This is a genomic window from Chelativorans intermedius (genome assembly GCF_025398255.1).
GTDB classification, from domain to species: domain Bacteria; phylum Pseudomonadota; class Alphaproteobacteria; order Rhizobiales; family Rhizobiaceae; genus Chelativorans; species Chelativorans intermedius.
Genome location: NZ_JAODNW010000021.1, coordinates 1 through 111488, shown reverse-complemented (window position 1 = coordinate 111488; position 111488 = coordinate 1). Strand labels below are relative to the sequence as shown.

Genomic DNA, 111488 nt, shown 5'->3' with positions numbered 1-111488 from the left:
TGGGAGGCGCGCGCCGCGGCGTTCAGCGCCAGGGTGCACGAGCTGACGAGCTTCCTCGTCGACGTGATGGGCATGGAGAGGGTGAGCGCTGCCCACGTGGGCAGCGTGACCTATCACGATTCCTGCTCCGGCCTGCGCGAGCTCGGCATCGCCGCGCAGCCGCGCCGCCTGCTCTCCTCGGTCGAGGGGCTGGAGCTCAGGGAGATGAAGGATGCCGATGTGTGCTGCGGCTTCGGCGGCACCTTCTGCGTGAAATATTCCGACATCTCCAACAAGATCGTGGAGGAAAAGGCCGCCAACATCGCCGCCAGCGGCGCCGAGACGCTGCTTGCCGGCGATCTGGGCTGCCTGATGAACATGGCCGGCAAGCTGCAGCGCCAGGGCAATGCGGTCAGGGTGCGCCACGTGGCGGAGGTGCTGGCCGGCATGGACGATGGCCCGGCCATCGGCGAGGGAGGGCGCTGATGCAGATCACTTCGCCGGCCTTCAAGGAGAACGCGCGCGGCGCGCTCGCCAATCCCGACCTGCAGAAGGCGCTGGGCCATGTGCGCCTGGGTTTCATCGACAAGCGGCAGAAGGCGGTGGACGCCCTGCCGGAGTTCGACGCCCTGCGCGATTCGGCCCGCGCCATCAAGGATCACGCGCTGGCCCATCTCGACCTTTATCTGGAAGCCTATGAGGAGAAGGTGAAGGCCGCGGGCGGGTACGTGCACTGGGCGCCGACGGCGGCCGATGCGCGCGCCGTCATCCTGGAGATATGCCGCGCCGCTGGCGCGCGCACGGTGACCAAGGGCAAGTCCATGATCACCGAGGAGATCGGCCTCAACGCCTTTCTGGAAAAGGAGGGCATCCGCCCCGTCGAGACCGATCTCGGCGAATATATCATCCAGCTTCGCGGCGAGCATCCCAGCCACATCATCGCCCCGGCGGTGCATCTGACCCGGGACCAGGTGGAAGCCGATTTCCGCCGCGCTCACGACCACCTGCCGGTGGCCCGCGATCTCTCGGAGCCTGAGTCGCTGCTGGCCGAGGCGCGGCGGGTGCTGCGCTCCCAGTATTTTGCCGCCGATGTGGGGATCACCGGCGCCAACTTCCTGGTGGCCGAGACGGGAAGCTCCGTCATCGTCACCAATGAGGGCAACGGCGACCTCACGCAGATCCTGCCGCGGGTGCATGTGGTGGTCGCCTCGATCGAGAAGATCGTGCCCACCATGGAGGACATGAGCCAGATCCTGCGGGTGCTCGCCCGCTCCGCAACCGGCCAGGACATGAGCGTCTACACCACCGTGTCCACGGGGCCGCGCCGCGAGGGCGACCCCGACGGCCCGGAGGAATATCACGTCGTCCTGCTCGACAACGGCCGTTCCGCCATGCTCGGCACCGAGTTTCAGGACATGCTCAGGTGCATCCGCTGCGGAGCGTGCATGAACCATTGCCCGGTCTATCACGCCGTGGGCGGCCACGCCTATGGCTGGGTCTATCCCGGTCCCATGGGGGCCGTTCTCACGCCCTCGCTCATCGGTGTGGACAAGGCTGGTCACCTGCCCAATGCCTCCACCTTCTGCGGGCGCTGCGAGGCCGTCTGCCCCATGCACATCCCGCTGCCCAGAATGATGCGCCACTGGCGCGAGCGGGAGTTCTCGCGCGGTCTGAACCCCGCCGCCCAGCGTTACGGACTGAGGGCGTGGGCCTTCTTCGCCCGCCGCCCGCGGCTTTACCGTCTGGCCGTATCGCTGGCGATTCCGGTGCTGTCGCGGCTGGGCCGGCGGCGCGGACGTTTTCGTCGCCTGCCGCTTGCCGGCGGCTGGACGCGGCACCGCGACCTGCCGGCCCCCGAAAGCCGCACCTTTCTGCAGCAATGGCGCGACCGGGATGCCGCGAGGCAGGAGGCACGTCCATGAACGCGCGCGATGCGATCTTGAACAGGATCCGCACCTCCCTCGGCGCCGCACCCGGCGATGCGGAGCGCCGCAGCCAGGTCGAGCGGCGCCTTGCCGAGGCGCCCGTCGGCGTGGTGCCGGCGCGCGGCCAGCGCCCGCAGAAGGCGAAGGTGGCGCTGTTCTGCGAGATGGCGGAAAAGGTTTCGGCCACCGTCAAGCGGGTGAAGAAGGCCGACGATGTGCCGCGCGCGGTCTCTGCCTATCTGCGCGCCAGGAACCTGCCGGCGGCGGTGCGCATGGGCGCGGATGAGCGCCTGAAGGCCATGCCATGGGCGGCTGTGCGCGCCCTCGAGGTGCGGCATGGCCCGGCCGATCCCGAGGATGCGGTTGGCGTGAGCCACGCCCTGGCCGGCATTGCGGAGACGGGCACCGTGGCGCTGTATTCCGGCGCCGACAACCCGACCACTGTCAATTTCCTGCCCGAGCATCATATCGTTGTCGTCAATGCGAGCGACATTGCCGGCGATCTGGAGACGGTGCTCTCCAGACTGCGGCAGGCATTCGGCAAGGGAAAGATGCCGCGCACGCTGAATCTGATCACCGGCCCGTCGCGTTCCGCCGACATTCAGCAGACATTGCTGCTCGGCGCGCACGGGCCGCGGGCGCTGCATCTGATCGTGGTCGATGGCGCATGAGGGCATCCATTTCGAGCAGGCGGCCGCGCCCGAAGGCATGCGCCTCTATGCGGTGGGAGACGTTCACGGCTGCCACGAACTGATGTCGCGGATGCATCGGCGCATCATGGCTGAGATCATGCATGATCGGCCGGCCGACTGGCGCATCATCTATCTGGGCGACTATGTCGACCAAGGTCCTGCCACGCGCCAGGTGCTGGATTTCCTGTGCCATGCGGCGCGAAGCGAGCCGCGCATTCTCGCGCTCGCCGGCAACCACGACATCGGCCTTCTGGATTTTCTGGCTGCTCCCGCCGCAGACGGGCTGTTCGCCAACAATGGCGGGGCTGCCACGGCGCGTTCCTATGGCGTCGATCTGCAGTTTTCCCACGACGACGCCCTCGTCCGCGGCCACGCCGCCCTGCAGGCAGCCATCCCCGACGCGCATCTCGCCTTTCTGCGCGGATTGAAGCTGTCGGTCTCCTTCGGCGATTTCTTCTTCTGCCACGCCGGCATCCGCCCCGGCGTGCCGCTCGATGCGCAGACGCCGGAGGATCTGGTGTGGATACGCGAAACCTTCCACCGTCACGAAGGGCTTCACCCGAAGGTGATCGTGCACGGCCACACTCCGGTGCCCGCGCCGGAGATTCGGCCCAATCGCGTCAACCTGGACACCGGCGCTTTCTACAGCGGACGGCTGAGCGCCCTCATGGTCGAAGGGCAGCGCAAGCGCCTGCTTCAGGAGTCTGGATAAGGGCCTACCGCGCGAAGCTGGTGATGCCGTAGCCGTCGTGCGCCTGATCGCCGCTGGAGGCGGTGGCGGCATAGATCCCCGCGCCGCTCGCCGCCACGGCGGTAAGCATCATCAAGGACAGCACGGCGACGCGTATCGGGCTCATGTCGTTTCCCCCATTCCGCAAACAAGCATAGAATGGCAATGGTTATCATTCGGTTCTCCGGGGCGGCCCGGAGCGGCCGCTCAATGCTGCACCGCACGCAAAAAGGCAAGAGGCAGTCCGTGACAATCCACGCCTTTGCCGGTGCGCTGTCGGGAGGGAAAAGACAGATGCCGCTTCAAAATCGTGTCGATCCCTTCGGTGACATCCACGCGGTTGCCGCGCGCGGCCTCTTTACCGGCAATCGCGGCATCCTCCATGATCCCCGCACCCGCACGCTGCGCACCCGCCGGTGGACCACCAGGGCATGGATCGTGTGCGCACTCGCCCTCGACGGCCGCCGCCGCGACGTGATGGGCCGCAACGGCCGCAATGGCGGCGCCGGCTGGACCGAGCTCTTCTTTCTCGACGAGGTGACGGCGCTGGCCGCCGGCCATCGCCCCTGCTTCTTTTGCCGGCGCGAAAGGGCACTCCATTTTGCCCGCTGCTTTGCGGCGGGAGCTGGCGACCGGGCGCGGGCCGGCGAGATCGACGCGCGGCTTCACGGCGAACGCCGCGCCTGCGGCGGCCCGGTTCTGCCGGTGGAGGTTGTACAGCTTCCCACCCTGCCGGATGGCACAATGCTCGAATCGGCCGGTCGGGCCTATGCGCTTTATCGCGGGCATCTTCTGCCGTGGGATTTTGGCGGCTACGGCCCGCCGCACGGGGCCGACGGGCTGCCCGGTCCCTTGGCCTTGCTCACCCCGCCCTCCACGGTCGCCGCCCTGCGCACCGGCTATCGTCCCGTCTGGCACCCCACGGCGCGGGCTTGACCGCAACCTTCGGCCGGCGCATCAAGCGCCCATGCGAGCGAACTACCGGATGCAACGGCTCTATGTGCCCGACGATCTGGGCGGCGGCGCGCAGGTGGAAACCGCGCGCGAACAGGCGCATTATCTGGCCCATGTCCTGCGGATGCGCGAGGGCGATGGGCTGCTGGTCTTCAACGGGCGCGACGGCGAATGGCTGGCCGAGATCGCCGCTCTTTCAAAGAAGGCCGTACGCCTGACGGTGAGGGAGCAGACACGGGCCCAGACGCCGGCCGGCGACCTGCTCTACTGTTTTGCGCCGCTCAAGCAGGGCCGTCTCGACTATCTGGTGCAGAAGGCGGTGGAAATGGGGGTCGGGCATCTGCAGCCGGTCCTCACCCAGCACACGCAGGTGCCCAGGCTCGGCCTGCCGCGCCTTCAAGCAAATGTGATCGAGGCGGCAGAGCAGTGCGGCGTGCTGTCGCTGCCCACCGTGCACACGCCTGTCAAGCTCGACCGGCTTCTGGCTGGCTGGGAGGCCGACAGGCGTCTCGTCTTCTGCGACGAGGATGCGCCCACCAACGACCCCCTGGCGGCGCTGGGCGGGCTGAAGGGCGCCAGGCTTGGCCTTCTGGTAGGGCCGGAAGGCGGGTTTTCGGAGGCGGAAAGGGAGATGCTGCGCGCGCTGCCCTTCGTGGTGCCCATACCCCTGGGGCCGCGCATCCTGCGCGCCGACACCGCCGCTGTCGCTGCCCTGGCGCTCATCCAGGCCGTGGCCGGCGACTGGCGGGAGGAGGCGCCGGCCTGAAGACGCCTTCAGAACTTTTCGCTTGATTGCCGCCTGCGACTTCGCCAATCAGGCGGTGCTTCTGAGACAGGCCCGGAGAGGACCATGGCGCGAGATACGACCGACAGCCGGCCGATTGAAGCCGTTGAGGAGCTGGTCGCCTATCTCGCTTCCGGCTGCAAGCCGAAGGACGCCTGGCGCATCGGCACCGAGCATGAGAAGTTTCCCTTCTATGTCGATGGAAACCTGCCCGTGCCCTATGAGGGGCCGCGCGGCATCCGCGTCCTGCTGGAAGGCATGCAGCGCCTGCTCGGCTGGGACGCCATCGAAGATGCCGGGCGCATCATCGGCCTTGTCGGGCCGACGGGGCAGGGCGCCATCTCGCTGGAGCCCGGCGGCCAGTTCGAGCTTTCGGGGGCGGCCCTCGAAACGCTGCATCAGACCTGCCGGGAGAGCAACGCGCATCTGGCGCAGCTTCGCGAGATCGCAGAGCCGCTGGGCATCCGCTTCCTCGGGCTGGGCGCCAGCCCCAAATGGCTGCTGTCGCAGACGCCGAAAATGCCCAAGTCGCGCTACGACATCATGACCGCCTACATGCCGAAGGTGGGCCGCCACGGGCTGGACATGATGTACCGCACCTGCACCATCCAGGTGAATCTCGACTTCTCGTCCGAGGCCGACATGCGCCGCAAGATGCAGGTGGCAACCCGGCTGCAGCCGCTGGCCACCGCGCTCTTTGCCAATTCGCCTTTCACCGACGGGGCGCCCAACGGCTTCCAGTCCTGGCGTGCCGAGATCTGGCGCGACACGGACAACCAGCGCGCCGGTCTTCTGCCCTTCGTCTTCCGGCCGGACTTCGGCTTTGCCGATTATGTGGAGTGGGCGCTCGACGTGCCGATGTATTTCGTCATCCGTGAAGGGCGCTACTACGACTGCACCCATGTCACCTTCCGCCAGTTCATGGGCGGGGCGCTGCGCGACACCGTGCCCGACGGCACGCCCACCATGGGCGACTGGGCCAACCACCTGTCCACCCTGTTCCCCGATGTGCGGCTGAAGCGCTTTCTGGAAATGCGCGGTGCCGACGGCGGTCCGTGGCGGCGCATCTGTGCGCTGCCCGCCTTCTGGGTCGGGCTGCTCTACGACGAGGCGGCGCTCGATGCGGCGGAGGAGCTGACCGGAGGGTGGAGCTTCGAGGAGGTCAACGCCCTGCGCGATGCGGTGCCCGCCGAGGGGCTGTCGGCGCGCTTCCGCAATCATGAGCTGCGCGAGACGGCGCGCGAGGTGCTGGCCATTTCCCGCGCGGGGCTGAAACGCCGCGCCAGGCTCAACCGCGAGGGTTTCGACGAGAGCGACTTTCTCGCCCCCCTGGAGGAGATCGTCGCCCGCGGCACGACCAGCGCCCAGGAGCTGTTGACCGCCTTTCGCACGCGCTGGGGCGGCTCGATCGAGCCGGTGTTCCTGGAACAGGCGTATTAAGCCGGGGGCGAATGCGCCACGGGGCCGGCGGCGGCGCCCCGCCCCCGCAGTCCCTCGCAATTCGCCTTTCGGGCCTTTCCCCTTCATTGACTTTCCCGACCCCACTTCTTATAAGCGCCGCACGTTCGGGCCAGCCGCCCGGCGCGTGGTTTCATGCGTCCCGGCGGTTCGCAAACGCTCCTGTTCCTTGAGACAGAATGAAGAAGGGCCGCACGCCGCGGTATTAAATAAATGAAGCGCACCTATCAGCCCTCCAAGCTCGTCCGCAAGCGCCGGCACGGTTTCCGCGCGCGCATGGCCACCAAGGGCGGCCAGCGTGTTCTTGCTGCCCGCCGCAGCCGTGGCCGCAAGCGGCTTTCGGCCTAGGTGGCCGGCACGGGGCCTCGGCATTGGCAGGCCGGGCGCGGCAGAGATTGCCCGAGCGCCTCAGAAAGCGTGCCGAGTTCCTGGCGGTGCGCCGCGGCACGCGGCGGCGCGGGCCGTTCTTTCTGCTTGAGGTACTGGAGCGCGGCGACGCAAACCCGCCGCGCCTTGGCATCACGGTGACGAAGAAGGTCGGCAACGCCGTGGAGCGCAACCGTATCCGCCGCCGCCTGCGCGAGGCCGTTCGCGTTCACGCTGCCGGTGACATGGCGCCCGGCACGGACTATGTGATCGTGGGAAGGCGCGAGATACTGGACGCGCCCTTCTCGGCGCTGAAGGACGAGCTTTCCCGCCGCTTTCGCGGCAAGAAACCCGCACGCACGGGCTAGGGACACCCATGGACAACAACCGCAACCTCCTCATCACGATCGCGCTGTCGGTGATCATCCTGACCGTGTGGCAGATGCTCTATGTCAACCCGCGCATCGAGGCCGAGCGCGAGGCTGCCCGCATCGAAGCCGAGCAGGCGGCGCAGCCGGGCGTGGGTGCCGGCGGGCAGGCGGCAGACGTTCCCGCACCCGGCGCGACGGATGCGGGCGGGGCGGCTTCCGTTCCCGGCTCGACGGCGCAGGGGGCGGGCCCGGCCACGCTCGAGGCGGCACTGGCTGCCGGGCAGCGCGTGCGCATCGAGACGCCGCGTCTTTCCGGCTCCATCAATCTGCGTGGCGCACGCCTCGACGATCTGCTCCTCAAGGACTATCGCGTCACGGTGGAGGACGACTCGCCCAACATCAGGCTGCTCAATCCCTCCAGCCTCGCCGATGGCTACTATGTGGAGACCGGCTATGTGGGCGCGCCGGATCTCGGCAGCCTGCCGGGCCCCGACACGGTGTGGCAGGTGGCCGAGGGCGAGGTGCTGACCCCTCAGAGCCCCGTCACCCTCACCTACACCAACGAGAAGGGATTGACCTTCACGCGCATCGTGGAGGTGGACGAGAACTACATGTTCACCGTCTCCGACACGGTGCGCAATGCCAGCGGCGCGCCCGTAACGCTGCAAAGCTACGGCCGCACGACGCGCCTCGGCCGGCCGCAGACCTCCGGCATCTACATCCTGCATGAGGGTCTGATCGGCGTCACTGGCGAGGAAGGGCTGCAGGAGATCGACTATTCCGATGTCGAGGAGGCGCCGGTGCGTCCCGGCAGGTCCAGTGACGGCTGGCTGGGCATCACCGACAAGTACTGGGCGGTGACGATGGTGCCGCGCGCCGGCACCGATTTCCAGCCGCGCTATGCGCATTTCGCGGATGGCCGGCCGCGTTATCAGGCCGATTTCCTGTCCGATCCGCTGACCGTGGCCGACGGGGCGAGTGCCACGGTGGAGACGCTGGTCTTCGCCGGCGCCAAGGAGGTCAACGTCATCGATTCCTACGAGGTGGAGCGCGGCATCCGCCAGTTCGAGCTTCTCATCGACTGGGGCTGGTTCTACTTCATCACCAAGCCGATGTTCTATCTCATCGACTGGCTCTATCGTCTGCTCGGCAATTTCGGCCTGGCCATCCTGGCCACCACGGTGGTCGTCAAGCTGGTCTTCTTCCCGCTCGCCAACAAGTCCTACAAGTCGATGGCGAACATGAAGAAAGTGCAGCCTGCCATGCTGGAGATCCGCGAGAAATACGCGGATGACAAGATGAAGCAGCAGCAGGCGATGATGGAGCTGTACAAGAAGGAAAAGATCAATCCGCTGGCCGGCTGCTGGCCGATCCTCATCCAGATTCCGGTCTTCTTCGCGCTCTACAAGGTGCTCTACGTCACCATCGAGATGCGTCACGCTCCCTTCTTCGGCTGGATCCAGGATCTGTCGGCGCCGGATCCCACCTCGATTTTCAACCTGTTCGGCCTTCTGCCCTACGACGTGCCCTCCTTCCTGATGATCGGCGTGTGGCCCATCATCATGGGCATCACCATGTTCCTGCAGATGCGCATGAACCCGACGCCGCCGGACCCCACCCAGGCGATGATTTTCACCTGGATGCCGGTGGTCTTCACCTTCATGCTTGCTGCGTTCCCGGCGGGGCTCGTCATCTACTGGGCCTGGAACAACCTGCTGTCGATCATACAGCAGGCCGTCATCATGAAGCGCCAGGGCGCCAAGATCGAGCTTTGGGACAATCTGGTGGCCCTGTTCCGAAGAAGTAAGAACCCCAACCCGGCGGAGTAGCGGGAGGCGCGCCTCCCGCTCGTGCATCCTTGCCTGTCGCTTCGCCCGCGGCGACAATCGGCATGCCGCATCGCTCCATCAGGGAGGACCCGCCATGCACGGACCGAAGCCCGAGCTCAAGCATCCGATCAACCTGCATCCGCGCGTCGGCTTCCTCAAGCCGCTCGTCGACCGGCCGAACATCGAAATCGGCGAGTACACCTATTACGACGACCCCGAGGGCCCTGACCTCTTCGCCGAAAAATGCGTGCTGCATCACTATGAGTTCATCGGCGACAGGCTCGTCATCGGGCGCTTCTGCGCCATTGCCGAGGGCGCGCGCTTCATCATGAACGGCGCAAACCACGTCCTGTCGGGCTTTTCCACCTATCCCTTCAACATCTTCGGCCAGGGCTGGGAGAAGGGCTTCGACGAGGAGACCTGGCGGCGCGAGATGCGCGGCGACACCGTGATCGGCAACGATGTGTGGATCGGCTTCGACGCCGTCATCATGCCCGGCGTCACCATCGGCGATGGCGCCATCGTCGGCGGCCGCGCTGTCGTCACCCACGACGTGCCTGCCTACGCGGTGGTGGCGGGCAACCCGGCGCGGGTGGTGAAGAGGCGCTTCGACGATCTCACCATCCGCCGGTTGTTGAAGATCGCCTGGTGGAACTGGCCGGCCGACAAGATCACCCGCAATCTCGACGCCATTCGCGGCAACGATCTGGCCCTTCTGGAGAAGGCGGAATGACGCGCGTTGCCGTCGAACCCGTGGAGGGCGGGCTGTTTGTGAAGCCGTGGATCTTCATCCGCGGTGTGCCGGCGATGAAGTTCCTGCCGCCGGAAGGGCCGCCGGAGGTGGCCTTTGCCGGGCGCTCCAACGTGGGCAAGTCCTCGCTTCTCAACGCCTTGGTGGGCCGCCGCGGCCTTGCCCGCACCTCCAACACGCCGGGCCGCACGCAGGAGCTCAACTATTTCGTGCCGGACGGCTATGGCGGGGAGGGGGCTCGTCTGCCCCCCATGGCGCTGGTCGATATGCCGGGCTATGGCTTTGCCAAGGCGCCAAAGGCGCAGGTCGAGGCGTGGACCAGGCTGGTCTTCGACTATCTGCGCGGCCGCGTGACGCTGAAGCGTGTCTATCTCCTGATCGATTCCCGCCACGGCGTGAAGAAGATCGACGAGGAGGTGATGGACCTGCTCGACTCCGCCGCTGTCTCCTACCAGGTGGTGCTCACCAAGACCGACAAGATCAAGCCGCCCGCCGTTTCCCGGCTGGTGGAGGAAACCCGACGCGCCATCGCAAGACGCCCCGCCGCCTATCCCGAGGTCCTCGCCACCTCGGCGGAGAAGGGGATGGGCATCGACGATTTGCGCGTGGCTGTCGCCCGTGCCGTTCAGGATCGTTGAGGCGGCGTTGAGGCCATGGCGGCATCCTATGCCGCTTCTTTCGGCCGGAAGGTCAGCGCCACGCCGTTGATGCAATGGCGCTTGCCCGTGGGCGGCGGGCCGTCATCGAAGATGTGGCCGAGATGGCCGCCGCAGCGGGCGCAATGGCACTCCGTGCGCACCATGAAGAAGGAACGGTCCTCCTTGGTGCCGATGGCGCCGGGCAGCGATTCCCAGAAGCTCGGCCAGCCGGTTCCCGAATCGTATTTCGCTTCCGAGGAATAGAGGGGCAGGTCGCAGCCCGCACAATGGTAAAGCCCGGCGCGCTTTTCATTGTTGAGCGGGCTGGTGAAGGCTCTTTCGGTGGCCTCCTCGCGCAGCACGGCATATTGCATCGGCGTGAGGATCGCCCGCCACTCCTCCTCCGTCTTGGTGATCTCGAAGGTCTCGGCCATGGCGCCGGCGCCCGGTCTGCCGCGCAGGAGGAACGTGCCGCCGGCCAGCGCGGCAAGCGCGCCCACGCTGCCATAGAGGAAGTTGCGGCGTTTCATCGGTGTCATCTCCATTCTCGTCTGCAGGCAGGATAGGAACGTTCGCGCCTCACCTGCAAATCAATGGGCCGTGAGGGGCGTGGCGGCCGCGCGCATTGCGGCGTTTGCGCGCCGTCTCGAATGCGCTATGAGAGCGGCAAGCGATGGAGGACCAGCCACATGAGCGAGATTGCCGAGACCACCGCCGAGGCCCAGGCGCGCCTGCTTTCCGCGGCGCTGCCCTATATGCAGCGCTACGAGAACAAGACCGTGGTGGTGAAGTATGGCGGCCATGCCATGGGCGATGCCGCGCTCGGCCGCGCCTTTGCCCGCGATGTGGCGCTTCTCAAGCAGTCCGGCGTCAACCCCATCGTGGTGCATGGCGGCGGGCCGCAGATCGCGGCGATGCTCAAGAAGATGGGCATCGAATCGAAGTTCGAGAGCGGCCTGCGCGTGACAGACCGCAAGACGGTGGAGATCGTCGAGATGGTGCTCGCCGGCTCCATCAACAAGGAGATCGTGGCCCTCATCAATGCCGAGGGCGAGTGGGCCATCGGCCTGTGCGGCAAGGACGGCAACATGGTCTTTGCGCAGAAGGCGCACAAGACGGTCACCGACCCCGATTCCAACATCGAGCGGGTGCTCGATCTGGGCTTCGTCGGCGAGCCGGTGGAGGTCGACCGCACGCTTCTCGACCTGCTTGCCCGCTCGGAGATGATTCCCGTCATCGCCCCGGTGGCGCCCGGCCGTGACGGCCACACCTACAACATCAACGCCGATACCTTCGCCGGCGCCATCGCCGGCGCGGTGAAGGCGACACGGCTTCTCTTCCTCACCGATGTGCCCGGGGTGCTCGACAGGAGCGGGAACCTCATCGACGAGCTGACGGTGTCGGAAGCGCGCGCCCTCATCCGCGACGGCACCATCTCCGGCGGCATGATCCCGAAGGTTGAGACCTGTATCGAGGCCATCGAGCGGGGCGTGGAGGGCGTCGTCATCCTCAACGGCAAGACGGCGCACGCGGTGCTGCTCGAGCTCTTTACCGAACACGGCGCCGGCACGCTCATCGTTCCCTGATCGTCGTTCCCATGGATCGATCCGCGCGCTATGCTGCGCGGATGGGAAAAGGGCTGGATAATTTATAAGCTATAGCTTATATTCTGGGGGTGGGCGTGGCCGTATGGGTCTACTATGGAGACGATTTCGACGCCGCCGATGAGCTTCGCTCTCTTCGAGACGCCTATACCGGTGATTTCGACAAGAGTTCGGGGATCGTCAGTGGCTTTTACGAGCTCAGCGAGATCAGGAACAACGGTTTTCTCCCGCATGATCGGTGGTCGCGCCATGGCAATCTGTTTCTCTTTCAGGAATATAAGTTCCGCATGGCGGCGACCGTGCCGGGCGATGGCCGGCTGCAGACCCGGGACGTCATGCTCGTCGTTTCGGAAACCTTCGACCTGCGGGCGCAGGCCCGGTCCACGCAATCGGCGTTTCTGGATCGCGCGCGGGAGCGGATAGGGCGGGGAAGGGTGCGCAGATGGAGCCTGCTATGACGAGCTTCGATCAAGAACTGCAGTCGATCGAGAACGATCCTCGTCTGCGCCTGGCGCTCGTGCGCACCAGGGCCGCGCGCAATATTGCCCGGCTTCTCGCCGGAATGCGCAAGGATGCCGCGCTGACACAGGCGCAGCTTGCCGCGCGCCTCGGCGTAAGTCAGGCACGGATATCGCAGGTTGAAAGCGGATTGATCGACCATGCGCCTTCGGTCGATTTCGCTTTTGCCTATGCCGCAGCCTGCGACCGCACCATCATGATGACGGCTGCACCGCTTGAGGAGACGGCAGACAAGGGGGTTTCTGCGCATGTGCTCGATGAAGTGGTGGCGGCGGTGGCGCCGGAACTTTCGCGGGAGGAGGTCGAGCATGTCGGTGCCGATATGACGCGGCTTCTTGATCAGGCACGCGAGGCCCATGCGGAGGAGGCGCAGGGCGCAGCCGAAGACACGGCCACTTCGCCCGGCAAGTCGGTTCCCTAGGAGAGAAACTTGCTTCAGATGCTTTTCAGCGGCTCCGGCGCCGCGCTCATCTCGGGCCTACTGGGATTTTTCGGTTCGGTCGCATTGGCAGTTCCGGCGATCTCATCCGTCGATTCGCGCAGGACACTCCTGCAGCTGCAGCGCCTGCAGCTGGAACTGAAGGTTCCAAGCGCATTCGACCAGCAGGCCAAACCTCTCCTCAAGCGGGCATTGCGCGAGATCGCGACGGAACGTTGGTGGTACAGAACCGGTTTTGCCCTCCTTGGCCTGTCCTTCGCGCTGACGGTCGCAAAGGCGCTTTTCGAAGGCTCATAGCGGCGCGCTCTATACCAGCACCAGAACCAGGATGCCGGCCACGATGAGCAGGCAGCCGGCGACTTCCGTACGGTTGATCGTCTCGCGGAAGAACCAGACGCTGGAGGCGAAGGTAAAGATCATCTCGATCTGCGCCAGCGCCTTGACCACCGCTGCCTGTTGCAGCGTCATCGCCGTAAACCAGCCGAGGGAGGCGGTGGCACCGACCAGGCCGACGAAGAGGGAAGGTTTCCACGCCTTGCCGATGCGGCCGATCTCCGCGCGGTCCCGCCACAGCATCCAGCCCAGCATGAGCACCGTCTGGAAGGCGATGGTGAAAAGCAGCGTCGTCGCCCCCTGCATCAGGAAGTTGGGCTGTCCGAGCGACAGGGAGGCAGCGCGGTAGGAAACGGCGGCAACGCCGAACAGGGTGCCTGAGGCAAGGCCGATCAGCGCGTTGCGGCTGCCAAGGCCGGCCGCCAGGTTGCGCCAGCTCATCGGCGCATGCGCCACGGAGATCAGCATCACGCCCACGACGGTGATGGCAATGGCAAGCAGCGTTGCGGGGCCTGACAGCTCGCCCAGGAAGACAAGTCCGAAAACGGCCGCCTGCACCGGCTCGGTGCGCGAATAGGCGGTTCCCACGGCGAAGTTGCGGAACGAGAAGAGGTGGATGAGCAGGAACTGGGCGGCGATCTGCGTCAGCCCGCCCACCAGCACCCAGCCGAGGAATGCCGCATTGGGGCGGGAGAAGGCAAAGCCCGCGCCGAAGTGGAGGATAAGGACGAAAAGGAGGGCGAAGGGCAGGCCGAAGCCGAAGCGCACGAAGGTGGCGCCCGTCGTGCCCATCACGCCCTTGAGGTGCTTCTGCGCCGCCGAGCGCAGATTCTGCAGGAAGGCAGCGGCGATGGTGATGGGAATCCACAGTTCCATGCGGGAGATCCGAAGAAGAAGGCGTGCGCAGACCTAGCCGCCGCCGCGCCGGCGTGCAACACCGCCGGCGGTCTCAGGCAGCGGCCTGGCCGCTGGCTCCGCCCGTCACCACGACGTTGCGGCCACGCCGTTTGGCCTCGTAGAGCCGCTTGTCGGCCGTGCCCATCAGCCGGGAGAAGCTGGTCTCGCCGTTTTCGGCCGCCACGCCGATGCTGACCGTCAGCCGCACGGGCGGATAGCCGCTGGGACGGAAGACGGCCTCCTCCACCGCCTGGCGCACGCGCTCGGCAACGCCGAAAGCCTGGTCGAGATCGGCGCCGGCCAGGAAGATGCCGAACTCCTCGCCACCCAGACGCCCCTTCACATCCGACCGGCGCACCGCGCCGGCCAGCGCCCGTGCGATGATGCGCAGCGCCTCGTCGCCTTCGAGATGGCCATAGGTGTCGTTGATGCGCTTGAAGTTGTCGGCGTCCAGCAGAAGCAGGGCGCCTTTCGCATTCTTTTGCAGCCTTTCCTCCACAGCGGCGATGAAGGCGCTGCGGTTGAGAAGTCCGGTCAGGTCGTCCCGGCGGGCGCGTTCGGCCAGCTTTTCGTGCATCGTCGCCAGCTCGCAGTGCGCCTGTGTCAGCGCCGCATGAGCGGCGGCGATCTTGCGCTTCTGGTCAAAGCTGTAGGCGCTGGCGGGAAAGGCCACCAGGGTGGGGCAGACGATGGAAAGCGTAACGGCAAGCCCGTCCATCGCCATGCCCATCGCGGACAGCAGCGTCCAGCAGATGACCAGCGAAGCGAGGATGGAAAAGAAGGTGACGCGCGCGGCGTGGACAAGGACTTCCTTCAATGGCGATCTCCCGGATGGTCTGGATTGTTATTCTCAAAAGCCGTTTTCACCTTCCTTGTACGGACTGCTAAAAATTGAATGAACGGGTGAAAATCTGTCATAAGGTCTTCATGACAAACCGCCCCGATCCGCACCGATTCGCCCATGTGACCGAGTGGGTTTTCGACCTCGACAACACGCTCTATCCCCATCACAGCAACCTGTTCTCGCAAATCGACGTGCGGATGACGGAGTATGTGTCGCAGCTCCTCGGCCTGCCGCGAGAGGAAGCCCGCAAGGTGCAGAAGGAGCTCTACCGCGCCTATGGCACCACGCTGAAGGGCCTGATGGAGCGCTACCGCGTGGACCCCGACGATTTCCTGCAGAAGGTGCACGACATCGACTATGGATGGCTCGATCCCGATCCGGCGCTGGGCGAGGCCATTCGCGCATTGCCGGGGCGCAAGTTCATCTTCACCAATGGCAGCCGCAGTCACGCCGAGCGGGCGGCGCGCCAGCTCGGCATCCTGGATCATTTCGAGGACATCTTCGACATCGTCGCCGCCCGGCTGACGCCCAAGCCGGCGGCCGGCACCTACGACCTCTTTCTCGACCTGCACGCCGTGGCGGGGCCCAGCGCCGTGATGTTCGAGGATCTGGCGCGCAATCTGCGCGTGCCCAAGGCGCTCGGCATGACGACGGTTCTCGTCGTGCCGAGGAACTTTGAACCCGATTTCGCCGACATCTGGGAGGCCGACAGGGAGGAGAAGGACCACGTGGATTACGTGACCGACGATCTGACCGCCTTTCTCACGGCGCTCGTGGCGGGGTAGGGCGGCGCGTCCTGCGGCCGGGCGGATAGGCAGCCCGCTCCAGCGCCTCCTGCCGTTCGCGCTCCTTCTGCAGCGCGTGGCGTATGGCCTCCTCGGTGGCGTGCGTGGGATGGCCGAGGTCCAGCGCCTGCTGATTCTCCATCATCTCGTCGTCGGGAACGCTTCTCGGCATGTCGGTCTTCCTTCCCCTTGGGCAACGCTTTGCGCGCCGTGCATGTTCCCGCCGCCTCACAGCTTGTAGAAGGCGGCAATCTGCGCCCACGCATCCTCGGCCGTGTCGGTGAAGGTGATGAGTTCCTCGTCTCCGGGGGAGATGGTTCCCTGTTCGGCCAGGAAGGACAGGTTGATCGCGCGGCGCCAGAACTCCTTGCCGAACATGAGGATCGGCACGCGCTCCATGCGCCCGGTCTGGATGAGCGTAAGCGCTTCGAAGAGCTCGTCCATCGTGCCGAAGCCGCCGGGGAACACCGCCACCGCCTTCGCCCGCATCATGAAATGCATCTTGCGGATGGCGAAGTAGTGGAAATTGAAGCACAATTCGGGCGTCACATAGAGGTTGGGCGCCTGCTCGTGCGGCAGCACGATGTTGAGGCCGATCGAGGGCGCGCCGCAATCGGCCGCTCCCCGGTTGCCCGCCTCCATGACGCCGGGGCCGCCGCCGGTGACGACCACATATTCGCGGTAGTTGGACTTGGCCGACTGCTCGGAACACAGCCGCGCGAACTTGCGCGCTTCGTCATAGTAGCGGCTGTTGGCCTCCAGATTCTTCTTCTGCACCGCGTTCTTGGCCGCCCAGGCTTCGCCGCCGGGCTCGGGAATGCGGGCGCCCCCGAACAGGATGACGGTGGAGCGGATGCCACGTTCGCTCAGCGCCATTTCCGTCTTCAGCAGTTCGAGCTGCAGGCGCACCGGCCTCAGCGCCCGGCGTGTCATGAAGTTTTCGTCGTCCCAGGCCAGCCGGTAGGTGTCGGATCGGGTCTGCGGCGTATCCGGCACGCTGCGCGCGCGCTTCAGGTCTTCGTCGGAGTGTGGCAGCGGTGTCCAGCCACTTGTTTCGCTCGGCTTCATTCGTTTCTGTCCCGTCTCTCGCGCGGCCCCTTGCCGCGCACGCCGCGATTGACCCCCTCCGGCGCTTCGCATAGGGTCCGCGCCGGCCCTCTATCGGCCCTTGTTTAACCTAAGGACGCGCTCTTAACAGCCCGTGTAGCGGAGCAACTGTCGATGATGAACCCGGATATCGCCGCGCTGGAAAAGACGGTGGAAAAGGCTTTCGAGGAACGCGACGCCATTTCGGCGGAAACGCGCGGCGAGGTGCGCGAGGCGGTGGAGGAGGCGCTGCGCCTGCTCGACAGCGGCAGGGTGCGCGTCGCCGAGCGCGGCGCGGACGGCACGTGGCATGTCAATCAGTGGCTGAAGAAGGCCGTCCTGCTGTCCTTCCGGCTCAACCCCATGCAGATCGTCAGCGGCGGGCCTGGCGAAGCCGTGTGGTGGGACAAGGTGCCTTCCAAGTTCGACGGCTGGAGCGCCAACGAGTTCGAGCGTGCGGGCTTCCGCGCCGTACCCAACTGCGTGGTGCGCCACTCCGCCTATATCGCGCCGGGCGTGGTGCTCATGCCTTCCTTCGTCAATCTCGGCGCCTATGTGGGCAAGGGCACCATGGTCGACACCTGGGCCACCGTCGGCTCCTGCGCGCAGATCGGCGAGAACGTGCATCTGTCCGGCGGCGTGGGCATCGGCGGCGTGCTGGAGCCCATGCAGGCCGGCCCCACCATCATCGAGGATCACTGCTTCATTGGCGCCCGCTCGGAGGTCGTCGAAGGCTGCATCGTGCGCGAGGGCTCGGTGCTCGGCATGGGTGTCTATATCGGCAAGTCGACCAGAATCGTGGACCGCGCCACCGGCGAGATCTTCTATGGCGAGGTGCCGCCCTATTCGGTGGTGGTGGCGGGCACCATGCCGGGCAAGCCCATGGGCAATGGCGAGCCCGGACCCGGCCTCTATTGCGCCGTCATCGTCAAGCGGGTGGACGAGAAGACGCGCGCCAAGACCTCCATCAACGAGCTTCTGCGCGACTGAGGGGAGGCCGGCGTGAGCGGCGATCAGCTGAGGTGGCTCTTCTTCGGCTTTTCCGGCCGGTTAAGCCGCATGGCCTATTTCCTGGCCGGCCTGCTGCTGGCCGTTTTCCAGGCTTTTGCGCTCTACCGCTTCACCCTGGCCCCGCAGGAAAGCGGCGCCAGCCAGATCTGGGCGGTGCTCTTCTGGGCCATCTTCTTCCTTTCCGTGTGGTCCAATGTGGCGCTGGGGGTCAAGCGGTTGCACGATTTCGGCAAGCCGGGCGTCTTCGCCGTGCTTCTGTTCATCCCGGTCGTGTCGATCCTGGCCTTCCTCGTCTTCTGCTTCTATCCTGGCGACAAGGGCCCCAACGCCTATGGCCAGCGCACCAACGCGCCGCGGTAGGGCGCGCCTTGCCGGATGACATGGGCGCGCGCTTCGACTATCCCTCTGACCATGACACTGCCGAGCGACCCAGTAGCCAATCTTGCCGCCCTCATCCGCTGCCCGTCCGTGACCCCGGCCGATGGCGGCGCGCTCGATGCGCTGCAGGCGATGCTGGCGCCGCTCGGAGCGGTGTGCGAGCAGGTGGCCTTCGCCGAGAAGGGCACCCCGGAGGTGAACAATCTCTACGCCCGGCTGGGCACGGGCCGTCCGCATCTCATGTTCGCAGGCCACACCGATGTCGTGCCGCCGGGAGACGAATCGGCCTGGCGTCACCCGCCCTTCGCCGCCCGCATCGACGGCGGCGAGATGTTCGGCCGCGGTGCGGTGGACATGAAGGGGGGCATTGCCTGCTTCCTCGCCGCGCTGGCGCGCTATGTGGAGCGCAACGGCCCGCCCCCGGGCTCCGTCTCCTTCCTGATCACCGGTGACGAGGAAGGCCCCGCCGTCAACGGCACGGTCAAGCTGCTGGAATGGGCGGCGGCACGCGGCGAGCGCTGGGATGCCGCCATCGTCGGTGAACCCACCTGCCGCGAGACGCTGGGCGACACGCTGAAGATCGGCCGGCGCGGCTCTCTTTCCGGCACGCTGACGGTCATTGGCCGGCAGGGTCACGTGGCCTATCCGCATCTGGCCGACAACCCGGTGCGCGGGCTCCTCACGCTGGCCGAGGCGCTGCTTTCCGTGCCCTTCGATGCGGGCACCGACGATTTTCCGCCCACCAATCTGGAAATCACCTCCATCGACGTCGGCAATCCGGCCGTCAACGTCATCCCGGCGCGCGCCGTCGCCTCCTTCAACCTGCGCTTCAACGAGCTGTGGAGCGTCGAGTCGCTGAAGGCAGAGATCGGCCGCCGGCTCGAACGGGCAAGCCGGGAGGCCCGCCTGCGCCCCGGCCATGCCGCGCCCATCGCCTTCGAGGTCGAATGGCGCGATCGGCCGAGCCCGGTGTTTCTCACCCGAGACCGGCAACTGGTGGGCACGCTGTCGGCCTCGGTCGCCGCGGTGACGGGCAGAAGGCCGGAGCTTTCCACCACCGGCGGCACCTCGGATGCCCGCTTCATCAAGGACTACTGCCCGGTGGTGGAACTCGGCCTCGTGGGGCAGACCATGCACATGGTCGACGAGCGCGTGCCCCTTGCGGCACTGGAGGCGCTGACGCGGATCTATCTGCGGTTTCTCGAGGACTGGTTCGCCTGATGCCGTCGGGACAGGAGATACAGCAATATCTGACCGGCGTGGCGCGCCTCATGCTGGGCCGGCCCGACGGGCTGAAGCTGCTCGACTTTTCCGCCGACGGCTTCTGGAACTCCTTCTTCGCCATCGTCGTTGCGCTGCCGCCGCTGGTCGTCGGCTGGGTGGGTATTGCCAACGAAGTGGCGGGGATGATGGATGTGGCCACCCGCTTCTCGCTGCTCGTGCGCCTCTTCTTCGCCGATATGGGTGCTTGGGTCCTGCCGCTTGTCATGCTGGCGGTGGCGGCCCGGCCGATGGGCATCGCAGATCGTTTCGTGCACTATGTGGTGGCCAGCAACTGGGCCTCGGCGCTGTTCGCCTGGCTCATGCTGCCGCCCGCCCTGCTGCGGCTGTTCCTGCCGCAGGCGATGGATGCCACCATCCTCCTGTCGCTGCTTCTCTTCCTGGTCACCCTGGTGCTGTCCTGGCAGCTCACCGTGGCCGTGATCGCCCGCGGGCCGGCCATGGGCTCGGCGGTCTTCTTCGCCATGCTGGTGGCATCCATCGCCACGCTCTTCGCCCTGCAGGCGCTGCTGGGCCTCACTTTCTAGAGCCTGACCCCCGGAGAACTTGCAGCCAGATGGAATCATCTGGCGTCGCACAAATGCGGCAAAACAAATAGATGGACCGGTCTAGTAGTCCACCCGCACGAGATAAAGCCCGTGTGCCGGTGCGACGGGGCCGCAGGCGGCGCGGTCGCGGGCTTCGAGCGCGGCCGTCACGTTCTCGGCGTCCCACGCGCCTTCGCCCACCTTCTTCAGCGTGCCGACCAGCGAGCGCACCTGATTGTGCAGGAAGGAGCGGGCAGAGGCGCGGATTTCGATCTCATCGCCGCATCGCGTCACGTCCAGTCGGTCGAGCGTCTTGACCGGGCTCTTTGCCTGGCACTGCACGGATCGGAAGGTGGTGAAGTCGTGCCGGCCGGTGAGCCGCTGCGCGGCGGCGTGCATCGCCCCGGCATCGAGCCTTTTTGGCACATGCCAGACCCGGCCGCGCGCAAGCGCCGGCGGCGCCCGGCGGTTGAGGATGCGGTAGAGATAGTGCCTTGCCGTGGCGGAGAAGCGGGCATCGAAATCGTCGGCCACGACCGCTGCCTGCAGGATGGAGACCGTTTCGCCGGCCTGCGCCAGATGCGCGTTCAGCGCGTTGCGCACCGTCTCCGCCTTCCAGTCGCGGGCAAGGTCGAAATGCGCCACCTGGCCCAGTGCGTGCACGCCGGCATCCGTGCGCCCGGCCCCGCGCAGGCTCACCCGCTCGCCGCAGAAGGCGGCGATGGCCGTCTCGATGGCCGCCTGAACGCTGTGCTGACCCGCCTGGCGCTGCCAGCCGGCATAGGCTCCGCCGTCATATTCCACGTCGATGCGAAAGCGCGGCATGGTTCAGCCGGACCTTGCGAAACGGCGGGGTGCAGAACCGGCGCTCATGGCAGGCGCGCCCCCCGGCCGAGCCGCGTGCCGTGCAGGAAGTCCTGTGCGGCCACCGGCTTGCCGCCCGCGCGCTGCACTTCGACGAGGCGCACCGCGCCTTCTCCGCAGGCAACCGCAAGCCCATCGTCCAGGACCTCGCCCGGCGCGCCGCTGCCCGTGGCAAGCGTGGAACGCAACAGCTTCACCCGTTCCAGGCCGTGGCTGGAGATGGGCATCTCGCACCACGCACCGGGGGAGGGGGAGAGACCGCGGATATGGTTGTGCACCGCCTGGGCGGGGCGGCTCCAGTCCACCCGTGTCTCCTCCTTTCCGATCTTCCTGGCATAGGTGGCGCCCTCCGCCGGCTGCGGCTTCAGCGTCAGGCGGCCGGCTTCGAGCTGTGCCATCGCCGCCACCATCAGCCGCGCGCCGACCTGCATGAGCACGTCGTGCAGCGCCCCGGCCGTCATGTCCGGCCCGATGGCCACCCTTTCGGTCATGGCGATGGGGCCCGTGTCCAGCCCCTCGTCCATCTTCATGATCATCATGCCGGTCTCCCGGTCGCCGGCCATGATGGCGCGCTGAATGGGCGCTGCGCCGCGCCAGCGCGGCAGAAGCGAGGCATGGCCGTTATAGGCGCCGAGGCGCGTTCCCTCCAGAACGGCGCGCGGCAGCAGGAGCCCATAGGCGACCACCACCGCGGCATCGGCATGAAGTGCGGCGAAGGCGCGCTGCTCGTCTTCGCCCTTCAGCGACTGCGGGGTGCGCACCGGCAGCCCGGCGGCCTCGGCCGCCTCGTGGACGGGAGAGCGCCTGAGGGAAAGGCCGCGCCGCCCGGCCGGGCGCGGCGGCTGGGTGTAGACGGCGGTAATCTCGTGGCCCGCGTCGCAGAGCGCCGTGAGCGTTGGCACGGAAAATTCCGGCGTTCCCATGAAGACAAGGCGTAGAGGCATCGCACCGTCCGGCATTCGACATGAGAAGCGGGCGCTTCACGCTCCCGCTTCAAAAGGGTTTGCGCGCCGCAGGTCAAGGCCCTCGCCAACGCGCACCGCACCGGCGATGGCCGTGCCGGCCTGCCAGCCCGGGGGCATGGCACATGCGCCGGCTCAGCCCACCATGCGGGCCGGCGGCGGGCGGTCCTTGGCAAGCTTCCTGAAGCGGCGCACCACCATGTCGCGCTTGAGCTTCGACAGGTAGTCGATGAAGAGCACGCCGTTCAGATGGTCGATCTCGTGCTGCAGGCAGGTGGCCAGGATGCCGTCCGCCTCCACCACCTTCTCCTTGCCGTCAAGGCCGATGGCCTTCACCGTCACCCCAGCCGGGCGCTCCACCTCCGCATAGTAGTCGGGGATGGACAGGCAGCCCTCCTCGTGCACGTTCGTCTCCTGCGAACGGGTGAGGATCTCCGGGTTGATGAAGACCTGCGGGTTCTTCGCCTCGTCCTTGTCGGCCACGTCGAGAACCAGCATGCGGATGGGCTCGCCCACCTGGATGGCCGCCAGCCCGATGCCCGGCGCGTCATACATGGTCTCCAGCATGTCGTCGGCCAGCTTGCGCACGGCATCGTCCACACGCTCCACGGGCCTGGAGACCTGGCGCAGCACGGGGTCTGGAAGAATGATGAGCGGGCGGATCGTCATGGCCGTCAGGTAATGGCTGGCGGGAAAGGCGTCAATACGCTTCGTATTGCGCCGCGCGCGCGGTGTGGGAACATGCACTTCGTTCACGTTTTGGTCTTATGGCGGCGAGGCGAATCGTCTAATGTGCCGGCCATGAACGATGCCGCCTCTCTGTTTTCCATGCCTGTCGCTCGTCTCGGCGCGACGGTGTTTTCCCTCGGCCATGTAGCGATTGCCGCCGGCGCGCTGGTGCTGGCGCTGCTTGTGCTTCTCGCCTTCGTCATGTGGCGCGCGGGCAGGGCGCGCGCGGCGGCGCAGGCCGAGGCCGCCCGCCTTGCGCGCGAAGCGGAGGCCCGCATGGCGGAGCTGACGCGCGCGCAGGCCGAGCTTTCCGGGCGCATGGGCACCATTGCCGAGGTCTTCGGCGCCCGCCAGGCCGAGCTCACCAAGGCGCTGTCGGAGCGTCTCGACGGCATGAGCAGCCGCCTGGGCCAGTCGATCAGCGAGCAGACCAGGGCCACGCACGAGAACCTTGCCAGGCTGCAGGAGCGGTTGGCCGTCATCGACACGGCGCAGAACAACATCCAGTCGCTGGCCGGCCAGGTGGTGCAGCTCCAGCAGATCCTGTCCGACAAGCAGACGCGCGGCGCCTTCGGCCAGTCGCGCATGGAGGCGATCATCGCCGACGGCCTGCCGCACGGCGCCTACGAGTTTCAGCCCACCCTTTCCAACGGCAGCCGGCCCGACTGCCTGGTGAAGATGCCCAACGGCGCTCCTTCGCTCGTCATCGACGCCAAGTTTCCGCTGGAGGCATGGAACGCCATCCGCGCGGCGAGCGAGGGCGAGGGCGGTGCGGAGGCACGCCGCACTGCCGAGACCGCCTTTCGCCGCGACGTCGAGGTGCACATCAGGGCGATTTCGGAAAAATATCTCATCAACGGCGAAACGCAGGACACCGCCTTCATGTTCGTGCCCTCCGAATCCATCTTCGCCGAGATTCACGAGAATTTCGAGGCGCTGGTGCAGAAGGCGCATCGCGCCCGCGTCGTCATCGTCTCGCCATCGCTTCTGATGCTGTCCATCCAGGTCATCCAGGCGGTTCTGAAGGATGCCCGCATGCGCGAGCAGGCGCATCTCATCCAGGCCGAGGTGGTGAAGCTGATGCAGGATGTCTGCCGCCTCGACGATCGCGTGCGCAAGCTGCAAAGTCACTTCCAGGCGGCCAGCAAGGATGTCGATCTCATCCTCACCTCCACCGACAAGGTGACGAAACGCGGCGCCAGGATCGAGGCGCTGGAGCTCGGTGGGCCGGAGAGCCGCGAGGCGGACGAGGGCGAAGCAGGCCGCGCCGCCGGGCCTGGCGGCGGCTCGCTGCGCCTGCGAGTGGTGGAGGAATAGGCGCTCGCCCTCAGCCGCCGCCGGCACTCATGGCCGCCGCCATGCGGGCGATCAGCGCCTCATCCTCGGCCGCGCGCTTCCTGCGTGCCACCACCAGGCAGGCTTCGGAGCGCAGGATCACCCCGTCCTCCAGCACCTTCAGATGGTTGGCCTTCAGCGTCGAGCCGGTGGAGGTGATGTCCACGATCACATCCGCCGAGCCCGCCGCCGGCGCGCCTTCCGTGGCGCCGAGGCTCTCCACGATGCGGTAGACCTGAATGCCGTGCTTTTGCGAGAAGAACTGCTGGGTGAGCCGCCAGTACTTCGTGGCGATCCTGAGCCGCCGCCCGTGGCGTTGGCGGAACTCGGCCGCCACGTCGTCGAGGTCGGCCATGGTTGCCACATCGAACCACACCTCCGGCACCGCCACCACCACGTCGGCCCGGCCGAAGCCCAACCGCGCGGCGATTTCGACGCGCGCCTGCCAGTCGGGGATCGTCTCGCGCACCAGATCCTCACCGGTGATGCCGAGGTCGATGCCACCGCGGTCGAGCTCGCGGGCGATCTCGGAGGCCGACAGGAAGGCGATCTCCAGCCCGTCCACGCCATCCACCGCCGCGCGGTAGCGCCGCGCGTCCTCCGGCAGGCGCACCGGAAAGCCCGCCTCCTCCAGCCGGCGCACCGCTTCCTCCTTCAGCCGCCCCTTGGAGGGCAGGGCCAGTGTCACGCTCATGGCCGTCCCTCCCTGAGCGCAGCCACCCGGTCGAGCCAGATGGAGAAACCGACGCCGGGAATTGGCGTGTCGGCGCCGAGCAGCGTCAACAGCCGGTCGTAGCGTCCGCCGCCGGCAAGCGGCGCGGAAAGCCCCTGCGTGGCGATCTCGAAGACAAAGCCGGTATAGTAGTCGAGCGGTCTGCCGAAGCCGGCATCGTAGTGGATGTCGTCAAGCGGCAGGCCGTGCCCGGCGATGCGTTCTGCGCGTGCGGCAAAGCCTTCCAGCGCCTCATCGAGAAACAGGCCGGCCTCGCGCGCGAAGGCGGCAAGCCGCGCCTCCGCCTCGCCGAGCGGCGCGCGGATGGCAAGAAAGCGCTTCAGGGCGCCGAGCGCGTCTTCGGAAAGGCGCACGGAGCGCAGCTCCGCCTTCTCGATCAGCCGCCGGGCGATCTCGGCCGGCTCGCGCCCCGCCGAGGGGGAGAGGCCCGCCGCTTCCATCTCCTGTGCGATGTGGCGGACGAGCGCCTCTTCCTCGCCCTGGGCCACCAGCCGCGCCACCGGGCGCGGCAGGGAGGCGCCGCCCTGCGGGGCGGTGAACTCGGCAGTCGCCGCCTCGATCTTGGCCGGGGCGCCAAAGGCGCGCGCCAGCCGCTTCTGCCAGCCGCGCGGCAGGCCGAGCGCCGAGAGCACGGCCTCGAACACCGCCTGGTCGCCCAGCGTTATGGCAAGCGCGCGGCCGGGAAGCACGCGCGCGAGAATGGCGTGCGCATCGGCCAGCGACCGCGCATCCGCCTGCCAGCGGTCCGCCGCTCCCAGGTCCTCGATGCCGGCCTGGAAGAATTCCGCGCTGCCTTCCCGGTGCTGGCGGAAAACCTCGCCGAGATAGGCATAGCGGCGTGGCGTGGCTGCCCGCCGGGCGATGTGGTCCAGGCAGACGGGAATGGTGAACTCCGGCCGCAGGCACAGGCTGCGGCCCGTCTCGCTCTCGGTCAGGAAGATGCGCCGGCGCAGGTCCTCCCCCGCCATGTCGAGAAAGGGGTCGGCCGGCTGAATGATGTCGATGTCCGTCAGCTCCGCCTCTCGTTCGGCGAAGAGGGCGAGAATGTCGCCGGCAAAGGCGGGATAGCGCGTGCTCATGGGCGCGCGGCTCCCAGAAGGCGCCCGGCGGCGGCAAGGGGGGGCGGGGAGGGGGCAGCCGTCACCCTTCCCGCTCCCGCTTCTGGGCCTCCAACACGCGCCCGACCGCTGCCACCAGCTCGCCTTCCGGCACGGAAAACTGCGCCGGCCGGGCCCCGCGCCAGGTCGCATTGTCCTCGATCTGCTCGGAAAGGCGCTTGCCTTCCTCAAGGTCCTTGATCTGCACCTCGCCCTTCGCCCGCTCGTCCCCACCCTGGATCACCACGCAGGGGCTGCCGCGCCGGTCGGCATATTTCATCTGCGCCTTCATGCCGCCGCCGCCCAGATACATCTCGGCGCGGATGCCGGCCTGTCGCAGCGCGGAGACCATGCGCTGGTAGCGGCCGAGGCTTTCCGCATCCTTGTCCATGACCAGCACGACGACGGGCGCCACGGCCTCCGCCGCATCCAGCTTGCCGAGATTCTTGAGCGCCGTCATGAGGCGGGAGACGCCGATGGAAAAGCCCGTGGCCGGCACCGGCTCGCCGCGGAAGCGCGAGACGAGCCCGTCATAGCGCCCGCCGCCGCCGACGGACCCGAACTGCACGGTCTCGCCCTTCTCGTTGGTGACCGGAAAGGTGAGCTCCGCCTCGAAGACGGGGCCGGTGTAGTACTCCAGTCCGCGCACGACGGAGGGGTCGATCTTCACACGCCGTTCGTCATAGCCGCAGGCGGCACACAACGCTCTGATCTGGTTCAGTTCCTCGACGCCTTCATTGGCTTCGATCTCGCCGGTCTCGACATAGGCGAGCACCTTGGCAATGGCGCTTTCGTTCAGCTCCGCACCCTTCGTGAAGTCGCCGCTCTCGTCGAGGCGGCCCTTGCCAAGCAGCAGCGCCACCCCCTCCGGCCCGAACTTGTCCAGCTTGTCGATCGCCCTCAGCACGGTCAGCCTGCGCCCGGCATTTTCCTCGCCGCCAAGGCCGATGGCCTCCAGAACGCCATCGAGCACCTTCCGGTTGTTCACGCGGATGACGTAGTCCCCGCGCTTGATCCCCAGCGCCTCCATCACATCCGCCATCATCATGCACATCTCGGCATCCGCTGCCACGGAAGGCGCGCCCACCGTATCGGCGTCCACCTGCATGAACTGGCGGAAGCGCCCCGGTCCCGGCTTCTCGTTGCGGAACACCCAACCTGCGCGGTAGCTGCGGAAGGGCTTGGGCAGGCGCTCGAAATTTTCCGCCACGAAGCGGGCGAGGGGTGCGGTGAGGTCGTAGCGCAGCGAGAGCCACTGCTCGTCGTCGTCCTGGAAGGAGAAGACCCCCTCGTTGGGCCGGTCCTGGTCCGGCAGGAACTTGCCCAGCGCGTCCGTATATTCGATGATCGGCGTCTCCACAGGGTCGAAGCCATAGCGCTCGTAGACGGCGCGGATCTTGCCCACCATCTCCTCCACGGCGCGAATGTCTTCGCTGAAGCGGTCGACAAGCCCGCGCGGAAGCCGTGCCTTCACCTTGTCCGCCTTGCCAGCCATGCCCTGTTCCATCCGTGAGAAGACAAGAAAACCGCGCCCGAAAGCGGGCGCGGCTGTCCTAGCCGATAAGGCGGGGAGCGGCAAGGCCGCGCCCGCCGGCAAGCGCTCAGCTCACGAAACGCAGGTTGGAAAGCTCGTCGGCGATCTCGCGGAATTTCTCCGAGAGGTCGGCGCCCGTGGCGTTCCAGAACAGCTTGGCCGGCTTGCCGTTCTCGTCCTTGCGGAAGCGGGATTCGGAGGCGCAGGCGCGCAGCGCCTCGATCTGCTCGCGCTCCGCCTTCTTCGAGCTGCTGAGATCCAGCGCCACGGTCATGACCATGATCTTGCCCTTCTTGGCATTGTCGCAGAGCTGGGCGAACTGCTCGTTCATCGCCTCGGTGTAGTTGCTGTTGGAATAGTTGTTCGGGTTGACCGAACTGTTCTCGAAGATGCGCCCGTTCCGCGCGTAGCCGTAGTTGGAGTAGATCGACATGTTACCGGCATAGTCTGTCGCGCCGAGCGAGCCGGGCGTGTAGTAGGTGTTGGCGCCGTCCGTCAGAACGATGACCACCTTGTCGTTGCCCTTCTGGTTGTCGGGGCGGCCTTCGGTGAAGGGCGGCCGGCCGGACACCACCCGCCAGCCCCAGGCAAGCCCTTCGGGCACGTTGGTGGCGCCGTTGGCCACCATGCCGTCGATGGCGTTCTTGATGGCCTTCAGCCCGTTGCCCTGCGTCACGTCGGTCAGCGGCGTGATCGGCTTGGTGGTGCAGCTCAGGTTGGGGCCCTTGCCGGCGGGCACGGAGGGGTTGCGAACCGCCTTGAAGTATTTCGGCATGTATTCCTGCCGTTGGCGTGCATTGCCGCCCGTCTGGTCCGCCCACCAGTCGTTGTAGGCGCCGCGCCAGCCGCCCGGCACGTCCGACTCGTCGGGCGCGAACATGGGCACGAAGAGGGATTCGGGCTCGTTCCTGTCGGGCACGGAGTCGTCGAGGGCGTGGATGCCGGGCCGCATTTCCACACAGCCCCCCCAATAGGCCAGATGTGCCGAACGCGTCACCTTGCGCAGTTCCTCGAACAGGGTGAAGCGCGTCACCTTCTCGCCCTCTTCGTCCTGCCATTGCCGCCCCTGCTTGCGGTAGACGTCACCCACCTTCACGACGCGCTTCTGGCCGTTGGCCAGCTTGCTCATCGTGTCCCAGTCGAAGTTTTCGTGATGGATCGGGGAGATGCCGTCCATGTCGAGCCAGGACGCGCCCTCGTGTTGCGGCCCCACATTCACCGAGGCGGCAAAGGGCACGAGCCCGAACTGCACCGGCTTGGCCACCTGCTTCATGTTGGCGCCCTGCGCCGAGAGCGTATCGACCAGCTCTTTGGCGGCGGCCTTCAGCAGGTCGATGCGCCTTTTGCCGGAGCCCGCGCCCCACTGGTTCATGGAGCCCGAATTGTCGAGCACCAGCGCCACCTCCAGCGTGTTCTTGAGGCGCACCTCGTTGCTGGCGTTCAGGCGGAAGGTGGTATCGGCGCTGTCCTCGCCGCGCAGCGCCTGAAAGACGGGATAGAAGATCGGCTCGTATTTGAGGTCGGCGCTCATCTTGATCGTGGTGCCGCTGGGCGTCTCCTCGGGGAAGACGATGTGGAGCGTCGTGTCCTCCGGCCGCACCGGCCCCAGATTGGCGGCAAAGAAGTCGTTGGCATAGGCCGTCAGCTCGGCCTTGCTGCCGCCTTCCAGATAGCGCCATGCCGTGGCGATGTTGGTGGCGTCCAGCGCGTTGAGCGTTGCCTGGCGGTGGCGGCTCATCTGCGTATAGTCCACCGCCAGCGCCACCGCGCCCAGGATCGGCACCATCGCCAGCGCCATCAGCGTGGCATAGTTGCCCCGCTCGTCTTTCAGAAATGTTCTCAGCATCGGTTTGCCCACCCTGCCTTGAGAAATATAGGCGAGAATGCGGGCAACAGGCTGAACGAAATCCTTAACGGCGGCGGCAATCGGCGCGGCTGGTTCACGGCGGGTTAATGGGTTTGGCGGCATTTTCCGAAAGCGGGTGACACATCCCTCGGCATGGGCTAATCCCTGCGCGGTTTTCCGCGTTCCCTGCGATCCGACATCAAGGGAGAATCCATGGCACAGCCGCCGCCGATGATCGACCGTCTCGATGCGCTCGCCGCCCCCTATCAGCTCATCCTGTGCGATGTGTGGGGCGTGGTGCACAACGGCGTTGCCGCCTTTCCGCCGGCCGTGGAGGCGCTTTCGCGCATGCGCGCCGCCGGCAAGGCGGTGGTGCTTGTCACCAACGCGCCGCGTCCGCACCCGCCGGTGGAGGCGCAGCTTCGCCATCTCGGTGTGCCGGACACGGCCTGGGACCGCGTCATCACCTCCGGCGATGTGACGCGGGAGCTCATCCGCAACGCCCCGCGCCGGCTCTTCCACATCGGCCCGGATCGCGACATGGCGCTCTATGACGGGCTCGACGTGGAACTGGTCGAGGAGTTCGAGGCTGCCGGCGTCGTCTGCACCGGGCTTCATGACGACGAGACCGAGACGCCGGAGGACTATGCGGAGCTTCTCCAGCGCCTGCGCGCGCGCGACCTGCCCATGATCTGCGCCAATCCCGACATCGTGGTGGAGCGCGGCGACCGGTTCATCTACTGCGCCGGCGCGCTGGCGCGCGACTATGGCCTTTTGGGCGGGCGCACGCTGATCGCCGGCAAGCCGCACCGCCCGATCTACGAGGCGGCGCTTGCCGCCGGCGGCGAGATTCTCGGCCGGCCGGCCGGTCCCGCCGAAGCGCTGGCCATCGGCGACGGCATCCTGACGGACGTGAAGGGAGCGTCCGGCATGGGAATCGACGTGCTCTACGTGGCGCAGGGAATCCACGCCGGGGAGTATGCCCGCAACGGCCGGTCGGACCCCGAACGGCTCGCCGCCTTTCTGGAAAAGCACGGCCATCGCCCGGTGGCCGCCATCGAGCGGCTGGCCTAGCCATGGCGAAGGCGTTCCAGCGCTGCGCCGGGGCGGACACCTTGCCCGCCGCGCTTGCCGGCGGTGTGGTGGCGATCGGCAATTTCGATGGCGTGCACCGCGGCCATCAGGCGGTGCTTTCGCACGCGCTGGAGGTCGCCGGCGGGCGCATTCCCGCCCTGGTGCTCACCTTCGAGCCGCATCCGCGCAGCGTCTTCCGGCCCGACATACCGCTCTTCCGCCTGACGCCCCCGCCGGTGAAGGCGCGCATGCTCTCCGCTTTTGGTTTCGACGCGGTGGTGGAGCAGCCCTTCACCCGCGCCTTCGCCCAGCTCTCGCCCGAGCGCTTCGTGGCCGAGGTGCTGGTGGACGGGCTGCGTGCGGCCCATGTCGTGACCGGCTTCGATTTCCACTACGGCAAGGACCGTGGCGGCACGCCCGGCACGCTCGCCGAGGCCGGCCGGCGCCACGGCTTCGCCGTCAGCGTGGTCGACGCCTTTTCCGACGAGGGCGGCGAGGTGGTCTCCTCCAGCCGCATCCGCGCCCTTCTCCGCACGGGCCAGGTGGCCGAGGCGGCGGGTCTGCTCGGCTATCGCTACACGGTCGAGGCGACGGTGGAGGAGGGCAAGAAGCTCGGCCGCCAGCTCGGCTTTCCGACCGCCAACATGGCGCTTCCGGCCGACACCGCGCTGGCTCACGGCATCTATGCCGTGCGCTTCCGCCGCGCCGACGGCACGCTGTACGACGGCGTGGCAAGCTTCGGCCGCCGCCCGACGGTGGACGAGGACGGCGCGCCGCTGCTCGAGACCTACCTGTTCGATTTCGAAGGCGACCTCTATGGCGAGACCTGCGCCGTCTCCTTCTTCGGCCATCTGCGTGGCGAGGAAAAGTTCGACGGGCTCGACGCGCTCGTCGCCCGCATGAGGCGCGACGAGGAGGAGGCGCGGGCGCTGCTTTCCGGCGTCAAGCCGTTGTCGGCGCTGGATCTGGAGTTGACCTTCCAGCCATAGGCCGCGACGGCCGATGCGCCGCACCGTGCCCAATTGCCTCTTTATTCTCGCGCCCACCTCCGCTAAAAGCCCGCTCATGATGACAAGCGCCGGTCTGGCACCGTTTGCCATACGAATTATTGGCCCGGCCTTGCCCGCGGCCTGAGGGGTTGCGGCAAGGGCCGGGAGCACGCGCGTTCTGGCGCCAATTCCGTTTTCGATACTGGCATTTCCGAAGCTTTCACGCTTCGGCACTCCCCATGGCGAGACAATGACCGACACCTCCGAAAAGCTGGACTACTCCAAGACCCTCTACCTGCCGCAGACGGATTTTCCCATGCGCGCCGGCCTGCCCAGGAAGGAGCCGGAGCTTGCCGCCCGCTGGCGGGAGATGGGCCTCTACAGGCGCCTGCGCGAGGCGTCGAAGGGCCGGCCCCGCTTCGTGCTCCACGACGGCCCGCCCTACGCCAATGGCAACATCCATATCGGCCACGCGCTCAACAAGGTCTTGAAGGACGTCATCACCCGCTCCTTCCAGATGCGCGGCTTCGATTCCAACTACGTGCCGGGCTGGGACTGTCACGGCCTGCCCATCGAATGGAAGATCGAGGAGGAGAACTACCGCGCCAGGGGCAGGGAGAAGCCCGACCTCTCCGAACCGGCGGCGATGATCGAGTTCCGCCGCGAATGCCGCGCCTATGCCGAGCACTGGATCGCCGTGCAGACGGAGGAGTTCCAGCGCCTCGGCATCGTCGGCGACTTCGACAACCCGTATCTGACCATGGCCTATCACGCCGAGGCGCGCATTGCCGGCGAGCTTCTGAAATTCGCCATGTCCGGCCAGCTCTATCGCGGCTCGAAGCCGGTGATGTGGTCGGTGGTGGAGCGCACGGCGCTCGCCGAGGCGGAGGTGGAATATCACGAGCACGAGAGCGACACGGTCTGGGTGAAGTTTCCGGTCCTGGAAGGCACACCGGACCTTGAGGGGGCGCATGTCGTCATCTGGACGACCACGCCCTGGACCATCCCCGGCAACCGCGCCATCTCCTTCTCGCCGCGCATTGCCTATGGCCTCTATGAGGTGACGCAGGCCGAGAACGACTATGGCCCGCGGCCGGGCGAAAAGCTGGTCTTCGCGGACGCGCTGGCCGAGGAATCCTTCGCGAAGGCCAAACTGCAGTTCAAGCGCCTGCGCGATGTAACGGCGGACGAGCTTTCCGCCACCACCTGCGCCCACCCCCTGAAGGGCCTGGGCGGCGGCTATAATTTCCTCGTTCCTCTCCTTCCCGGCGATCACGTGACCGACGAGGCCGGCACCGGCTTCGTGCACACCGCGCCCGGCCACGGCCGGGAGGACTTCGACGTCTGGATGGAGGCGCGGGCCGCGCTGGAGGCCCGCGGCATCGACACCGCCATTCCCTTCACCGTGGATGATGCCGGCTTCTTCACCAAGGATGCCCCGGGCTTCGGCCCCGACCGGGAGGGCGGCCCGGCGCGCGTCATCGACGACAAGGGCAGGAAGGGCGATGCCAACAAGGCGGTCATCGGGGCGCTCATCGAAAGGGACATGCTCTTTGCGCGCGGCCGGCTGAAGCACCAGTACCCCCATTCCTGGCGCTCCAAGAAGCCGGTCATCTTCCGCAACACGCCGCAATGGTTCATCGCCATGGACAGGGACCTCGGCGACGGCACCACGCTGCGCACCCGCGCCCTGAAGGCCATCGACGAGACGCGCTTCGTGCCGGCCAGCGGCCAGACGCGGCTCCGCTCCATGATCGAGGAGCGGCCGGACTGGGTGCTTTCGCGCCAACGCGCCTGGGGCGTTCCGATCTGCGTCTTCGTCGACGAGGATGGCAACGTTCTGAAGGACAAGGCCGTCAACGCCCGCATTCTCGAAGCCTTCGAGACGGAGGGGGCGGACGCCTGGTTCGCCGAGGGCGCCAAGGAACGCTTTCTGGGCGGCGATCATGATCCGGCCAGGTGGCAGCAGGTCATGGACATCCTCGACGTGTGGTTCGATTCCGGCTCCACCCACAGCTTCACGCTGGAGGACCGGCCGGACCTCAAATGGCCGGCGGATGTCTATCTGGAGGGTTCGGACCAGCACCGCGGCTGGTTCCACTCCTCGTTGCTCGAGTCCTGCGGCACGCGGGGCAGGGCGCCCTTCGAGACGGTCATCACCCATGGCTTCACCATGGACGAGGAAGGCCGCAAGATGTCCAAGTCGCTGGGCAACACGGTCGTCCCCCAGGACGTGATGGAGAAATCCGGCGCCGACATCCTGCGCTTGTGGGTCGTCACCACCGACTACTGGGAAGACCAGCGGTTGGGGCAGAACATCCTGCAGACCAACATCGACGCCTATCGCAAGCTCAGGAACACCATCCGCTGGATGCTGGGCACACTGGCCCATGACGAGGGCGAGGAGGTGGCGCACGCGGACATGCCGGAGCTCGAACGCCTCATGCTGCATCGGCTGGCCGAGCTCGACCGGCTGGTGCGCAAGGGCTACGACAATTTCGACTTCAAGCGCATTATGCGCGCCCTTCTCGACTTCATGGTGGTGGAGCTTTCGGCCTTCTATTTCGACGTGCGAAAGGACGCGCTCTACTGCGATGCGCCGTCGAGCACGCGGCGCAAGGCGGCGATCCAGGTGGTGCGCAAGCTCTTCGACTGCCTCGTCACCTGGATGGCGCCGATGCTGCCCTTCACCATGGAGGAGGCGTGGCTGGCGCGCTATCCGCAGGCGGAATCAGTGCATCTGGAGCAGTTCCCGGAGGTGCCGGGCGAATGGCTGGACGAGGCGCTGGCACGCAAGTGGCGCCAGATCCGCCAGGTGCGCCGCGTCGTCACCGGCGCGCTGGAGGTGGAACGGCGCAACAAGACCATCGGCTCCTCGCTGGAGGCGGCGCCCATCGTCTACATCGCCGATCCGGCGCTGCGGGAGGCGGTCGCCGGCCACGACATGGCGATGGCGGACATCTGCATCACCAGCGGTATCGAAATCCGCGACGAGACTCCGCCCGCCGGCGCCTTCACGCTGGAGGACGTGAAGGACGTGGCGGTGGTCTTCGAGCGCGCGCGCGGCCGCAAATGCGCCCGCTCCTGGCGCTACACCGAGGATGTCGGCTCCGACCCGGAGTTTCCCGAGGTCTCGGCGCGCGATGCCGCGGCGCTGCGCGAACTGCGGGCTCTGGGCAGGCTTTGACGGCCTCCTGAGCGCGGGCGTTGCATCGCCGCGTCCTGTCCGCTAAAAGGCCGGCAGGAACGGACGCCATCATCTCGTCGGATTTTCGGGCGAGAAGGTGGCGTTTTGGGGCCGCCGACGGGCCAGCCCGAGGCGTTAGGAGATTTGAACGTGACCCATCCTGGCGGAAACGCGCGCAATGGCGGCGGAAGATGGCGCATGGCGGCAGCCGGCGCCGGGCTCGCCGTCTCGGCCATGCTTATTTCCGCCTGTTCCGGCACCACCTACGGCACCGGCGTCACCAGCGAGGAGCAGCTCGTGCGCGACCTGACCGGCGCCCTGTCGCTGGCGCCGGAGAAGAAGGAGCCGATCGAGTATTCGCCGCGTCCGGGCATCGTCAAGCCGCCGTCCACGGAGGTTCTGCCGCCGCCTCAGGAAAGCGTGGCCACGCCTGAAAACCCGGCTTGGCCGGAATCGCCGGAAGAGAGGCTGGCGCGCGTGCGCGCCGAGGCGACGGCCAATCAGGACAATCCGTTGTACCGGCCCAACATCATCCGCGACCTCGACAACGACAAGCCGCGTCCGCAGGCCTTGTCGGTCGATTCCCGCACGCGCGAGGAGCAGCGGCAGGAATTCCTGCGCCGCCGCCAGCTCGCCACCCAGGGAGACCCCACCCGCCGGCGCTATCTCAGCGATCCGCCGACCGAGTATCGCCAGCCGGCCGAGTCGGCCCCCGTGGGCGAGCTGGGCGAGGACGAGTGGAAGAAGGAACGCGCCGCCAAGCGCGCTGCCGCCAAGGAGAGCGGTGGTCTGCGCAGGCTCATTCCCTGGCTGAACTGAGCGCCTTTTCAGCCGTTCTCGGCGCGCCGCTGCGCAAAGAACGCCTTCAGCAGGGCCGCCGCCTCCCGCTCTCCCATGCCCTCATAGACCTCTGGCGCGTGATGGCAGGTGGGCTGGGTGAAGAAGCGGCCGCCATGCACCACGCCGCCGCCTTTCTCGTCCCCCGCCGCGAAGTAGAGCCGGCGGATGCGGGCGAAGGAGATGGCGCCGGCGCACATCGCGCAGGGCTCCAGGGTGACGTAGAGATCCGCCCCGACAAGCCGTCCGTCCCCCGTCTCCCGGCAGGCCGCGCGGATGGCCAGCATTTCGGCGTGGGCGGTGGGGTCGGCAAGCGCGCGCATCCGGTTTCCCGCCCGTGCCAGCACCACGCCGTCGCGCACCACCACCGCTCCCACCGGCACCTCGCCGCGCGCCGCCGCCGCGCGCGCCTCATCCAGCGCGATGTCCATGAAGGCGGGATAGTTGCTGTTGCGTGGGCCGTCCAATCTTTTCGCTCGCAAGCTCTTTGGCGAATTGATACCTAGCGCGGAGCGCGCGCCTTGCTTCGCGCTTCCGCCCCATCGGTTTGTTTCTGCCGCATTTGTGCGGCGGCAAGTCGTTCCCCTTGCCCGCAAAATGCTGTAGCGGTCGAAGAAGACGATGACCACCATGAAGAACAGAAAAACAATCGGAAAGAACGCAGCAAGCGCCGACGGGCACGCCGGGGGCGAGCGCATCGCCCGGCGTCTGGCGCGTGCCGGTCTTGCCTCGCGCCGCGAGGCCGAGGCCATGGTCGCTGCGGGCCGCGTGAAGGTCAATGGCCGCACGCTGAAGACGCCCGCCTTCAACGTGCGGCCTTCCGACCGCATCGAGGTGGACGGCGCGCCCATTCCGCAGGTCGAGCGCACGCGTCTGTTCCTGTTGCACAAGCCGGCCGGTGTCGTCACCACCAGCCGCGACCCGGAAGGGCGCAGAACCGTGTTCGACATCCTGCCCGAGGGGCTGCCCAGGCTCGTCACGGTCGGCCGCCTCGACATCAACACCGAGGGGCTTCTGCTGCTCACCAATGATGGTGGGCTGGCGCGCATTCTCGAGCTGCCTTCCACCGGTTGGCTGCGGCGCTATCGCGTGCGCGTCCACGGTGCGGTCGATCCCGTGGCCCTGGCGCAGCTGGAGCACGGCATCGCCGTCGACGGCGTCTTCTACGGCGCCATCGAGGCAACGCTCGACCGCAAGCAGGGCTCCAACGCCTGGCTCACCCTTGGCCTGCGCGAGGGCAAGAACCGCGAGGTGAAAAAGGTGCTGGGGGCGCTGGGGCTCGAGGTGACGCGCCTTATCCGCGTCTCCTACGGCCCCTTTCAGCTCGGCGACCTGCCGGAGGGCGCGGTGCAGGAAATCAAGGGCCGCACCCTGCGCGATCAGCTCGGCCCGCGGCTGATCGCCGAGGCCGGCGCCAATTTCGAAGCGCCCATCGTGCACCCCTTTTCCAAGAAGCCGGTGAAGGCGGCGCGCAAGCCGGCGGCCGAGCCCGCCAGGGAGACGGCGAAAAAGAAGAAGAGCCCGCAGGACCACCGCGAGGAAATGCGCGCCCGTCTCGACACCAGACCGCCGGCCCGGCCCGCGCGCCGCAGCCGCGCCGCCAATGTGTGGATGGCGCCCGGCGCCCGCCCCTCTGCGCCTGGCAAGACGCGGGAAAAGCCGCAGGATGACAGCAAGCCCGCCAGGCCGCAGACAGGCAAGCGCCCGCGCGGGCGCGGCAAGCGGTAGGAGCGGGCGGTGCGCGTCGTCGGCGGAAGCCTGCGGGGCAGGCGGCTTGCCGCGCCACGCTCGCAGGCCGTGCGGCCCACCACGGACCGGGCGCGCGAGGCGCTGTTCAACATCCTGGAGCACGCCTATCCCGGCAGCCTGCAGGGCGCGCGCGTGCTCGACCTGTTTGCCGGCAGCGGCGCGCTGGGCATCGAGGCATTGTCGCGCGGCGCCCAATACTGTCTGTTCGTGGAGACGGCCGCTGCTGCCCGCGCCCTCATTCGCGAGAATGTGGAAGCGCTCGGCCTTGTCGGTGCCACGCGCATCTTCCGCCGCGATGCCACGCATCTCGGTCCGGTCGGTACCATGGCTCCATTCTCCCTCGTGCTTGCCGATCCGCCTTACGGGCGTGGCCTGGGGGAAGGCGCCATTGCCTCGGCCCTTGCCGGCGGGTGGCTTGCACCGGACGCGCTGATTGTCGTGGAGGAGGCGGCCGCCACGCCGTTCGAGCCTCCGGCCGGCATCCGCCTGCATGAGCGCCGTGCCTATTCCGCTACCACGCTTGCCTTCTGCGGCCTGGATTAGCGCCACGCCGTGCCCGCGCATGCGGGCGCTGGAGCGCCGTGGCCAAACGTGCTAGCCGGTTGCCATCGCGCAGCGCGCGGACATTGATTGCGAGGTCCCATGGAAAAGAAGACATCGCCCAGCGCGCGGCAACGGGAAGGCCGCGATGTTCCCACCTTCGCCATCGCCTTTGGCGGCGGTGGTGCGCGCGGGCTTGCCCACATCCATGTGATCGAGGCGATGGACGAGCTGGGCATCCGGCCTGTGGCGATTTCCGGCTCCTCGATCGGCGCCCTGATCGGTGCCGGCATGGCCGCCGGTATGACGGGGCAGGAGATCCGCGAACACGCGCGCGCCGTGCTTGCCAGCCGGGCCGAGGTGGCCGCCCGTCTCTGGCGCGCCCGCCCGGCCAGCTTTCAGGAGATCGTCGAGGGCAGCCTGCGCTTCGGCCAGTTCGATGCCGAGCGCATCATCAAGGCGTTCATGCCTCCCGGAATGCCTTCCACCTTCGAGGGGCTGAAGATTCCGCTTCTCGTGACGGCGACCGACTACTACGGCCATCGGCTTGCCGTCTTCGACAAGGGAGAGCTGCGTTCCGCCCTTGCCGCCTCGGCGGCCCTGCCTGCCGTCTTCCGTCCGGTTCAGCGCGACGGCATGACGCTGATCGACGGCGGCATCTACAATCCCGTGCCCTTCGACATTCTGGAGGGCAGGGCGGATGTGCTGATCGCCGTCGATGTCGTGGGCGCCCCCACCGTGCGTTCGGCAAGGACGCCCGGCGCCATCGAACTGATGTTTGGCGCCACCCAACTCATGATGCAGTCGATCATTGCCATGAAGATGCAGAAGAAGCGCCCCGACATCCTCCTGCGGCCGGCCGTCGAGCGGTTCCGCGTGCTCGACTTCCTCAAGATCGAGGCCATCATGACCGAAACCGCTTCCATCAAGGATGAGCTGAAGCGGGCGGTGGAAGCGAGGATGGTGAATGGCGAGTAGTGAATGGCAAATGGTGAATAGTGAATGGTAGACGATATGGTATTGAAAAAATCTGATTGCACAGAATAAAAACATCTGCTTCACTATTCACTATTCACTATTCACTATTCACTATTCACTATTCACTATTCACTATTCACTATTCACTATTCACTATTCACTGCTTCTCCTTGCCATCCCCCCACCTGGCGCCCTTCCCGCGCCGGCTTGATCAGGGGTTCGGGTGTCACCGGGCGCACGTGCAGGCGGTCGAGGCCGGCCGACATGCCTTCCACGGCCTGGATTGCCAGCCGCTCCTCGTCGCGGCGGCGCACGTCGTCGCGGATGGCGCGCGCCATGTCCTCGCTGGTGCCCAGCGCCTCCAGCGATTTCTGGCCGAACAGCAGTGCCGATTCCACGGTCTCGCGGATCTCGTAGTCGACATTGCGTGCCCTGAGCGACAATGCGTGCGCCCGGTCGTAGGAGCGCACATAGAGCTTCACATGCGGAAATTCCGCGCGGATGAGGTCGACGATGGCGTCGGTGACGGCGCGCTGGTTGGTGCACACGGCCACCACCTTGGCGCGCCGGATGCCGGCGGCCTCCAGAACTTCCTTGCGCCGCCCGTCTCCGAAATAGATGCGGAAGCCGAACTTCGCCACCGCCTGCACGCGTGCGGCCGAATGGTCGATGATGGTGGCGTCCCGGCCACCGGCCAGCAGGATCTGCGCCGCGATCTGGCCGAAGCGGGAGAAGCCGACCATCAGCACATCGGCCCCCGCGCCGGCGAAGTCCTCGTCCATCTCCGGCGCCTTCTCCTCCCGCACAAGCAGCGAGCCGAGCATCACCGAGAGCGGCGTGACCGCCATGGACAGCGTGACCACCGCCGTCATCAGCGAGGCGACGGCGGGCGAGAAGATGAATGCCCCGGCGGCGGCGGTGAACAGGACGAAGCCGAACTCGCCGCCCTGCGGCAGCAGCGCCGCAACGCGCAGCGCATCGTTGTGGGTGCTGCCGAAGATCCGGCACAGCCAATAGAGAAGCACCGCCTTGACCGTCATCAGCACCGGAACGGCAAGCAGGATGAGAAGCCAGTTGTCGATCACCACGTCCAGATTCAGCGACAGGCCGACCGCCATGAAGAACAGCCCCAGCAGGATGCCGCGGAAGGGCTCGATGTCGGCTTCAAGCTCATGGCGGAAGGAAGAATCGGCCAGAAGCACGCCGGCGATGAAAGCACCGAGCGCCATGGAAAGGCCGGCCACCTGCATGAGTGTGGCCGAACCCAGAACCACCAGCAGCGCGGCGGCGATCATCGCCTCGCGTGCCCCGGTGCTGGCGATCACTCGGAACAGCGGATTGATGAGATAGCGTCCGGCGATCACCAGGGCTGCCACGCAGGCCAGCGCCACGGAGAAGCGGATGGGGCCGATGGCCTGCGCTCCCTCGCCACCGGGGGAAAGCAGTGGCACGAGCGCCAGAAGCGGCGCAATCGCAATGTCCTGGAACAGCAGGATGGAAAAGGCGGTCTGGCCGTGATGCTGGTTGAGCGCGCCCTGTGTTTCCATCGTCTGCACCGCAAAGGCGGTGGAGGAGAGGGCAAGGCCGAAGCCGATGACGATAGCGGCCGGAAAGGAGAAACCGAAGGCCGCGTGGGCGATGAGCGCCAGCACCGGCCCCGTCACCGCAACCTGTGCGAACCCCAGCCCGAAGATGTCGCGCCGCATCGCCCACAGGCGCGACGGGTTGAGCTCCAGCCCGATGATGAACAGCAGGAAGACGACGCCGAGCTCGGCCACGTGGAGAAGCGCCTCGCCGTCGGAGATCAGCCGCGCCACCGGCCCGATCACCACCCCGGCCGCCAGATAGCCCAGAATGGTGCCGAGTCCGAGGCGCTTGAACAGCGGCGCGGCCAGCACCGCGGCCACCAGAAGCAGCAGCGGTTCGAAATAGATGTCCTTGAGCGCGTCTTCCATGTTCTCCTTCCTGCCTCGGCCTTGCGGCCCTGTGCCATTGCGTCGCCCTGTTTGCGACCATAAATGGTTGCGGCAGCCGTGTCTTGCCGGCATTTCTCCCGCTATACCGGGGAGGGAGAATTTCCTTCCCGTCAACCGATGACAGGCCTCTCATGAGCATCACATCCGATCAAGCTCTTCTCGACCGCGTCGCCGCCCTTGTGGAGGCGGCAAGGCGCGCCGGCGCCGATGCTGCCGATGCGGTGGTGCTGCGCTCCCGCTCGCGCAGCGTCGCGGTGCGGCTCGGCAAGGTCGAGGGCACCGAATCGGCCGAAAGCGACGACATGTCCCTGCGCGTCTTCGTCGGCCGCCGGGTGGCCAGCGTCTCGGCCACGGCCGCCTCCGATCCGCGGGATCTGGCAAGCCGCGCCGTCGCCATGGCCAGGGTCTCGCCCGAGGATCCCTTTCAGGGCCTTGCCGAGCCCGAGCGGCTGGCCCGCGAGTTTGCCGATCTTGATCTGGTCGATATGACGGAGATTTCCGCCGAGCGGCTGAAGGAGGATGCGCTGGCCGCCGAGGAGGCGGCCCTCTCGGTGCCCGGTGTCACCAACTCCTCTGGCGCCGGGGCCAGTGCTGGCTCCGGCGGCCTGGTGCTCGCCACCTCGCACGGCTTCGTCGGCCAGTACGCGGCCACACGCTTCTCGCGCTCCGTCAGCGTGCTGGCAGGCGAAGGCACGGCCATGGAGCGCGACTACGACTTTTCCTCGCGGCTGCATTACGGCGATCTCGATTCCCCGGAAAAGATCGGCCGCACGGCGGGGGAGCGCGCCGTCAGGAGGCTGGGCGCGCGCAAGGTGAAGACCGGGATCTTCCCCGTCGTCTACGATCCGCGCGTGGCGCGCGGCATCGCCGGCCATATCGCCGCCGCCATCAATGGCGCCGCCGTGGCGCGCAAGACCAGCTTCCTGCGCGACAGGATGGGCCGGCAGGTTGCCGCCGCTTCCGTCACCGTGACCGACAATCCACAGATCCGGCGCGGTCAGGCCTCGCGCCCCTTCGATGGCGAGGGTGTGGCGGGCGCGCCGCTGGTGCCGGTGGAAAGGGGGGTGTTGACGAGCTGGCTCCTGTCCAGCTCCGTCGCCAGAGAGCTGGGGCTTGAGACCAACGGGCGCGGCGTGCGTGCCGCCTCGTCGGTCAATCCCGCTTCCACCAACTTCGCCATCGAGCCCGGGGAGGATACGCCCCAGGCGCTCATCGCCGGCATCAGGAGCGGCTTCTACGTCACGGAGGTCTTCGGCCAGGGCGTCAACCTCGTCACCGGCGAGTACAGCCGCGGGGCGGCCGGCTTCTGGATCGAGAACGGCGAATGCGCCTATCCCGTCTCCGAAGTGACCATCGCCTCCAATCTGAAGGACATGTTCATGCGCATGACCCCCGCCAGTGACCTCGACCGCAATTTCGGCACCGCCGCGCCCACCCTGCTCGTGGAAGGAATGACGGTTGCCGGTGAGTGAGCCGATGCTCCGGGATGCGCGGGAGGAGCTGGCCCTGATCGCCGAGGCGGCGCGCGAGGCGGGTCGCCTTGCCATGCGCCATTTCCGCCGTGACCCTCAGGTCTGGTGGAAGGAGGGCCGTTCGCCGGTCAGCAAGGCCGATCTGGAGGTGGATCAATTCCTGCGCCGCGTGCTGACAGAGGCACGCCCCGGCTATGGCTGGCTTTCGGAGGAGACGGCGGACGACAAGGCCCGGCTCGCCGCGCCCCGCACCTTCGTGGTCGATCCCATCGACGGCACCCGCGCCTTTCTTGCCGGGCGCGAGGTCTGGTGTGTCAGCGTCGCCGTGGTGGAGGACGGCAGGGCCATTGCCGGCGTGCTCGACTGCCCGGCCGAGGGGGTGTGCTTCACCGCAGCGCGTGGCGCGGGCGCGCGGCGCAACGGCACCCCCATCGCGGTGAGAAACGAGGGGGCAGAGCTCGTGCTTGCCGGGCCCAAGGCCATGCTGGCCGGCCTTCCTGAAGAGATCCGCACCCGCGTCAGCCTGCACCCCTATGTGCCGTCGCTCGCCTGCCGCATCGCCATGGTGGCCGAGGGCAGGCTGGACGCCACCTTCATCAAGCCCGCCGCGCACGATTGGGACCTGGCCGCTGCCGACATCATCCTGGCGGAGGCCGGCGGCAGCATCCTTGATGCCGCCGGCCGGCGCCCGCGCTATGCCGGCCCGGATCCGCGTCTCGGCGCCCTTGCGGCCGGCAGCGGTCGGCTCGTGGGCGTCATGGCCGAGGCACTGGCCGGCCCGGCGCCTTGAGGCTGTTGCCGGGAGGCAGAACCCGGAAACCGTCTCTCGCGGCGCCGTGCGGAGCCATCTCTTCGCCACAACCCGCCTTTACCGCTCGCGCGCCGCGGTTTCCATGCGGGGTTGCCTGCCGCCCCGAATGGTTCCAAAAAGGCGGCGTTGATTTGCGGCTCGCGGCGCGCCGTCAAGAATTTCTCTCGAAACGGATACGATGAGTGCCATGGCGGACAAAGACGAAAAAAAGCAGCTTCTTCACCTGGTCTTCGGCGGTGAGCTCGAGTCCCTTTCGAGCACCCGGTTTCGCGATCTCGAGGCGCTCGACCTCGTCGGCATCTACGGAGACTACAAATCGGCCGAGGCGGCATGGCGGGCCAAGGCGCAGGAGACTGTGGACAACGCCCACATGCGCTACTTCATCGTCCATCTGCACCGCCTTCTCGACCCGGATGCCGCCAAGGCGGACCGTTGAGTTGATGGACGAGAAGGCCATGGCGCCGTCCTTTGAGGTCAAGCAGCGTTCGCGCAGGCGCGTGCGTCCGGGCAGGTCCCTGTGGCGGCGCATTCGTGGCCCGCTTGCCCGCTCGCGCTTCCTCAAGAACGCCATCGCCTCCCTGATGGCCATGGCCCTGCGCTTCATCGCGCGCACCAACAGGCGCGTGGAGGGTTCGCACGACGTGGAAAAGGCGATCGCCGAGCACACGCCGGCCATCGCCGCGCTGTGGCACGGCCAGCATCTGCTGGGCCCCACCATCAACCCGCGCAAGCACCGCCTGGTGGCGCTGTTCTCGCGCAGCGCCGATGCCGAGCTCAACGCCCTGGTGGCCGAGAAGCTGGGCTTCGAGGTGGTGCGCGGCTCCGGCGGGCGTGCCGGTGCCCACCGGGCCAGGAAGGGCGGCGCCTCCGCGCTGATCCAGCTCAAGCGCACGCTGGATGCCGGCTGCAACGTCGCCATGATCGCCGACATCCCGCACGGCACGCCCCGCCAGGCGGGACTTGGCATCGTCACCCTCGCCCGCCTTTCGGGCCGGCCCGTGGTGCCGGTGGCCATCGCCACCAGCCGCCGCAAGGTGCTGGAGAAGACCTGGGACAAGACCACGATCAACCTGCCCTTCGGCCGCAGCGCGGTGATCCTCGGCGAGCCGATCTTCGTGCCGGCGGATGCCGATGACGGCGCCATGGAGGAGAAGCGCCGCCAGCTCACCGAAGCGCTCAACCGCGCCACCCGCGCGGCCTATGCCCTTGTCGATGGCCGGCGATGAGCGAACGCTGGGCGCGCGCCATTCTTGCCACCTACCGCTGGGCGGGCGCTGCGGCCTACCCGTTCATCGGCGGCTATATCGTCTGGCGTGTCACCAAGGGAAAGGAGGAGCGCACCCGACGGCACGAGCGCTATGGCAGGCCGAGCGAGCCGCGCCCGGAAGGCCCGCTGGTGTGGGTACATGCCGCCAGCGTGGGCGAGACCATCGCCGTCGTCGGCCTTGTCGAACACCTCCTGAAGAGCGGCATCCATGTGGTGCTGACCACCGGAACCGTCACCTCCGCCAGCGTGGCGGCGGAGCGGCTGGGCCGACGCGTCATCCACCAGTATGTGCCGCTCGATCTGAAGCCCGCCGTCAGCCGCTTTCTCAACCATTGGGCGCCCGATCTTGCCGTCATGGCGGAGTCGGAAATCTGGCCCGTCACCATTCTGGAGCTTGGGGCGCGCCGCGTGCCGCAGGTGCTCGTCAATGGCCGCATGTCCGACCGCTCCTTCGAGCGCTGGCGCAGGCACCCCTTTCTGGCCGAGGCCCTCTTCGAGAATCTGGCCCATGTCGTCGCCCAGTCGGAAGTCGATGGCGAGCGCTTCCGCAAGCTGGGCGCCAGGCCCGTGACCGTCTCCGGCAATCTCAAGGTCGATACCGCGCTGCCCCCCGTCGACGAGGCGGCGCTTGCCGGCATGCAGGCGGCCATCGGCACGCGCAAGGTGTGGGCCGCCGTCTCCACCCATGAGGGCGAGGAGAAGATCGCCGCCGAGGTGCACCGCATGGTGCGCAAGCGCCATCCCGATCTTCTCACCATCGTGGTGCCGCGCCATCCCGAGCGCGCCGAGGCGCTTGCCGAGGCGTTCGCTGACGAGGGGTTCGATGTCGTCCGTCGCAGCAGCGGCGGGGAAATCGGCCCGCAGACCGACATCTTCCTGGGCGACACCATCGGCGAGATGGGGCTCTATCTCCGGCTGACGGAGATCGCCTTCGTCGGCCGCTCGCTGGCCGGCGAAGGCGGGCAGAACCCCATCGAGCCGGCGCGTCTCGGCACGGCCGTGCTGTCTGGTCCGCATGTGGAGAACTTCCGCGATGCCTATCGCCGGCTGATCGAGCGTGGCGGTGCGCGGCCGGTGCGCGACACGCGCATGCTGGCGGGCGCCGTGTGCCTGCTGCTCGAAAATGAAGGGATCCGCCGCGCCATGATCGCTGCCGGCCGCTCGGCCGTGGAGGAGATGTCGGGCGCGCTGTCGCGCACCCTGATGGCGCTTGAGCCCTTCATCCACCCGTTGATCGTCAAGAGCCGCCTGCAGGGTGGCAACGGCCGGGCGGCGTGAGATGGCCTTTCCCGGCAAGGCACCGCCCTTCTGGTGGCAGCGGCCGGACTGGCGCGCCTGGGCGCTGTGGCCGGCGGCGACGATCTATGGTGCGGTGGCGGCGGCGCGTCTTTCCCGCGCTCCCCGCGAGAAGGTGGCGGCCGCCGTCCTGTGCGTGGGCAATCTCACGGTCGGCGGCGAGGGCAAGACGCCGGTCGCCATCGCCCTGGCCGGCGAGGCCCAGCGCCAGGGGTGGCGCCCGGGTTTCCTTTCGCGCGGGCATGGCGGCAGGCTGACGGGGCCACATCTGGTGGATGCCGGGGCCGACACCGCCCGCCGCGTGGGTGACGAGCCGTTGCTTCTCGCACGCCACGCACCCACCGTCGTCACCCCTGACCGCGCCGCCGGTGCGCGCCGGCTGATCGCCGAGGGTTGCGACTTTCTCATCATGGATGACGGCTTCCAGAGCGCGCACCTCCACATGGACTATGCCCTCATCGTCGTGGATGCCGCGCGAGGTCTCGGGAATGGCCATGTCGTTCCCGCCGGGCCGCTGCGTGCTCCGGTGGCGGGGCAGATGCGCCATGTCGACGGCGTGCTGGTAATGGGCAAGGGCCGGGCGGCGGACACCGTCGTGCGGCTTGCCGCGCGTGCCGGTAAGCCGGTCTTCGTCGCCCGGTTGGAGCCGGGCAAGGGGCATGGCCTTGCCGGAGAGCGCGTGCTCGCCTTTGCCGGCATCGGCAATCCCGACAAGTTCTACCGCACGCTGCAGGAGGCCGGCGCCACGCTTGCCGCCACCCGCTCCTTTCCCGATCATCACCCCTATGGTGCGCAGGAAGCGGCGGAGCTTGTCGCCCGGGCTGCCCGGGAGGGGCTGACGCTCGTGACCACGGAGAAGGATCTGGTCCGCATGCGCCATGGCCCGGGGGCCGTGCAGGCGCTTGCCGCCGCCGCGTGCGCCCTGCCTGTGGCCGCCGTGTTCGAGGAGCCGGCGGCTCCGGCGCGCATCGTGCGCGACACCCTCGATGCCTGGCAGAAGCGCCGTGCGGCGGGATAGGCGCCTCAGGCGCGCGGCTTTTTCAGCTCGGGATTGAGCTCCAGCTCGCGGGCCAGCGATGCTTCGGCGTCGAGATAGGCTTCCTGGCGCGCTACGCTCCAATACTTCAGGTCTTCGAGCGCGATGGTCTCGCCCGTCACCGCGCAGCGCACGAAGGCGCCGGGCGCGAGCACCTGGAAGTCGCCGTCCAGATAGCGAATGCGCGCTTCCCTGCCGCCGGGGCCTTCAAAACGGTTCATGCCGATCACCTCTCGTTAGGCGTCTTGCGCCACAAATTGCGCGCAGCGTCAAGCCGCTGCTGCAGCATTTTGCAGCCAGATGGAATCATCTAGCGTCGCACAAATGCCGCAAAAACAAATAGATGGATCGGATCAGCGTTTCATTGAAACGATGAACCGGTCTAGGTTGGCCTTGCATATCGTTCTTCGAGGGAAGCGTCATGGGCACGGGTTTTACGATCGCCACATTGCGGCTGGCCGGCGGCGGGCGGCTCGGGATCAGCCCGCTGCCTGGCCGCTTCAACGATCTCCTCGCGGATGTCGCGGCGATTGCCCGATGGGACCCGCAGGTCGTCGTATCGATGACCGAGCAGACCGAGATGGCGCAGCATGGCGCGGGCCATCTGGGGGAGGCGCTGGCGCAGGCCGGCATCGCCTGGCACCATCTGCCGATACCCGATTTCTCGGGACCCACCGCACAGGCCGCGGCGGCCTGGCCGGCGCTTTCGGCCCGTCTGCACGCCGTTCTTGATGCGGGCGGTGGCGTGCTGGTGCATTGCCGGGGCGGTTATGGCCGTTCGGGCATGGCGGTGCTGCGTCTGCTGGTCGAGCGTGGCGAGGCCCCGGAGGCCGCGCTTTCGCGTCTGCGTGCCGCCCGTCCCGGCGCGGTGGAGGCGCAGCCGCAGCTCGATTGGGCGGTAAGGGCGGGGCGCGGCTGATGCCGGCTCATCGCCGGCCGAACAGCCGCTCGATATCGGCGAGCTTCAGCTCGATATAGGTCGGCCGCCCGTGATTGCAGGTGCCGGAGCCGGGGGTCGCTTCCATCCGCCGCAGAAGCGCGTTCATTTCTTCCGGCTTGAGCCGGCGGCCGGCGCGCACGGAGCCGTGGCAGGCCATGGTGGCGGCGATGCGGTCGATGCGTTCCTTGAGCCCTTCCGCCGTATCGTTCTCTGCGATCTCGTCGGCAAGGTCCCGCACCAGCGCCGCCGCGTCGATCTCGCCCAGCATGGCCGGCGTTTCGCGCACCGCCACGGCGCCGGGGCCGAAGCGTTCGAGCCTCAGCCCCAGCCGCGCCAGGAAGTCCGCATGCGCCGACAGCCGCTCGGCATCCTCCTCCGGCAGGTCAACGATCTCCGGCATGAGCAGCATCTGGGAGGGCAGGGGACGGGCGTGGATCGCCTGCTTCAACGCCTCGTAGACCAGCCGCTCATGGGCGGCATGCTGGTCGACGATGATGAGGGAGTCCTCCGTCTGCGCGACGATGTAGTTTTCGTGAACCTGCGCGCGTGCAGCGCCCAGGGGATGGCGCAGCGTCTCGGCCGGCGCGGCATCGCCCCGCGCGTCGGCGCTGACCGCCCCTCCCACATGGAAGGCCGCCTGCGCGCCTTCGCGAAAGCCGCCTGTGACGCTCCCGCCGCCTGTCTGTCCGTCCAGGTCGAGCGGACGGCCGGGCGATGTCTGCGCACTCCAGCCGCCCGCGGGGCGTCGATCGCCAGCCTCGAAAGCGCGGTGCGCGCCGCCCCTTGGCGCGCGGAAGGCGCCCAGCATCGCCGCCGCCCCGCGCGTCGAGGCGCGCAGTCCCTGCTCCTCCAGCGCCTGGCGGATGGCACCGACGATCAGCCCGCGCACGAGCCCCGGGTCGCGAAACCGCACATCGGCCTTGGCCGGATGCACATTGACGTCCACCAGAGCGGGGTCGAGGGCGAGGAAAAGCACCGCCACCGCGTGGCGGTCGCGCGCCAGCACGTCCTGATAGGCGCCGCGAATTGCGCCGGCAATCAGCTTGTCGCGCACCGGGCGACCGTTGACATAGGCGAATTGATGCAGCGCGTTGCCGCGCGAGAAGGAGGGGATGGAGGCATAGCCGGTCAGCCGCACGCCCTCCCGTTCCGCCTCGATCGCCAGCGCGTTGTCGGCGAACTCGCGGCCCAGCACCTGCCCCATGCGGCGCAGCAGTCCCTCGCCGTCGGCCGGCACGGCGGGCAGGTCGAGCGTGCTGCGGTCCGTGCCCGAAAGCGTGAAGCGCACGGCGGGAAAGGCCAGCGCCACGCGCCTGATCACATCGGTGATCGCCGCCGCCTCGGCGCGCTCGCTCTTCATGAACTTCAGCCTGGCCGGCGTGGCGAAGAAGAGGTCGCGCACCTCCACCGTGGTGCCGCGATTGGCCGCAACGGGCTTCACGGGGCCTGTCCTGCCCGCCTCCACCACGATCTGCGCGCCCGCATCGCCCTCCGCCGTGCGCGAGCTCAGCGAAAGCCGCGCCACCGAACCGATGGAGGGCAGCGCTTCACCGCGAAAGCCCAGCGAGCGAATGTCGTGGATGTCGTCGGAAAGCTTCGATGTGCAGTGGCGCGACACGGCCAGCGGCAGCTCCTGGGGGGGAATGCCGGTGCCGTCATCAACCACGCGGATGAGATTGAGGCCGCCGCCCGCCGTCGCCACCTCGATGCGGCGCGCGCCGGCATCCAGCGCGTTCTCGACCAGCTCCTTGACGACGCTTGCCGGCCGCTCGATCACCTCGCCGGCGGCGATCTGGTTGATGACGGTCTCGGAAAGGGGGCGAATGGGCATGGCGCCCTTATAGCGGGATTCGGCTGGGGGGTGGAGGGCGCAAGATGCCGTGGCCGGGCGCCGTCCACCGTAAAGGCGGGCTGGATTGCGCCTTGCGGTCTTCCTGGCCCATTCGGCAAGGCGCGCTCTTTCCGCTATATGTGATGCAAAAGGTGCCGACGGGGTGAGCATGACCGAAGCGTTTCTCAAGCATCTTTCCGCCGAGCTCGACGGCCTGAAGGCCGCCGGCCTCTACAAGCACGAGCGCGTCATTACCTCCATGCAGTCCGCCGAGATCGAAAGCGGTGGCAGGCGGGTGCTCAATTTCTGCGCCAACAACTATCTGGGCCTGGCCGACAACCAGGAGCTGCGCGAGGCCGCCAAGGCGGCGCTCGATACCTATGGCTACGGCATGGCTTCGGTGCGGTTCATCTGCGGCACGCAGGAAGAGCACAAGCAGCTCGAGGCACGCATATCCGATTTTCTCGGGTATGAGGACACGATCCTCTATTCCTCCTGCTTCGATGCCAATGCGGGCCTTTTCGAGACCCTGCTCGGGGAGCAGGACGCGATCATCTCCGACGCACTCAACCACGCCTCCATCATCGACGGCGTGCGGCTCAGCAAGGCGCGGCGGCTGCGCTATGCCAACAACGACATGGCCGATCTGGAGGCGAAGCTGAAGGAGGCGGCCGATGCCCGCTTCCGCCTGATTGCAACGGACGGCGTCTTCTCCATGGACGGCATCATCGCCGATCTGCGGGGCATCTGCGATCTGGCGGAGAAGTACGACGCCATGGTGATGGTGGACGACAGCCACGCCGTGGGCTTCGTGGGTGAAAACGGCCGCGGCACGCCGGAGGCCTGCGGCGTGGAAGGGCGGGTGGATATCGTCACCGGCACGCTGGGCAAGGCGCTGGGCGGTGCCTCCGGCGGCTACACGGCCAGCCGGCGCGAGATCGTCGAGTGGCTGCGTCAGCGCTCGCGCCCCTATCTTTTCTCCAATACGCTGGCGCCGGTGATCGCCGCTGCCTCGCTCAAGGTCTTCGACCTGATCGAGCATGGCGAGGCCCTGCGACGCAGGCTCTATGACAATGCGCGCCATTTCCGCGAGAAGATGACAGGGGCGGGCTTCCGCCTCGCCGGCGAGGGCCACCCCATCATTCCCGTCATGGTGGGCGATGCCGCGCTTGCCGCGCAGATGGCCGACCGGCTGCTCGACCACGGCATCTATGTGATCGGCTTCTCCTACCCCGTGGTCCCGAAAGGCCAGGCGCGCATCCGCACCCAGATGTCGGCCGCCCACGCGCCGCAGGACATCGACCGCGCCGTGGAGGCCTTCGTGGCCGTGGGGCGGGAACTGGGCGTGATTTCCTGAGCGGCGTCAGGCAAGGAGGCTGGCCGATGTCCAACATGATGAAGGCTCTGGTGAAATCGAGGCCCGAAGAGGGGCTGTGGATGGAGCGCGTGCCCGTCCCCGAGATCGGCCCCAACGATGTGCTCATCAGGGTGAAGAAGACCGCCATCTGCGGCACCGACGTGCATATCTGGAACTGGGACGAATGGGCCCGAAAGACCGTGCCCGTGCCACTCATCACCGGCCATGAATTTGTCGGCGAGGTGGCCGATGTCGGCGCGGCGGTGACGGAATACCGCGTCGGCCAGCGCGTTTCCGGCGAAGGGCACATCGTCTGCGGTCATTGCCGCAACTGCCGCGCAGGCCGGGGGCACCTTTGCCGCAACACGCTGGGCGTGGGCGTGCAGCGCCCTGGCGCCTTCGCCGAATATCTGGCGCTGCCGCAGCACAATGTGGTGGCCATTCCCGACGACGTGCCCGACGAGATCGCCGCCATCTTCGACCCCTTGGGCAACGCCGTCCACACGGCCCTTTCCTTCGATCTGGTGGGCGAGGATGTCCTCGTCACCGGCGCCGGCCCCATCGGCATCATGGGGGCGCTCGTCGCCCAGTGCGTCGGTGCGCGAAAGGTGGTCATCACCGACATCAATCCCGCCCGCCTCGCGCTGGCAAGCAGGCTCGGCGTCCGGAACACGGTGAATGCGAGGGAGGAGAGCCTTGCCCGGGTGATGCAGCGGCTCGGCATGACGGAGGGCTTCGATGTGGGGCTGGAGATGTCGGGTGCCGCGCCCGCCTTCCGGGACATGATCGACGCGATGAACAATGGTGGCAAGATCGCCATCCTGGGCATCGCGCCTACCGGCTTCGAGATCGACTGGAACAAGGTCATCTTCAAGATGCTGCACCTGAAGGGCATCTACGGCCGCGAGATGTTCGAGACCTGGTACAAGATGATCGCGCTCGTCCAGGGGCCGCTCGACGTTTCGGGCCTCATCACACATCGCCTTCCGGCAGACGACTTCCGCGACGGCTTCAGCGCCATGAGAAGCGGCGAGGCGGGCAAGGTCGTGATGGACTGGTAGGCGTGCTCCCTCGGCCTTGCACGGCCGGGTGGGCCGCTGCTCACGCCCTCAGGACCGCCTTCTCCAGCGCCGCAAGGCCCTTCAGGACGGCCTCGCGCTGGCGTGCGCCGAGCTTGTCCAGCATCCCGGCCTCGAATGCGGCCGCCACCGGGATGAGCTCTCCATAGACGCGCTGGCCGGCCTTCGTGAGGCTCAGGCGCTCCACCCGGCGGTCGTTCGCATCCGCCTTGCGCACCAGCCATCGGCGCTTTTCCAGCGCTGCGACCGCGCGCGACACCTTGGTCTTGTGCATCGCCGAATGCGCGCCGATTTCCGTCGCCGTCATGGTGCCGTGCTGGCCGAGCGCTGCCAGCGTGCGCCATTCCGGCCGCGTGAGGCCATAGCGGTCCCGATAGATCCTCGCGAACTCGCGGCTGATTGCATCCGCCAGCCGGTTCAGCCGGTACGGCATGAAATCTTCGAGGATCAGGACATCGTTCGTCATGGCGGTTCTCGCGGCATTGATGGTTACATTTTCAATGGTTACAAATGAAACAAATATGTTCGCCCCGCAAGTCCCATGGAGGAAGCCATGACCTGCCGCTACATGCCCGGCTTCGGCAATGATTTCGAGACCGAGTGCCTGCCAGGCGCCCTGCCGCAGGGGCAGAACTCGCCGCAGCGCCCGCCCTACGGTCTTTATGCGGAGCAGCTTTCGGGCTCGCCCTTCACCGCGCCGCGCGGCGCCAACGAGCGCTCCTGGCTCTATCGCATCCGCCCCAGCGTGCGCCACGCCGCCCGCTTCCGCCCGACAGCCTTTTCCCATTGGAAGACTGCGCCCAATCTGGGCGACCACGAGCTGCCGCTTGGCCAGCTTCGCTGGGATCCCGTGCCGATGCCGAAAGCCGATACGGACTTCCTCTCCGGCGTCCTGACCATGACGACGGCGGGCGACGCGATGGGCCAGACGGGCATGGCGGCTCATGTCTATGCCGTGAACGCCTCCATGGTGGACGACCATTTCTTCAACGCCGACGGCGAGCTGCTCTTCGTGCCGCAGGAGGGCAGCCTGCGCGTTGTCACGGAGATGGGGGTGATGGAGGTCGCGCCAGGGGAGATATGCCTGGTGCCACGCGGCATGATCTTCAAGGTGGAGCTTGTCGACGGGCCGGCGCGCGGCTATCTCTGCGAGAATTACGGCGCCAAGTTCACCTTGCCCGACCGTGGCCCGATCGGCGCCAACTGCCTGGCCAACCCGCGCGATTTCAAGACGCCCGTCGCCTGGTACGAGGATCGCGAGGCCGATTGCCGGCTGACCGTCAAGTGGTGCGGTCGCTTCTACCGCACCGAGATCGGCCACTCGCCGCTCGACGTGGTGGCCTGGCACGGCAACTACGCGCCCTGGAAATACGATCTTTCCACCTTTTCGCCCGTCGGTGCCGTTCTGTTCGACCACCCTGACCCGTCGATCTTCACGGTGCTCACCTCGCCGAGCGGCGAGGAGGGCACGGCCAATGTCGACTTCATCATCTTTCCGCCGCGCTGGCAGGTGGCCGAACACACCTTCCGCCCGCCCTGGTTCCACCGCAATGTGATGAGCGAGTTCATGGGCCTGATCCGCGGCCGGTACGACGCCAAGGAGGAGGGTTTCCTGCCGGGCGGCATGAGCCTGCACAACATGATGCTGCCGCACGGGCCGGATGCCGACAGTTTCGAGAAGGCGACGCGGGCCGAGCTTGCGCCGGTCAAGCTCGACGACACCCTGGCCTTCATGTTTGAAACCCGCTTCCCCCAGCACCTGACGCGCTATGCGGCGGAGACGGATACGCTGCAGGAGGACTATATCGACTGCTGGAAGGGCCTGAAGAAGCGCTTCGACGGCACGCCGCAGGGCAACTGGGACTGAGGCCGGATCCTGGCATTCGCATCCGCCGCCGGTTGGGCTACAATCGGTCAGGCCGGAGAGGAGGAAGAATGCATCCCTCACCAGTTTTCGGGCGCACGGGCGGGCGGCGGTAGGATGCCGGGCCGGCTCCTCGTCATCATCTTTCTTCTGTCCATGGCGCTTGTCCTCTATGGCTGGTGGCAGATTCTCGCCCTGGCCTTCCATCTCGAAAAGCGGCGCTTCGGCTGGTCGGACGAGGAGGCGCTGACGAAGTTCGTTTCCCTGCGCCGCCCGCGCGGCCGGCAGGGCAGGAAGCGGATGCACCGCTACATCCGCGAGGACCTGCGCGCCCATGCGGAGGCGACGGGCCAGTGGCGGCGCCACCGCAACGCCCGTCTTGCGCTCTCGGCGGGTTATGCCGCGGCGGCAGCGGCGGTCTTTACCTGGGTTCTCTCCACCGTCCTCGAAAGCTGGTAGAACTTCCCATGCAGCTTCCAGACCATTTTCGGAAGATGGCGGCCAACAACCTGTGGTCCAATCACCGCCTCCACCGTGCCGTGCTGGCACTCAAGCCGGGCGAGTTCGAGGCCGAGCGCGTAGGCTTCTTCCCGTCCATCGCCAAGACGCTGAACCACATCCTGGCCGTCGATCTCTATTATCTCGACGCGCTGGAAGAAGGGGGCATCGGCCCCGCCGCCTTCCACGATTTCGTGCCGTTCGACAGTCCGGCTGCGCTTGCCGATGCACAGCGCGCCCAGGACGAACGGCTGATGGCCTTCTGCTCCGCCCTGCGCCAGGAGGACATGGCGCGCCGCGTGATCACCGACCGGGGTAACGCCGGGAAGTTTCCCGAGCGCATCGACGCGTTGCTCGCCCACCTCTTCCTGCACCAGGTTCACCACCGGGGGCAGGTCCACGCGATGCTTGCCGGCACCTCTGTCGCGCCGCCGCAGCTCGACGAATTCTTTCTCGACTTCGACATGCCGCGGCGGAAGGCGGAGATGGAACGGTTGCGGCTTGCGCCGTGATCGCGGCCTACTCCGCCGCGTCCACCTTCAGCACGCCGCGCCGGATCTGATCCTGCTCGATCGATTCGAACAGGGCGCGGAAATTGCCTTCGCCGAAGCCCTCATCGCCCTTGCGCTGGATGAACTCGAAGAAGATCGGCCCGATCACGGTCTTCGAGAAGATCTGCAGCAGGATCTTCGTCATGCCGCCGTTCACCACGCCTTCGCCATCGATCAGGATGCCGTGCTTCTTCATGCGCTCGATGGGCTCGTCGTGGCCGCGCACCCGCTCGTGCGACATCTCGTAATAGATGTCGGGCGGGCCGGGCATGAACTTCAGCCCGTTTTCGGCCAGCCTGTCCGTCGCGTCGTAGATGTTCTCGGTGCCCACGGCGATGTGCTGGATGCCTTCTCCCCGGTAGCGCTTCAGATACTCGGCGATCTGACTGGTATCGTCCTTCGATTCGTTGAGCGGGATGCGGATCTTGCCGCAGGGGGAAGTGATGGCACGGCTCACCAGCCCGGTGATGCGCCCGTCGATGTCGAAATAGTGGATTTGCTTGAAGCCGAAGAGATTGCGGTAGAAGTCCCACCACTTGTCCATGTTGCCGCGATAGACATTGTGGGTGAGGTGGTCGAGATAGTAGAAGCCCACGCCCTGCGGCTTCGGGTCGGGCGCGCCCAGCCATTCGAACTCCTGAGCATAGGCCGAGCCCTTCTCTCCATATTGGTCGATGAAGTAGAGAAGCGAGCCGCCGATGCCGACGATGGCCGGTGCGTCGAGCGTCTTGCCGTCGCCGTGATAGGGCTCTGCGCCCTTCGCCACCGCATGCTCGAAGGCATGTCGGGCATCCACCACGCGCCATGCCATGGAGGGCGCGCAGGGTCCATGCGCCTCGACGAAGCGCATGGCATGGCTGCCGGGCTCGGCATTCACCAGATAGTTGATGTCGCCCTGCCGCCAGACCGAGATCCGTTTGCTCCTGTGCCGGGCAACCTCGGTGTAGCCCATCATGGCGAACAGATCGGCAAGCTTCTCAGGCTCTGGATGCGCGAACTCGACGAACTCGAAGCCGTCTGTGCCCGCCGGGTTCTCGTCGCTGATCCTGGCCGGCGGCGCGTCGTGCGGAAACGGGCCCATATCGTCTCCTCCTCTGCTGAAACCATCTTGCCGCCATTCTAGCGCTGCCGACCCGCACGGAGGTTGCATTGTCAGGCATGAAATGCATCCTTCTCGCATGAAGTGTGCGAAGAACGGAATGAATGCATGAACAATGCGCATATCGACAGCTATGACCGCAAGATATTGTCCCTCTTGCAGGCCGATGGGCGGCTCACCAACAACGACCTTTCGGAGCGGGTCAACCTGTCGGCGTCGCAATGCTCGCGCCGCCGCCAGAGGCTGGAGGAGGAGGGGCTCATCAGGGGGTATCGGGCCGAGCTCGACCGCGAGCGGCTGGGTTTTGCGCTCGTCAACATCATCACCGTCACGCTTGCCACCCACAACCCGGACAATGCCCGCCGCTTCGCAGATCTCGTGGCGCGCCTGCCGGAGGTGCAGGAAGCCTATGCGCTGACGGGCGAGATGGACTATATCCTGAAGGTGGTCACGCCCGATCTGAAAAGCCTGTCGGAATTCGTCAGCGCCGTGCTCCTGCCGCACGAATCCGTGCAGCATGTGAAGACTGCCATCGTCCTGGAGACCTTGAAGGAGCAGGCGGCGCTGCCGCTTTAGGCGCTGTCAGGCGTGCATCTCCCGCACCAGGGCGAAGAGGTTGAGGCAGCGTGCGCCGCTGCGGCAATAGGCGAGCACGGGGCGCGGCAACTCCTGCAGCGCGGCCGCCATGTCGCGCACGTTCTCCTGCGTGATGGCGCCTGAGACGACGGGCAGGAAGCGGAAGGCGAGACCCGCCGCACGCGCCGCTTCCTCCACCGCCTCGTGCGGTACGGCGCCGTCTTCCGTGTCTGGCCGGTTGCAGATGATGCTCTTGAAGCCTACCGCGGCGATTTCGCTCACCTGGGCGGGGCTGATCTGTGCCGTCACGGCGAAGTCCTCGCTGACCTGGCGAATGTCCATCAAACGTCCTTTCCAGAAAGCGCCGCCGTACCGCGGCCATTCTCCCTATAGCAAGTTTCAGGCGATCCGCACTTCCTGGAGGAAGGTGCGGATGAGGGCTGCCGTCTTCTCCGGCTGCTCGACGCAGGGCAGGTGCCCGGCATGCTCGACAATCTCGAAGCGCGCGCCTTCGATGAGTCCCGCCATCTCGCGCACGAGATCGGGCGGTGTCGAGCCGTCCTGGTCTCCCACCAGGCACAGCACCGGCATCTTCAGCGCCTGCGTGGATCGGGTCAGGTCGGCATCGCGCAGGGCTGCGCAGGTGCCGGCATAGCCGGCCGCCGGCGTGCGCGTCAGCATGGCCAGATAGCCCGCATAGTCGGGGTTGGATGGCGAGCGGAAGGCCGGCGTGAACCAGCGCTCCATCACACCGTCGGCGATGGCCGCGATTCCTTCCTGCATCACCGCCTGGATGCGCCCGTTCCAAAGCGCCTGCGTGCCGATCTTGTGCGCGGTGTCGCAGAGCACCAGCGCGCGCACGAGGTCGGGCCTTGCCGCGGCCAGCCCCTGGGCGATCATGCCGCCCACCGAAAGGCCCACCACCGCGGCCTCGCGCACGCCCAGATGGTCGAGCAGGGCTTCAAGGTCGGCCACGTGATCGGCCATCGCATAGGGCGGCTGCGGCGCCTCGGAAAGCCCGTGGCCGCGCTTGTCGTAGAGCACGAGGCGCCAGTCGCGCTCCAGCCGCCCGGCCACCGCATCCCAGATGCGGAAGTCGGTGCCCAGCGAATTGGCGAACACCAGCGTCGGCCTGTCCGCCGGGCCGCGCACCGCATGGTGCAGCACAATCCCGTTCACCCGTGCAAATCGCATCGGCGCCCCTTCCTGTCGTGCACCCTGTATGGGAAAAACCGCGCTGCGCGTCAATTCATGCTGGCCGCCCACACCGCGCGCAGGCCGTCGGCATCCGCCGTCTTCAGCCCCAGCGCGGCAAGCGCCCCGGCCGCCGCGCGCACGCTCGCCGCATTGTCGGGCGCCAGCCGGCCGTCCGGCAGGTGGAGATTGTTCTCGAAGCCCACCCGCACATGCCCGCCGAGTGCCGCGGCCGTGGCCACGCAGGCCATCTCCCGCGGCCCGAAGGCGCAGACCATGAAATGGCCGAAGCGTGGCGCCTCTGGCGCCAGAAAGGGCAGAAGGTCGGCCGGCTGCGAGCGCTGGTTTCGCCTGTAGCGGCCAAGGACATAGAGCACCGGCACATCCTCGAAGGGGATGAGCCCGCGCGCCATCATTCCCTTCAGGCGCACCGCCTCCTCCGGTCGATAGAGAATGATCTGCGGCACGATCCGCTCCCTGCGCATGAAGGCAAGGAAGCGGGCGAACGCCGCCTCGTGGGCGGTGTCGGGCGCCAGCTCGCAAAGCGCCAGCGAGGCCGCCTCGGGCCTGACGGCACGCACCGCCGCCATCTGTTCGTCCGGCCGGTAGCGACCCACCGCCTCGGTGGTGATCTGCAGGACAAGGCGGTCGCCCACCGCCCGGTGCACGGCATCGAGCGCGCCCCGATAGGCCGCCGCGTCGAGCGTGTGCCGGCCGTCCCGGTCGCGCACATGGCAGTGCAGCATGGCAGCGCCCGCCTCCAGGCAGGCGGCCGCCGCCCCGGCGATTTCGCCCGCCGTCATCGGCAGGGCCGGGTGGTCGGCTTTCGTGCGCCGCCCGCCATTGGGGGCGGCGGCGATCGCCACGGGCTGCGCCTCCATGCCGTCCCGGTTCGCCGTCACATTTTTCTCCATTCATTGCATTGTGTGCAACATATGTTGCATGTCCGCCAAACGCCGTCTAGGATGTCTTCATGGATCGCGCAGCCCTTGCCGAGCGTATCGCCCGCTCTGTCGACGCGCTTCCCGGGCAACTGGGGGCCGCTGCCCGCTATGTCATGGAAAATCCCGGCGACGTGGCGCTTTTGTCGATGCGCGAGCAGGCACGGCGTGCCGGCGTGCAGCCGTGGACCATGACCCGCCTTGCCAAGCGGCTGGGGCTTGAGGGCTATGAGGAGGTGCGACGCCTGCACGGCCAGGCGCTCAAGGAGCAGGCGCTCGGCTTTTCCGGGCGTGCCGGCGTCCAGGTTGCGCGCCAGCGCCGGGCCGGCGAGCGGGCCTTTGCCGGCGAGATCGCCGCTTCCACTGCTGCCCACATCGCCGCCCTCGCAGAGGCCGGTGCGCTCGATGCACTCACCGCCGCGGCGGCTGCCATGGCGCGCGCCCGGCGTGTCTATTGCTTCGGTCTGCGCTCCAGCCGGCCGGTGGCCGCCCATCTGGCCTACATGCTCTCCTTCCTGGGAGAGAAGGCCGTGTTGCCCGACACGGGAGATGGCGGTGGCCTCGATGCGCTGCGTTTCGCCGCTCCTGGCGACGTCTTTTTCGTGGTCACCGTTGCGCCCTATACGCGGGCCAGCGTCGAGGCGGCCCGCCATGCCCGCGAGGCCGGCCTGGTCGTGGTGGCGCTCACCGACAGCGCGGCCTCGCCGGTGGCCGGTCTTGCCCGCCATGCCATTCTGGTCTCCACCGAGAGTCCGTCCTTCTTTCACACCATGGCGCCGGCCTTCGCCGCGGTCGAGGTGCTCGCCGCGCTGGTGGCCGGTGAGGGCGGGGAGGAGGCGCTCGATGCGATTTTTCGCACCGAGCGCCATCTCACCAACCTCAAGGTCCACGTCTTTGCGCGCAAGCGCCGGGAAAAGCACCGATGACACGTCTCCTGCATCGCCAGATTCATGCCGAGCTGCCCATGGCCGTGGGCGGGCGCGGCGTCGAGCTGTTCGACAGCCATGGCCGTGCCTATATCGACGCTTCCGGCGGGGCTGCCGTCTCCTGCCTCGGCCACGGCCATCCCGATGTCGTTGCCGCGCTCCAGCGGCAGGCGGAGAAGCTCGCCTATGCCCACACCAGCTTCTTCACCAGCGAGCCGGCAGAGGCGCTGGCCGAAAGGCTGGTGGCGGATGCGCCGGCCGGCATCAGCCATGCCTATCTGGTCTCCGGCGGATCGGAGGCCGTGGAGGCCGCGCTCAAGATGGCGCGGCAATATTTCGTCGAAAAGGGTGAGCCGCAGAGGGGCAGGATCGTCGCCCGTCGTCAGAGCTACCACGGCAACACCCTTGGCGCGCTCGCCGCAGGGGGTAATGCGTGGCGGCGGGCGTCCTTTCAGCCGCTGCTTGTGGAAACCCACCACATCGACCCCTGCTATGCCTATCGCTACCGGCAGCCCGGCGAGAGCGAGGAAGCCTATGGCCGCCGCGCCGCCGACGCGCTGGAGGCGAAGCTTCTGGAACTCGGCCCCGAAACGGTCATGGCCTTCGTCGCCGAGCCGGTGGTGGGGGCGACCGCCGGCGCCGTGCCCGCCGCGCCCGGCTATCTCGCCCGCATCCGCGAGATCTGCGACCGCTACGGCGTACTCCTCATCCTCGATGAGGTGATGTGCGGCATGGGCCGCACCGGCACGATGCATGCCTGCGAGCAGGATGGCGTGGCGCCCGATCTCCTCGCCATCGCCAAGGGGCTTGGCGGCGGCTACCAGCCCATTGGCGCGGTGCTTCTGTCCCGCCGCATCTTCGATGCCTTTGCCGAAGGCTCGGGCTTTTTCCAGCATGGCCACACCTATATGGGCCATCCCATGGCCTGCGCGGCCGCCCTTGCCGTGCAGGAGGTGATCGCGCGCGACGGCCTGCTTGCGAATGTGCGCGAGATGGGGGCCTATCTGCGCGAGCGTCTGGAAATGCGTTTCGCCGATCACCCCCATGTGGGAGACATTCGCGGCCGCGGCCTCTTTCTCGGGCTTGAGCTGGTGGCCGATCGCGAAACGAAGGAGCCCTTCGACCCGGCGCTGAAGCTGCACGCCCGTGTCAAGACGCAGGCCATGGCGCGCGGCCTGATGGTCTATCCCGCAGGCGGCACCATCGACGGCAGCCGCGGCGACCATGTGCTTCTTGCGCCGCCCTTCATCCTTGATGCCCCCACCGCGGAGACGATCGTCGAGCGCCTCGGCCAGGCGCTCGACGCCGCTCTTTCCTGACGGGCGGGGAGGGGGAAGGATGGGAGAGAGGCTGTCCATGGCACGCGTCGGACATGACCGCGATTGCAACAATATGTTGCATCTTTCACCGAATTGCGCAGTCTACCCTTTGACTTTGGAAACAGGGCACTTCACCCTCCCGCCTGGACTGCGCAGGAAGGGGCCGGCCAGGCACCCCCAATCGGGTGGTGCAGGCGCAATGGCCTTGGAAAATGAAGGCGGGCCGCATACCGTAACGTTCAATCTCAGGAAATTGAAAGAGCAAGGGAGACGCAACATGAAACCAAATCGAATTCTCGGTTTCGGCATTGCCGCCGCCATGCTGGGTGCGCTGGCCGGCCAGGCCACGGCCCAGGATCAGCGCTTCGTGTCGGTCGGCACGGGCGGCGTGACCGGCGTCTACTATCCGGTGGGTGGCGCCATGTGCCGGCTGGTCAACCAGACGCGCCGCGAGCACGGCATTCGCTGCTCGGTGGAATCCACCGGCGGCTCGGTCTTCAACGTCAACGCCATCAGGGGCGGCGATCTGGAGTTCGGCGTCGTCCAGTCGGACGTGCAGTTCAACGCCTATAACGGCGAGGCCAATTTCGCCGAAGGCGGCGCGCATGAGGATCTGCGCTCGGTCTTCTCGCTGCACGCCGAGCCGCTGACGGTGGTGGCCCGCGCCGATGCCGGCATCGCCAGCTTCGACGATCTGAAGGGCAAGCGGGTGAACATTGGCAATCCCGGCTCCGGCCAGCGGGCGCTGATGGACATCCTGATTGACAGGAAGGGTTGGACGAACGCCGACTTCGCGCTCGCCGCGGAGCTGGCGCCGGCCGAGCAGAGTGCCGCGCTGTGCGACAACAACATCGACGCCTTCGCCTACACGGTCGGCCATCCGGCCGGCTCCATCGAGGAGGCCACCACCACCTGCGACAGCGTGATCGTGCCCGTGGAGGGCGAGGTCGTGGATGCCCTGGTGGAGGAGAACCCCTACTACTTCAAGGCGGTGATTCCCGGCGGCATGTATCGCGGCACGGATTCGGACGTGAATACCTTCGGTGTCGGCGCCACGCTGGTCACCTCGGCCAATGTTCCCGAGGATGTCGTCTACATCCTCGTCAAGTCGGTGTTCGACAACTTCGACAACTTCAAGAACCTGCACCCCGCCCTTGCCAATCTGACGCCTGAGCAGATGATCAGCCAGGGCAACTCGGCGCCGATGCATCCGGGTGCCGAGAAGTACTATCGGGAGCAAGGCTGGCTGAACTAGAAAGCCCCAGAGGGCGCCCCGCCCCGGGGCGCCCTTTTTTTGACCGCCGACCGCGGCGCAAGAAAGAACAACAGTCTTCAGGGGATAGAGCATGGCTGACGACAGGAAGGGCGCAGGCGGCGCGCAGACCCAGCTTTCCAGCGACGAGCTTCAGGATCTCGTCGCCTCCACGGATACGGGGGCGCGCGCGCCGGCGGGCGCGTCCGGCAAGATCATTGCCCTGGTGGCGCTGTGCTGGTCGCTCTTCCAGCTCTATATCGCCTCGCCGGTGCCCTACATGCTGTCGAGCCTGACGGGCCTCGGCCTCGTTCTCAACGATGCGCAGTCGCGCGCCATTCACCTGGCTTTCGGTCTTTTCCTCGCCTATATGGCCTTTCCGGCGCTTGCCCGTAGCCCGCGCGACCGCATCCCCGCGCTCGACTGGGTGCTGGCGCTGGTGGCGGCGTGCAGCGCGCTCTACATCTTCGTCTTCTATCGCGATCTGGCGCAGCGGCCGGGCCTGCCGATCACGCAGGACCTCATCGTCTCCGGCATCGGCATGGTGCTGCTTCTGGAGGCCACGCGCCGCGCGCTCGGGCCGCCGCTCGTCATCGTGGCGCTGGTCTTTCTCGCCTATGTCTTCTTCGGCTCATCGACGCTGGTGCCCGACATCATCCGCTGGGGCGGTGCCTCCTTCCCGCGTGCCATGGACCAGATGTGGCTGTCGCCGAACGGCGTTTTCGGCGTCGCGCTCGGCGTGTCCTCGGCCTTCGTGTTCCTGTTCGTGCTGTTCGGCTCGATGCTCGACCGGGCAGGGGCCGGCAATTTCTTCATCAAGCTCGCCTTTGCGCTGCTTGGCCACCTGCGCGGCGGGCCGGCCAAGGCGGCGGTGCTGGCCTCGATGATGACGGGTGTCATCTCCGGCTCCTCCATCGCCAATGTCGTCACCACCGGCACCTTCACCATCCCGCTCATGAAGCGCGTCGGCTTCACGCCGGAAAAGGCGGGTTCGGTGGAGGTGGCGAGCTCCGTTAACGGGCAGATCATGCCGCCCGTCATGGGGGCAGCCGCCTTCCTGATGGTGGAGTATGTCGGCATCCCCTATCTGCAGGTCATCAAGCATGCCTTCCTGCCGGCCGTCATCTCCTACATCGCGCTGCTCTATCTGGTGCATCTGGAGGCGGTGAAGCACGACATGCCGGTGCTGGAGAAGCGCCAGACGCATCCGGCGACGATCGCGCTCCTGCGCGCCGGCATCTCCATCGCTTCGATCGTCATCCTGGCCGGCGCCATCTACTACGGCATCGCCTTCGTGCGCTGGCTCATTCCCGGCTTGTCCGGCCCGGTGCTGATCCTGGCCCTCGTCGCCGTCTATATGGGCCTCGTGTGGTATGCCGCGCAGGCCCCGGATCTGGAGCTCGACGACCCGGAGGCGCCGGTGGTCGAGCTGCCGCAGGCCACGGAGGTGCTGAAGACCGGGCTGCACTATCTGCTGCCGCTCATCGTGCTCATCTGGTTCCTGATGATCGAGCGCGCATCGCCCGGCCTTTCGGCCTTCTATGCGGTGCTGCTCCTGATCTTCATCATCCTCACCCAGAAGCCGCTGAAGGCGCTGTTCCGCGGTTTGCAATCCGCCGAGACGCGGGCAGCCTTCATGGAAGGCGTCTCCGATCTCGTGGCCGGCCTCATCACAGGCGCACGCAACATGATCGGCATCGCCTGCGCCACCGCCGCCGCCGGCATCATCGTCGGCACCGTCACGCTGACCGGCATTGGCCAGGTCATGGCGGAGTTCGTGGAGTTTCTCTCCGGCGGCAACATCTTCCTGATTCTGGTGTTCACGGCCGCCATCAGCCTGGTGCTCGGCATGGGCCTGCCGACGACAGCCAACTACATCGTCGTCTCCTCGCTCATGGCGCCGGTCATCGTGCAGCTCGGGGCGGCCAACGGGGTGCTCATCCCGCTGATCGCCGCCCACATGTTCGTCTTCTATTTCGGCATCATGGCAGACGTTACGCCGCCCGTGGGGCTTGCCTCTTTCGCGGCGGCCGCCGTCTCCGGCGGCGACCCGCTGAAGACTGGCTTCACCGCCTTCTTCTATTCGCTGAGGACGGTGCTGCTGCCCTTCATCTTCGTCTTCAACACCGACCTGCTGTTGATCGACGTCGGCTTCCTGGGTGCCGTCTGGATCTTCTGCCTGGCAACGGTGGCCATGCTCATCTTCGCCGCCGCCACGCAGGGCTTCTTCATGGTCAAGTCGCGCATGTGGGAGTCGGCGGCACTGTTGCTCGTGACCTTCATGCTGCTCAGGCCCGGCTTCTTCCTTGATCTCGTGCAGCCGCCGTTCCACCAGGTGGAGCCGCAGCAGATTTTCGAGGCGGTGGAGAGCGAGCCGGACGGGGCGCAGATCCGTCTCGTCATCCGCGGGCCGGACTTCGACAATCCCGACCGGATGCTGGAGCGTACCATGGCCTTCGGCCTGGGCGAGGCGGGCCGCGACGGCGAGACGCGCTTCGAGGAGGCGATCGGCCTGCCGGTGCGCATCGAGAATGGCATCGTCATTCTCGACGAGCCGCTCGACATGAACAGCCTCGCCGGCCGCGCGCTGTCCAGCATGGATTTCTATGCCGACGAGCCCGTGCAGATCACCGCCGTGGAGGTCTCCACCGAGCGCATGCCGCGCGAGGTCTTCTACATCCCGGCCGTGCTTCTCCTGGGGCTGGTCGTCTTCCTGCAGCGCCGCCGCGGCGGCACATTGGCAGGAAATCCGAAGCCCAGGCCCGCGGCCGCTTGAGGAGAGAGGGAATGTACAAGGACATCCTCGTTTCCATTGATCTGGGCCATGCCGACAGCGAGCTGCGCACGCTGGAGACGGCAGTGGACTATGCCCGCACCTTTGGCAGCCGCTTGCACGTCATGACCGTGGTGCCCGATTACGGCATGTCCATCGTCGGCGGCTTCTTCCCCAAGGAGCACGAGAAGCAGGCCCTCGACCACGCCAACAAGGAACTGCACGAGTTTACCAAGAAGCACATTCCCGCCGACGTGAAGCACCGCCACATCGTCGGCCACGGGTCGATCTATCGCGAAATTCTGCACTATGCGGAGGTCGTCAAGGCCGATCTCATCGTGCTGTCGGCCATGCGGCCGGGCCCGCAGGACTATCTGATCGGCCCCAATGCCGCCCGCGTCGTCCGCCACGCCGCGATCTCGGTTCTGGTGGTGCGCTAGACCGGTTCATCGTTTCAATGAAACGCTGATCCGGTCCATCTATTTGTTTTTGCGGCATTTTGCAGACAGATGATTCCATCTGGCTGCAAAATGCTGTAGCCTTTTCCGGGCCACGCCGGCGGCTGCGGCGCTGCCTGCGCCCGCCGCCGGCAGGGTGCCCGTGCGTTGCGTCCTACAGTGTGTCGAGCCGCGTCCAGGCCGCATCGTTGCGCGAGGAGGTGACGCAGGCCTGGATAAAGCGCATTCCGGCCAGCCCGTCCTCCGCCGTGGGCAGAACAAGCCCCTCGGGCAGCGTGCTGCCGTCGCGCATCGCGCGGATGGCCTGCGCCGCTTCGGTGTAGAGCGTGGCAAAGGCTTCGAGATAGCCCTCCGGATGCCCGCCGGGAATGCGGGTGACGGCGCTTGCCGCTGCGTTGGCGCCCGCCCCGCCGCGGGTGATCAGCCGTTTCGGCTCGCCCAGCGGGGTGTACCACAGATAGTTGGGATCGGCCTGCACCCATTCCAGCCCGCCCTTGGTGCCATAGACGCGCAGCTTCAGCCCGTTCTCGTTGCCGGGCGCCACCTGGCTCACCCAGATCGTGCCTTTGGCCTGCCGGCCGCCCCGCGCCTTGAAGCGCAGCATCACATGGGCGTTGTCGTCGAGCTGCCGGCCGGGCACGAAACTGTCGAGATCCGCCGCCACGCTTTCCGCGGCAAGCCCGGTGACGAAGCTGGCGAGCTGATAGGCATGGGTGCCGATGTCGCCGATGGCGCCGCCGGCGCCGGAACGCGCCGGATCGGTGCGCCAGGACGCCTGCTTCTGACCCTCCCGCTCGATGGGCTCGGCCAGCCAGTCCTGCGGATATTCCGCCTGCACGAGCACGATCTCGCCCAGCGCGCCCTCCTGCACCATCTGCCGCGCCTGGCGGATCATCGGATAGCCGGAATAGTTGTGGGTCAGCACGAACAGCTTGCCGCTCTTCCTCGCCACCTCCACCAATGCCTTGGCGTCTTCCAGGCTCGATGTCAGCGGCTTGTCGCAGATGACGTGGATGCCGGCTTCCAGAAAGACCTTGGCCGCCGGGTAGTGCACGTGATTGGGCGTGACGATGCTGACCGCCTCGATGCCGTCCTCGCGCGCTGCCTCCGCCTGCGCCATCTCCTCGAAGCTGCCATAGGAACGCGCCGGATCGAGCCCGAGCTCGGCGGCGGATGCCTTGGCCCGTTCCGGATCGGAGGACAGCGCCCCGGCCACCAGCGTGTAGTGGCCGTCGAGGCGCGCCGCCATGCGGTGGACGGCGCCGATGAAGGCGCCCTGGCCGCCGCCCACCATGCCGAGGCGAATGGGCGCGGCGGTTTGTGTGCTTGTGGATGCGGAAACCATGTCTGCCTCCCTTCAGGAAATGCCGAGCATCTTCTTCAGCTTGCCCGTGTCGGTTTCGCCGCCGGCGAAGTCGTCGAACGCCTTCTCCGTGACGCGGATGATGTGGTCGGCGATGAAGGGCGCGCCCTCCGCCGCTCCCTGCTCGGGATGCTTCAGGCAGCACTCCCACTCCAGCACCGCCCAGGAATCGTAGTCGTACTGGGCGAGCCTGGAGAAGATGCCGACGAAGTCCACCTGCCCGTCGCCCAGCGAACGGAAGCGTCCGGCGCGGTTCACCCAGCCCTGATAGCCGGAATAGACGCCCTGCCGCCCATCGGGGTTGAACTCCGCATCCTTCACGTGGAAGGCCGAAATGCGCTCGTGATAGATGTCGATGAAGGCCAGATAGTCGAGCTGCTGCAGGAGGAAGTGCGAGGGGTCGTAGTTGATCGTGCAGCGCCGGTGGCCGCCCACCCTGTCGAGGAACATCTCGAAGGTCGCACCGTCGAACAGGTCCTCGCCCGGATGCAGCTCGAAGGCCACGTCCACCCCCTGTTCCTCATAGGCATCGAAGATCGGCTTCCACCGCCGGGCAAGCTCGTCGAACGCCTCTTCGATCAGCCCCTGCGGGCGCTGCGGCCAGGGATAGAGATAGGGAAAGGCCAGCGCACCGGAGAAGGAGACGGACACGTCGAGCCCCAGATTGCGCGAGGCTTTGGCGGCAAACAGCATGTTCTCCACCGCCCATTCCTGGCGCGCCCTGGGGTTGTTGCGCACAGCCTCCGGCGCAAAGCCGTCGAAGGGGATATCGTAGGCGGGATGCACGGCGACGAGCTGCCCGATGAGATGCGTGGAAAGCTCGGTGATCTCCACGCCGGCCTCGGCGCAGATGCCCTTCACCTCGTCGCAATAGGCTTTCGATTCCGCCGCCTTCTTCAGGTCGAACAGCCGTCCGTCCCAGGAGGGGATCTGGATGCCCTTGTAGCCATGCCCTGCCGCCCACCGGGCGATGTTGGGCAATGTGTTGAACGGGGCCTCGTCGCCGGCGAACTGCGCCAGAAAGATGGCCGGTCCCTTCATCGTCTTGGGCATTTTCAACCTCCCTTTTCGGATGCGCTGTCGCGCGAATAACGCACATAGGCAAAGGCGCTCGAATCGGGCGCCCAGCACGGCACGTTGATCGAGCCCTGACCGCCGAACAGCGCCACCGCCGTGCGGCAATTGCCGCCGTCCATGTCCATCAGCCGCAGCTCCACCTCGTGGTCGCGCGGGTGGCCCTCCACGCCGGGCGCGTAGGACAGATAGAGCACGCAGTGCCCGTCGGGCGCGGGATGGGGAAACCAGTTCACCCGCTTGTCATTGCTCATCTGCTGCAGGTCGCTGCCATCGGTGCGGATGCGCCAGAGCTGCATCGTGCCGCCGCGGCTGGAGTTGAACCATATCCATTGCCCGTCGGGACTGTAGTCGGGGCCGTCATTGTGGCCCGTCCCGTCGCTCACCCGCGTTTCCGCGCCGCCTTCCACGCCGATCGTATGGATGGCGAAGGCCCCGTCGCGAAGCGCGGTATAGGCAAGGCGCCTGCCGTCCGGCGACCAGCCGTGCCACCAGGAGGGCACGTTCTGCGTCACGCGGCGCGGCACCCCGCCCTCGATGGGCAGGATGTAGATGCACGACTTGCCGGTCTCCGTCTTGTCGCTGATGGCCAGCCACCGCCCGTCCGGCGAGATGCCGTGGTCGTTGTTGCAGTTGACGGCAAAGCCGGTGTCGATGCGCTGCGGCGTGGCCCCCTCTTCGAGGTCGAGCCGGTAGATCAGCCCGCCGCCATTGAAGATCAGAAAGCGCCCGTCCGGCGACCAGTTGGGCGCTTCGATAAGCGCCGCCGTCTGGTGGACGAGGCGGCTCCTGCCCGTGCGGCAGTCGTGGATTTCCAGAAAGCTCGCCATCAGTCCGCCTCGGGAATGTAGGAGAAGCGGCTGAAATCGGCCGGCAGCGCGCTGCCGCTGGTGTCGAAGCAGGCCATGCCCACGAAGGCACCAGTGAACGAGCCGTGCTCGCCGCGCCCGCCCTCGTCGGAGATCACGCTGGCGTCCAGCACCGGACCGACCGCCTGCCAGGCGCCGTGCCCGGCGCGATAAAAGAACTGCAGCTCCGCCTCGCGCACCTCGACGGCCAGCCCCACCGGCCCCTCCGCCGGCAGTGGGACGGGCTTTTCCAGCGGAAAGCGCAGCCGCCCGTCCGGCCAGTCGCCGGGACAGCTCAGAATGGTGAGAGAGCGCCCCGCTTCCTCGTGCCAGGTCACCGCCAGAAAGTGGAACTTGTGGCGGTTGTAATAGGCGGTCAGCCCCGCCGCCTGCTGGAAGGTCGTAGGCTGAAAGGCGACTTCCGTCTCCGCCCGGTAGCGGAAATGCTCCTGCCGCCGCGCCACCAGCGCCTGCTCGAACCAGCTTCCGATGGATTCGCGGCCGATGAGGCGCAGCGCCGATCCCGTGAAGGTGAAGATGCGCTCGGGATAGGGCGTGCGCAGCCACTGGAATTCTTCCGGCAGGCTGCGCCCGTCAAAGATATGCACGGCAGCCTGCGGCGGCTCGGGCTCGGCGGCGACGGGGGCAGGCACATGCACCTGCGGAACCTGCCCTCCGGCCTCCAGATAGAGCCAGCCATCCTCCTTCCACACGCACTTCTGGATGGCGGTCTCGCGGCCGAGCGGCGAGCGCCGCGTGCCGGGCAGGGGCCGGGAGGTGAGATGCGTGTGATAGACGGCTCCCTCCGGTGTCTCGACGATCTGGCCGTGGCCTGCCCGCTGCAGGGGCGCATCCGGCGCGTCCTTGGAGGTGATGAGGTGGGTGTCGGGATGCAGCTCATAGGGCCCGTCGATGCTGCGCGACCGCGCCATGGTCACCGCATGGCCATAGCCCGTGCCGCCCTCGGCCACCGTCAGGTAGTACCAGCCGTTGCGCTTGAAGAGGTGCGGCCCCTCCACCAGCCCGTGCGGGCTGCCGCGGAAGATGTTCTTCGCCGCGCCCACCAGCCGGCCGGTCCGGGCGTCGAACTCCTGCAGGAGAATGCCCGCGAAGGCAGGGCTCTTGGGGTTGCCGCCGATGGATTCGGTGCGGTGGTTCCACACCATGTTGAGAAACCACTTGCGCCCGTCATCGTCGTGGAACAGCGAGGGATCGAAACCCGAGGAGTTGACATAGACCGGTTCCGACCACGGCCCCTCGATGGCCGGCGCGGTGACGATGTAATTGTGCGCGTCCTTGAAATTGCCGTCGTAGCGCTTGACGTCGGTATAGACCAGCCAGAAGCGTCCGTCCGCATGGGACAGGCAGGGTGCCCAGATGCCGCAGGAATCGGGGTTGCCGCGCATGTCGAGCTGGCTGGCCCGGTCGAGCGGCCGCTTGACCAGCTTCCAGTTCACCAGGTCGCGCGAATGGTGGATCTGCACGCCGGGATACCACTCGAATGTGGAGGTGGCGATGTAGTAGTCCTCGCCCACCCGGCAGATCGAGGGATCGGGATTGAAGCCCGGCAGGATGGGATTGACGATCATTTCCGTTTCGGCCCCTTGCGTTCGGCCGAGGCTGCCCACAGGTTGATGTCCGCTTCGCGGGCATAGGTGTCGATCTCGGCCAGTTCCTGTTCGCTGAATTCGAGGTTGGTCAGCCCCTGCACGATGTCTTCCACCTGCTCCGGCCGGCTTGCGCCGATGAGCGCGGAGGTCACGCGGCCGCCGCGCAGCACCCAGGCCACCGCCATCTGCGCCAGGCTCTGGCCGCGGCGTCTGGCGATCTCGTTCAGGCCGCGGATGTTCTCGACGGTCTTCTCGTTCAGAAATTCCTGCCGCAGGGACTTGCCCTGCGCCGCCCGGCTGTCTTCGGGAATGCCGTTCAGATACTTGTTTGTCAGCATGCCCTGCGCCAGCGGCGAGAAGACGATTGAGCCGATGCCCAGCTCTTCCAGCGTGTCGAGCAGCCCGTCCTCCTCCACCCAGCGGTTGATCATGGAATAGCTGGGCTGGTGGATGAGGCAGGGCGTGCCGAGCTCCTTGAGGATGGCGGCCGCCTCGCGCGTGCGTCTGGAATTGTAGGAGGAGATGCCCACATAGAGCGCGCGGCCCGAGCGAACGATGTGGTCGAGCGCCGCCATCGTTTCCTCCAGCGGCGTGTCGGGGTCGAAGCGGTGGGAATAGAAGATGTCCACATAGTCGAGCCCCAGCCGCTTCAGGCTCTGGTCGCAGCTTGCGATCAGATATTTGCGGCTGCCCCACTCGCCATAGGGGCCCGGCCACATGCCGTAGCCCGCCTTGGAGGAGATGATGAGCTCGTCGCGGTGGCCTGCGAAGTCCTGCCGCAGGATCTCGCCGAAAGCCGCCTCCGCGGCGCCCGGGGGAGGCCCATAATTGTTGGCGAGGTCGAAATGGGTGATGCCGAGGTCGAAGGCCCGGCGACAAATCGCCCGCTTCGTCTCGTGCGGGCGATCCTCGCCGAAATTGTGCCACAGGCCCAGCGAGACCGCCGGCAGCTTGAGGCCCGAGCGCCCGCAGCGCCGGTACGGCATCGTCTCATAGCGGTTTTCTGCGGGCATCCAGTTCATGCGATTTCCCTTTCGATCAACGATTTGCCGTGCATGGCGCGGTATCCATCATGTGGGCACCCTGTCCTCGAGCAGCCGGCGCGCCGCTTCGATGTCGAGCGCTGCCGGGCGCTCGCAGCGGGTCGAAAGCGCAACGAAGCCGCCGCTCTCCGCCGATTTCAGGATCGACGTCATCACGTCCACCGCATGCAGCGACATCTCGAGCGAGCAGCGGTGCGGCCGCCCCTCCAGAATGGCGAGCGCCATGTCGGCGAGCCCGGCGGTGCGGTAGTTGGCAAGTCCCTTGCCGTCGCGCCCTTCCTGGTTGGCCACGCCCAGCGGATGCTCCCACTGCGGCAGCGCGGCCACCGTCGCCTCGTCGGTAAGCGTCAGCTCGCCGCCAAAGAAGTTCGGATCGGGAACATGCAGCGAGCCCCTCTCGCCGTAAAGCTCCATGTTGGTGTGCCTATGGTGCCAGACGTCCCACGAGGCGCCAAGGGTGATGATCGCGCCGTTCTCGAACTCCATCACCGCATGGATGGTTGTTGGGGTCTCGACGCTGATCTTTTCGCCACGCCGCGGCTCCGAGAGGATGGTGCGCTCCTTCGCGGGAATGGAGGCGAGGGCGGCCACGCGCCTGACCGGCCCGATGAGCTGGATCAGGTTCGTCACATAGTAGGGGCCGACATCGAGCACCGGCCCTGCGCCCGGCTTGAAGAAGAAATCGGGATTGGGGTGCCAGTGCTCCATCCCGTGGCTCATCACGTGGCAGGTCCCGCTCACCACCTTGCCGATGGCGCCGTTGTCGATCAGGTGACGGGCAAGCTGATGCGCGCCGCCCAGGAAGGTGTCGGGTGCCGAGCCCACGCGCACGCCCTTCTCCTGTGCCAGGGCGGCAAGCGCCTTGCCTTCCTCGACGGAGAGCACGAAGGGCTTTTCCGAGTAGACATGCTTGCCTGCCTCGATGGCTTTTCTGGAGACCTCGTAATGGGCGGCCGGTATGGTCAGGTTGACGACGATGTCGATGTCGTCGGCTTCGAGAAGCCCCTCCACCGTCTCCTGGCGCAGGCCGAACTCTTCGGCGCGCGCCTTGGCGGCCTGCGGGAGCGCGTCGGCACAGGCGCGCATCTCGATGCCGCGGAACAGCGGCGCAAGCCGCATATAGGCGGCGGAGATGTTGCCGCAGCCGATGACGCCTACTCCAAGTTTGTCGGACATGGTCATGCCTTTCCTGTTCCCTAGCGCGGCCTCTGCGGCACCGATGTCTCCGGGGTGCGAGCCCGCGCCGGGGAAGGGTTCCCGGCGGCACCATCCTCGCCACGGTCCGGGCTGCGCTGCGGCCGCTGTTTCGTGAGTCGTTTCCTAGAATCTGCCGGCGTTCTCGATCGACCGGCGGGCAAAGCGCTCGTGGTCGCTCGGCTTGTCGTGCTCCATGACGAAGAAGCGGGCCTTCGTCTTTTCCCGCACCGCGGCCATCAGCCCCCTCCAGTCCATGATGCCGGTGCCCACATCGGCCCAGCCGTCCTCGTCCGCTTTCTCGCCCTCCGGCGCGATGTCCTTGATGTGGACGGAGGAGATTCGCGCGCCGTGCGCCTCGATCCATTCGAGCGGATCGGCGCCGCCGCGCACGATCCAGGCAATGTCGGCCTCCCAGGAAAGCTCCGGCCCGCCGCGGAAGATCTCGGCCTGCGGAACGGCGCCGTCGGCAAGCGGGCGGAACTCGAAATCGTGGTTGTGCCAGCCAAAGATGAGCCCGGCCTTGACCAGCGGCTCGCCTGCCTTCTGCAGCCGCTCGCCGAAGCGGGCATAGCCGGCTCCGTCCGCGGGCCGCTGGTCGGCAGCCAGATGCGGGCAATAGGCCGCCTGCATGCCCACGGTCTGCGCGATCTCCAGCACGCGGTCCGGCTCGTTTTCCAGCATATCGAGGCTGAAATGGCCGGAGGTCATGGCAATGCCGGCCTCGTCGAGCGCCGCCTTGAGTGCCGGAAGGTCGCCATAGACGCCGCCATAGCCCTCCACCTGCGCATAGCCCAGCGACCTGAGCATCTTGAGCGTCTGCGCAAGGGGCGGAAATTCCCGGGAGGAATAGAGCTGATAGGAAAACTCGGTCATGCATCTCTCCAGAATTCGGCGCCGCAGCCGGGCACCGGGTTGTCGTCAACGCTTAAGGCCTGAGCCCCGACCGCCGCAGACGGCGCAGGCCGCGCCCCCACCGGCAATGGTTCTCAGACCCGCATCTCCGTCTCCGCGTCGAAGATCGAGGCGCGCGCCGGATCGAAGCCGATCTTCATGCGCTCGCCCTCCTTCACCGGCGTCTGGCCATCGACGCGGAAGCGCAGCTCGTGGCCGTCGAGCCGCGACCAGACCAGCGTGTCCGCGCCCATCGGCTCCACCACCTCCACCTCCACCTCGCACTGGAAGGGCAGGTCGGCGGCCACCTTGTCGGTGAAGATGTGCTCCGGCCGGATGCCGAAGCTCACCGGCCCCGGCTTCGGGCCGTTGCCGGAGAACGCGTAGCCGGAAAGCTCGATCGCCGTCTCGCCGGCCCTGAAGACCGGGTCGCTGTTCACCTCCAGCGTGCCGTCGATGAAGTTGATGCTGGGCGAGCCGATGAAGCCGGCGACATACTTGTTGACCGGCCGGTTGTAGATGGTGGCGGGATCGGCAAGCTGCTGGATGGCGCCGGCACGCATGATGGCGATGCGGTCGGCCAGTGTCATCGCCTCGATCTGGTCGTGGGTGACATAGATCATGGTGGTGTTTTCGAGCTGCTGGTGCAGGCGCTTGATCTCCACCCTGAGCTCGGCCCTCAGCTTGGCGTCGAGGTTCGACAGCGGCTCGTCGAAGAGGAAGACATCGACGTCGCGCACCAGGGCCCGCCCGATGGCCACGCGCTGGCGCTGGCCACCCGAAAGCTGCGCCGGCTTGCGTTTGAGAAGCGGCTCGATGTGCAGAAGCGCCGCGGCGCGCTCGATGCGCTTCTTGATTTCCTCCTTCGGCACGCCGGCGTTCTTGAGCCCGAAGGAAAGGTTCCCCTCCACCGTCATCTGCGGATAGAGCGCATAGGACTGGAACACCATGCCGATGCCGCGGTCCTTGGGCTGTTCCCAGGTGACGTTGCGGTCGTTGATGAAGATCTGCCCGTCGGTGATGTCGAGCAGCCCGGCGATGCAGTTGAGAAGCGTGGACTTGCCGCAGCCCGACGAGCCCAGCAGCACCAGAAACTCGCCCTGCCTGATGTCCAGGTTGAGGTTCTGCAGGACCTTCACATCGCCGAAGTTGAGGTCGAGGTTCTTAACCGAGACGCTGGCCATGGCTTATCCCTTTACCGCGCCGGCGGCGATGCCGCGCACGAACAGTTTTCCCGAGGCGAAGTAAACGATCAGCGGCACCAGACCGGTGATGATCGTCGCTGCCATGTTGACGTTGTATTCCTTCACGCCCTGGACGGAATTGACGATGTTGTTGAGCTGGACGGTCATCGGATAGGTGTCCGGCTTGGTGTAGACGACGCCGAACAGGAAGTCGTTCCAGATGCCCGTCACCTGGATGATCATCGCCACCACGAAGATTGGCAGGCTCATCGGCAGCATGATCTTGAAATAGATGGCCCAGAAGCCCGCCCCGTCCACGCGCGCCGCCTTGAACAGCTCCTCCGGCACCGAGGTGAAGTAGTTGCGGAACAGCAGGGTGAGGATTGGCATGCCGAAGATGGTGTGCACCAGCACGAGCCCGGTCAGGGTGCCGTAGATGCCCATCTCGCGCAGGATGATGACCAGCGGATAGAGCATCACCTGATAGGGGATGAAGGCGCCGACGATGAGGATGGTGAAGAAGGTGTTGGCACCCTTGAAGCGCCAGTGGGCGAGCGCATAGCCGTTGAGCGAGGCAATGGCGATGGACAGAAGGACGGAGGGAATGGTGATCCTCACCGAGTTCCAGAAGCCTCTCGACAGCCCGTCGCAATTGAGCCCCGTGCAGGCCGTCGCCCAGGCCTTCACCCAGGGCTCGAAGGTGATCTCGACGGGCGGTGCGAAGATGTTGCCCATGCGGATCTCGGGCATGCCCTTCACGGAGGTCACGATCATCACGTAGAGCGGCAGCAGGTAGTAGACCGCCACGACGATGAGCGTGCCGTAGAGGAAGATGTTGCGGCGCGACAGCATGCGGCGGGGGCGGGCGCCGCGCGGGCCGACCATCGCCTCGGAGGCGGCTTCGGCAGCGATGCCGGTGTCGTTGATGGCGCCGGTGTCAGCCATGACGTTTCCTCCCTCCGAACTCGAGATAGGCCCATGGCACGATGACGATGATGACGGCCAGCAGCATCATGGTCGAGGCGGCGAAGCCCTGGCCGAGATTCTGCGCCAGGAACATGGAGTCGTAGACATATTTCGCTGGCACTTCCGACGCGATGCCCGGGCCGCCGCCCGTCTGCGCCACCACGAGGTCGTAGACGCGCACGATGCCCGTGGAAATCAGCACCAGGGCGGTGATGAAGACCGGCCGCATCATGGGAATGACGATGAAGAGATAGGTCTTCCACGTCGGGATGCCGTCGATGCGCGCTGCCTTCCAGATTTCCTCGTCGATGCCGCGCAGCCCCGCCAGCATGATGCACATGATCAGTCCGCTGCTCTGCCAGAGCCCGGCGATGAGGATGCCGAAGATCACGATGTCGGCATTGTAGAGCGGATCGAAGTTGAAGCTCTCCCATCCCAGCCCCCGCACGATACTCTGGATGCCGAAATCGGGATTGAGAATCCATTGCCACACGAGGCCGGTGACGATGAAGGACAGCGCGAAGGGATAGAGGAAGATGGTGCGGAAGGTGTTCTCGAAGCGGATCTTCTGGTCGAGCAGTGCTGCCAGCACGAAGCCGATGACGAGCGACAGCACCAGCATGCAGACGCCGTAGATCAGGAGATTCTGAAGCGAGATGATCCACTTGCTGGTCGACCACAGCCGGTCGTACTGGTCGAGGCCCACGAAATTCAGCCGCGGCAGCAGCTTGGAATTGGTGAACGAGTAGACGATCGTCCATCCCGTGCCGCCGACGAACACCACAAGGGCGGTCAGGATCATCGGGATGGAAGCGATCTTTGCCGACAGGTTGCGGAAAAGCTGGTTTGGACGCGCATGGGCTGGCATGACGGCACCTCCCGGATTGCCCGGCCACGGTGTGAGCGCCGCCAACCTCCGGCAGGCCGGCGGCGCTCGCTCCCTGGGTGATCAGTCTGCCTGGGCGACGATGTCGACGAAGCGCTTCTGCGCCTCTTCCGCCGTGATGCTCGTATCGTTGAAGAACTCCACGAACAGGTCGTTGAGCTGATTGTTCGTGTCTTCGGTGTTGAGCTGGTTGACGGCGGGCATCGTCTTGCCCTCGGCCAAAATTTCCAGGCCCTTGCGCATGCAGTCGTTGGCCGCCTGGAGGTCGACGTCGCCGCGCACCGGCAGCGAGCCCTTCTTCAGGTTGAAGGCCACCTGCACATCCGGCTGCAGCATGGTGGAGGCCAGCGCAAGCTGGGCTTCCTGCACCTCCGGGTCGTCTGTGACGGGGAAGTAGAAGGCATCGCCGTCGGTGGAAATGATCTCGTTCTCGCCGAGCCCCGGCAGGCAGGTGTAGTCCTCGCCCGCCACCTCGCCGGCCACCTGGAACTCGCCCTGCGCCCAGTCGCCCATGATCTGGCCGCCGGCCTGATCGGTGATGACGAGATTGGTCGCCTGGTTCCAGTCCTGCACGTTGGAGCCCTGGGTCATCTCACGGGCGTCCTCGGCCGCCTTGAACACGCGGGCGATCTCCGGACCCGCGGCCACCTCGGTGTCCTTGTCGCCATAGACCTTGACGAGCACGTCCGGCCCGGCGAGCGCCACCATCAGCACGTTGAAGAGACCCGAGCTCTGCCAGGGCTGGCCGCCCAGCGCGAGCGGGATCTTGCCGGCGGCGCGCAGCGCCGGTGCGGCGGCGACGAACTCGTCCCAGTTGGTGGGAACCGGCACGCCGGCATCCTCGAAGGCCTTGTTGGACAGCCACAGCCACTGCCAGGAATGGATGTTGACCGGCACGCAGTAGATGCGCCCGTCGACGGTGCAGGAATCGAGCAGGCTCGTCGGGCGGATGAAGTCCCGCCAGCCCTCCTTCTCGGCAAGCTCCGTAAGGTCGCGCATCAGGCCCGCCTCGATCAGCTCCTCCGTCTGGCGGCCATGGTTGAACTGTGTGGCGCCCATCGGGTCGCCGCCGGTAATGCGGCTCACCATGATGGGCCGCGCCGTGTTGCCGCCGCCGGCAATGGCGCCGTCCACCCAGGTGTGGCCCGTCTTTTCCTCGAAAGCCTTGGCGAACTCGGCCACGGCCGCCGCCTCGCCGCCGGAGGTCCACCAATGGGTAACCTCGATCTCGGCAGCGGAGGCCACGGCAGCAGCCCCCAGAAAGGTCGATGCAGTCAGCAATGCTTTGAAAGATTTCATGTCTATCCTCCCATTCGGATGTCCATCAAGCGGGATCCGAAAACCCGGCACACCGGCCTCCACACCGGTGTAATCGATTACAGCACTTGCACAGGCTGCTTGTAATCGATTACATATAGCTTGATTTGGGATGACATAAGTGTCAACCATTTTTCCGCCTCCATCAAATATTTTTTTCGCGACTCGAACAATATACGGACATTGGACAGGAAAACGCCCAGGATTCAGGACGTCGCGCGCGCCGCGGGCGTCTCCACCGCCACCGTCAGCCGGGCGATCAGCAATCCCTCGGTGGTCTCGGAGGCCACGCGCAATGCGGTGTTCGAGGCAATCCGCAGCACCGGCTACCAGATCAATCTCACCGCCCGCAATCTGCGGCAGCGGCGCACCCGCGCCATCGTTGTGCTGGTGCCCAATCTGGGCAATCCGTTCTTCTCGCACATCCTTGCCGGCATCGAGCAGGTGGCCGCCTCCGCCGGTTTCTCGGTGCTCATCGTCGACACCAAGCAGCCGCATGCCAACGAGGGGCAGCTCTTCACCTATCTCAGCAGCTCGCGCGCCGATGGCCTGATCGTGCTCGACGGCTCGTTGCCCGTCGCGCTCTTCGAGCGGCGGGGCACGGCAGGCGGCCTGCCGCCCGTCGTCTTCGCCTGCGAGTGGATCGCCGGCAGCCCGTTCTCGAAGGTGATGATCGACAACGCTGCGGGGGCGGCCATGGCCATCCGCCATCTCCATGGTCTCGGACACCGCTGCATCGGCCATGTCAGCGGTCCGCGCGGCAATGTGCTCACCGACACCAGGCTGCAGGGCACACGCGCAGCACTCGCCGAGCTGGGCCTGCCCGTGCGCCGCGAATGGTTCTTCGACGGTGATTTTTCCCTGCAGTCGGGCGCCGAGGCGGCCCGTGCCTGGCTCGCCCTCGACGAGCGGCCGACAGCCGTCTTCTGCGCCAGCGACCAGATGGCCTGTGGTTTCATCTCGCAGTTGAGCATGGAGGGCTACACGGTGCCGCGGGACGTATCGGTGGTCGGCTTCGACGACATCGACATCGCCCGCCACTTCATTCCGCCGCTCACGACGGTACGCCAGCCGCGCAATGCCATCGGCGCTGCCGCGGCGCGCCTTCTCATCGCGCAGATGGGCGCTGGGACCGCCGACGCGCCGCCGGTGGAGGAGGTGTTGGCGGTGGAGCTGGCGGCGCGCCGCAGCGCCGCGCCGCCCGGCCCCGCAGCAGGATGAAGAGAGGCGAGAGAAGGGGCGGCGATAACCGGTTCCTTACGGAAGATCCGCACCTTCCAGGGGCGCGAGGTGCTGGAGACCGCGTGAAAGCCGCACGGCGGCAAGGATCGCCGTCATGAACTGCGGCGCCGTCATCCGCGACCGGCAGCGGCGAACGCGCGGGCGCTGCGCTCACCCCTTGGCAAAGACCACGGTCTTATGCCCGTTCAGCATCACGCGATTTTCCAGGTGCAGCTTGACGGCGCGCGCAAGCACGCGGCTCTCGATGTCGCGGCCGGCGGCGATGAAGTCCTCGACGCTCATGGCGTGGGTCACGCGCTCCGTCTCCTGCTCGATGATCGGGCCCTCGTCGAGGTCGGGCGTCACATAGTGTGCGGTGGCGCCGATGAGCTTCACCCCGCGCTCATGCGCCTGGTGGTAGGGCTTGGCGCCCTTGAAGCTCGGCAGGAAGGAGTGGTGGATGTTGATGACCTTGCCGAACAGGCGGTTGGAAAGCTGGTCGGAAAGCACCTGCATGTAGCGCGCGAGGATGACGAGATCGGCCTCCGTCTCCTGCACCAGCTTGAGCAGCCGCTCCTCCTGTTCGGCCTTGTTCTGCCTGTTCACCGGCCAGCAGTGGTAGGGAATGTTCTCTGCCTCGGCGGTCCCGCGCGAATCCTCATGGTTGGAGACGATGGCCGCGACCTGCGCATCCAGCCAGCCGACGCGGATCTGGTAGAGCAGGTGGAGGAGCGCGTGGTCGAATTTCGAGACCATGATGATGATCTTCGGGCGGCGCGAGCGGTCGGCAAGCCGCGTCTTCATGTCGAAGCGGGCAATGGCCGGCTCCAGCGCGCGTTCGATGCGCCCGCGGTCCACCGCCTCGGGAACGGTGAAGGAGATCCGCATGAAGAAGCGGTTGGTCTGCCGGTCCCAGAACTGGTTGGATTCGGCGATGTTGGCGCCGAGCCCGGCAAGCTCCCGCGTCACGGCGGCGACGATGCCGGGCCGGTCCTCGCAGGAGATATTGATGTCGAAGCTCTTCTCACTCATCGGCTGGCCTTGATCGGATTTTGGGAACGGACGGGGCAAACGCCGGCGGGCGGCTTCACGCCGGCGGCTGTTTTTCGAGCCAATCGCGGAAGCGCGCAAGCGTCTCCTCCTCCACCGCCACCTTGTGGCCGGTTTCGGGATAGGCGCCGGAGCGCACATCATCGGCGAACTCGCGATAGGCGCTCACCCGTTCCTCCTGCAGGCGCGCATATTCGGCGGCGAAGTTGCGATAGGTCTTGGCGTGGCGCGGCACATGGCCGGTGTTGGCGCCCAGCACGTCGTCGGAGAAGAGATACTGCGCGTCGCAGCCCGCCCCCGCCCCCATGGAGATCATGAAGAGCGAAGTCCGGCTGGCGATCTCCGTGGCGATGGCCTCCGGCACCACCTCGATCTCGGCGGCGAAGGCGCCCGCCTCTTCCAGCGCCTTGACCTGCCGCCAGACGAGCTGGGCGGTTTCGAGCGTCTTGCCGACGGCGCGGAAGCCGCCCGTCCACGTCGCCTTGGAAGGAATGAGGCCGACATGGCCGCACACGGGAATGCCCTCCTCGGCAAGCTGCCGGATGGTGCGCGTGCCTGCCGAGCAGTAGACGGCATCCGCACCGGCCTTGTAGAGGCGGAAGGCCCAGCGGACGAAGTCGTCGCTGGTGCCCACCTCGAAGAAGTTGACGCCCGGGATGGCGAACACCGTCGGCGCCGCCTCGCGGAAGGCCGTTTCGAGCATCAGCTCGGGCGGCACGGAGACCATGTCGATGCCGGCCCGCTCGGCGGCTTCCGCTTCCTCCAGCGTCTCCACGCGCAGCATTGCGAGCTGGCGCTCGCCCCTGAGCGCGCGCAGCTCGGCGATCGTCTTGCGGTTCGGCCGCTTCATGCCGTCTCCTCCTTCAAGAGCGTCTTCAGATTGACGGCCGGATCGGCAAGCCGTGCCGGATCGGGCCGCAGCCCCTTCTCGATCATCATCTCGGCAAGCCGGATGTCCTTCGCCACAGCGTTGCCGATTCCAATGCCGCTGGCCGCCGCGAGCCGGCCCGCATCGTCGAGCTCGAACAGCACGAAGGCACCGTCGCCGAGCGCCCGCCGCACATGGGTGCGCGCCGGGTCGGGCAGGCCCGCCACCTGCAGCGTGAGGTCGTACTGGTCGGACCAGAACCAGGGCGGGCTGGCATATCGCTCCTGGCTGCCCAGCATGGCGCGGGCGGCATGCGTTCCCTGGTCCTGCGCGGCGCGCCAGCTTTCCAGGCGCACCAGCCGCCCGTCGAAAGGAAAGCGGCAGCAATCGCCGGCGGCGAAGATGTGCGGATCGCTGGTGGCCAGCCGGCCATCGACCAGGATGCCGTTGTCGACCTTCAGGCCCGCCGCCTCGGCAAGCCGCGTTTCCGGTGCCGCGCCAACGCCGGCCACCACCATGTCGGCGTCGATCGTGCGCCCGTCGCTCAGCGCAACGCCGTCCTCGCGCACCTGCGTCACACCTGTCCCGAGGATCAGCTCCACCCCCGCCGCCCGGTGCCGCGCGGCGACCGCCTCGGCGATCTCGCCCGGCACGATGCGCGCCATCGGCCGGGGGGCCGCTTCGATCACCGTCACTGCCGCGCCCCGACCCCGCGCCGTGGCCGCAAGCTCCAGCCCGATGAAGCCGCCGCCGACAATCGCAAGCTTCAGCCCCGGGCCGAGCGCCTCCAGTATGGCGTGTGCGTCGTCGAGACTGCGCAGGGTCAGCGCCGCCTCCATGCCGGGAAAGCGCCGCGCCCGCGCGCCCGTGGCCAGCAGCAGCTTGTCGTAGACCAGGCTGCGGCCATCCGCCAGATGCACCCGCTTCGCCGCCCGGTCGATCGCTTCCGCCCGGCTGGCCTGCAGAAGCTCGATCTGCGCCTGTGCATACCGGGCTTCCTCGGCGATGGGCTTGGCCGCCACGGGGCAGTTCTTGGAAAGGGGCGGGCGTTCATAGGGCAGGTGCGGCTCCTCGCCGACGAGCAGGATGGCGCCGTCATGGCCCGCCTCGCGCAGTGCGAAGGCGGCCCGCACGCCGCATTCGCCGGCGCCGATGATCACGATGTCGCCCATCGCCGCGTCAGCCCAGATCGATGAACACGCGGCCGTCTTCCACCTTCACCGGATAGGTCCTCAGGTTGACGCACACCGGCGCCCCCTTGGCCTCGCCCGTGCGGTAGTCGAAGCGGCCATTGTGCTTCGGACATTCGATGATGTAGTCCATCACCAGCCCGTCGGAGAGGAAGGCATGTTCATGGGTGCAGATTCCGTCCGTGGCATAGAACTCGTCGTCCGGGCTGCGATAGATCGCATAGGTTCTGCCCTCGTGGTCGAACCGGATCAGGTCCTCCTCGTCCACATCCTCGACGCCGCACGCTTCAACCCAACGCGCCATGGAGACCTCCCTTGGAATTTCCGTTCTATTCTGCTGCCGCCGCTGCCGCCTGCGGCGCCACCTCGTGGAACTCGGCCCGGTAGGGCTTCGCGGTCGGCGGCAATGCGCGCTTGATGAAGTAATCCTCGTAGCGCAGCTGCCGCAGGAAGGCGGGGATCATCTCACGATAGCCGTCGAGGATCGAGGTGTTCGGCGCCGGCAGGTCGTGCTTGATCAGCTCGTGCAGCCGGGGCAGCGCATGGTAGGGCACCATGGGAAACATGTGATGCTCCACATGGTAGTTCATGTTCCAATAGATGAATCGGCTGATGGGGTTCATGTAGACCGTACGGCTGTTGAGCCGATGGTCGGTCACGTTGTCCGCCAGCCCGCCATGCTGCAGCAGGCCGGTCATCACGTGGTGCCAGGCGCCATAGAGGCGCGGGCCGCCGATCAGCAGGAAGGGCAGGATCGAGCCCGTATAGACGGCCGTCGCGGCGGTGGCTGCATAGATCGCCAGCCAGATGCGGGCGATGCGCACCACCTTGGGCTGCTCCTGCTCGGGAATGAAGGTCTTCTCCTCGGCGCTCACCACGCCGGCGGCGTTGCGCAGCATGTCGATGGTCGCGTGCCACAGGTCGATGATTCCGAAGAAGTTGAGGATCAGGCGCAGCAGGTCCGGCGGCCGCATCACCGCGATCTCGGGGTCGCGCCCGACGATGATGGTGTCGGTGTGGTGGCGGGCATGGCTCCAGCGCCACGTGACGGGATTGCGCATCATGAAGAAGGAGGCGATCTGGTAGACCGCGTCGTTCATCCAGCGCGTCTTGAACGCGGTGCCGTGCCCGCATTCGTGCCAGCGCGAGTCTCCTGCCGAGCCATAGAGCACGCCATAGGCCAGGAAGAAGGGGATCGACCAGGCAGAAGGCCATAGCCAAACGGCGACGCCGGCAAGGGCCGCCATGCTGCCCAGCCAGACGATGGTGTCGCGAATGGCCGGGCCGTCGCTGCGCTTCATCAGCGCCTTCATCTCCTTGCGCGGAACATCCGTGTGGTACCATTCGGCCGAGGCGAGGCCGGTCTCCACGGCGCGCCTGGCGTCCGGGCCGATCAGGCTGTAGTTGCGCTTGCCCATCTCTAAGCATCTCCTCCGATTGGCAGGCGGGATGTTATGAGGGCTTTTGACAGACATCAAGTTTCATGCAATTTTTCTATCATTTTCCATCACGCCCTGGTCCGAAAGCTTGATGGATTACGATCACGGAGGCGAGAATGGGCAAGCGTCCGACCATCGCAGACGTAGCAAGGACGGCCGGCGTCAGCGTGGCCACGGTGGATCGTGTTCTCAATGGCCGGCACCGGGTGCGCGAGGAGACGGCGCGCCGCGTCTACGAGGCGGCCAGCGAGATCGGCTATCACGCCGCGGCGCTCATCCACCGGCGGCTCACCCAGGACCTGCCGCAGATGGACTTCGGCTTCCTGCTGCAGAAGGAGAGCCAGCCATTCTATAAGGCGTTCGGCAGGGCGTTGCAGGAGGCGGCGGATGCGATGCCCGGCATGCGCGTGCGCGCTCACATCGAATATGTGAAGCACCAGACGCCCGCCGAGGTGGTGGAGCGGCTGGCGGCGCTCGGGCAGAGGACGCAGGCGATTGCCGCAACCAGCCTGGATCACCACTCGGTCACGCAGGCGGTGGAGGCGTTGAAGGGGGAGGGCAAGCCGGTCTTCTCCCTGCTGTCGGATTTTGCCCAGGGCGTGCGCGAGAGCTATGTCGGCCTCAACAATCTCAAGGTGGGGCGCACCGCCGCCTGGTTCATCTCGCGCACCGCGCCGCGCGTCGGCAAGGTGGCCATCTTCGTCGGCAGCCACCGCTGGCACGGGCACGAGCTGCGCGAGACCGGCTTTCGCAGCTATTTCCGCGAATACGCCCCGGGATTCGAGATTCTGGAGACGCTGGTCAATCTGGAAACGCGGCAGGTCACCCACGAGGCCACGCTGAACCTGCTCGACCGGCATCCCGACATCGCCGGCTTCTATGTCGCGGGCGGCGGCATGGAAGGCGCCATCAGCGCCTTGCGCGAGGAGACGCGTGACCCTCTGCCGGCGGTCGTGGTCAACGAGCTCACCCCCGACTCCTCCACCGCCCTGCAGGAACATCTGATCGTTGCCGCCATCGCCACCCCTCTGGGCGCGCTCTGCCGGTCGTTGATGGAGCATATGGCAAGTGCGGTGCGCAACGGCCCTTCGGAAACGCCGGGCCAGCTCTTCCTGCCGCCGGTGCTCTATGTGCCGGAAAGTCTTTGAGGGAGTTTGAAAGCCTTTCCTGCCTGAATCTATCATGAATGATGGCATTCATGATGAAATGAAATTGACCGTCCCTGACCCGGGCAGCATTTTCATTCCATGAATGGCGCCTGCGCGCCGCATGGAGGAAAGGCACGAATGTCCGAGAACAGCCCTGTTTTTGCGCTCAACCATATGTGCGCGCCGCAGCTTTCGGTATCCGATTTTCTGGATCTTGCCCAGGCGCTCGGCGCGGAAGGCGTGGAGATCCGCAACGACATCGAAGGCAACGCGCTTGCCGACGGCACGGACCCGGCGGACGTCGGGCGCGCCGCCGCGGCACGGGGCCTGCACATCTTCTCCATCAATGCCCTGCAGCGCTTCAACGCCTGGGACGGCGTGCGCGAGCGGGAGGCCAGGGCGCTGATCGGCCAGGCCAGGGCATGTGGCGCGCAGGCGCTCGTCCTGGTGCCCACCAATGATGGCACGGGCCGCGCCAATGGCGAGCGCCAGGCCAATCTGCGCATCGCGCTCAAGGCGCTGGCGCCCCTGCTCGCCGAGGCGGGCATCGTCGGCCTCGTCGAGCCGCTGGGCTTCGAGAGCTGCTCGCTGCGCCACAAGAGCGAGGCCGTGGAGGCGATCGAATCGCTTGGCCTGGGCGGAACATTCCGCCTCGTGCACGACACCTTTCACCACTTCGTGGCCGGCGAGAGCGCGTTTTTCCCCGCCCATACGGGGCTGGTTCATCTTTCCGGCGTTACCGATGGCAGCCTCGGCAGGGCGGTGATGCGCGATGGCCATCGCGTGCTCGTCGATGATCAGGACCGGCTGGACAATGTGGGCCAGGTCGCCGCGCTGCGTGCCGCCGGCTATGCCGGCCCGCTTTCCTTCGAGCCGTTCTCAGAAACGGTGCACCGGGCGCCGGATCTGCGGCGCGCGCTCGCCGACAGCATGGCGCTGGTCTGCGAGCGCGTGCGCCGCCGCGCGGCGTGATCGAAGGCGCTTGACGCCGGAGCAAAAAATAGAATAGATATTTCATTATGGACGCCGAAACGGTGGTGACGTTCTATTTCGGGAGGGGCGGCATGGGCCGAAAGCCCGGGGAGCGGCTGCCGCAGGCGTCGGGAGAATTCCCGTGTTCGGGATTTCCGGCATAATGAAGGGTGCTGCCGGACACCCCTCGTGTGGAGGAGCAAGTCTCATGAAGAAGCTTATTATGGGTGTTGCCGTATCGGCGCTGATGACGACCTCGGCCATGGCCGAGACCATCGGCGTCACGATGGCACTGTTCGACGACAACTTCCTGACCGTTCTGCGCAATGGCATGATCGAATACGCCGACGAGCTCGAAGGCGTCGATCTGCAGGTTGAAGACGCGCAGAACGACGTCGCCAAGCAGCTCGATCAGATCAACAATTTCATCGCTTCCGGCGTCGATGCGATCATCGTCAACCCGGTGGACACCTCCGCGACCGAGGCGATGACCAATGCCGCCGCGTCTGCCGGTGTGCCGCTGGTCTATGTTAACCGCCAGCCGATCAATGTCGACAGCCTGCCGGAGAACCAGGCTTTCGTCGCTTCCAACGAGATCGAATCCGGCACGCTTGCCGCGTTCGAGGGCTGCAAGCTCCTGCGCAGCATGGGCAAGAGCGAGGGCGCCAACATCTACATCATGATGGGCGAGCTCTCCAACCAGGCCGCCGTTCAGCGTACCAAGGACTTCCATGACGTGCTTGCCATGGACATGTGCAGCTTCATCAACGTCATCGACGAGCAGACGGCCAACTGGTCGCGCGACGAGGCGCAGGACCTGATGACCAACTGGCTGTCCTCCGGCACACAGTTCGACGGCGTGTTCTCCAACAATGACGAGATGGCCATCGGCGCCATTCAGGCCATGAAGGCGTCCGGCATTTCGATGGAGGATGTCGTGGTCACCGGCGTCGATGCCACGCAGGACGCGCTGGTTGCCATGCGCGAGGGCGACCTTGACGTGACGGTCTTCCAGAACGCCGCCGGTCAGGGCAGGGGTGCCGTCGATACGGCGCTGAAGCTGGCGCGGGGAGAGGATGTGGCGCAGAAGGTCTACATCCCCTTCGAGCTGGTCACGCCGGCCAATATCGACGACTACCTCGCAAAGAACTGATCGCGCCTGCGCTGATATGCGAAGATGGGCGGCAGCGGCAGGTGCCGCCCATTTTTGAAGGCACGGGCTGCCTGTGCGGCGATCGCAGATGGATATTGGGAGGATAGACGATGTCCGAGACCACTCATGGCACCGGCGGCCTGACCTTCGACGCCTCGAGGCGGGTGTGGCCGAACGAATTGAACATATTCGGCGCGCTGGTGTTGATCGTCTTGATCTTCGAGGTGCTGGGCGCCCTGTTGATGGGCCAGAGCTTCCTGTTCGACACGCAGGGCCGCTTCGGCAGCATCTTCAACGAGCAGCGCCTCTACATCATCATCCTCCAGGTTTCGATCGTCGGCATCATCGCCATTGGCGTGACGCAGGTGATCATCTCCGGCGGCATCGACCTGTCCTCCGGTTCGGTCGTCGGCGCCACCGCGATGATCGCCATGAGTTTCGCACAGGTGGCGGAGGTCAACGGGCATCCCAATCCGAAGGCGGTCTTCGGCCCTGCCTTCATGGATCTGCCGGTCATCGTGCCGGTGGTGGTGGGGCTTGCCTGCGGTCTGGTGGCGGGCCTGATCAACGGCCTTCTGATCGCCTATACGCGCATTCCCCCGTTCATCGCCACCCTCGGCATGATGGTCACGGCGCGCGGCGTTGCCAAGTGGTGGTCCAAGGGCCAGCCGATCTCCTTTCCCACCGACAGCTACGCGATGATCGGAAACGGGCTTGGCGGCTGGATGCCGGTGTTCATCTTCGTGGGACTTGCGATCCTGTTTCAGCTCATCCTGAAATACACGGTCTATGGCAAGCACACCTATGCCATCGGCTCCAACGAGGATGCCGCGCGCATGTCGGGCATCAAGGTCGCCCGTCACAAGGTGCTGGTCTATGTGATTGCGGGCATGCTGGCTGCCCTGGCCGCCCTGGTCCTCAGCTCCAAGAACCTGACGGCCCAGGCCGGCATGGGCGTCATGTACGAGCTCGACGCCATCGCCATGGCCGTCATCGGCGGCGTCTCGCTTTCCGGCGGGCGCGGCTCCGTCGTCGGCACGGTGCTCGGCGCGCTGATCTTCGGCGTCATCATCTCCGGCTTCACCTTCCTCAGGCTCGACGCCTACTATCAGGAGATGGTGAAGGGCGCGATCATCGTCGGCGCCGTGGTGCTCGATCAGTATCGCCAGCGCTTCGCTTCGCAACGCTAGCAGGGAGGAGACTATGAGCGACGACGTCATTCTGGAGACCCGCGACCTGACCAAGCACTATGGCGGTGTCCATGCGCTGGAAGGCGCCAACTTCATCCTGCGGCGCGGCGAGCATGTTGCCATCATGGGCGACAACGGCGCCGGAAAGTCCACCTTCGTGCGCCAGATCACCGGCGTCGAGCAGCCCACCCGCGGCCAGATCATCTTCGACGGGATTCCCCGCCAGTTTTCCGGGCCGATCGACGCGCGCGAAGCCGGTATCGAAACCGTCTTCCAGACGCTGGCGCTCGCCGACGATCTCGACGTGCCGGACAACCTGTTCCTGGGGCGCGAGAAGACGCTGTTCAACCTCGGCCCCTTCTCCATTCTCGACTATCGGGCCATGCGGGAGGCCACCCTGCGCGGGCTGGAGCGCACGGCGGTGAAGATACCCAACATCCGCAACAAGATCCGCAACATGTCCGGCGGACAGCGCCAATGCGTGGCCATCGCGCGCACCGCCACCTTCCACTCCAAGCTGACGATCATGGACGAGCCGACGGCGGCGCTCGGCGTTCAGGAGACGGCGCAGGTCGAGAACATCATCCGCACCCTGAAGGAGACCGGCGAGCCGCTCATTCTCATCAGCCATAACATGCGCCAGGTCTTCGATCTGGTGGACCGAATCGTCGTCTTCCGCCGCGGCCGCATCGTGGCCAACCTCAACAAGCAGGAGACGGATCCCCAGGACGTCGTGGCCTACATCACCGGCGCCAAGACCGGCGCCGAGTATCAGGACGCCGCATGATGCCGCAGGACCGCGCAGACACGGAAGGTGCGGCCCGGCATGCCGTCATCACGGGGGGAACTCAGGGGTTGGGTTTCGCCATCGCACGGCAGCTCGTGCGGGAAGGTTGCGAGGGCGTCGTCCTTGCCGGTCGCGACCCGGCGAAGGGAGAGCAGGCCGTTGCCGCGCTGAAGGCGCTGGGCGGCAACGCGCATTTCGTCGCCGCCGACGTGGCCGACGTCGAGGATTGCCGCATGCTGATCGACCGTGCGGTGGCGCTGCTCGGCCCGCTCGATGCGCTGGTCAATGCGGCGGCCTCCTGCGACCGGGGAAGCCTGCTCGACACGACGCCGCAGGTCTGGGCCAGGCTGATGGACGTGAATGCGCGCGGCCCCTTCTTCACCATGCAGGCATTCGTGCGCCAGGCGCTCGATCACCGCATCCCGGCTTCGATCGTCAACATCGTGTCCATGGTCATTCACTGCGGCCAGTCCTATCTGGCGCCCTATTCGGCGTCCAAGGCGGCGCTTGCCAACATCACCAAGAACACCGCGCAGGCCCATCGCCATGACCGCATACGCTGCAATGCCATCGCCTGCGGCTGGATGGACACGCCCGGCGAGGATGCCACCCAGAAGCGCTTTCACAATGCACCCGACGACTGGCTGGAGAAGGCAGAGGCGGCCCAACCCTTCGGGCAGCTCGTCAAGCCGGCGCAGGTGGCACCGCTTGCCACCTACCTTCTGTCGCCGCGCTCGGGCGTGTTGACGGGCGCCATCATCGACTGCGACCAGAACGTCGCCGGTGCCTATCCCGAATAGGCCCGGCAACGGCTGGTCCCAACCCTAGAAGCGAGACAGGAAGAACTCCCATGACCGTAAGATTCGCACTTCTGGGCGCCGGACGCATCGGCAAGGTGCACGCCCAGGCGATTGCCGGCAACCGCGATGCCGCACTTGTCGCCGTCGCCGACGCCTTTGCCGAGGCCGCTCAGGCCATCGCCGACACCTATGGCTGCCAGGTGCGCAGCATCGAGGAGATCGAGAAGGCGGGCGATGTCGATGCCGTGGTGATCTGCACTCCCACCGACACCCATGCCGACCTGATCGAGCGTTTCGCGCGGGCCGGCAAGGCGGTATTCTGCGAGAAGCCGATCGACCTCGATCTCGGTCGGGTCAGGGCCTGCCTGAAGGTGGTGGAGGAGACGGGCGCCACCCTCATGGTCGGTTTCAACCGGCGCTTCGACGCCCATTTCGCGGCCGTGCGCGCGGCCATCGACGAGGGCCGGATCGGCAAGGTGGAGATGGTGCAGATCACCTCGCGCGATCCCGGCCCGCCGCCGGCCACCTATATCCGCTCCTCCGGCGGCATCCTGCGCGACATGACGATCCACGATTTCGACATGGCCCGCTTCCTGCTGGGCGAGGAGCCGGAGACGGTGTTTGCCACCGCCTCGGTGCTTGTCGACCCGGAAATCGGCGCCCTCGGCGACCATGACAGCGTTTCCGTGGTGCTTACCACCGCATCGGGCAAACATTGCGCCATCTCGAATTCGCGCCGCGCCACCTATGGCTACGACCAGCGCATCGAGGTGCTGGGCGAGAAGGGCGCCGTCGCGGCCGAGAACCAGCGGCCGGTCTCCATCGAGATCGCCACGGCCGAGGGCTTCACGAAGCCGCCGCTGCACGACTTCTTCATGACGCGCTACACCCAGGCCTATGCCGCCGAGATGGCCGCCTTCATCGCCGCCGTCTCCGGCGGTGCGGCGCCTTCGCCCAGCGGCGAAGACGGCTTGAAGGCGCTGGCGCTGGCCGATGCGGCCTACCGTTCGCTTGCGGAGGGCCGGGCGGTAAAGGTGGCCGAGGTGCTGGGTTAGTGGAATCTGCGTTGCAGGAGCGATAGCATCGCGGCGATCACCACCAGGGAAAGAGGGCGCATGGACGCGGTTTCGGCACCGGCCAGCATCGAGGAACTGCTCGATCGCATCATGGAGGTCTCCGACGGCCTGCCCAAGCGGCTGCGCCAATGCGCCGACTATGTGGTGGCGAACCCGGACCGCATCGCCGTCTCCACCGTCGCCGAAATGGCGGAGGCGGCGGGCGTTCAGCCCTCGGCCTTCATGCGCTTCTGCCAGGTGCTGGGCTTTTCCGGGTTCTCGCAGATGCAGCGCCTGTTCCGCGACTCCTACATCCCGGCATGGCCGGACTATTCCACCCGCCTGGAAAAGCTGCGCCAGAGCGGGGCAGGCAGCCCCTCGGCGCTGCTGGCCGAGTTCGTGGAGGCCGGCCGGCTGTCGCTGGAAACGCTGACGCGCACCATCGACCCGCGCACGCTCGACGTTGCCGTCAAGGCATTGTCCGAGGCCAGCATGGTGCACATCGTGGGCCTCCGCCGCGCTTTCTCCGTCGCCTCCTACCTGGCCTACGGCTTCGAGAAGATGAATGTGCCCACCATGCTGCACGATCATGTCGGCAAGCTTGACAGCCACCATGCCATCCGCGCCGGCGACGCGGTGATCGCCATCACCTTCGCCCCCTATTCGGCGGAGACCGTGGCGCTGGCGGAGGCGGGCGCGCGTGCCGGGGCCTCCGTGGTGGCCATCACCGATTCGCTGGCCAGCCCACTGCGCCCCGTCACGCCGCTTCTCCTCACCGTTCAGGAGGCGGATTTCGGTGATTTCCGCCTGCTCTCGGCCACGCTGTCGCTCGCCGTGGCATTGGTGGTGGCCGTCGGCACGGCCAATCGCGAGCGCCAAAATGGAATATAAAGATTGAAATTCATCTGCTATGGAAAGTATATTCCATAGCGAGACGCGCCCGCGGCCATGCCGGCCCGCGCGCGCAACCGGGCAGGGAGGCGTGATGTGACGAAGCCCCTCGACGTCATCACCATCGGCCGTTCGTCGGTCGATCTTTACGGCGCCCAGATCGGCGGCCGGCTGGAGGACATGGCCTCCTTCAATAAGTATATCGGCGGCTCGCCCACCAACATCGCCGCCGGCGCGGCGCGGCTGGGGCTGAAGTCGGCGCTGATCACCCGTGTGGGCGACGAGCACATGGGCCGCTTCATCCGCGAGGAGCTGGAGCGCGAGGGCGTGGATGTGCGCGGCGTCAAGACAGATCCCGAGCGTCTCACCGCGCTTGTCCTTCTCGGCATCCGCGACCAGGAGCAGTTCCCCCTCATCTTCTATCGCGAGAACTGCGCCGACATGGCGCTCAGCGAGGACGACATCGACCCCGCCTTCATCGCCGAGGCGCGTTGCGTGTGTGCCACCGGGACCCACCTTTCCCATCCGCGCACGGAGGCGGCGGTGTTGAAGGCGCTGCGGCTTGCCCGCGAAAGCGGCGCCAGGACGGCACTCGACATCGACTACAGGCCCAATCTGTGGGGCCTGGCCGGCCACGATGCCGGCGAGAGCCGCTTCATCCAGTCCGAGCGCGTTACGGCGAAGCTCCAGGCCACGCTTCCGCTCTTCGACCTCATCGTCGGCACGGAGGAGGAGTTCCACATCGCCGGCGGCTCGACCGACACCATCGAGGCGCTGCGCGCCGTGCGCCGCATCACCGACGCCGTGCTGGTGTGCAAGCGCGGCCCCATGGGTGCTGCCGCCTTTGCCGGCGCCATTCCCGACACGCTCGACGAGGGCGAGGCGGGCGAACATTTCCCCATCGAGGTCTTCAACGTGCTGGGCGCCGGCGATGGCTTCATGGCCGGGCTTCTCAAGGGCTGGCTTTCGGGCGAGGACTGGCCGACGACACTCAAATACGCCAATGCCTGCGGCGCTTTCGCCGTCTCCCGCCATGGCTGCACGCCGGCCTATCCCTCATGGGAGGAGCTGCAATATTTCTTCCGCACCGGCATCAGGAACCGCGCGCTGCGCAAGGACGAGGCGCTCGAACAGGTGCACTGGGCGACCAACCGCAAGGGCCACTGGCCGCAGATGCGCGTCTTCGCTTTCGACCATCGCAAGCAGCTTGAGGAGATGGCGGATGCCCTGGGTGCTCCCCATTCGCGCATCGGCGCCTTCAAGACGCTGTGCCTGGAGGCGGCCAGGCAGGTCGCCGGCGACCGCCACGGCTACGGCATCCTGTGCGACGGACGGCTTGGCCGCGAGGCGCTTTATCGGGCGGCCGCCAGCGGCCTCTGGATCGGCCGCCCCGTCGAGTGGCCGGGCTCCCGCCCGCTGACGCTGGAGCCGGAGATCGGCCCGGATTTCGGCGGCCTCGTCGAGTGGCCGCTGGAGCATGTGGTCAAGGTGCTGTGCTTCTATCATCCCGATGACGATGCCGAGACGAAGGCGCGCCAGGAGGACGTGGTCAAGAGGCTTTTCTCCGCCGCCCGCCGCAATCGTCTGGAAATGCTGCTGGAGATCATCCCCTCCAAGGTGCGCCCTGCCGACGATCAGGCGGCCGCCGCGGTCATCGAGCGCTTCTACGAAATCGGCGTCTATCCCGATTGGTGGAAGCTGGAGCCGATGACCTCCACGCGGGCGTGGGAAAACGCCTGCCAGGCGATCTCCCGCAACGATCCGCGCACGCGCGGCATCGTCGTGCTCGGGCTCGACGCGCCGGCGGAGGAGCTGGAGGAGAGTTTTGCGGTTGCCGCCGGCTTCGATCTCGTGAAAGGCTTTGCCGTGGGGCGCACCATCTTTGCCGAGCCGGCGCGCCGCTGGCTTGCCGGCGAGATGGAGGACGGCGAGGCCGTCGCCGCCATGGCCGCCAACTATCGCACCCTGTGCGCGGTTTGGGACCGCGCCTGCGCAAGACATGGGAGGCCCGTATGAAGACGATCCGGCTGACCGCCGCCCAGGCCCTCACACGCTATCTGGCGGCACAGTTGAACGAGGATGGCGAGCCCTTCATCGCCGGTGTTTGGGCGATCTTCGGCCACGGCAATGTCGCCGGCCTTGGCGAAGCACTCTATGCCATGCGGGAGAGGCTGCCCACCTATCGCGGCCACAACGAGCAGTCCATGGCCCATGCCGCCATCGCCTATGCAAAGCAGCTTCGCCGCCGGCGCGCCATGGCCGTCACCTCCTCCATCGGCCCCGGTGCCACCAACATGGTGACGGCGGCCGCCCTGGCGCATGTGAACCGCCTGCCGGTGCTCTTTCTGCCGGGCGATGTCTTCGCAAATCGCGGTCCCGATCCGGTGCTCCAGCAGATCGAGGATTTCGGCGACGGCACGGTGAGCGCCAATGATTGCTTCCGTCCCGTCTCGCGCTATTTCGATCGCATCACGCGGCCCGAGCAGCTCTTGACCGCGCTGCCGCGCGCCTTCCGCACCATGACGGATCCGGCCGATTGCGGCCCCGTCACGCTCGCCCTGTGCCAGGACGTGCAGGCGGAAGCCTACGACTGGCCGGAAAGCTTCTTCGAGCAGAGGGTCTGGCGCATGCGCCGCCCCCATCCCGATCCGGTCGAGGTGGAGCAGGTGGCGGGAATCCTCGCCGCCGCCCGCACGCCAGTCATCGTCGCCGGCGGCGGCGTCCACTATTCGGGCGCCCACGAGGCGTTCCGCTTCTTCGTCGAGGCACATCAGATCCCTGTGGTCGAGACCCAGGCGGGCAAGTCGGCGCTGCCCTGGGACCACCCGCTCAACCTCGGCCCGGTGGGTGTCACCGGCGCATCCAGCGCCAACCGGCGTTGCGCCGAGGCCGATGTGGTCATCGGTGTCGGCACCCGCTTCCAGGATTTCACCACCGGCTCCTGGTCTCTCTTCTCGCGGCCCGGCCGCCGGCTCGTCAGCCTCAACGTCAACGCCCATGACGCGGTCAAGCACGGTGCCGTGCCGCTCTGCGCCGATGCGCGCGTGGGGCTGGAGGCGCTTCGGCACGCGCTGGGCGACAGGCGGTTCGATCCACCGGACCCGAAGCTCAAGGAGGAGTGGTTCGCTGCCGCCGATGCCGTGACCGCGCCCCCGCAAGACACCAACGCCCTGCCCACCGACATGCAGGTCATCGGCGCCGTGCAGCGCGCGGCGCGCGACAACACGGTGGTCATGTGCGCCGCCGGCACCATGCCCGGCGAGTTGCACAAGCTGTGGAAGGCGGGGCGCCCCGGCTCCTACCATATGGAATACGGCTATTCCTGCATGGGTTACGAGATCGCCGGCGGCATGGGCATCAAGATGGCCGAGCCCGACCGCGATGTCGTCGTGATGGTGGGCGATGGCTCCTACATGATGATGAACTCGGAGCTGGCCACGGCGGCGATGATGGGCATCAAGATCACCGTCGTCATCACGGACAATCGCGGCTTCGGTTGCATCAACCGGCTGCAGATGGCCACGGGCGGGGCGGAGTTCAACAACCTGCTCGACCATGCGCACCACGTGAACCCCTCGCATATCGACTTCGTCGCCCACGCCGCCTCCATGGGGGCCGAGGCGGTGAAGGCGGGCTCCATCGCCGAGCTCGAGGAGGCGCTGGCACGTGCCCGGCAGGCCGATGGCCCCTTTGTCGTGGTCATCGACACCGACCCCTATCCCTCCACGGCGGCCGGCGGCCACTGGTGGGATGTCGCCGTGCCGGAGGTCTCCGAACGCGAACAGGTGAAGAAGGCGCGCGCCGGCTACGAAGCGGCGCTGAAGGAGAGGCTTTGAATGATCCGCTACGGCACCAACCCCATCGCCTGGTCGAATGACGACGACCATTCCATCGGCGCCCACATTCCGCTGGAGCAGTGTCTGCGCGAGGCGGCAGAGATCGGCTTCGCCGGTATCGAGAAGGGCCACAAGATGCCCTCCGATGGCGAGACGCTGAAGCATGTTCTGGCCGAACACGGGCTCGTCTTCGTCTCCGGCTGGCACTCGCTCAACCTGCTCGTCAACGACATCGAGACCGAGAAGCGGGCCATCCAGCCGCATCTCGACATGCTGAAGGCGAATGGCTGCGAGGTCTGCATCGTCTGCGAGACGTCGAACGCCATTCACGGCAGGGACGGGGTAGCGCTGCGCGACAAGCCGGTGCTTGCCCATGAGGAATGGCCGCAGTTCTGTGCCGGGGTGGAGGCCATCGCCGCCTACTGCGCGCAGCAGGGCATTCACCTGGTCTATCATCACCACATGGGCACCGTCGTCCAGACACGCCAGGAGATCGACCGCCTGATGGCCGGCACGGGGCCGGCAACCAAGCTTCTGCTCGATGTCGGCCATGCCTGGTTCGGCGGTGCCGATCCGCTCGACCTGGCGCGCGCCTATGCGGACCGGGTGAAGCACTTCCACGCCAAGAACATTCGTCCCGCCGTGCGCCGCCAGGTGGAGGCGGAGGGCCTTTCCTTCCTCGAAGGCGTGCGCCGCGGTGTCTTCACCGTTCCCGGCGACCCCGAGGGCGAGATCGACTTCGCGCCGGTGCTCAAAGTGCTGGCCGAGCACGGCTATGAGGGCTGGCTCGTCATCGAGGCGGAACAGGACCCCCTGAAGGCCGATCCGGTGAAGTATCAGTCGATGGGGCTTGAGGCGCTGCGCCAGGCGGCGCGCGCGGTCGGGCTGGACCGCGCCTGACGAGCTTCTATAGTTGGCCGATGGACAAGCTTCTCGATCTTCACCACCCGTTCTTCGCGCCCCTGTGGCGCAGGGTGGCCATTATCGCGGTCTGCCTCGGCTGGGGCATTTTCGAGTTCGTCATGGCCAGCCCCTTCTGGGGCATGCTGTTCACGGCGCTCGGCGCCTATTGCGCGTGGGTTTTCCTCGTCGGCTATGAGCCGCGCGGCGAGGGCGAGAACAAGACGGAATAGGGAGCAGGAAAAGATGCCGAAACTCCTTCGCAAGCCCGCCGGCGAGGCGGGCAAGGTGCACGACATCACGCCGCAGAGCGCCGGCTGGCGCTATGTCGGCTTCGGCCTCTACCGCCTGAAGCCCGGCGAGACGGCGCAGGAAGAGACCGGCGAAAACGAGGTCATTCTGGTGCTCGTGGAGGGCAAGGCCGAGATTTCGGCAGCAGGCCGCGATTTCGGCGAACTCGGCGAGCGGATGGATGTGTTCGAGCGCCTGCCGCCGCACGCCGCCTATGTGCCTGGCGGTGCCCATTGGCAGGCCAGGGCCACCACCCACTGTACGCTTGCCGTCTGCGCGGCGCCGGGCAAGGGCGGCCGTCCCGCCCAGGTGATCGGCCCTGCCGGAATCTCGCTTGCCGAGCGCGGCAAGGGCGCCAACACGCGCTACATCCACGCCATCGCCATGGAAGAGCGCGACGTGGCCGACAGCCTGCTCGTCACCGAGGTCTACACGCCCCAGGGCAACTGGTCGTCCTATCCGCCGCACCGGCACGACGAGGACGACTACCCGCGGATGACCTATCTGGAGGAGACCTACTATCACCGCCTGAACCCGGCCCAGGGCTTCGGCTTTCAGCGCGTCTTCACCGAGGACGGCACGCTCGACGAGACCATGGCGGTGGAAAATCACGACGTGGTGCTGGTGCCACGCGGCCACCATCCCTGCGGTGCGCCCTATGGATACGAGATGTACTATCTCAACGTCATGGCCGGCCCCCGCCGCGCCTGGCGCTTCAGGAACCACCCGGACCACGACTGGATCTTTCAGCGCGACAACGCCTGAACCGCCCTGCAGCGGCGCGAGCAGCCTGCCGTTCACCGGTGGGTCTTCACATTCTTGATCTTCGCCAGCCCGCCTGCAGGGCCTCTTCCTCGGAGCAGAACCAACGCTCGCCCCGCAGCAACGAGATTCGCGTGGCGGAGTAGTAGTGCTGGCCTGGCACGTGATAGATGCGTTCGCCGGTTGCGTGGCTGATGTTGCCTTTGATGTTGCAGCCCGATCCCGGAAGCATTGCCCATATGTGGCTCGCGGCAAGGCCATCTGCCGTGTAACCGATTCCGGCAGAACCCATGAGCAACAGCCCGATCAGCAGCGGTGGCACGGATGAGCGGCGCGGGTTTTTCGCTCGCTGGTGGCCGCCTCCCGACCTTGATTGTTCCAAAGTCTTCATGCCCGCAGGGTAGAGCCGAAGGGTTGCGGCAACGGAAAAAGCGGCAAGATAATTTTAACGATACACGACCACACGCCGGCCCGCCCGTTCTGCCGGCAATGGGCGAAAATTTCAGGCCGGATCCGCCTTTGAGAGACTTCGCGCCCCACAGCCGTGCGCATCAGCCGGGGTTTGGCGCGCGGCGTTCCCAATTCTTTAAGCCATTATTTCTGTTTGGAAAAGATGGCTGGGGAACCTGGATTCGAACCAGGACTGACGGAGTCAGAGTCCGCTGTTCTACCGTTAAACTATTCCCCAGCAGGCGCGCCGCGCTTCGCGGTGCGTGGGCCAAGCTATTTAGCCATGCCCTTTCAATAGTCAACCCCGCCGCGTTTTTCAAATCCCGATTGTTGCACAGGGCGCCATGCGGGGGCCTTACGGTCGGCGCCGCAACTTGGCTCTTGGTCAAAGGCGGCGGCGCTGTTAGTGTGGCGCCAACGACAGCATTGGGCGCCTGCGCGCCGTCGGGCGATGTGCGGGCGCGGAAGGACATACGGTGGACGACCACGAGCAGGGTGACGCGCCACCGGTCGCGGACGGCGTTGGCGATCACGTCTCGGTGGGGGATGGCGTGGCCGGAAACGGGCGGGGGCAGGCGTCGCGCCTCCCCCGAGCAGCCGTGGCCGAGGGGCGGAACAAGCCGAAGCGCAAGCGCGCGCGAAAGCGCCGCCGGCGCGTTTTCGTGCAGGGTGGCGCGGTGCCGCCCTGCCAGCAGCCGCAAGGCGGCGACGGCGCAAACGGGCAGGCCGCGCAGCCCGTCCCTGCGGGGCCGGCGGCGGGCCGGCGCGCCCCGGCCGCGCGCCGGCTGCCGGAAACACTCTATGCCGCGCTCGATCTGGGCACCAACAATTGCCGTCTCCTGGTGGCCACGCCCAGCCGGCCAGGCCGCTTTCGCGTTGTCGATGCCTTCTCGCGCATCGTGCGGCTGGGCGAGGGGCTGTCGGCCACCGGCCGGCTCAGCCCGGCGGCCATGGACCGCGCGCTCGAGGCGCTGGCCATCTGTGCGGAGAAGCTTTCGGGCCTGCGCCTTGCCGGCGTGCGCACCATCGCCACGGAGGCCTGCCGTGCAGCCCGCAACGGCGAGGATTTCCTGGGCCGCGTGCGCCGCGAGACCGGGCTGACGCTGGAGGTGATCGACCGACACACCGAGGCCAGGCTCGCCGTCGCCGGCTGCAGCTCCCTGGTCACGCGGGAGACGGATGGGCTGGTGCTGTTCGACATCGGCGGCGGCTCTTCGGAGATTGCGCTCATCGACCTGACGCGCCATCGCACGCCCCGCCTGGCCGACCACATCGTCTCTTGGACCTCGCTGCCCGTCGGCGTCGTCTCGCTGGCCGAGCGCTTCGGCGGCCGCACGGTCACGCGCGAGACCTTCGAGGCCATGGTGGCGGAAGTGACGGCCATGCTGGCGCGTTTTGAAGGGCGCGGCCGTCTCTCCCATCTCGCCTCCACCGCCCGCTTCCACCTGCTCGGCACCTCGGGCACGGTCACCACCCTTGCCGGCGTGCATCTGGGCCTCCGGCGCTATGACAGGCGCCGGGTGGACGGGCTGTGGATGGAGCGCGAGAGCGTGGACCGCATGATCGACACGATCCTCGGCTGGAGCTTCGACGAGCGCAAGGCCAATCCTTGCATCGGCGCCGAGCGTGCCGATCTGGTGCTTGCCGGCTGTGCAATTCTGGAGGCCATAAGACGCCACTGGCCGGCCGAGCGCCTGCGCGTGGCCGACAGGGGCCTGCGCGAAGGCATGCTCAACGAGATGATGGCGCGCGATGGCGTTTGGCGCCGTCGCCGCCGTCTCGCGGGGTGTCGGCCATGAGCCGGGGCGGCGGCAAGCCGGGCGCCGGCCCCCGCGCCCTCAAGACGCGGGTGAAGAAGAAGCGCGGCCTGAAGTCCTCCTCGCGCCGCTGGCTCGAGCGCCATTTGAACGATCCCTATGTGCACCGGGCGAATGCCGAGGGCATGCGCTCGCGCGCGGCCTACAAGCTTGCCGAAATCGACGACAGGCACCGCATCCTCGCCCCCGGCATGAGGGTGATCGACCTGGGTGCAGCCCCCGGCGGCTGGTGCCAGGTGGCCGCGGCCCGAGTGAGGTCCGACCCGGAAAATCCCTCGGTGGTGGGCATCGACTATCTGGAGATGGATCCCGTGCCGGGTGCTGCCATCCTCAAGATGGACTTTCTGGAGGATGCGGCTCCCGCCCGCCTTCTTGCGCTGCTTTCCGGCCCGCCCGACGTGGTTCTCTCCGACATGGCGGCCCCTACCACCGGCCACCGCCGCACCGACCATCTGCGCACCATGCATCTGTGCGAGGTGGCGGCGGATTTCGCCGTCGGCGTGTTGCGGCCCGGCGGTCACTTCCTGGCCAAGACCTTCCAGGGTGGGGCGGAGACGGAGCTGCTTTCCATGCTGAAGCGCAATTTCCAGTCGGTCCACCATGTCAAGCCGCCGGCCTCGCGCGGCGAATCGGTGGAGCTCTATCTGCTGGCCAAGGGCTTCAAGGGAAAGGCGGGAGAGTGAGCAGCGGGCGCTGAGCTTCGCTCGGCGGCAAGCGCCGGCTCCTCGCTTTCCATGCGCCGGCGCCGGTGGCCGGAGACGGCGCTGCCCGTATCGGCCGGCAGGTTGAGGAAGGGCAGGGCGGCCAGCGCCGTGAGCAACGCCACGATCACGAAGGCATTGGCAAAGGCGTCGAGGCCCAGCTCGGCGCCCGTCATCTGCACCGTCGCCTCCAGGACGCCGGCCCCCACCGCCACGCCCAGCGCGATGCTGATCTGCTGGCTCGCTGCGGCGATCGCCGTCGCCTGGCTCGCTTCCCGTTCGCCGATCTCGGCGAAGACCAGCGCATTGGCGGAGGTGAAGAACAGAGAGCGGAAGAAGCCCGCCGCCGCCAGCACGGCGATGATGACGGCGGCCGATGTGGCTGGGGTGAACAGCGCATTGGCGGCAATCAGCACGCTGCCCAGCAGCGCCGCAAGCACAAGGGTGAGGCGGAAGCCCGCCATCCGCAGGGTCGCCGTGGCGATGAACTTCATCGCGATGGCGCCGAGCGCCGAGGAGAAGGTCAGCATGCCCGACTGGAAGGGCGTCATGCCGAAACCGATCTGGAACATGAGCGGCAGCAGGAAGGGCACCGCCCCCGCGCCGATGCGGAACAGCGAGCCGCCGATGATGGCGGCGCGGAAGGCGCGGATGGAAAACAGCCGCAGGTCGAGAATCGGCTGCGGCGCCTGCCGTGCATGGCGCGCGTAAAGCCAGCCCATCGCCAGCCCCGCCGCCACGGTGGCCAGCCCCACCGCCGGCGGCAGCGCCGGCAGGCTGACCACGGAAAGGCCAAAGACAAGGCCGGAGGCGGCAAGGCCGGAGAGCACGAAGCCCTTCACATCCAGCCTTTCTTCCGCCTGCGGCTCGAACTGCGGCAGCACGCGGCCGGAGAGATGGATGCCGGCCAGCCCGATGGGCACGTTGATGAGAAAGATCCAGTGCCAGGAGAAATAGGTTGTGATGAAGCCGCCGAGCGGCGGCCCGACCACGGGGCCGACAAGCGCCGGCACCGTCAGCCACGCCATGGCGGAGACGAGCCGGTTCTTCGGTGTCGCACGCACCAGAACCAGCCGCCCCACCGGTGTCATCATCGCCCCGCCCATGCCCTGCAGGAAACGCGCCAGAACGAAGGCCAGAAGCGAGTTGGAGATGGCGCAGGCCACCGAGCCGATCACGAACACGCCGATCGCCAGCCGGAACACCCGCTTGGCGCCGAAACGGTCCGCCATCCAGCCGCTGACGGGAATGAAGACGGCCAGCGCCACCAGATAGGTGGTCAGCGCCAGCTTCAGCGTCACCGGGCTGGTGCCGATGTCCTCGGCAATCGCCGGCAGCGAGGTGGCAATCACCGTGGAGTCCATCTGCTCCATGAAGAGCGCAACAGCGAGGATCAGCGGCAGGGAGCGGTTCACGGGCTGCGCCTCGGGCTGGGAAATGGAGGTCGGCCGGCGCGGGGAGAACGCCGACCCGCCCCATATCGGCCGAAAGGGCTGCGATGTCAAAGGCCTCCCCGCACGGGCCGCCACCGGCCCGGCGCAGCCCGCGCACGTGGCGCCTTGCGGCATTTCCGCCTCCGCGGATGCGCTCTTTCGCCGGAGTCGACCCAGCGTCTTTTCAAGTCGTAACGGACGTGGTACGAGCCAGCGCCAATCCTGAAAGGGAATCATCATTGGGATGGCCGCTTTGCCCGCGAGGGAAAACGGCCCGCACGTTGCTCTCATCCTTCAAGGGTCGGCCATGGCAAGAATCATCGAAACCGCAACCGGAACCGAGGCGCTCACCTTCGATGACGTGCTTCTCCAGCCCGGGCATTCCGAGGTGATGCCGGGCCAGACGGATGTGAGCACGCGAATCGCCGGCGATATCGAGCTCAACATCCCCATCCTCTCGGCCGCCATGGATACAGTGACCGAATCGGCGCTGGCCATTGCCATGGCCCAGGCTGGCGGCATCGGGGTCATCCATCGCAACCTGTCGCCCGCCGAGCAGGCCGAGGAGGTGCGCCAGGTCAAGAAATTCGAGTCGGGCATGGTGGTCAATCCGCTCACCATCGGGCCCGACGCGACGCTTGCCGATGCCCACGCGCTGATGAACGCCCATCGCATCTCCGGCATTCCGGTGGTGGAAAATGGAGGACTGGGCGGTCACACCACGGGCAGACTCGTCGGCATTCTCACCAACCGCGATGTGCGTTTCGCCTCCAACCCGGCCCAGCCGGTGCGTGAGCTGATGACGCATGACAATCTGGTGACGGTAAGGGAGGGGGTGAGCCAGGAGGAGGCCAAGCGCCTGCTTCATCAGCATCGCATCGAGAAGCTGCTGGTGGTGGATGACGCGGGAAACTGCGTCGGCCTCATCACGGTGAAGGACATCGAGAAGTCGCAGTTGAACCCCCATGCCTGCAAGGATGCCAGGGGGCGGCTGCGCGTGGCGGCGGCCACCAGTGTGGGCGATGACGGTTTCGAGCGCGCCGAACGGCTGATCGACGCCGGGGTCGACCTTCTCGTCATCGACACCGCGCACGGTCACTCCCAGCGCGTGCTCGATGCGGTGGCCCGCGTCAAGACACTGTCGAACGCGGTGCGCATCGTTGCCGGCAATGTGGCGACCGCCGACGGCACGAAGGCGCTCATCGACGCCGGCGCGGATGCGGTGAAGGTGGGCATCGGTCCCGGTTCCATCTGCACCACGCGCGTTGTGGCCGGCGTCGGCGTGCCCCAGCTTTCGGCCATCATGGCGGCGGTCGAGGTGGCGCAGAAGGCCGGTGCGACGGTCATCGCCGACGGCGGCATCAAGTATTCCGGCGATCTGGCAAAGGCGATTGCCGCCGGCGCCAGCGCGGCGATGATCGGTTCCCTGCTGGCCGGCACGGACGAAAGCCCCGGCGAGGTGTATCTCTACCAGGGTCGCTCGTTCAAGGCCTATCGCGGCATGGGCTCGGTGGGCGCCATGGCGCGCGGCTCGGCCGACCGCTATTTCCAGGCAGAAGTGCGCGACACGCTGAAGCTGGTGCCCGAGGGCATCGAGGGCCAGGTGCCCTACAAGGGGCCGGCCGCCGGCGTCCTGCACCAGCTTACCGGCGGTCTGAAGGCGGCGATGGGCTATGTCGGCGCGCGTACCATCGCCGAGCTTCAGGAGAAAGCCACCTTCGTGCGCATCTCCGGCGCGGGCCTTCGCGAAAGCCATCCCCATGATGTGACGATCACCCGCGAAAGCCCGAATTACCCGGGAGCTGGCTAGACCGGTTCATCGTTTCATTGAAACGCTGATCCGGTCCATCCGTTTGTTTTTCAAGCATTTGTGCGACGCCAGATGATTCCATCTGGCTGCAAGATGCTGCAGGCGCGCCGGGCCACTTGTGGAAAAGCCCCGGTTTCCCCGGGGCTTTTCGGTCTCCTCGGGTCAGGCGCGCGCTTTTTTCAGGACAATCTCTGTCTTCTCCAAGACGCCGGTCCTGTACAGGAGCCCGGCCGCCGCGCCACCGATGAGCGGGGCCGCGATGAAGAGCCATAGCTGCGCCATTGCCGTGCCGCCGGAGAAGAGGGCGGGCCCGATGGAGCGCGCCGGATTGACCGAGGTTCCGGTCACGGCGATGAAGCAGATGTGAATGGCCGTCAGCGTCAGGCCGATCACGAGGCCCGCCATGACCGTGATGTGCTTGCCCGCCGTGACGCCGAGAATCACCATCACGAAGATGAAGGTGGCCACCATCTCTGCGATGAAGGCCGCCGCGGTGGAATAATCGCTCCACCCGTTGGCGGCCAGATTGGTGGGCGCCCCGGAGGCGGCACCCGTGGCTATGATCCACAGGACAAGCGCGCCGAGAACGCCCCCAACCACCTGGGCGGCCATGTAGGGCGCCACGTCCCGTGCCGGCAGGCGCCCGGCAAGAAAGGCACCGAGGGTGACGGCCGGGTTGAGATGTGCGCCCGAGACAGGCCCGACCGCATAGGCCATCGCCACCACCGCGATGCCGAAGGCGAACGCGATGGCAAGCGCACCGCCGGTAGGGATCAGCGCGCCGAAGTCGCCGAGAACAACGCTTCCGCACCCGATGAAGACAAGGAAAAAGGTGCCGAACAATTCTGAAACATAAGCTTTCATAACAAGATTACCTTGAAGTTGCTAAAGAGGACAGGAAATTATCCGATTTCCTGGGAAGAGCAACGTGAATTTTATTCAGAACGGAAACTGTATTACTGTAAAACCGTAGTGCTCGCGAGGCTCATCCGGTTGGGCAGGCATCCTTCACCGCCTCCGCAAGCACCGGGAAATCCGCCTGCCGCGGGCTCGTCCTGCGCCAGGCCAGGCAGACAGTGCGCGCCGGCGCCGGTTCGATGAAGGGGAGAACGCGCACGCCGGGCATGCATTCCGCCGCCTGCCGTGCCATGGCGGGGATCAGTGTCACGCCCATGCCATGGGCGACCATGTGCAGAAGCGTGGCAAGGCTGGTCGCCCCGAAACTTGCCATGGTGCGCGGCGTGACCTTGCCGCACACGGCCAGGGCCTGGGCGCGCATGCAGTGGCCGTCCTCCAAAAGCATCAGCCGCTCCAGCGCCATGCTTTCCTCCGCCACCGGCGGCGCGATGCGCCCCGCCTCTGCCTCCGGCACCGCGAGGTAGAAGCGGTCCTCGAAGAGCGCACTGCTTTTCAGGCGCGTCTCCTCCAGTGGCTCGGCTGCGATCAAGGCATCGAGCCGGCCATGGACGGTCTCCTCCACCAGCGTGTCGGTCACCGCCTCCCGCACCTCCAGACGCAGATCGGCAAAGCGCTCCTTGAGCAGGGGCAGGAGGCGGGGCAGCAGATAGGGCGCCACGGTGGGGATGACGCCAAGGCGGAAACGGCCTTCCAGCACGCTTCGCCCGCGTTGGGCGAGGTTCTCCAGATCCTCCACCTCTGCCAGGATGCGCGCGATGCGCGGGCGCAGCGCGTGTGCCTCCGCCGTCAACCGCACGCTGCCGCCACCCCGTTCGAACAGCCTGTAGCCGAGCTGCGCCTCCATTTCGGCGATCTGCGCGGACAAGGCAGGCTGGGTGACGCCAACAGCCTCGGCGGCGCGCCCGAAATGCAGAAGTTCTGCCAGCCGCTCGAAATACTGCATCTGGCGAAGGGTCAGTCGCAACATAAGAAAAACTTATCGCATTGAACACCAAATGCAATTGGAATTTATCGTGGCGGCCCGCTACTCTGGATTTGTTCCAAGCACCCCAGCCCATCGATCGCGGCCGGCCCGTCCGGTCGCGCCAGCAAGGAGAGATTGCCATGGCCGACAAACCGAGATTGACCACGACGGCGGGCGCCCCTGTGCCCGACAACCAGAATTCGATCACGGCGGGCGAGCGCGGTCCCGTACTCCTGCAGGACTACCAGTTGATCGAGAAGCTGGCGCATCAGAACCGCGAGCGCATCCCCGAGCGTGTGGTTCATGCCAAGGGGTGGGGCGCCTATGGCACGCTCAAGATCACCGGCGACATTTCCAGGTTTACCAGGGCCAAGGCGCTTCAGCCCGGCGCGGAAACGCCGCTGATCCTGCGCTTCTCCACCGTGGCCGGCGAGCTTGGCGCGGCCGACGCCGAGCGCGACGTGCGCGGCTTTGCCATCAAGTTCTACACCGAGGACGGCAACTGGGATCTGGTGGGCAACAACACGCCGGTCTTCTTCGTGCGCGATCCCTACAAGTTCCCGGATTTCATCCACACCCAGAAGCGCCATCCTCGCACCAATCTGCGCTCCAACACCGCCATGTGGGATTTCTGGTCGCTGAGCCCGGAGTCCCTCCATCAGGTCACCATCCTGATGTCGGACCGCGGCTTGCCGGTCAGCCCCATGCACATGAACGGCTATGGCTCGCACACCTATTCCTTCTGGAACGACAAGGGCGAGCGCTATTGGGTGAAGTTCCACTTCAAGACGCTTCAGGGCCACAAGTTCCACACCAACGAGGAAGCCGAGAAGGTCGTCGGCAAGACCCGCGAGAGCTACCAGGAGGCGCTGTTCGGCGCCATCGAGCGCGGCGAGTTTCCGAAGTGGAAGATGCAGGTGCAGATCATGCCCGAGCTCGATGCGGAGAAGACGCCCTATAATCCCTTCGATCTCACCAAGGTCTGGCCGCATGCGGACTATCCGCCCATCGACGTCGGCATTCTGGAGCTGAACCGCAACCCGGACAATTATTTCGCCGAGATCGAGCAGGTGGCCTTCTCGCCCTCCAACATCGTGCCCGGCATCTCGTGGTCGCCGGACAAGATGCTGCAGGCGCGCATCTTCTCCTATGCCGATGCGCACCGCTACCGACTGGGAACCCATTACGAGGCGCTGCCCGTCAACGCGCCGAGGTGCCCCGTCCACCACTACCACAAGGATGGGCAGATGAACTTCTTCGGCCACAGGGCGGGCAATCCCGATGCCTATTACGAGCCGAACTCCTTCAATGGCCCGGTGGAGGATTCGTCCGCCAAGGAGCCGCCGCTGAGGATTTCCGGCGATGCCGACCGCTACAACCATCGCATCGGCAACGACGACTATTCCCAGCCGCGCGCTCTCTTCAACCTCTTCGACGAAGGCCAGAAGAACCGCCTCTTCAACAACATCGCCGCGGCGATGGCCGGTGTGCCCGGAGAGATCATCGAGCGCCAGCTCGCGCATTTCGACAAGGTCCACCCGGACTACGGCAATGGCGTGCGCAAGGCTCTGAAGGCGCACTACGGCTACGAGGCAGGGGCGGCCGCAGCCACGCCGCAGGCCGCGGAATAAAGGGGTTGCCCAAGCTGGGAGCCGGGAACGGGCGCGGGGCCTTCCGCGCCCGTTCGTCCCTGCGGGAGTCTGCGCCGAAAGCCGGCAGCCGCTTCTCGGCGCATCGCCTAGGAAGGCTCCATCTCCTCGGCGAGGATGGCGTCGATCTCCGCCATTGTTGAAGCGGGCAGGGGGCCCTTCTCCATGGCCGCGAGATTTTCGCGCACCTGCGCCTCGGTCTTGAAACCGGGGATGGGAAAGGTGTTGGGCGAGCGGGCGAGAATCCAGCCGAGCGCGCCTTGGGCAAGGGTGCGTCCGCCGGTCTGCAGCAGCGCGCGCAGCGCATCGAGCCGCCTGAGATATTCGGGATGCGGCCGTCCCTCCCTGAAAAACCGGACCCATCCATGGCCGGCGCCGCGCACCTCGGTTGGGGAAAGCCGCGCCCCGGCCCCGAACTTGCCGGTAAGAAATCCCATGCCGAGGGGCGAACGATTGAGGCTTGCGAGATTGCTTTCCTCGCACAGGGCAAGCATCTCCGGCCCGTCCACGAAGACGTTGAGCTCCTGCTGCACGGCCACGAAATGCGGGAACTTCAACATGCGGCGGGCCGCCCCCGCATTGTCCGTACTCCAGCCCCAGAAGCGGATGGCGCCCTTCTCGGCCAGCTTTTCGAGAGCTTCGCCCGCCGCATCCGCCTGATCGTCGGCAAGCTCGCCCACATGAATCTGATAGAGGTCGATATGGTCCGTGGCGAGCCGCTTCAGCGAGGCCGCACAGGCCCGCGCAATATAGGCGGGGCTGACGTCAATGCCGTTCAGCGTGCGTGTCGCGCGGTCATGGGTGAAGCCGAACTTGGTGGCGACGATGGCATCCGTCCGGCGGCCGGCCAGCGCGCGTCCGATCACCTCCTCGCTGTGCCCGGTCCCATAGGCATCGGCGGTGTCGATCAGCGAGGCACCCATCTCAAGGCCGAGATGGATGGCACGGATGGACTGCGCGTCGTCCACCTCACCCCAGCCGTCCGGCTTTCCGTCCAAGATGAAATGCCCGCCGATCGCCCAGCCCCCGAGGCCCACCGCGCCGGCCGAAAGGCCCGAGCGCCCCAACGTTCTGCGATGTGCTGCTGTCGTTCCGGTCATGGGCGAAGCGCCCTCCTTGTCCTGAATGGTGTTGCGGTCCGGCGCGGTGCGCCGCGCCACCATTCATCCCATTGGGGCGGCGGTCGTCAGAAGTCCTGAAATTCGCAAGGCGTTTTTCGGAAATGAAAAACGGCCGTCACGAAAGGGCCTGTGGCGATCTTGTCCTTGCCTGCCGGCTCGCGAGCGCTTAGCTAGGCGCCATGACGGGTGAACCGAGAAGGAGCCACGATGCGCCTAGGGGGCAGGCTCGCAGCAGCCATCGACATTCTCCACGACATCGAGACACGCCACCGCCCAGCCGCCGAGGCCATGCGCGACTGGGGGCTGAACCACCGCTTCGCCGGAGCCGGAGACCGCGCGGCGATCGGCAACATCGTCTATGACGGGCTGCGCCGGCGCAGCGCCGCCGGCTGGCTGTTCGATGCCGACACGCCGCGCGCGCTCGCCTTCGGCGGCTACATGCTGGAGAACGGCATGGCGCCCGAAGCGGTCAACCAGGCGCTCGCCGAGGACCGCTTCGCGCCGCCGCCGCTCGACGAGGCGGAACTGCGCGCCCTCGCCGCCCGCCTCGGCACCCCGCTGCCGGAGGCTGCGCGCGCCAACATTCCCGAATGGTGCCGCCCCGTGGCGGTCCGTGCTTTCGGCGCGGCGTGGGTCGAGGAATGTGCCGCCCTTGCCGCGCGCCCGCCGCTCGACATGCGGGCCAACTCCCTGAAGGCCAGCCGGGAGAAGGTTCTCGCCGCACTTGCGCGCGCCGGCGCTGCGGCCTCGGCCATCGCAAGCCGCGGCATGCGCATTCCGCCGGTGGCGGGCGACGGGCGTCACCCCCACGTGCAGGCGGAGCCCGCCTTCCACAAGGGCTGGTTCGAGGTGCAGGACGAAGGCTCGCAGATCGTCTCCGAGCTTGCAGGCGCGGAACCCGGCTTCCAGGTGCTCGACTTCTGCGCCGGCGCGGGCGGCAAGACGCTCGCCATGGCGGCGATGATGGAAAATCGCGGACAGGTTCATGCCCATGACGCCGACAGGCAGCGCCTGGCGCCGATCTTCGACAGGCTGAAGCGCGCCGGCTGCCGCAACGTGCAGGTGCTGGCCGACGAGGCGGCGCTGGCGCCCCTCGAAGGCCGGATGGACCTTGTTGTGGTGGATGCGCCGTGTACGGGGTCGGGCACGTGGCGCCGGCGCCCCGACGCCAAATGGCGGCTGACCCCGCAGCAGCTCGAGGCGCGCCAGGGCGAGCAAACGGCCATCCTCGACGCAGCCAGCCGCTATGTAAGGCCGGGCGGGCGGCTCGTCTACATAACCTGCTCCTTCTTCGAGGAGGAGAACGCCGACCAGGCGCATGCCTTCCTTGCACGCAATCCCGCCTTCCGCGCCTGCGATCATCAGGCCATCTGGCAGGAGCGCTTTCCCGACCATCCGCAGGCCGTGCACATTCGCCGGGAGGCGGGTATCATGCTGACGCCGGCAAGCGCGGGCACGGACGGCTTCTATTTCGCCGCCTTCGAGCGTCGCTAGCGGGGTGGTTCGCCACGCCATAGCGCCGGAGACCGACAGGATTTTACAGAAGCCGAAGGCTGAAACCGTTGCGTCGAATCGCTTCCTTCTCTAAAGGCTCGCCATGAGCATCACGACCCATCCCGACACCGTTCTCATCGTCGATTTCGGCAGCCAGGTCACGCAGCTCATCGCGCGGCGCGTGCGCGAGGCTGGCGTCTATTCCGAGATCGCGCCTTTCCAGTTCGCCGAGGATGCCTTCAAGCGCCTGCAGCCCAGGGCGGTCATCCTCTCCGGCAGCCCCGCCTCGACTGCCGAGACCGGCAGCCCGCGCGCGCCCGAGATCATATTCGCCTCCGGCGTCCCGGTCCTCGGCATCTGCTATGGCGAGCAGACCATGTGCGCCCAACTCGGCGGCAAGGTGGAGGGAAGCGACCACCGCGAGTTCGGTCGCGCCTTTCTGGAGGTGACGGAGGACTGCGCGCTCTTCGAGGGGGTTTGGGCGCCGGGCACGCGCCATCAGGTGTGGATGAGCCACGGCGACCGGGTGACCGCCTTGCCCCCGGGCTTCAAGGTGGTAGGAACCTCTTCCGGCGCCCCCTTCGCCGCCATCGCCGACGACAAGCGCCGCTATTACGGCGTGCAGTTTCACCCCGAGGTGGTGCACACACCGGACGGAGCGCGGCTCATCGCCAATTTCGTGCACAGGGTGGCCGGGCTTGCCGGAGACTGGACCATGGCGGCCTATCGCGAACAGGCGGTCGAGGCCATCCGCCGGCAGGTGGGATCCGGCAGAGTGATCTGCGCGCTCTCCGGCGGCGTGGATTCCTCCGTGGCTGCGCTGCTGACCCATGAGGCGGTGGGAGAGCAGCTGACCTGCATCCTGGTCGACCACGGCCTGATGCGCAAGAACGAGGCGGCCGAGGTGGTTTCCATGTTCCGCGAGCACTACAACGTGCCGCTGGTGCTGGTGGATGCCTCCGACCGCTTCCTGGCGGCGCTGGAGGGCGAGGTCGACCCGGAGAAGAAGCGCAAGACCATCGGACGCCTTTTCATCGAGGTCTTCGAGGAGGAAGCCTCGAGGCTGGGCGGCGCCGATTTCCTGGTCCAGGGCACGCTCTATCCGGATGTCATCGAGAGCGTCTCCTTCACCGGCGGCCCCTCCGTCACCATCAAGTCGCACCACAATGTCGGCGGCCTGCCGGAGCGCATGAACATGAAGCTCGTGGAGCCGCTGCGCGAGCTCTTCAAGGACGAGGTGCGCGCGCTGGGCCGCGAGCTCGGCCTGCCCGAGCGTTTCATCGGCCGCCATCCCTTCCCCGGTCCTGGCCTCGCCATTCGCTGCCCGGGCGGGGTGACCCGCGAGAAGCTGGAGATACTGCGCGCTGCCGACGCGATCTATCTCGACGAGATCCGCAAGGCCGGTCTCTATGATGCGATCTGGCAGGCCTTTGCCGTGCTCCTGCCCGTCCAGACCGTGGGTGTGATGGGGGACGGGCGGACCTACGAATATGTCTGTGCGCTGCGCGCCGTGACCTCGGTGGACGGCATGACCGCGGATTTCTATCCCTTCGACATGGACTTCCTCGGCCGCGCCGCAACCCGCATCATCAACGAGGTCCGCGGCATCAACCGCGTCGTCTACGACGTGACGTCGAAGCCCCCCGGAACCATCGAGTGGGAATGATTCAGGCAGCGCCAGGAATATCCGGAAGCACGCCAGAAGGCGACATAAGGCACTGAAATCACCAAATATTGTGTCCGAGACCTATCGCCGGCTTTCGGCCCGTTAGCGAGTGATCTGACGGCATGACTGACGGTATCGCCCAAAGTTGCATCGCGCGGAAATCTCTTATACCGTCAGGGTGTCGGAAGCCTTGACGGTATATTTTTGTCCATATCACACTGAAATAAAAGAGAAAATTGATAGTCAGCGGCGCCATTTTGGGGCGACGGTATTTTTCAGGGCTTCGCGTCGGAAAACGCCCATTTTAGAGCGGGATGAATCTAGGTTTGTCCGTATCCTGCATTAGCGAAGTAGTTTGTGCATTCGTCGGCCGAGATTGAGT

At 66.7% G+C, this 111488-nt stretch carries 110 protein-coding genes and 1 tRNA gene (1 of these 111 running past the window's edge); 67 read left to right on the top strand and 44 right to left on the bottom strand.

What is annotated here, in order from left to right:
* The 4 genes in view from NYR58_RS15750 to NYR58_RS15735 are tightly spaced (each overlapping or abutting the next) and all read left to right on the top strand, a layout consistent with a single transcriptional unit that may run on beyond the window.
* Window positions 1–465, top strand: the 3' portion of a protein-coding gene (locus NYR58_RS15750) for a (Fe-S)-binding protein (protein WP_261522071.1). It extends 309 nt beyond the left edge of the window; 465 of the gene's 774 nt are visible here — the last part of the coding sequence; its start codon lies beyond the left edge, outside the window; its stop codon occupies window positions 463–465.
* Window positions 465–1901 (top strand): LutB/LldF family L-lactate oxidation iron-sulfur protein, encoded by a 1437-nt coding sequence (locus NYR58_RS15745; protein ID WP_261522070.1) that lies wholly within the window; start codon window positions 465–467, stop codon window positions 1899–1901. The genes NYR58_RS15750 and NYR58_RS15745 overlap by 1 nt, the downstream gene beginning before the upstream one ends.
* Complete coding sequence (locus NYR58_RS15740; RefSeq protein WP_261522069.1) at window positions 1898–2575, top strand: LutC/YkgG family protein; 678 nt, start codon at window positions 1898–1900, stop codon at window positions 2573–2575. The genes NYR58_RS15745 and NYR58_RS15740 overlap by 4 nt, the downstream gene beginning before the upstream one ends.
* Window positions 2565–3308 (top strand): metallophosphoesterase, encoded by a 744-nt coding sequence (locus tag NYR58_RS15735; RefSeq protein WP_261522068.1) that lies wholly within the window; start codon window positions 2565–2567, stop codon window positions 3306–3308. Before NYR58_RS15740 ends, NYR58_RS15735 begins: the two co-directional genes overlap by 11 nt.
* A gap of 4 nt (window positions 3309–3312) precedes the next feature.
* Here the strand turns inward: NYR58_RS15735 and NYR58_RS15730 are convergent, their stop codons facing one another.
* The gene (locus NYR58_RS15730) at window positions 3313–3453 is read right to left on the bottom strand and encodes a hypothetical protein (RefSeq protein ID WP_261522067.1); all 141 of its coding nucleotides are present in this window, start codon (window positions 3451–3453) and stop codon (window positions 3313–3315) included.
* 167 nt (window positions 3454–3620) lie between these two features.
* Here NYR58_RS15730 and NYR58_RS15725 point away from each other — a divergent pair, with 167 nt between their 5' ends.
* The 8 genes from NYR58_RS15725 (at window position 3621) to yihA (ending at window position 10477) form a co-directional block, all read left to right on the top strand.
* On the top strand, window positions 3621–4262 hold the full coding sequence (locus NYR58_RS15725; protein ID WP_261522066.1) for a hypothetical protein: 642 nt from the start codon (window positions 3621–3623) through the stop codon (window positions 4260–4262).
* A gap of 31 nt (window positions 4263–4293) precedes the next feature.
* Window positions 4294–5046, top strand: a complete 753-nt coding sequence (locus NYR58_RS15720) for a 16S rRNA (uracil(1498)-N(3))-methyltransferase (protein WP_261522065.1) — start codon at window positions 4294–4296, stop codon at window positions 5044–5046.
* 84 nt (window positions 5047–5130) lie between these two features.
* Window positions 5131–6504: a glutamate--cysteine ligase gene (locus NYR58_RS15715; protein ID WP_261522064.1), complete on the top strand. Its 1374-nt coding sequence runs from the start codon at window positions 5131–5133 to the stop codon at window positions 6502–6504.
* Between the two features lie 231 nt (window positions 6505–6735).
* The gene (gene rpmH / locus NYR58_RS15710) at window positions 6736–6870 is read left to right on the top strand and encodes a 50S ribosomal protein L34 (RefSeq protein ID WP_261522063.1); all 135 of its coding nucleotides are present in this window, start codon (window positions 6736–6738) and stop codon (window positions 6868–6870) included.
* A 23-nt stretch (window positions 6871–6893) separates the two neighbouring features.
* Window positions 6894–7256, top strand: coding sequence for a ribonuclease P protein component (gene rnpA / locus NYR58_RS15705; protein ID WP_261522062.1), 363 nt, complete (start codon window positions 6894–6896; stop codon window positions 7254–7256).
* 8 nt (window positions 7257–7264) lie between these two features.
* Complete coding sequence (gene yidC, locus NYR58_RS15700) at window positions 7265–9088, top strand: membrane protein insertase YidC (protein ID WP_261522061.1); 1824 nt, start codon at window positions 7265–7267, stop codon at window positions 9086–9088.
* 94 nt (window positions 9089–9182) lie between these two features.
* Window positions 9183–9821 carry a CatB-related O-acetyltransferase gene (locus NYR58_RS15695; RefSeq protein WP_261522060.1) on the top strand — a complete coding sequence of 213 codons (639 nt, stop codon included), beginning with the start codon at window positions 9183–9185 and terminating at the stop codon, window positions 9819–9821.
* Window positions 9818–10477: a ribosome biogenesis GTP-binding protein YihA/YsxC gene (gene yihA, locus NYR58_RS15690; RefSeq protein WP_261522059.1), complete on the top strand. Its 660-nt coding sequence runs from the start codon at window positions 9818–9820 to the stop codon at window positions 10475–10477. Before NYR58_RS15695 ends, yihA begins: the two co-directional genes overlap by 4 nt.
* A 26-nt stretch (window positions 10478–10503) precedes the next feature.
* Here yihA and msrB read toward each other — a convergent pair whose 3' ends face one another.
* Window positions 10504–11007: a peptide-methionine (R)-S-oxide reductase MsrB gene (msrB, locus tag NYR58_RS15685; RefSeq protein ID WP_261522058.1), complete on the bottom strand. Its 504-nt coding sequence runs from the start codon at window positions 11005–11007 to the stop codon at window positions 10504–10506.
* Window positions 11008–11166: 159 nt separating this feature from the next.
* On the opposite strand from msrB, the gene argB reads away from it, so the two are divergent.
* The 4 genes from argB to NYR58_RS15665 all read left to right on the top strand — a co-directional run bounded on the left by argB (window position 11167) and on the right by NYR58_RS15665 (window position 13336).
* Window positions 11167–12063, top strand: coding sequence for an acetylglutamate kinase (gene argB, locus NYR58_RS15680; RefSeq protein WP_261522057.1), 897 nt, complete (start codon window positions 11167–11169; stop codon window positions 12061–12063).
* Window positions 12064–12158: 95 nt separating this feature from the next.
* The gene (locus NYR58_RS15675; RefSeq protein WP_261522056.1) at window positions 12159–12539 is read left to right on the top strand and encodes a hypothetical protein; all 381 of its coding nucleotides are present in this window, start codon (window positions 12159–12161) and stop codon (window positions 12537–12539) included.
* Entirely contained in the window at window positions 12536–13021 is a 486-nt protein-coding gene (locus NYR58_RS15670; protein ID WP_261522055.1) for a helix-turn-helix domain-containing protein, read from the top strand. The genes NYR58_RS15675 and NYR58_RS15670 overlap by 4 nt, the downstream gene beginning before the upstream one ends.
* 9 nt (window positions 13022–13030) lie before the next feature.
* Window positions 13031–13336 (top strand): hypothetical protein, encoded by a 306-nt coding sequence (locus tag NYR58_RS15665; RefSeq protein ID WP_261522054.1) that lies wholly within the window; start codon window positions 13031–13033, stop codon window positions 13334–13336.
* 9 nt (window positions 13337–13345) lie between these two features.
* Here the strand turns inward: NYR58_RS15665 and NYR58_RS15660 are convergent, their stop codons facing one another.
* On the bottom strand, window positions 13346–14248 hold the full coding sequence (locus NYR58_RS15660; protein ID WP_261522053.1) for a DMT family transporter: 903 nt from the start codon (window positions 14246–14248) through the stop codon (window positions 13346–13348).
* A 73-nt stretch (window positions 14249–14321) separates the two neighbouring features.
* A complete protein-coding gene (locus NYR58_RS15655; protein WP_261522052.1) occupies window positions 14322–15086 on the bottom strand; it encodes a GGDEF domain-containing protein in 765 nt (254 codons plus the stop codon).
* Between the two features lie 110 nt (window positions 15087–15196).
* Between NYR58_RS15655 and NYR58_RS15650 the strand changes: the two genes are divergently transcribed.
* The gene (locus tag NYR58_RS15650; protein ID WP_261522051.1) at window positions 15197–15898 is read left to right on the top strand and encodes a pyrimidine 5'-nucleotidase; all 702 of its coding nucleotides are present in this window, start codon (window positions 15197–15199) and stop codon (window positions 15896–15898) included.
* Here NYR58_RS15650 and NYR58_RS15645 read toward each other — a convergent pair.
* Entirely contained in the window at window positions 15876–16070 is a 195-nt protein-coding gene (locus NYR58_RS15645; RefSeq protein ID WP_261522050.1) for a hypothetical protein, read from the bottom strand. The two genes, NYR58_RS15650 and NYR58_RS15645, sit on opposite strands and share 23 nt — an antisense overlap.
* A 56-nt stretch (window positions 16071–16126) precedes the next feature.
* On the bottom strand, window positions 16127–16966 hold the full coding sequence (locus NYR58_RS15640; RefSeq protein WP_261522049.1) for an LOG family protein: 840 nt from the start codon (window positions 16964–16966) through the stop codon (window positions 16127–16129).
* 153 nt (window positions 16967–17119) lie between these two features.
* Here NYR58_RS15640 and dapD point away from each other — a divergent pair, with 153 nt between their 5' ends.
* The 4 genes from dapD to NYR58_RS15620 are packed head-to-tail and all read left to right on the top strand — an operon-like array spanning window position 17120 to window position 20181.
* Window positions 17120–17974 carry a 2,3,4,5-tetrahydropyridine-2,6-dicarboxylate N-succinyltransferase gene (gene dapD / locus NYR58_RS15635; protein WP_261522048.1) on the top strand — a complete coding sequence of 285 codons (855 nt, stop codon included), beginning with the start codon at window positions 17120–17122 and terminating at the stop codon, window positions 17972–17974.
* Window positions 17975–17986: 12 nt separating this feature from the next.
* Window positions 17987–18355 (top strand): DUF805 domain-containing protein, encoded by a 369-nt coding sequence (locus NYR58_RS15630; RefSeq protein ID WP_261522047.1) that lies wholly within the window; start codon window positions 17987–17989, stop codon window positions 18353–18355.
* Window positions 18356–18406: 51 nt separating this feature from the next.
* Window positions 18407–19594 (top strand): succinyl-diaminopimelate desuccinylase, encoded by a 1188-nt coding sequence (gene dapE / locus NYR58_RS15625; protein ID WP_261522046.1) that lies wholly within the window; start codon window positions 18407–18409, stop codon window positions 19592–19594.
* Window positions 19594–20181 (top strand): transporter, encoded by a 588-nt coding sequence (locus NYR58_RS15620; RefSeq protein ID WP_261522045.1) that lies wholly within the window; start codon window positions 19594–19596, stop codon window positions 20179–20181. The genes dapE and NYR58_RS15620 overlap by 1 nt, the downstream gene beginning before the upstream one ends.
* 81 nt (window positions 20182–20262) lie before the next feature.
* Here NYR58_RS15620 and truA read toward each other — a convergent pair whose 3' ends face one another.
* The 3 genes from truA to def form a co-directional block, all read right to left on the bottom strand.
* Complete coding sequence (gene truA, locus NYR58_RS15615; RefSeq protein ID WP_261522044.1) at window positions 20263–21006, bottom strand: tRNA pseudouridine(38-40) synthase TruA; 744 nt, start codon at window positions 21004–21006, stop codon at window positions 20263–20265.
* 44 nt (window positions 21007–21050) lie between these two features.
* Window positions 21051–21989, bottom strand: coding sequence for a methionyl-tRNA formyltransferase (fmt, locus tag NYR58_RS15610; protein ID WP_261522043.1), 939 nt, complete (start codon window positions 21987–21989; stop codon window positions 21051–21053).
* Between the two features lie 153 nt (window positions 21990–22142).
* Window positions 22143–22676, bottom strand: a complete 534-nt coding sequence (def, locus tag NYR58_RS15605) for a peptide deformylase (protein ID WP_261522089.1) — start codon at window positions 22674–22676, stop codon at window positions 22143–22145.
* A 132-nt stretch (window positions 22677–22808) separates the two neighbouring features.
* Here def and NYR58_RS15600 point away from each other — a divergent pair, with 132 nt between their 5' ends.
* Window positions 22809–24053, top strand: coding sequence for a DNA recombination protein RmuC (locus tag NYR58_RS15600; protein ID WP_261522042.1), 1245 nt, complete (start codon window positions 22809–22811; stop codon window positions 24051–24053).
* 10 nt (window positions 24054–24063) lie between these two features.
* Here the strand turns inward: NYR58_RS15600 and hisG are convergent, their stop codons facing one another.
* The 4 genes from hisG to NYR58_RS15580 all read right to left on the bottom strand — a co-directional run bounded on the left by hisG (window position 24064) and on the right by NYR58_RS15580 (window position 29281).
* On the bottom strand, window positions 24064–24765 hold the full coding sequence (gene hisG / locus NYR58_RS15595) for an ATP phosphoribosyltransferase (RefSeq protein WP_261522041.1): 702 nt from the start codon (window positions 24763–24765) through the stop codon (window positions 24064–24066).
* Window positions 24762–25883 carry an ATP phosphoribosyltransferase regulatory subunit gene (locus NYR58_RS15590; protein WP_261522040.1) on the bottom strand — a complete coding sequence of 374 codons (1122 nt, stop codon included), beginning with the start codon at window positions 25881–25883 and terminating at the stop codon, window positions 24762–24764. The genes hisG and NYR58_RS15590 overlap by 4 nt, the downstream gene beginning before the upstream one ends.
* A gap of 61 nt (window positions 25884–25944) precedes the next feature.
* Window positions 25945–27396: a histidine--tRNA ligase gene (hisS, locus tag NYR58_RS15585; protein WP_261522039.1), complete on the bottom strand. Its 1452-nt coding sequence runs from the start codon at window positions 27394–27396 to the stop codon at window positions 25945–25947.
* A 106-nt stretch (window positions 27397–27502) separates the two neighbouring features.
* Window positions 27503–29281, bottom strand: coding sequence for a pilus assembly protein (locus NYR58_RS15580; RefSeq protein ID WP_261522038.1), 1779 nt, complete (start codon window positions 29279–29281; stop codon window positions 27503–27505).
* Between the two features lie 213 nt (window positions 29282–29494).
* Here NYR58_RS15580 and NYR58_RS15575 point away from each other — a divergent pair, with 213 nt between their 5' ends.
* The 4 genes from NYR58_RS15575 (at window position 29495) to NYR58_RS15560 (ending at window position 35350) form a co-directional block, all read left to right on the top strand.
* Entirely contained in the window at window positions 29495–30355 is an 861-nt protein-coding gene (locus tag NYR58_RS15575; RefSeq protein ID WP_378074633.1) for a TIGR01459 family HAD-type hydrolase, read from the top strand.
* A gap of 2 nt (window positions 30356–30357) precedes the next feature.
* Window positions 30358–31344 (top strand): bifunctional riboflavin kinase/FAD synthetase, encoded by a 987-nt coding sequence (locus tag NYR58_RS15570; RefSeq protein WP_261522037.1) that lies wholly within the window; start codon window positions 30358–30360, stop codon window positions 31342–31344.
* A 250-nt stretch (window positions 31345–31594) separates the two neighbouring features.
* Entirely contained in the window at window positions 31595–34531 is a 2937-nt protein-coding gene (gene ileS, locus NYR58_RS15565) for an isoleucine--tRNA ligase (protein ID WP_261522036.1), read from the top strand.
* Between the two features lie 198 nt (window positions 34532–34729).
* On the top strand, window positions 34730–35350 hold the full coding sequence (locus NYR58_RS15560; protein ID WP_261522035.1) for a hypothetical protein: 621 nt from the start codon (window positions 34730–34732) through the stop codon (window positions 35348–35350).
* Window positions 35351–35358: 8 nt separating this feature from the next.
* On the opposite strand, the gene NYR58_RS15555 is transcribed toward NYR58_RS15560, so the two are convergent.
* A complete protein-coding gene (locus tag NYR58_RS15555) occupies window positions 35359–35799 on the bottom strand; it encodes a nucleoside deaminase (RefSeq protein ID WP_261522087.1) in 441 nt (146 codons plus the stop codon).
* Between the two features lie 190 nt (window positions 35800–35989).
* Between NYR58_RS15555 and NYR58_RS15550 the strand changes: the two genes are divergently transcribed.
* The 3 genes from NYR58_RS15550 (at window position 35990) to NYR58_RS15540 (ending at window position 38635) form a co-directional block, all read left to right on the top strand.
* Window positions 35990–37096 carry a pseudouridine synthase gene (locus NYR58_RS15550; protein WP_390880970.1) on the top strand — a complete coding sequence of 369 codons (1107 nt, stop codon included), beginning with the start codon at window positions 35990–35992 and terminating at the stop codon, window positions 37094–37096.
* 9 nt (window positions 37097–37105) lie between these two features.
* Window positions 37106–37660 carry a 16S rRNA (guanine(966)-N(2))-methyltransferase RsmD gene (gene rsmD, locus NYR58_RS15545; protein WP_261522034.1) on the top strand — a complete coding sequence of 185 codons (555 nt, stop codon included), beginning with the start codon at window positions 37106–37108 and terminating at the stop codon, window positions 37658–37660.
* A gap of 99 nt (window positions 37661–37759) precedes the next feature.
* Window positions 37760–38635: a patatin-like phospholipase family protein gene (locus NYR58_RS15540; RefSeq protein WP_261522033.1), complete on the top strand. Its 876-nt coding sequence runs from the start codon at window positions 37760–37762 to the stop codon at window positions 38633–38635.
* 146 nt (window positions 38636–38781) lie between these two features.
* On the opposite strand, the gene NYR58_RS15535 is transcribed toward NYR58_RS15540, so the two are convergent.
* Window positions 38782–40590 (bottom strand): monovalent cation:proton antiporter-2 (CPA2) family protein, encoded by a 1809-nt coding sequence (locus NYR58_RS15535; protein WP_261522032.1) that lies wholly within the window; start codon window positions 40588–40590, stop codon window positions 38782–38784.
* 152 nt (window positions 40591–40742) lie between these two features.
* Between NYR58_RS15535 and NYR58_RS15530 the strand changes: the two genes are divergently transcribed.
* The 6 genes from NYR58_RS15530 (at window position 40743) to lpxK (ending at window position 46475) form a co-directional block, all read left to right on the top strand.
* Window positions 40743–42083 (top strand): TldD/PmbA family protein, encoded by a 1341-nt coding sequence (locus tag NYR58_RS15530; protein WP_261522031.1) that lies wholly within the window; start codon window positions 40743–40745, stop codon window positions 42081–42083.
* The gene (locus NYR58_RS15525; RefSeq protein WP_378074632.1) at window positions 42070–42873 is read left to right on the top strand and encodes a 3'(2'),5'-bisphosphate nucleotidase CysQ; all 804 of its coding nucleotides are present in this window, start codon (window positions 42070–42072) and stop codon (window positions 42871–42873) included. Before NYR58_RS15530 ends, NYR58_RS15525 begins: the two co-directional genes overlap by 14 nt.
* Window positions 42874–43081: 208 nt before the next feature.
* On the top strand, window positions 43082–43330 hold the full coding sequence (locus NYR58_RS15520) for a DUF4170 domain-containing protein (protein WP_261522030.1): 249 nt from the start codon (window positions 43082–43084) through the stop codon (window positions 43328–43330).
* Between the two features lie 19 nt (window positions 43331–43349).
* Window positions 43350–44120: a lysophospholipid acyltransferase family protein gene (locus NYR58_RS15515; RefSeq protein WP_261522029.1), complete on the top strand. Its 771-nt coding sequence runs from the start codon at window positions 43350–43352 to the stop codon at window positions 44118–44120.
* The gene (gene waaA, locus NYR58_RS15510) at window positions 44117–45439 is read left to right on the top strand and encodes a lipid IV(A) 3-deoxy-D-manno-octulosonic acid transferase (protein ID WP_261522028.1); all 1323 of its coding nucleotides are present in this window, start codon (window positions 44117–44119) and stop codon (window positions 45437–45439) included. Before NYR58_RS15515 ends, waaA begins: the two co-directional genes overlap by 4 nt.
* 1 nt (window position 45440) lies before the next feature.
* Window positions 45441–46475, top strand: coding sequence for a tetraacyldisaccharide 4'-kinase (gene lpxK, locus NYR58_RS15505; RefSeq protein WP_261522027.1), 1035 nt, complete (start codon window positions 45441–45443; stop codon window positions 46473–46475).
* Between the two features lie 5 nt (window positions 46476–46480).
* Here lpxK and NYR58_RS15500 read toward each other — a convergent pair whose 3' ends face one another.
* Window positions 46481–46714, bottom strand: a complete 234-nt coding sequence (locus NYR58_RS15500) for a DUF2093 domain-containing protein (RefSeq protein WP_261522026.1) — start codon at window positions 46712–46714, stop codon at window positions 46481–46483.
* Between the two features lie 200 nt (window positions 46715–46914).
* Between NYR58_RS15500 and NYR58_RS15495 the strand changes: the two genes are divergently transcribed.
* Window positions 46915–47412, top strand: a complete 498-nt coding sequence (locus NYR58_RS15495) for a phosphatase domain-containing putative toxin (protein WP_261522025.1) — start codon at window positions 46915–46917, stop codon at window positions 47410–47412.
* Between the two features lie 7 nt (window positions 47413–47419).
* On the opposite strand, the gene mutL is transcribed toward NYR58_RS15495, so the two are convergent.
* Complete coding sequence (gene mutL, locus NYR58_RS15490) at window positions 47420–49264, bottom strand: DNA mismatch repair endonuclease MutL (protein WP_261522024.1); 1845 nt, start codon at window positions 49262–49264, stop codon at window positions 47420–47422.
* A 169-nt stretch (window positions 49265–49433) separates the two neighbouring features.
* Between mutL and NYR58_RS15485 the strand changes: the two genes are divergently transcribed.
* Entirely contained in the window at window positions 49434–50621 is a 1188-nt protein-coding gene (locus NYR58_RS15485) for a glycine C-acetyltransferase (RefSeq protein ID WP_261522084.1), read from the top strand.
* 26 nt (window positions 50622–50647) lie between these two features.
* Window positions 50648–51682 carry an L-threonine 3-dehydrogenase gene (tdh, locus tag NYR58_RS15480; RefSeq protein ID WP_261522023.1) on the top strand — a complete coding sequence of 345 codons (1035 nt, stop codon included), beginning with the start codon at window positions 50648–50650 and terminating at the stop codon, window positions 51680–51682.
* A 40-nt stretch (window positions 51683–51722) separates the two neighbouring features.
* Here the strand turns inward: tdh and NYR58_RS15475 are convergent, their stop codons facing one another.
* Window positions 51723–52166: a MarR family winged helix-turn-helix transcriptional regulator gene (locus NYR58_RS15475; RefSeq protein WP_261522022.1), complete on the bottom strand. Its 444-nt coding sequence runs from the start codon at window positions 52164–52166 to the stop codon at window positions 51723–51725.
* An 87-nt stretch (window positions 52167–52253) separates the two neighbouring features.
* Between NYR58_RS15475 and hmgA the strand changes: the two genes are divergently transcribed.
* The 3 genes from hmgA (at window position 52254) to NYR58_RS15460 (ending at window position 54574) form a co-directional block, all read left to right on the top strand.
* Window positions 52254–53567, top strand: coding sequence for a homogentisate 1,2-dioxygenase (gene hmgA, locus NYR58_RS15470; protein ID WP_261522021.1), 1314 nt, complete (start codon window positions 52254–52256; stop codon window positions 53565–53567).
* A gap of 114 nt (window positions 53568–53681) precedes the next feature.
* On the top strand, window positions 53682–54023 hold the full coding sequence (locus NYR58_RS15465; RefSeq protein WP_261522020.1) for a hypothetical protein: 342 nt from the start codon (window positions 53682–53684) through the stop codon (window positions 54021–54023).
* 8 nt (window positions 54024–54031) lie between these two features.
* On the top strand, window positions 54032–54574 hold the full coding sequence (locus NYR58_RS15460) for a DinB family protein (RefSeq protein ID WP_261522019.1): 543 nt from the start codon (window positions 54032–54034) through the stop codon (window positions 54572–54574).
* Window positions 54575–54581: 7 nt separating this feature from the next.
* Here the strand turns inward: NYR58_RS15460 and hppD are convergent, their stop codons facing one another.
* Complete coding sequence (gene hppD, locus NYR58_RS15455; RefSeq protein ID WP_261522018.1) at window positions 54582–55694, bottom strand: 4-hydroxyphenylpyruvate dioxygenase; 1113 nt, start codon at window positions 55692–55694, stop codon at window positions 54582–54584.
* A gap of 126 nt (window positions 55695–55820) precedes the next feature.
* Between hppD and NYR58_RS15450 the strand changes: the two genes are divergently transcribed.
* Window positions 55821–56288, top strand: a complete 468-nt coding sequence (locus NYR58_RS15450; protein WP_261522017.1) for an Lrp/AsnC family transcriptional regulator — start codon at window positions 55821–55823, stop codon at window positions 56286–56288.
* A 6-nt stretch (window positions 56289–56294) separates the two neighbouring features.
* Here the strand turns inward: NYR58_RS15450 and NYR58_RS15445 are convergent, their stop codons facing one another.
* The 3 genes from NYR58_RS15445 to NYR58_RS15435 are packed head-to-tail and all read right to left on the bottom strand — an operon-like array spanning window position 56295 to window position 58363.
* Window positions 56295–56630, bottom strand: a complete 336-nt coding sequence (locus NYR58_RS15445) for a TIGR01244 family sulfur transferase (protein ID WP_261522016.1) — start codon at window positions 56628–56630, stop codon at window positions 56295–56297.
* Window positions 56631–56687: 57 nt separating this feature from the next.
* Entirely contained in the window at window positions 56688–57482 is a 795-nt protein-coding gene (gene pcaD / locus NYR58_RS15440; RefSeq protein ID WP_261522015.1) for a 3-oxoadipate enol-lactonase, read from the bottom strand.
* 50 nt (window positions 57483–57532) lie between these two features.
* Window positions 57533–58363 (bottom strand): BKACE family enzyme, encoded by an 831-nt coding sequence (locus tag NYR58_RS15435; RefSeq protein ID WP_261522083.1) that lies wholly within the window; start codon window positions 58361–58363, stop codon window positions 57533–57535.
* A gap of 92 nt (window positions 58364–58455) precedes the next feature.
* Here NYR58_RS15435 and NYR58_RS15430 point away from each other — a divergent pair, with 92 nt between their 5' ends.
* From NYR58_RS15430 to NYR58_RS15410, 5 genes are all read left to right on the top strand, one after another.
* Window positions 58456–59349 (top strand): MurR/RpiR family transcriptional regulator, encoded by an 894-nt coding sequence (locus NYR58_RS15430; protein WP_261522014.1) that lies wholly within the window; start codon window positions 58456–58458, stop codon window positions 59347–59349.
* Window positions 59346–60668 carry an aspartate aminotransferase family protein gene (locus tag NYR58_RS15425; protein ID WP_261522013.1) on the top strand — a complete coding sequence of 441 codons (1323 nt, stop codon included), beginning with the start codon at window positions 59346–59348 and terminating at the stop codon, window positions 60666–60668. Before NYR58_RS15430 ends, NYR58_RS15425 begins: the two co-directional genes overlap by 4 nt.
* A gap of 277 nt (window positions 60669–60945) precedes the next feature.
* Window positions 60946–61923 carry a TAXI family TRAP transporter solute-binding subunit gene (locus NYR58_RS15420; protein ID WP_261522012.1) on the top strand — a complete coding sequence of 326 codons (978 nt, stop codon included), beginning with the start codon at window positions 60946–60948 and terminating at the stop codon, window positions 61921–61923.
* Between the two features lie 91 nt (window positions 61924–62014).
* Complete coding sequence (locus tag NYR58_RS15415) at window positions 62015–64696, top strand: TRAP transporter permease (RefSeq protein ID WP_261522011.1); 2682 nt, start codon at window positions 62015–62017, stop codon at window positions 64694–64696.
* Between the two features lie 11 nt (window positions 64697–64707).
* Window positions 64708–65133, top strand: coding sequence for a universal stress protein (locus NYR58_RS15410; RefSeq protein ID WP_261522010.1), 426 nt, complete (start codon window positions 64708–64710; stop codon window positions 65131–65133).
* Between the two features lie 172 nt (window positions 65134–65305).
* Here NYR58_RS15410 and NYR58_RS15405 read toward each other — a convergent pair whose 3' ends face one another.
* From NYR58_RS15405 to NYR58_RS15355, 11 genes are all read right to left on the bottom strand, one after another.
* Window positions 65306–66496: a Gfo/Idh/MocA family protein gene (locus NYR58_RS15405; RefSeq protein WP_261522009.1), complete on the bottom strand. Its 1191-nt coding sequence runs from the start codon at window positions 66494–66496 to the stop codon at window positions 65306–65308.
* Window positions 66497–66508: 12 nt separating this feature from the next.
* Window positions 66509–67567: a sugar phosphate isomerase/epimerase family protein gene (locus NYR58_RS15400; protein ID WP_261522008.1), complete on the bottom strand. Its 1059-nt coding sequence runs from the start codon at window positions 67565–67567 to the stop codon at window positions 66509–66511.
* A 2-nt stretch (window positions 67568–67569) separates the two neighbouring features.
* On the bottom strand, window positions 67570–68418 hold the full coding sequence (locus NYR58_RS15395) for a TolB family protein (RefSeq protein ID WP_261522007.1): 849 nt from the start codon (window positions 68416–68418) through the stop codon (window positions 67570–67572).
* Window positions 68418–70025 carry a glycoside hydrolase family 43 protein gene (locus tag NYR58_RS15390; RefSeq protein WP_261522006.1) on the bottom strand — a complete coding sequence of 536 codons (1608 nt, stop codon included), beginning with the start codon at window positions 70023–70025 and terminating at the stop codon, window positions 68418–68420. The genes NYR58_RS15395 and NYR58_RS15390 overlap by 1 nt, the downstream gene beginning before the upstream one ends.
* The gene (mgrA, locus tag NYR58_RS15385) at window positions 70022–71068 is read right to left on the bottom strand and encodes an L-glyceraldehyde 3-phosphate reductase (protein WP_261522005.1); all 1047 of its coding nucleotides are present in this window, start codon (window positions 71066–71068) and stop codon (window positions 70022–70024) included. The genes NYR58_RS15390 and mgrA overlap by 4 nt, the downstream gene beginning before the upstream one ends.
* A 48-nt stretch (window positions 71069–71116) precedes the next feature.
* Window positions 71117–72265, bottom strand: coding sequence for a Gfo/Idh/MocA family protein (locus NYR58_RS15380; protein ID WP_261522004.1), 1149 nt, complete (start codon window positions 72263–72265; stop codon window positions 71117–71119).
* A gap of 144 nt (window positions 72266–72409) precedes the next feature.
* Window positions 72410–73159: a sugar phosphate isomerase/epimerase family protein gene (locus tag NYR58_RS15375; protein WP_261522003.1), complete on the bottom strand. Its 750-nt coding sequence runs from the start codon at window positions 73157–73159 to the stop codon at window positions 72410–72412.
* 113 nt (window positions 73160–73272) lie between these two features.
* Complete coding sequence (locus NYR58_RS15370) at window positions 73273–74361, bottom strand: ABC transporter ATP-binding protein (protein WP_261522002.1); 1089 nt, start codon at window positions 74359–74361, stop codon at window positions 73273–73275.
* A 3-nt stretch (window positions 74362–74364) separates the two neighbouring features.
* Complete coding sequence (locus tag NYR58_RS15365) at window positions 74365–75246, bottom strand: carbohydrate ABC transporter permease (RefSeq protein WP_378074635.1); 882 nt, start codon at window positions 75244–75246, stop codon at window positions 74365–74367.
* A gap of 52 nt (window positions 75247–75298) precedes the next feature.
* Window positions 75299–76195 (bottom strand): carbohydrate ABC transporter permease, encoded by an 897-nt coding sequence (locus tag NYR58_RS15360; RefSeq protein WP_261522000.1) that lies wholly within the window; start codon window positions 76193–76195, stop codon window positions 75299–75301.
* Window positions 76196–76276: 81 nt separating this feature from the next.
* The gene (locus NYR58_RS15355) at window positions 76277–77518 is read right to left on the bottom strand and encodes an ABC transporter substrate-binding protein (RefSeq protein WP_378074634.1); all 1242 of its coding nucleotides are present in this window, start codon (window positions 77516–77518) and stop codon (window positions 76277–76279) included.
* Window positions 77519–77713: 195 nt separating this feature from the next.
* Here NYR58_RS15355 and NYR58_RS15350 point away from each other — a divergent pair, with 195 nt between their 5' ends.
* The gene (locus NYR58_RS15350) at window positions 77714–78751 is read left to right on the top strand and encodes a LacI family DNA-binding transcriptional regulator (protein WP_261521998.1); all 1038 of its coding nucleotides are present in this window, start codon (window positions 77714–77716) and stop codon (window positions 78749–78751) included.
* A 171-nt stretch (window positions 78752–78922) separates the two neighbouring features.
* On the opposite strand, the gene purU is transcribed toward NYR58_RS15350, so the two are convergent.
* Genes purU through NYR58_RS15325 form a run of 5 tightly spaced genes read right to left on the bottom strand, consistent with a single transcriptional unit; the run spans window position 78923 to window position 83277 of the window.
* Window positions 78923–79783 carry a formyltetrahydrofolate deformylase gene (gene purU / locus NYR58_RS15345; RefSeq protein ID WP_261521997.1) on the bottom strand — a complete coding sequence of 287 codons (861 nt, stop codon included), beginning with the start codon at window positions 79781–79783 and terminating at the stop codon, window positions 78923–78925.
* A 55-nt stretch (window positions 79784–79838) separates the two neighbouring features.
* Window positions 79839–80651, bottom strand: a complete 813-nt coding sequence (locus NYR58_RS15340) for a 3-methyl-2-oxobutanoate hydroxymethyltransferase (protein WP_261521996.1) — start codon at window positions 80649–80651, stop codon at window positions 79839–79841.
* A complete protein-coding gene (locus tag NYR58_RS15335; protein WP_261521995.1) occupies window positions 80648–81841 on the bottom strand; it encodes an NAD(P)/FAD-dependent oxidoreductase in 1194 nt (397 codons plus the stop codon). Before NYR58_RS15335 ends, NYR58_RS15340 begins: the two co-directional genes overlap by 4 nt.
* Window positions 81842–81848: 7 nt before the next feature.
* Complete coding sequence (locus NYR58_RS15330) at window positions 81849–82163, bottom strand: MocE family 2Fe-2S type ferredoxin (RefSeq protein ID WP_261521994.1); 315 nt, start codon at window positions 82161–82163, stop codon at window positions 81849–81851.
* Between the two features lie 25 nt (window positions 82164–82188).
* Window positions 82189–83277, bottom strand: a complete 1089-nt coding sequence (locus tag NYR58_RS15325) for a fatty acid desaturase family protein (RefSeq protein WP_261521992.1) — start codon at window positions 83275–83277, stop codon at window positions 82189–82191.
* 137 nt (window positions 83278–83414) lie between these two features.
* Between NYR58_RS15325 and NYR58_RS15320 the strand changes: the two genes are divergently transcribed.
* From NYR58_RS15320 to iolB, 13 genes are all read left to right on the top strand, one after another.
* Window positions 83415–84446 carry a LacI family DNA-binding transcriptional regulator gene (locus tag NYR58_RS15320; protein WP_261521989.1) on the top strand — a complete coding sequence of 344 codons (1032 nt, stop codon included), beginning with the start codon at window positions 83415–83417 and terminating at the stop codon, window positions 84444–84446.
* Between the two features lie 138 nt (window positions 84447–84584).
* Complete coding sequence (locus NYR58_RS15315) at window positions 84585–85418, top strand: TIM barrel protein (protein ID WP_261521987.1); 834 nt, start codon at window positions 84585–84587, stop codon at window positions 85416–85418.
* Window positions 85419–85626: 208 nt separating this feature from the next.
* Window positions 85627–86571 carry a sugar ABC transporter substrate-binding protein gene (locus tag NYR58_RS15310; RefSeq protein WP_261521977.1) on the top strand — a complete coding sequence of 315 codons (945 nt, stop codon included), beginning with the start codon at window positions 85627–85629 and terminating at the stop codon, window positions 86569–86571.
* 110 nt (window positions 86572–86681) lie between these two features.
* Complete coding sequence (locus NYR58_RS15305; protein WP_261521966.1) at window positions 86682–87761, top strand: ABC transporter permease; 1080 nt, start codon at window positions 86682–86684, stop codon at window positions 87759–87761.
* Between the two features lie 13 nt (window positions 87762–87774).
* The gene (locus NYR58_RS15300; RefSeq protein ID WP_261521960.1) at window positions 87775–88548 is read left to right on the top strand and encodes an ATP-binding cassette domain-containing protein; all 774 of its coding nucleotides are present in this window, start codon (window positions 87775–87777) and stop codon (window positions 88546–88548) included.
* Entirely contained in the window at window positions 88545–89348 is an 804-nt protein-coding gene (locus NYR58_RS15295) for an SDR family oxidoreductase (RefSeq protein WP_261521959.1), read from the top strand. Before NYR58_RS15300 ends, NYR58_RS15295 begins: the two co-directional genes overlap by 4 nt.
* Before the next feature lie 50 nt (window positions 89349–89398).
* Window positions 89399–90403, top strand: coding sequence for an inositol 2-dehydrogenase (gene iolG, locus NYR58_RS15290; RefSeq protein ID WP_261521958.1), 1005 nt, complete (start codon window positions 89399–89401; stop codon window positions 90401–90403).
* Between the two features lie 60 nt (window positions 90404–90463).
* A complete protein-coding gene (locus tag NYR58_RS15285) occupies window positions 90464–91294 on the top strand; it encodes a MurR/RpiR family transcriptional regulator (protein ID WP_261521956.1) in 831 nt (276 codons plus the stop codon).
* Between the two features lie 96 nt (window positions 91295–91390).
* A complete protein-coding gene (locus tag NYR58_RS15280; RefSeq protein WP_261521954.1) occupies window positions 91391–93310 on the top strand; it encodes a bifunctional 5-dehydro-2-deoxygluconokinase/5-dehydro-2-deoxyphosphogluconate aldolase in 1920 nt (639 codons plus the stop codon).
* Complete coding sequence (gene iolD / locus NYR58_RS15275) at window positions 93307–95130, top strand: 3D-(3,5/4)-trihydroxycyclohexane-1,2-dione acylhydrolase (decyclizing) (RefSeq protein ID WP_261521952.1); 1824 nt, start codon at window positions 93307–93309, stop codon at window positions 95128–95130. The genes NYR58_RS15280 and iolD overlap by 4 nt, the downstream gene beginning before the upstream one ends.
* A complete protein-coding gene (gene iolE / locus NYR58_RS15270) occupies window positions 95131–96030 on the top strand; it encodes a myo-inosose-2 dehydratase (protein WP_261521951.1) in 900 nt (299 codons plus the stop codon). It begins immediately after the preceding gene.
* 20 nt (window positions 96031–96050) lie between these two features.
* Window positions 96051–96263: a DUF3329 domain-containing protein gene (locus NYR58_RS15265; protein ID WP_261521949.1), complete on the top strand. Its 213-nt coding sequence runs from the start codon at window positions 96051–96053 to the stop codon at window positions 96261–96263.
* A 13-nt stretch (window positions 96264–96276) separates the two neighbouring features.
* Complete coding sequence (gene iolB / locus NYR58_RS15260; protein WP_261521948.1) at window positions 96277–97086, top strand: 5-deoxy-glucuronate isomerase; 810 nt, start codon at window positions 96277–96279, stop codon at window positions 97084–97086.
* 46 nt (window positions 97087–97132) lie between these two features.
* Here iolB and NYR58_RS20595 read toward each other — a convergent pair whose 3' ends face one another.
* Both NYR58_RS20595 and NYR58_RS15250 read right to left on the bottom strand, forming a co-directional pair.
* On the bottom strand, window positions 97133–97474 hold the full coding sequence (locus tag NYR58_RS20595; RefSeq protein WP_261521947.1) for a sunset domain-containing protein: 342 nt from the start codon (window positions 97472–97474) through the stop codon (window positions 97133–97135).
* A gap of 223 nt (window positions 97475–97697) precedes the next feature.
* Window positions 97698–97771 (bottom strand) — tRNA-Gln (locus tag NYR58_RS15250).
* 238 nt (window positions 97772–98009) lie between these two features.
* Here NYR58_RS15250 and NYR58_RS15245 point away from each other — a divergent pair.
* Window positions 98010–99332, top strand: coding sequence for a Ppx/GppA phosphatase family protein (locus tag NYR58_RS15245; protein ID WP_390880969.1), 1323 nt, complete (start codon window positions 98010–98012; stop codon window positions 99330–99332).
* Window positions 99329–100033, top strand: coding sequence for an RlmE family RNA methyltransferase (locus tag NYR58_RS15240; RefSeq protein WP_261521945.1), 705 nt, complete (start codon window positions 99329–99331; stop codon window positions 100031–100033). Before NYR58_RS15245 ends, NYR58_RS15240 begins: the two co-directional genes overlap by 4 nt.
* On the opposite strand, the gene NYR58_RS15235 is transcribed toward NYR58_RS15240, so the two are convergent.
* Window positions 99991–101466, bottom strand: a complete 1476-nt coding sequence (locus NYR58_RS15235; RefSeq protein ID WP_261521943.1) for an MFS transporter — start codon at window positions 101464–101466, stop codon at window positions 99991–99993. The genes NYR58_RS15240 and NYR58_RS15235 overlap by 43 nt on opposite strands.
* 325 nt (window positions 101467–101791) lie before the next feature.
* Between NYR58_RS15235 and guaB the strand changes: the two genes are divergently transcribed.
* Window positions 101792–103294, top strand: coding sequence for an IMP dehydrogenase (gene guaB / locus NYR58_RS15230; protein ID WP_261521942.1), 1503 nt, complete (start codon window positions 101792–101794; stop codon window positions 103292–103294).
* A gap of 162 nt (window positions 103295–103456) precedes the next feature.
* Here the strand turns inward: guaB and NYR58_RS15225 are convergent, their stop codons facing one another.
* The gene (locus NYR58_RS15225) at window positions 103457–104158 is read right to left on the bottom strand and encodes an MIP family channel protein (protein ID WP_261521939.1); all 702 of its coding nucleotides are present in this window, start codon (window positions 104156–104158) and stop codon (window positions 103457–103459) included.
* A 121-nt stretch (window positions 104159–104279) separates the two neighbouring features.
* Window positions 104280–105179, bottom strand: coding sequence for a hydrogen peroxide-inducible genes activator (locus NYR58_RS15220; protein WP_261521938.1), 900 nt, complete (start codon window positions 105177–105179; stop codon window positions 104280–104282).
* A gap of 137 nt (window positions 105180–105316) precedes the next feature.
* Here NYR58_RS15220 and katA point away from each other — a divergent pair, with 137 nt between their 5' ends.
* On the top strand, window positions 105317–106807 hold the full coding sequence (gene katA, locus NYR58_RS15215) for a catalase KatA (protein WP_261521937.1): 1491 nt from the start codon (window positions 105317–105319) through the stop codon (window positions 106805–106807).
* 107 nt (window positions 106808–106914) lie between these two features.
* On the opposite strand, the gene NYR58_RS15210 is transcribed toward katA, so the two are convergent.
* The gene (locus NYR58_RS15210) at window positions 106915–107925 is read right to left on the bottom strand and encodes an aldo/keto reductase (protein WP_261522081.1); all 1011 of its coding nucleotides are present in this window, start codon (window positions 107923–107925) and stop codon (window positions 106915–106917) included.
* A 228-nt stretch (window positions 107926–108153) separates the two neighbouring features.
* On the opposite strand from NYR58_RS15210, the gene NYR58_RS15205 reads away from it, so the two are divergent.
* Complete coding sequence (locus NYR58_RS15205) at window positions 108154–109440, top strand: RsmB/NOP family class I SAM-dependent RNA methyltransferase (protein WP_261521936.1); 1287 nt, start codon at window positions 108154–108156, stop codon at window positions 109438–109440.
* 103 nt (window positions 109441–109543) lie between these two features.
* Window positions 109544–111106 (top strand): glutamine-hydrolyzing GMP synthase, encoded by a 1563-nt coding sequence (guaA, locus tag NYR58_RS15200; protein ID WP_261521934.1) that lies wholly within the window; start codon window positions 109544–109546, stop codon window positions 111104–111106.
* Window positions 111107–111488: the final 382 nt, after the last annotated feature.

Bases quoted from the DNA above. Each gene is read 5' to 3' on its own strand.
- NYR58_RS15745 (WP_261522070.1), top strand. From the start codon at position 465: ATGCAGATCACTTCGCCGGCCTTCAAGGAGAACGCGCGCGGCGCGCTC.
- NYR58_RS15740 (WP_261522069.1), top strand. From the start codon at position 1,898: ATGAACGCGCGCGATGCGATCTTGAACAGGATCCGCACCTCCCTCGGC.
- NYR58_RS15735 (WP_261522068.1), top strand. From the start codon at position 2,565: ATGGCGCATGAGGGCATCCATTTCGAGCAGGCGGCCGCGCCCGAAGGC.
- NYR58_RS15730 (WP_261522067.1), bottom strand. From the start codon at position 3,453: ATGAGCCCGATACGCGTCGCCGTGCTGTCCTTGATGATGCTTACCGCC.
- NYR58_RS15725 (WP_261522066.1), top strand. From the start codon at position 3,621: ATGCCGCTTCAAAATCGTGTCGATCCCTTCGGTGACATCCACGCGGTT.
- NYR58_RS15720 (WP_261522065.1), top strand. From the start codon at position 4,294: ATGCGAGCGAACTACCGGATGCAACGGCTCTATGTGCCCGACGATCTG.
- NYR58_RS15715 (WP_261522064.1), top strand. From the start codon at position 5,131: ATGGCGCGAGATACGACCGACAGCCGGCCGATTGAAGCCGTTGAGGAG.
- rpmH (WP_261522063.1), top strand. From the start codon at position 6,736: ATGAAGCGCACCTATCAGCCCTCCAAGCTCGTCCGCAAGCGCCGGCAC.
- yidC (WP_261522061.1), top strand. From the start codon at position 7,265: ATGGACAACAACCGCAACCTCCTCATCACGATCGCGCTGTCGGTGATC.
- NYR58_RS15695 (WP_261522060.1), top strand. From the start codon at position 9,183: ATGCACGGACCGAAGCCCGAGCTCAAGCATCCGATCAACCTGCATCCG.
- yihA (WP_261522059.1), top strand. From the start codon at position 9,818: ATGACGCGCGTTGCCGTCGAACCCGTGGAGGGCGGGCTGTTTGTGAAG.
- msrB (WP_261522058.1), bottom strand. From the start codon at position 11,007: ATGAAACGCCGCAACTTCCTCTATGGCAGCGTGGGCGCGCTTGCCGCG.
- argB (WP_261522057.1), top strand. From the start codon at position 11,167: ATGAGCGAGATTGCCGAGACCACCGCCGAGGCCCAGGCGCGCCTGCTT.
- NYR58_RS15670 (WP_261522055.1), top strand. From the start codon at position 12,536: ATGACGAGCTTCGATCAAGAACTGCAGTCGATCGAGAACGATCCTCGT.
- NYR58_RS15660 (WP_261522053.1), bottom strand. From the start codon at position 14,248: ATGGAACTGTGGATTCCCATCACCATCGCCGCTGCCTTCCTGCAGAAT.
- NYR58_RS15650 (WP_261522051.1), top strand. From the start codon at position 15,197: ATGACAAACCGCCCCGATCCGCACCGATTCGCCCATGTGACCGAGTGG.
- NYR58_RS15645 (WP_261522050.1), bottom strand. From the start codon at position 16,070: ATGCCGAGAAGCGTTCCCGACGACGAGATGATGGAGAATCAGCAGGCG.
- NYR58_RS15640 (WP_261522049.1), bottom strand. From the start codon at position 16,966: ATGAAGCCGAGCGAAACAAGTGGCTGGACACCGCTGCCACACTCCGAC.
- dapD (WP_261522048.1), top strand. From the start codon at position 17,120: ATGATGAACCCGGATATCGCCGCGCTGGAAAAGACGGTGGAAAAGGCT.
- dapE (WP_261522046.1), top strand. From the start codon at position 18,407: ATGACACTGCCGAGCGACCCAGTAGCCAATCTTGCCGCCCTCATCCGC.
- NYR58_RS15620 (WP_261522045.1), top strand. From the start codon at position 19,594: ATGCCGTCGGGACAGGAGATACAGCAATATCTGACCGGCGTGGCGCGC.
- truA (WP_261522044.1), bottom strand. From the start codon at position 21,006: ATGCCGCGCTTTCGCATCGACGTGGAATATGACGGCGGAGCCTATGCC.
- fmt (WP_261522043.1), bottom strand. From the start codon at position 21,989: ATGCCTCTACGCCTTGTCTTCATGGGAACGCCGGAATTTTCCGTGCCA.
- def (WP_261522089.1), bottom strand. From the start codon at position 22,676: ATGACGATCCGCCCGCTCATCATTCTTCCAGACCCCGTGCTGCGCCAG.
- NYR58_RS15600 (WP_261522042.1), top strand. From the start codon at position 22,809: ATGAACGATGCCGCCTCTCTGTTTTCCATGCCTGTCGCTCGTCTCGGC.
- hisG (WP_261522041.1), bottom strand. From the start codon at position 24,765: ATGAGCGTGACACTGGCCCTGCCCTCCAAGGGGCGGCTGAAGGAGGAA.
- NYR58_RS15590 (WP_261522040.1), bottom strand. From the start codon at position 25,883: ATGAGCACGCGCTATCCCGCCTTTGCCGGCGACATTCTCGCCCTCTTC.
- hisS (WP_261522039.1), bottom strand. From the start codon at position 27,396: ATGGCTGGCAAGGCGGACAAGGTGAAGGCACGGCTTCCGCGCGGGCTT.
- NYR58_RS15580 (WP_261522038.1), bottom strand. From the start codon at position 29,281: ATGCTGAGAACATTTCTGAAAGACGAGCGGGGCAACTATGCCACGCTG.
- NYR58_RS15575 (WP_378074633.1), top strand. From the start codon at position 29,495: ATGGCACAGCCGCCGCCGATGATCGACCGTCTCGATGCGCTCGCCGCC.
- NYR58_RS15570 (WP_261522037.1), top strand. From the start codon at position 30,358: ATGGCGAAGGCGTTCCAGCGCTGCGCCGGGGCGGACACCTTGCCCGCC.
- ileS (WP_261522036.1), top strand. From the start codon at position 31,595: ATGACCGACACCTCCGAAAAGCTGGACTACTCCAAGACCCTCTACCTG.
- NYR58_RS15560 (WP_261522035.1), top strand. From the start codon at position 34,730: ATGGCGGCAGCCGGCGCCGGGCTCGCCGTCTCGGCCATGCTTATTTCC.
- NYR58_RS15555 (WP_261522087.1), bottom strand. From the start codon at position 35,799: ATGGACATCGCGCTGGATGAGGCGCGCGCGGCGGCGGCGCGCGGCGAG.
- NYR58_RS15550 (WP_390880970.1), top strand. From the start codon at position 35,990: ATGACCACCATGAAGAACAGAAAAACAATCGGAAAGAACGCAGCAAGC.
- NYR58_RS15540 (WP_261522033.1), top strand. From the start codon at position 37,760: ATGGAAAAGAAGACATCGCCCAGCGCGCGGCAACGGGAAGGCCGCGAT.
- NYR58_RS15535 (WP_261522032.1), bottom strand. From the start codon at position 40,590: ATGGAAGACGCGCTCAAGGACATCTATTTCGAACCGCTGCTGCTTCTG.
- NYR58_RS15530 (WP_261522031.1), top strand. From the start codon at position 40,743: ATGAGCATCACATCCGATCAAGCTCTTCTCGACCGCGTCGCCGCCCTT.
- NYR58_RS15520 (WP_261522030.1), top strand. From the start codon at position 43,082: ATGGCGGACAAAGACGAAAAAAAGCAGCTTCTTCACCTGGTCTTCGGC.
- NYR58_RS15515 (WP_261522029.1), top strand. From the start codon at position 43,350: ATGGCGCCGTCCTTTGAGGTCAAGCAGCGTTCGCGCAGGCGCGTGCGT.
- waaA (WP_261522028.1), top strand. From the start codon at position 44,117: ATGAGCGAACGCTGGGCGCGCGCCATTCTTGCCACCTACCGCTGGGCG.
- lpxK (WP_261522027.1), top strand. From the start codon at position 45,441: ATGGCCTTTCCCGGCAAGGCACCGCCCTTCTGGTGGCAGCGGCCGGAC.
- NYR58_RS15500 (WP_261522026.1), bottom strand. From the start codon at position 46,714: ATGAACCGTTTTGAAGGCCCCGGCGGCAGGGAAGCGCGCATTCGCTAT.
- NYR58_RS15495 (WP_261522025.1), top strand. From the start codon at position 46,915: ATGGGCACGGGTTTTACGATCGCCACATTGCGGCTGGCCGGCGGCGGG.
- mutL (WP_261522024.1), bottom strand. From the start codon at position 49,264: ATGCCCATTCGCCCCCTTTCCGAGACCGTCATCAACCAGATCGCCGCC.
- NYR58_RS15485 (WP_261522084.1), top strand. From the start codon at position 49,434: ATGACCGAAGCGTTTCTCAAGCATCTTTCCGCCGAGCTCGACGGCCTG.
- tdh (WP_261522023.1), top strand. From the start codon at position 50,648: ATGTCCAACATGATGAAGGCTCTGGTGAAATCGAGGCCCGAAGAGGGG.
- NYR58_RS15475 (WP_261522022.1), bottom strand. From the start codon at position 52,166: ATGACGAACGATGTCCTGATCCTCGAAGATTTCATGCCGTACCGGCTG.
- hmgA (WP_261522021.1), top strand. From the start codon at position 52,254: ATGACCTGCCGCTACATGCCCGGCTTCGGCAATGATTTCGAGACCGAG.
- NYR58_RS15465 (WP_261522020.1), top strand. From the start codon at position 53,682: ATGCCGGGCCGGCTCCTCGTCATCATCTTTCTTCTGTCCATGGCGCTT.
- NYR58_RS15460 (WP_261522019.1), top strand. From the start codon at position 54,032: ATGCAGCTTCCAGACCATTTTCGGAAGATGGCGGCCAACAACCTGTGG.
- hppD (WP_261522018.1), bottom strand. From the start codon at position 55,694: ATGGGCCCGTTTCCGCACGACGCGCCGCCGGCCAGGATCAGCGACGAG.
- NYR58_RS15450 (WP_261522017.1), top strand. From the start codon at position 55,821: ATGAACAATGCGCATATCGACAGCTATGACCGCAAGATATTGTCCCTC.
- NYR58_RS15445 (WP_261522016.1), bottom strand. From the start codon at position 56,630: ATGGACATTCGCCAGGTCAGCGAGGACTTCGCCGTGACGGCACAGATC.
- pcaD (WP_261522015.1), bottom strand. From the start codon at position 57,482: ATGCGATTTGCACGGGTGAACGGGATTGTGCTGCACCATGCGGTGCGC.
- NYR58_RS15435 (WP_261522083.1), bottom strand. From the start codon at position 58,363: ATGGAGGCGCAGCCCGTGGCGATCGCCGCCGCCCCCAATGGCGGGCGG.
- NYR58_RS15430 (WP_261522014.1), top strand. From the start codon at position 58,456: ATGGATCGCGCAGCCCTTGCCGAGCGTATCGCCCGCTCTGTCGACGCG.
- NYR58_RS15425 (WP_261522013.1), top strand. From the start codon at position 59,346: ATGACACGTCTCCTGCATCGCCAGATTCATGCCGAGCTGCCCATGGCC.
- NYR58_RS15420 (WP_261522012.1), top strand. From the start codon at position 60,946: ATGAAACCAAATCGAATTCTCGGTTTCGGCATTGCCGCCGCCATGCTG.
- NYR58_RS15415 (WP_261522011.1), top strand. From the start codon at position 62,015: ATGGCTGACGACAGGAAGGGCGCAGGCGGCGCGCAGACCCAGCTTTCC.
- NYR58_RS15410 (WP_261522010.1), top strand. From the start codon at position 64,708: ATGTACAAGGACATCCTCGTTTCCATTGATCTGGGCCATGCCGACAGC.
- NYR58_RS15405 (WP_261522009.1), bottom strand. From the start codon at position 66,496: ATGGTTTCCGCATCCACAAGCACACAAACCGCCGCGCCCATTCGCCTC.
- NYR58_RS15400 (WP_261522008.1), bottom strand. From the start codon at position 67,567: ATGCCCAAGACGATGAAGGGACCGGCCATCTTTCTGGCGCAGTTCGCC.
- NYR58_RS15395 (WP_261522007.1), bottom strand. From the start codon at position 68,418: ATGGCGAGCTTTCTGGAAATCCACGACTGCCGCACGGGCAGGAGCCGC.
- NYR58_RS15390 (WP_261522006.1), bottom strand. From the start codon at position 70,025: ATGATCGTCAATCCCATCCTGCCGGGCTTCAATCCCGATCCCTCGATC.
- mgrA (WP_261522005.1), bottom strand. From the start codon at position 71,068: ATGAACTGGATGCCCGCAGAAAACCGCTATGAGACGATGCCGTACCGG.
- NYR58_RS15380 (WP_261522004.1), bottom strand. From the start codon at position 72,265: ATGTCCGACAAACTTGGAGTAGGCGTCATCGGCTGCGGCAACATCTCC.
- NYR58_RS15375 (WP_261522003.1), bottom strand. From the start codon at position 73,159: ATGACCGAGTTTTCCTATCAGCTCTATTCCTCCCGGGAATTTCCGCCC.
- NYR58_RS15370 (WP_261522002.1), bottom strand. From the start codon at position 74,361: ATGGCCAGCGTCTCGGTTAAGAACCTCGACCTCAACTTCGGCGATGTG.
- NYR58_RS15365 (WP_378074635.1), bottom strand. From the start codon at position 75,246: ATGGTCGGCCCGCGCGGCGCCCGCCCCCGCCGCATGCTGTCGCGCCGC.
- NYR58_RS15360 (WP_261522000.1), bottom strand. From the start codon at position 76,195: ATGCCAGCCCATGCGCGTCCAAACCAGCTTTTCCGCAACCTGTCGGCA.
- purU (WP_261521997.1), bottom strand. From the start codon at position 79,783: ATGAGTGAGAAGAGCTTCGACATCAATATCTCCTGCGAGGACCGGCCC.
- NYR58_RS15340 (WP_261521996.1), bottom strand. From the start codon at position 80,651: ATGAAGCGGCCGAACCGCAAGACGATCGCCGAGCTGCGCGCGCTCAGG.
- NYR58_RS15335 (WP_261521995.1), bottom strand. From the start codon at position 81,841: ATGGGCGACATCGTGATCATCGGCGCCGGCGAATGCGGCGTGCGGGCC.
- NYR58_RS15330 (WP_261521994.1), bottom strand. From the start codon at position 82,163: ATGGCGCGTTGGGTTGAAGCGTGCGGCGTCGAGGATGTGGACGAGGAG.
- NYR58_RS15325 (WP_261521992.1), bottom strand. From the start codon at position 83,277: ATGGGCAAGCGCAACTACAGCCTGATCGGCCCGGACGCCAGGCGCGCC.
- NYR58_RS15320 (WP_261521989.1), top strand. From the start codon at position 83,415: ATGGGCAAGCGTCCGACCATCGCAGACGTAGCAAGGACGGCCGGCGTC.
- NYR58_RS15315 (WP_261521987.1), top strand. From the start codon at position 84,585: ATGTCCGAGAACAGCCCTGTTTTTGCGCTCAACCATATGTGCGCGCCG.
- NYR58_RS15310 (WP_261521977.1), top strand. From the start codon at position 85,627: ATGAAGAAGCTTATTATGGGTGTTGCCGTATCGGCGCTGATGACGACC.
- NYR58_RS15305 (WP_261521966.1), top strand. From the start codon at position 86,682: ATGTCCGAGACCACTCATGGCACCGGCGGCCTGACCTTCGACGCCTCG.
- NYR58_RS15300 (WP_261521960.1), top strand. From the start codon at position 87,775: ATGAGCGACGACGTCATTCTGGAGACCCGCGACCTGACCAAGCACTAT.
- NYR58_RS15295 (WP_261521959.1), top strand. From the start codon at position 88,545: ATGATGCCGCAGGACCGCGCAGACACGGAAGGTGCGGCCCGGCATGCC.
- iolG (WP_261521958.1), top strand. From the start codon at position 89,399: ATGACCGTAAGATTCGCACTTCTGGGCGCCGGACGCATCGGCAAGGTG.
- NYR58_RS15285 (WP_261521956.1), top strand. From the start codon at position 90,464: ATGGACGCGGTTTCGGCACCGGCCAGCATCGAGGAACTGCTCGATCGC.
- iolD (WP_261521952.1), top strand. From the start codon at position 93,307: ATGAAGACGATCCGGCTGACCGCCGCCCAGGCCCTCACACGCTATCTG.
- iolE (WP_261521951.1), top strand. From the start codon at position 95,131: ATGATCCGCTACGGCACCAACCCCATCGCCTGGTCGAATGACGACGAC.
- NYR58_RS15265 (WP_261521949.1), top strand. From the start codon at position 96,051: ATGGACAAGCTTCTCGATCTTCACCACCCGTTCTTCGCGCCCCTGTGG.
- iolB (WP_261521948.1), top strand. From the start codon at position 96,277: ATGCCGAAACTCCTTCGCAAGCCCGCCGGCGAGGCGGGCAAGGTGCAC.
- NYR58_RS20595 (WP_261521947.1), bottom strand. From the start codon at position 97,474: ATGAAGACTTTGGAACAATCAAGGTCGGGAGGCGGCCACCAGCGAGCG.
- NYR58_RS15240 (WP_261521945.1), top strand. From the start codon at position 99,329: ATGAGCCGGGGCGGCGGCAAGCCGGGCGCCGGCCCCCGCGCCCTCAAG.
- guaB (WP_261521942.1), top strand. From the start codon at position 101,792: ATGGCAAGAATCATCGAAACCGCAACCGGAACCGAGGCGCTCACCTTC.
- NYR58_RS15225 (WP_261521939.1), bottom strand. From the start codon at position 104,158: ATGAAAGCTTATGTTTCAGAATTGTTCGGCACCTTTTTCCTTGTCTTC.
- NYR58_RS15220 (WP_261521938.1), bottom strand. From the start codon at position 105,179: ATGTTGCGACTGACCCTTCGCCAGATGCAGTATTTCGAGCGGCTGGCA.
- katA (WP_261521937.1), top strand. From the start codon at position 105,317: ATGGCCGACAAACCGAGATTGACCACGACGGCGGGCGCCCCTGTGCCC.
- NYR58_RS15210 (WP_261522081.1), bottom strand. From the start codon at position 107,925: ATGACCGGAACGACAGCAGCACATCGCAGAACGTTGGGGCGCTCGGGC.
- NYR58_RS15205 (WP_261521936.1), top strand. From the start codon at position 108,154: ATGCGCCTAGGGGGCAGGCTCGCAGCAGCCATCGACATTCTCCACGAC.
- guaA (WP_261521934.1), top strand. From the start codon at position 109,544: ATGAGCATCACGACCCATCCCGACACCGTTCTCATCGTCGATTTCGGC.